The 113721-nt window shown below is 64.2% G+C and carries 106 protein-coding genes, 1 tRNA gene, 2 pseudogenes and 1 riboswitch (2 of these 110 cut by a window edge); of the genes and pseudogenes, 46 read left to right on the forward strand and 63 right to left on the reverse strand.

Annotation, left to right across the window (positions count from 1 at the left end):
- Positions 1–619 carry the 5' portion of a PLP-dependent cysteine synthase family protein gene (locus N3C64_RS02675; protein WP_218630210.1) on the reverse strand. The gene continues 461 nt to the left of window position 1, outside the view, so 619 of the gene's 1080 nt are visible here — the first part of the coding sequence; its start codon is at positions 617–619; its stop codon lies off the left edge, out of view.
- A 286-nt stretch (positions 620–905) separates the two neighbouring features.
- On the opposite strand from N3C64_RS02675, the gene N3C64_RS02680 reads away from it, so the two are divergent.
- A complete protein-coding gene (locus tag N3C64_RS02680) occupies positions 906–2573 on the forward strand; it encodes an AMP-binding protein (protein ID WP_260011566.1) in 1668 nt (555 codons plus the stop codon).
- A 115-nt stretch (positions 2574–2688) separates the two neighbouring features.
- On the opposite strand, the gene N3C64_RS02685 is transcribed toward N3C64_RS02680, so the two are convergent.
- Genes N3C64_RS02685 through N3C64_RS02700 form a run of 4 tightly spaced genes read right to left on the reverse strand, consistent with a single transcriptional unit; the run spans position 2689 to position 8241 of the window.
- Entirely contained in the window at positions 2689–4845 is a 2157-nt protein-coding gene (locus tag N3C64_RS02685; protein WP_260011568.1) for a serine/threonine protein kinase, read from the reverse strand.
- A 28-nt stretch (positions 4846–4873) separates the two neighbouring features.
- The gene (locus tag N3C64_RS02690; RefSeq protein WP_218630213.1) at positions 4874–5908 is read right to left on the reverse strand and encodes a TAXI family TRAP transporter solute-binding subunit; all 1035 of its coding nucleotides are present in this window, start codon (positions 5906–5908) and stop codon (positions 4874–4876) included.
- 34 nt (positions 5909–5942) lie between these two features.
- Positions 5943–6890, reverse strand: a complete 948-nt coding sequence (locus N3C64_RS02695; RefSeq protein WP_260011571.1) for a TAXI family TRAP transporter solute-binding subunit — start codon at positions 6888–6890, stop codon at positions 5943–5945.
- Positions 6891–6900: 10 nt separating this feature from the next.
- Positions 6901–8241 (reverse strand): CmpA/NrtA family ABC transporter substrate-binding protein, encoded by a 1341-nt coding sequence (locus N3C64_RS02700; protein WP_375546090.1) that lies wholly within the window; start codon positions 8239–8241, stop codon positions 6901–6903.
- Positions 8242–8281: 40 nt separating this feature from the next.
- On the opposite strand from N3C64_RS02700, the gene N3C64_RS02705 reads away from it, so the two are divergent.
- The gene (locus N3C64_RS02705; RefSeq protein ID WP_260011575.1) at positions 8282–8587 is read left to right on the forward strand and encodes a hypothetical protein; all 306 of its coding nucleotides are present in this window, start codon (positions 8282–8284) and stop codon (positions 8585–8587) included.
- Positions 8588–8861: 274 nt separating this feature from the next.
- Positions 8862–9335 carry an RrF2 family transcriptional regulator gene (locus tag N3C64_RS02710; protein ID WP_260011577.1) on the forward strand — a complete coding sequence of 158 codons (474 nt, stop codon included), beginning with the start codon at positions 8862–8864 and terminating at the stop codon, positions 9333–9335.
- Positions 9336–9341: 6 nt separating this feature from the next.
- Here N3C64_RS02710 and rpe read toward each other — a convergent pair whose 3' ends face one another.
- From rpe to N3C64_RS02760, 10 genes are read right to left on the reverse strand one after another with little or no spacing between them, the layout of a single operon-like run.
- Positions 9342–10016 (reverse strand): ribulose-phosphate 3-epimerase, encoded by a 675-nt coding sequence (rpe, locus tag N3C64_RS02715; RefSeq protein ID WP_260011579.1) that lies wholly within the window; start codon positions 10014–10016, stop codon positions 9342–9344.
- Positions 10017–10027: 11 nt separating this feature from the next.
- On the reverse strand, positions 10028–10960 hold the full coding sequence (gene cbbX, locus N3C64_RS02720; RefSeq protein ID WP_260011580.1) for a CbbX protein: 933 nt from the start codon (positions 10958–10960) through the stop codon (positions 10028–10030).
- A 58-nt stretch (positions 10961–11018) separates the two neighbouring features.
- Positions 11019–11438 (reverse strand): ribulose bisphosphate carboxylase small subunit, encoded by a 420-nt coding sequence (locus tag N3C64_RS02725; protein WP_260011581.1) that lies wholly within the window; start codon positions 11436–11438, stop codon positions 11019–11021.
- Between the two features lie 24 nt (positions 11439–11462).
- On the reverse strand, positions 11463–12920 hold the full coding sequence (locus N3C64_RS02730; RefSeq protein WP_375546092.1) for a form I ribulose bisphosphate carboxylase large subunit: 1458 nt from the start codon (positions 12918–12920) through the stop codon (positions 11463–11465).
- 33 nt (positions 12921–12953) lie between these two features.
- Positions 12954–14033, reverse strand: coding sequence for a class II fructose-bisphosphate aldolase (gene fba, locus N3C64_RS02735; protein WP_260011583.1), 1080 nt, complete (start codon positions 14031–14033; stop codon positions 12954–12956).
- Positions 14034–14044: 11 nt separating this feature from the next.
- Positions 14045–15253 carry a phosphoglycerate kinase gene (locus tag N3C64_RS02740; protein WP_260011584.1) on the reverse strand — a complete coding sequence of 403 codons (1209 nt, stop codon included), beginning with the start codon at positions 15251–15253 and terminating at the stop codon, positions 14045–14047.
- Positions 15253–16254 carry a type I glyceraldehyde-3-phosphate dehydrogenase gene (gene gap, locus N3C64_RS02745; protein WP_260011586.1) on the reverse strand — a complete coding sequence of 334 codons (1002 nt, stop codon included), beginning with the start codon at positions 16252–16254 and terminating at the stop codon, positions 15253–15255. The genes N3C64_RS02740 and gap overlap by 1 nt, the downstream gene beginning before the upstream one ends.
- A complete protein-coding gene (gene tkt, locus N3C64_RS02750; protein ID WP_260011587.1) occupies positions 16251–18269 on the reverse strand; it encodes a transketolase in 2019 nt (672 codons plus the stop codon). Before tkt ends, gap begins: the two co-directional genes overlap by 4 nt.
- A 10-nt stretch (positions 18270–18279) precedes the next feature.
- Positions 18280–19152, reverse strand: a complete 873-nt coding sequence (locus N3C64_RS02755) for a phosphoribulokinase (RefSeq protein ID WP_260011589.1) — start codon at positions 19150–19152, stop codon at positions 18280–18282.
- An 11-nt stretch (positions 19153–19163) separates the two neighbouring features.
- Complete coding sequence (locus N3C64_RS02760; RefSeq protein ID WP_260011592.1) at positions 19164–20171, reverse strand: class 1 fructose-bisphosphatase; 1008 nt, start codon at positions 20169–20171, stop codon at positions 19164–19166.
- A gap of 103 nt (positions 20172–20274) precedes the next feature.
- Here N3C64_RS02760 and N3C64_RS02765 point away from each other — a divergent pair, with 103 nt between their 5' ends.
- Complete coding sequence (locus N3C64_RS02765; protein ID WP_260011594.1) at positions 20275–21201, forward strand: LysR family transcriptional regulator; 927 nt, start codon at positions 20275–20277, stop codon at positions 21199–21201.
- Positions 21202–21207: 6 nt separating this feature from the next.
- On the opposite strand, the gene N3C64_RS02770 is transcribed toward N3C64_RS02765, so the two are convergent.
- Entirely contained in the window at positions 21208–21939 is a 732-nt protein-coding gene (locus N3C64_RS02770; protein ID WP_260011597.1) for a heparan-alpha-glucosaminide N-acetyltransferase, read from the reverse strand.
- Positions 21940–22118: 179 nt separating this feature from the next.
- Here N3C64_RS02770 and N3C64_RS02775 point away from each other — a divergent pair, with 179 nt between their 5' ends.
- From N3C64_RS02775 to nirD, 3 genes are all read left to right on the forward strand, one after another.
- On the forward strand, positions 22119–23153 hold the full coding sequence (locus tag N3C64_RS02775; RefSeq protein WP_260011599.1) for an SH3 domain-containing protein: 1035 nt from the start codon (positions 22119–22121) through the stop codon (positions 23151–23153).
- 304 nt (positions 23154–23457) lie between these two features.
- On the forward strand, positions 23458–25905 hold the full coding sequence (nirB, locus tag N3C64_RS02780; protein ID WP_260011601.1) for a nitrite reductase large subunit NirB: 2448 nt from the start codon (positions 23458–23460) through the stop codon (positions 25903–25905).
- The gene (gene nirD, locus N3C64_RS02785; protein ID WP_260011602.1) at positions 25902–26222 is read left to right on the forward strand and encodes a nitrite reductase small subunit NirD; all 321 of its coding nucleotides are present in this window, start codon (positions 25902–25904) and stop codon (positions 26220–26222) included. The genes nirB and nirD overlap by 4 nt, the downstream gene beginning before the upstream one ends.
- A gap of 374 nt (positions 26223–26596) precedes the next feature.
- Here the strand turns inward: nirD and aroQ are convergent, their stop codons facing one another.
- Both aroQ and N3C64_RS02795 read right to left on the reverse strand, forming a co-directional pair.
- A complete protein-coding gene (aroQ, locus tag N3C64_RS02790) occupies positions 26597–27040 on the reverse strand; it encodes a type II 3-dehydroquinate dehydratase (protein ID WP_218630233.1) in 444 nt (147 codons plus the stop codon).
- A 148-nt stretch (positions 27041–27188) separates the two neighbouring features.
- Positions 27189–27500 (reverse strand): ETC complex I subunit, encoded by a 312-nt coding sequence (locus tag N3C64_RS02795; protein WP_218630234.1) that lies wholly within the window; start codon positions 27498–27500, stop codon positions 27189–27191.
- Between the two features lie 167 nt (positions 27501–27667).
- On the opposite strand from N3C64_RS02795, the gene uvrB reads away from it, so the two are divergent.
- Both uvrB and N3C64_RS02805 read left to right on the forward strand, forming a co-directional pair.
- Positions 27668–29851, forward strand: coding sequence for an excinuclease ABC subunit UvrB (uvrB, locus tag N3C64_RS02800; protein WP_260011605.1), 2184 nt, complete (start codon positions 27668–27670; stop codon positions 29849–29851).
- A gap of 62 nt (positions 29852–29913) precedes the next feature.
- Positions 29914–30597 carry a DUF6782 family putative metallopeptidase gene (locus N3C64_RS02805; protein ID WP_311201859.1) on the forward strand — a complete coding sequence of 228 codons (684 nt, stop codon included), beginning with the start codon at positions 29914–29916 and terminating at the stop codon, positions 30595–30597.
- Positions 30598–30620: 23 nt separating this feature from the next.
- Here N3C64_RS02805 and N3C64_RS02810 read toward each other — a convergent pair whose 3' ends face one another.
- The 6 genes from N3C64_RS02810 to N3C64_RS02835 form a co-directional block, all read right to left on the reverse strand.
- Positions 30621–31220 carry a rhodanese-like domain-containing protein gene (locus tag N3C64_RS02810; RefSeq protein ID WP_260011617.1) on the reverse strand — a complete coding sequence of 200 codons (600 nt, stop codon included), beginning with the start codon at positions 31218–31220 and terminating at the stop codon, positions 30621–30623.
- Between the two features lie 66 nt (positions 31221–31286).
- Positions 31287–31910 (reverse strand): ParA family partition ATPase, encoded by a 624-nt coding sequence (gene parA / locus N3C64_RS02815; RefSeq protein WP_218630238.1) that lies wholly within the window; start codon positions 31908–31910, stop codon positions 31287–31289.
- A 63-nt stretch (positions 31911–31973) separates the two neighbouring features.
- Positions 31974–32291, reverse strand: coding sequence for an antibiotic biosynthesis monooxygenase (locus N3C64_RS02820; RefSeq protein ID WP_218630239.1), 318 nt, complete (start codon positions 32289–32291; stop codon positions 31974–31976).
- Positions 32292–32354: 63 nt separating this feature from the next.
- Positions 32355–33659 carry a TRAP transporter large permease gene (locus N3C64_RS02825; RefSeq protein WP_260011624.1) on the reverse strand — a complete coding sequence of 435 codons (1305 nt, stop codon included), beginning with the start codon at positions 33657–33659 and terminating at the stop codon, positions 32355–32357.
- A complete protein-coding gene (locus N3C64_RS02830) occupies positions 33656–34195 on the reverse strand; it encodes a TRAP transporter small permease (protein ID WP_260011625.1) in 540 nt (179 codons plus the stop codon). Before N3C64_RS02830 ends, N3C64_RS02825 begins: the two co-directional genes overlap by 4 nt.
- On the reverse strand, positions 34196–35212 hold the full coding sequence (locus tag N3C64_RS02835; protein WP_260011640.1) for a TRAP transporter substrate-binding protein: 1017 nt from the start codon (positions 35210–35212) through the stop codon (positions 34196–34198).
- Between the two features lie 337 nt (positions 35213–35549).
- Between N3C64_RS02835 and N3C64_RS02840 the strand changes: the two genes are divergently transcribed.
- The 4 genes from N3C64_RS02840 to N3C64_RS02855 all read left to right on the forward strand — a co-directional run bounded on the left by N3C64_RS02840 (position 35550) and on the right by N3C64_RS02855 (position 39440).
- A complete protein-coding gene (locus N3C64_RS02840; RefSeq protein ID WP_260011642.1) occupies positions 35550–36653 on the forward strand; it encodes an ABC transporter substrate-binding protein in 1104 nt (367 codons plus the stop codon).
- 89 nt (positions 36654–36742) lie between these two features.
- Positions 36743–37618, forward strand: coding sequence for an ABC transporter permease (locus tag N3C64_RS02845; protein WP_218630244.1), 876 nt, complete (start codon positions 36743–36745; stop codon positions 37616–37618).
- Complete coding sequence (locus tag N3C64_RS02850; protein ID WP_260011644.1) at positions 37615–38397, forward strand: ABC transporter permease; 783 nt, start codon at positions 37615–37617, stop codon at positions 38395–38397. The genes N3C64_RS02845 and N3C64_RS02850 overlap by 4 nt, the downstream gene beginning before the upstream one ends.
- Positions 38394–39440: an ABC transporter ATP-binding protein gene (locus tag N3C64_RS02855; RefSeq protein WP_260011646.1), complete on the forward strand. Its 1047-nt coding sequence runs from the start codon at positions 38394–38396 to the stop codon at positions 39438–39440. The genes N3C64_RS02850 and N3C64_RS02855 overlap by 4 nt, the downstream gene beginning before the upstream one ends.
- A 68-nt stretch (positions 39441–39508) precedes the next feature.
- Here N3C64_RS02855 and N3C64_RS02860 read toward each other — a convergent pair whose 3' ends face one another.
- Positions 39509–40393 (reverse strand): MurR/RpiR family transcriptional regulator, encoded by an 885-nt coding sequence (locus N3C64_RS02860; RefSeq protein WP_218630247.1) that lies wholly within the window; start codon positions 40391–40393, stop codon positions 39509–39511.
- A 129-nt stretch (positions 40394–40522) separates the two neighbouring features.
- Between N3C64_RS02860 and N3C64_RS02865 the strand changes: the two genes are divergently transcribed.
- The 9 genes from N3C64_RS02865 (at position 40523) to N3C64_RS02905 (ending at position 51244) form a co-directional block, all read left to right on the forward strand.
- On the forward strand, positions 40523–41287 hold the full coding sequence (locus N3C64_RS02865; protein WP_260011649.1) for an N-formylglutamate amidohydrolase: 765 nt from the start codon (positions 40523–40525) through the stop codon (positions 41285–41287).
- Positions 41287–41793, forward strand: coding sequence for a TRAP transporter small permease subunit (locus N3C64_RS02870; protein WP_260011651.1), 507 nt, complete (start codon positions 41287–41289; stop codon positions 41791–41793). Before N3C64_RS02865 ends, N3C64_RS02870 begins: the two co-directional genes overlap by 1 nt.
- Entirely contained in the window at positions 41793–43118 is a 1326-nt protein-coding gene (locus N3C64_RS02875) for a TRAP transporter large permease (RefSeq protein WP_218630250.1), read from the forward strand. The genes N3C64_RS02870 and N3C64_RS02875 overlap by 1 nt, the downstream gene beginning before the upstream one ends.
- 50 nt (positions 43119–43168) lie before the next feature.
- On the forward strand, positions 43169–44206 hold the full coding sequence (locus tag N3C64_RS02880) for a TRAP transporter substrate-binding protein (RefSeq protein ID WP_260011654.1): 1038 nt from the start codon (positions 43169–43171) through the stop codon (positions 44204–44206).
- 80 nt (positions 44207–44286) lie between these two features.
- Positions 44287–45651 carry a glutamine synthetase family protein gene (locus N3C64_RS02885; protein ID WP_218630252.1) on the forward strand — a complete coding sequence of 455 codons (1365 nt, stop codon included), beginning with the start codon at positions 44287–44289 and terminating at the stop codon, positions 45649–45651.
- A 73-nt stretch (positions 45652–45724) separates the two neighbouring features.
- A complete protein-coding gene (locus tag N3C64_RS02890; RefSeq protein ID WP_260011659.1) occupies positions 45725–47113 on the forward strand; it encodes an aldehyde dehydrogenase family protein in 1389 nt (462 codons plus the stop codon).
- On the forward strand, positions 47110–48264 hold the full coding sequence (locus tag N3C64_RS02895) for an iron-containing alcohol dehydrogenase (RefSeq protein WP_260011661.1): 1155 nt from the start codon (positions 47110–47112) through the stop codon (positions 48262–48264). The genes N3C64_RS02890 and N3C64_RS02895 overlap by 4 nt, the downstream gene beginning before the upstream one ends.
- 182 nt (positions 48265–48446) lie before the next feature.
- A complete protein-coding gene (locus N3C64_RS02900) occupies positions 48447–50558 on the forward strand; it encodes a YjbH domain-containing protein (protein WP_260011663.1) in 2112 nt (703 codons plus the stop codon).
- The gene (locus tag N3C64_RS02905; protein ID WP_260011666.1) at positions 50555–51244 is read left to right on the forward strand and encodes a YjbF family lipoprotein; all 690 of its coding nucleotides are present in this window, start codon (positions 50555–50557) and stop codon (positions 51242–51244) included. The genes N3C64_RS02900 and N3C64_RS02905 overlap by 4 nt, the downstream gene beginning before the upstream one ends.
- Before the next feature lie 33 nt (positions 51245–51277).
- Here the strand turns inward: N3C64_RS02905 and N3C64_RS02910 are convergent, their stop codons facing one another.
- The gene (locus tag N3C64_RS02910; protein ID WP_260011668.1) at positions 51278–51688 is read right to left on the reverse strand and encodes a hypothetical protein; all 411 of its coding nucleotides are present in this window, start codon (positions 51686–51688) and stop codon (positions 51278–51280) included.
- A gap of 172 nt (positions 51689–51860) precedes the next feature.
- Complete coding sequence (locus tag N3C64_RS02915; RefSeq protein ID WP_218630257.1) at positions 51861–52046, reverse strand: hypothetical protein; 186 nt, start codon at positions 52044–52046, stop codon at positions 51861–51863.
- A gap of 297 nt (positions 52047–52343) precedes the next feature.
- Here N3C64_RS02915 and N3C64_RS02920 point away from each other — a divergent pair, with 297 nt between their 5' ends.
- Positions 52344–53648: a UDP-glucose dehydrogenase family protein gene (locus tag N3C64_RS02920; protein ID WP_218630258.1), complete on the forward strand. Its 1305-nt coding sequence runs from the start codon at positions 52344–52346 to the stop codon at positions 53646–53648.
- A 6-nt stretch (positions 53649–53654) separates the two neighbouring features.
- On the opposite strand, the gene N3C64_RS02925 is transcribed toward N3C64_RS02920, so the two are convergent.
- From N3C64_RS02925 to N3C64_RS02935, 3 genes are read right to left on the reverse strand one after another with little or no spacing between them, the layout of a single operon-like run.
- On the reverse strand, positions 53655–54440 hold the full coding sequence (locus N3C64_RS02925) for a metal ABC transporter permease (RefSeq protein WP_218630259.1): 786 nt from the start codon (positions 54438–54440) through the stop codon (positions 53655–53657).
- Positions 54433–55233, reverse strand: coding sequence for a metal ABC transporter ATP-binding protein (locus tag N3C64_RS02930; RefSeq protein WP_218630260.1), 801 nt, complete (start codon positions 55231–55233; stop codon positions 54433–54435). The genes N3C64_RS02925 and N3C64_RS02930 overlap by 8 nt, the downstream gene beginning before the upstream one ends.
- Positions 55230–55724 carry a Fur family transcriptional regulator gene (locus tag N3C64_RS02935; protein WP_260011669.1) on the reverse strand — a complete coding sequence of 165 codons (495 nt, stop codon included), beginning with the start codon at positions 55722–55724 and terminating at the stop codon, positions 55230–55232. The genes N3C64_RS02930 and N3C64_RS02935 overlap by 4 nt, the downstream gene beginning before the upstream one ends.
- An 80-nt stretch (positions 55725–55804) precedes the next feature.
- On the opposite strand from N3C64_RS02935, the gene N3C64_RS02940 reads away from it, so the two are divergent.
- Genes N3C64_RS02940 through N3C64_RS02950 form a run of 3 tightly spaced genes read left to right on the forward strand, consistent with a single transcriptional unit; the run spans position 55805 to position 58478 of the window.
- On the forward strand, positions 55805–56725 hold the full coding sequence (locus N3C64_RS02940) for a zinc ABC transporter substrate-binding protein (RefSeq protein ID WP_260011670.1): 921 nt from the start codon (positions 55805–55807) through the stop codon (positions 56723–56725).
- Positions 56726–56772: 47 nt separating this feature from the next.
- On the forward strand, positions 56773–57492 hold the full coding sequence (locus N3C64_RS02945; protein ID WP_260011671.1) for a 2-dehydro-3-deoxygalactonokinase: 720 nt from the start codon (positions 56773–56775) through the stop codon (positions 57490–57492).
- Entirely contained in the window at positions 57489–58478 is a 990-nt protein-coding gene (locus N3C64_RS02950) for an aldose epimerase family protein (RefSeq protein ID WP_260011672.1), read from the forward strand. Before N3C64_RS02945 ends, N3C64_RS02950 begins: the two co-directional genes overlap by 4 nt.
- On the opposite strand, the gene N3C64_RS02955 is transcribed toward N3C64_RS02950, so the two are convergent.
- From N3C64_RS02955 to miaB, 21 genes are all read right to left on the reverse strand, one after another.
- On the reverse strand, positions 58464–58925 hold the full coding sequence (locus N3C64_RS02955) for a helix-turn-helix transcriptional regulator (RefSeq protein ID WP_260011673.1): 462 nt from the start codon (positions 58923–58925) through the stop codon (positions 58464–58466). The genes N3C64_RS02950 and N3C64_RS02955 overlap by 15 nt on opposite strands.
- A gap of 93 nt (positions 58926–59018) precedes the next feature.
- Positions 59019–59531 (reverse strand): PepSY domain-containing protein, encoded by a 513-nt coding sequence (locus tag N3C64_RS02960; protein ID WP_218630266.1) that lies wholly within the window; start codon positions 59529–59531, stop codon positions 59019–59021.
- 35 nt (positions 59532–59566) lie between these two features.
- Positions 59567–60046 (reverse strand): PepSY domain-containing protein, encoded by a 480-nt coding sequence (locus N3C64_RS02965; RefSeq protein WP_218630267.1) that lies wholly within the window; start codon positions 60044–60046, stop codon positions 59567–59569.
- Positions 60047–60237: 191 nt separating this feature from the next.
- Positions 60238–61470 carry a tryptophan synthase subunit beta gene (trpB, locus tag N3C64_RS02970; RefSeq protein ID WP_260011676.1) on the reverse strand — a complete coding sequence of 411 codons (1233 nt, stop codon included), beginning with the start codon at positions 61468–61470 and terminating at the stop codon, positions 60238–60240.
- A 94-nt stretch (positions 61471–61564) separates the two neighbouring features.
- Entirely contained in the window at positions 61565–62239 is a 675-nt protein-coding gene (locus tag N3C64_RS02975; RefSeq protein WP_260011677.1) for a phosphoribosylanthranilate isomerase, read from the reverse strand.
- A gap of 1 nt (position 62240) precedes the next feature.
- Entirely contained in the window at positions 62241–62597 is a 357-nt protein-coding gene (locus N3C64_RS02980; RefSeq protein WP_260011679.1) for a LapA family protein, read from the reverse strand.
- 3 nt (positions 62598–62600) lie between these two features.
- A complete protein-coding gene (ihfB, locus tag N3C64_RS02985) occupies positions 62601–62888 on the reverse strand; it encodes an integration host factor subunit beta (protein WP_218630271.1) in 288 nt (95 codons plus the stop codon).
- A gap of 265 nt (positions 62889–63153) precedes the next feature.
- Positions 63154–64836 (reverse strand): 30S ribosomal protein S1, encoded by a 1683-nt coding sequence (gene rpsA, locus N3C64_RS02990; RefSeq protein WP_260011681.1) that lies wholly within the window; start codon positions 64834–64836, stop codon positions 63154–63156.
- Between the two features lie 190 nt (positions 64837–65026).
- Positions 65027–65578, reverse strand: a complete 552-nt coding sequence (locus N3C64_RS02995; protein WP_260011682.1) for a hypothetical protein — start codon at positions 65576–65578, stop codon at positions 65027–65029.
- A 50-nt stretch (positions 65579–65628) separates the two neighbouring features.
- Positions 65629–66576, reverse strand: coding sequence for a hypothetical protein (locus N3C64_RS03000; protein WP_260011683.1), 948 nt, complete (start codon positions 66574–66576; stop codon positions 65629–65631).
- A complete protein-coding gene (locus N3C64_RS03005) occupies positions 66573–67181 on the reverse strand; it encodes a (d)CMP kinase (protein WP_218630275.1) in 609 nt (202 codons plus the stop codon). The genes N3C64_RS03000 and N3C64_RS03005 overlap by 4 nt, the downstream gene beginning before the upstream one ends.
- 3 nt (positions 67182–67184) lie before the next feature.
- The gene (gene aroA, locus N3C64_RS03010) at positions 67185–68528 is read right to left on the reverse strand and encodes a 3-phosphoshikimate 1-carboxyvinyltransferase (RefSeq protein ID WP_260011690.1); all 1344 of its coding nucleotides are present in this window, start codon (positions 68526–68528) and stop codon (positions 67185–67187) included.
- 68 nt (positions 68529–68596) lie between these two features.
- Positions 68597–69325 (reverse strand): tRNA (guanine(46)-N(7))-methyltransferase TrmB, encoded by a 729-nt coding sequence (gene trmB, locus N3C64_RS03015; protein ID WP_260011693.1) that lies wholly within the window; start codon positions 69323–69325, stop codon positions 68597–68599.
- Between the two features lie 42 nt (positions 69326–69367).
- On the reverse strand, positions 69368–69814 hold the full coding sequence (locus N3C64_RS03020) for a DMT family transporter (RefSeq protein ID WP_218630278.1): 447 nt from the start codon (positions 69812–69814) through the stop codon (positions 69368–69370).
- Between the two features lie 79 nt (positions 69815–69893).
- Positions 69894–70358, reverse strand: a complete 465-nt coding sequence (queF, locus tag N3C64_RS03025; protein WP_218630279.1) for a preQ(1) synthase — start codon at positions 70356–70358, stop codon at positions 69894–69896.
- A 159-nt stretch (positions 70359–70517) separates the two neighbouring features.
- On the reverse strand, positions 70518–71684 hold the full coding sequence (gene metK / locus N3C64_RS03030) for a methionine adenosyltransferase (RefSeq protein WP_218630280.1): 1167 nt from the start codon (positions 71682–71684) through the stop codon (positions 70518–70520).
- A 7-nt stretch (positions 71685–71691) separates the two neighbouring features.
- Positions 71692–71740, reverse strand: a riboswitch (SAM-SAH riboswitch).
- Between the two features lie 11 nt (positions 71741–71751).
- Positions 71752–73293: an apolipoprotein N-acyltransferase gene (lnt, locus tag N3C64_RS03035; RefSeq protein ID WP_260011697.1), complete on the reverse strand. Its 1542-nt coding sequence runs from the start codon at positions 73291–73293 to the stop codon at positions 71752–71754.
- A 2-nt stretch (positions 73294–73295) separates the two neighbouring features.
- A complete protein-coding gene (locus N3C64_RS03040; RefSeq protein WP_218630282.1) occupies positions 73296–74186 on the reverse strand; it encodes a hemolysin family protein in 891 nt (296 codons plus the stop codon).
- Between the two features lie 35 nt (positions 74187–74221).
- The gene (gene ybeY, locus N3C64_RS03045) at positions 74222–74734 is read right to left on the reverse strand and encodes an rRNA maturation RNase YbeY (protein WP_218630283.1); all 513 of its coding nucleotides are present in this window, start codon (positions 74732–74734) and stop codon (positions 74222–74224) included.
- The gene (locus N3C64_RS03050; RefSeq protein ID WP_233677190.1) at positions 74715–75734 is read right to left on the reverse strand and encodes a PhoH family protein; all 1020 of its coding nucleotides are present in this window, start codon (positions 75732–75734) and stop codon (positions 74715–74717) included. The genes ybeY and N3C64_RS03050 overlap by 20 nt, the downstream gene beginning before the upstream one ends.
- A 212-nt stretch (positions 75735–75946) precedes the next feature.
- Entirely contained in the window at positions 75947–77272 is a 1326-nt protein-coding gene (gene miaB / locus N3C64_RS03055; RefSeq protein ID WP_260011701.1) for a tRNA (N6-isopentenyl adenosine(37)-C2)-methylthiotransferase MiaB, read from the reverse strand.
- A gap of 116 nt (positions 77273–77388) precedes the next feature.
- Here miaB and N3C64_RS03060 point away from each other — a divergent pair, with 116 nt between their 5' ends.
- Entirely contained in the window at positions 77389–78261 is an 873-nt protein-coding gene (locus N3C64_RS03060; RefSeq protein WP_260011704.1) for a glycosyltransferase family protein, read from the forward strand.
- Between the two features lie 120 nt (positions 78262–78381).
- Here the strand turns inward: N3C64_RS03060 and N3C64_RS03065 are convergent.
- Positions 78382–78455: transfer RNA gene (locus N3C64_RS03065), tRNA-Gly, on the reverse strand.
- A 327-nt stretch (positions 78456–78782) separates the two neighbouring features.
- Between N3C64_RS03065 and N3C64_RS03070 the strand changes: the two genes are divergently transcribed.
- Positions 78783–81038 (forward strand): sulfatase family protein, encoded by a 2256-nt coding sequence (locus N3C64_RS03070; RefSeq protein WP_260011706.1) that lies wholly within the window; start codon positions 78783–78785, stop codon positions 81036–81038.
- Here the strand turns inward: N3C64_RS03070 and ppsA are convergent.
- Positions 81035–83425, reverse strand: coding sequence for a phosphoenolpyruvate synthase (gene ppsA, locus N3C64_RS03075; protein WP_260011709.1), 2391 nt, complete (start codon positions 83423–83425; stop codon positions 81035–81037). The two genes, N3C64_RS03070 and ppsA, sit on opposite strands and share 4 nt — an antisense overlap.
- A 305-nt stretch (positions 83426–83730) precedes the next feature.
- Here ppsA and N3C64_RS03080 point away from each other — a divergent pair, with 305 nt between their 5' ends.
- From N3C64_RS03080 to N3C64_RS03130, 11 genes are all read left to right on the forward strand, one after another.
- A complete protein-coding gene (locus N3C64_RS03080) occupies positions 83731–85053 on the forward strand; it encodes a serine/threonine-protein kinase (protein WP_260011711.1) in 1323 nt (440 codons plus the stop codon).
- Between the two features lie 24 nt (positions 85054–85077).
- Positions 85078–86292 (forward strand): FHA domain-containing protein, encoded by a 1215-nt coding sequence (locus N3C64_RS03085; protein ID WP_260011712.1) that lies wholly within the window; start codon positions 85078–85080, stop codon positions 86290–86292.
- The gene (locus tag N3C64_RS03090; RefSeq protein ID WP_260011713.1) at positions 86282–87214 is read left to right on the forward strand and encodes a PP2C family protein-serine/threonine phosphatase; all 933 of its coding nucleotides are present in this window, start codon (positions 86282–86284) and stop codon (positions 87212–87214) included. The genes N3C64_RS03085 and N3C64_RS03090 overlap by 11 nt, the downstream gene beginning before the upstream one ends.
- Before the next feature lie 5 nt (positions 87215–87219).
- Entirely contained in the window at positions 87220–88488 is a 1269-nt protein-coding gene (locus tag N3C64_RS03095) for a putative GTPase (protein WP_260011721.1), read from the forward strand.
- A gap of 149 nt (positions 88489–88637) precedes the next feature.
- Positions 88638–90728 carry a dynamin family protein gene (locus tag N3C64_RS03100; protein ID WP_260011723.1) on the forward strand — a complete coding sequence of 697 codons (2091 nt, stop codon included), beginning with the start codon at positions 88638–88640 and terminating at the stop codon, positions 90726–90728.
- On the forward strand, positions 90725–91603 hold the full coding sequence (locus N3C64_RS03105; protein ID WP_260011725.1) for a dynamin family protein: 879 nt from the start codon (positions 90725–90727) through the stop codon (positions 91601–91603). Before N3C64_RS03100 ends, N3C64_RS03105 begins: the two co-directional genes overlap by 4 nt.
- A 25-nt stretch (positions 91604–91628) precedes the next feature.
- On the forward strand, positions 91629–92009 hold the full coding sequence (locus tag N3C64_RS03110; RefSeq protein ID WP_260011727.1) for a hypothetical protein: 381 nt from the start codon (positions 91629–91631) through the stop codon (positions 92007–92009).
- A complete protein-coding gene (locus tag N3C64_RS03115) occupies positions 92006–92779 on the forward strand; it encodes a hypothetical protein (RefSeq protein WP_260011729.1) in 774 nt (257 codons plus the stop codon). Before N3C64_RS03110 ends, N3C64_RS03115 begins: the two co-directional genes overlap by 4 nt.
- A 75-nt stretch (positions 92780–92854) precedes the next feature.
- The gene (gene acuR / locus N3C64_RS03120; protein ID WP_446033354.1) at positions 92855–93487 is read left to right on the forward strand and encodes an acrylate utilization transcriptional regulator AcuR; all 633 of its coding nucleotides are present in this window, start codon (positions 92855–92857) and stop codon (positions 93485–93487) included.
- A 25-nt stretch (positions 93488–93512) separates the two neighbouring features.
- Positions 93513–94505: an acrylyl-CoA reductase (NADPH) gene (gene acuI, locus N3C64_RS03125; protein ID WP_260011733.1), complete on the forward strand. Its 993-nt coding sequence runs from the start codon at positions 93513–93515 to the stop codon at positions 94503–94505.
- A gap of 30 nt (positions 94506–94535) precedes the next feature.
- Complete coding sequence (locus tag N3C64_RS03130; RefSeq protein ID WP_260011735.1) at positions 94536–95111, forward strand: peroxidase-related enzyme; 576 nt, start codon at positions 94536–94538, stop codon at positions 95109–95111.
- A gap of 57 nt (positions 95112–95168) precedes the next feature.
- Here the strand turns inward: N3C64_RS03130 and N3C64_RS03135 are convergent, their stop codons facing one another.
- The 5 genes from N3C64_RS03135 to N3C64_RS03155 form a co-directional block, all read right to left on the reverse strand.
- Complete coding sequence (locus tag N3C64_RS03135) at positions 95169–96164, reverse strand: ABC transporter ATP-binding protein (RefSeq protein ID WP_260011737.1); 996 nt, start codon at positions 96162–96164, stop codon at positions 95169–95171.
- A gap of 103 nt (positions 96165–96267) precedes the next feature.
- The gene (locus N3C64_RS03140) at positions 96268–97107 is read right to left on the reverse strand and encodes a carbohydrate ABC transporter permease (RefSeq protein ID WP_218630300.1); all 840 of its coding nucleotides are present in this window, start codon (positions 97105–97107) and stop codon (positions 96268–96270) included.
- An 11-nt stretch (positions 97108–97118) separates the two neighbouring features.
- Positions 97119–98033, reverse strand: a complete 915-nt coding sequence (locus N3C64_RS03145; protein ID WP_218630301.1) for a carbohydrate ABC transporter permease — start codon at positions 98031–98033, stop codon at positions 97119–97121.
- Positions 98034–98098: 65 nt separating this feature from the next.
- A complete protein-coding gene (locus tag N3C64_RS03150; protein ID WP_260011739.1) occupies positions 98099–99352 on the reverse strand; it encodes an ABC transporter substrate-binding protein in 1254 nt (417 codons plus the stop codon).
- 30 nt (positions 99353–99382) lie between these two features.
- On the reverse strand, positions 99383–100270 hold the full coding sequence (locus N3C64_RS03155) for an N-acetylmuramic acid 6-phosphate etherase (RefSeq protein ID WP_260011741.1): 888 nt from the start codon (positions 100268–100270) through the stop codon (positions 99383–99385).
- A 159-nt stretch (positions 100271–100429) separates the two neighbouring features.
- On the opposite strand from N3C64_RS03155, the gene N3C64_RS03160 reads away from it, so the two are divergent.
- From N3C64_RS03160 to nagA, 4 genes are read left to right on the forward strand one after another with little or no spacing between them, the layout of a single operon-like run.
- Positions 100430–101317, forward strand: a complete 888-nt coding sequence (locus N3C64_RS03160) for a glucosamine kinase nucleotide-binding domain-containing protein (RefSeq protein ID WP_260011743.1) — start codon at positions 100430–100432, stop codon at positions 101315–101317.
- Complete coding sequence (locus N3C64_RS03165; protein ID WP_260011745.1) at positions 101304–102053, forward strand: GntR family transcriptional regulator; 750 nt, start codon at positions 101304–101306, stop codon at positions 102051–102053. Before N3C64_RS03160 ends, N3C64_RS03165 begins: the two co-directional genes overlap by 14 nt.
- Before the next feature lie 20 nt (positions 102054–102073).
- Positions 102074–103102 (forward strand): SIS domain-containing protein, encoded by a 1029-nt coding sequence (locus N3C64_RS03170; protein ID WP_260011747.1) that lies wholly within the window; start codon positions 102074–102076, stop codon positions 103100–103102.
- Entirely contained in the window at positions 103099–104238 is a 1140-nt protein-coding gene (nagA, locus tag N3C64_RS03175; protein WP_260011749.1) for an N-acetylglucosamine-6-phosphate deacetylase, read from the forward strand. The genes N3C64_RS03170 and nagA overlap by 4 nt, the downstream gene beginning before the upstream one ends.
- A 218-nt stretch (positions 104239–104456) precedes the next feature.
- Here nagA and N3C64_RS03180 read toward each other — a convergent pair.
- The 3 genes and pseudogenes from N3C64_RS03180 to N3C64_RS03190 form a co-directional block, all read right to left on the reverse strand.
- A protein-coding gene (locus tag N3C64_RS03180) for an IS3 family transposase (RefSeq protein WP_260011751.1) occupies positions 104457–105607 on the reverse strand; the annotation gives its coding sequence in 2 pieces (ribosomal slippage) (positions 104457–105358 and positions 105358–105607; 1152 coding nt in all).
- 512 nt (positions 105608–106119) lie between these two features.
- Positions 106120–106308, reverse strand: a pseudogene (locus N3C64_RS03185) (transposase); the annotation flags it as partial.
- A gap of 52 nt (positions 106309–106360) precedes the next feature.
- Complete coding sequence (locus tag N3C64_RS03190; RefSeq protein ID WP_260011754.1) at positions 106361–107449, reverse strand: AraC family transcriptional regulator; 1089 nt, start codon at positions 107447–107449, stop codon at positions 106361–106363.
- 175 nt (positions 107450–107624) lie between these two features.
- Here N3C64_RS03190 and bla point away from each other — a divergent pair, with 175 nt between their 5' ends.
- From bla to N3C64_RS03205, 3 genes are all read left to right on the forward strand, one after another.
- Positions 107625–108659 carry a class A beta-lactamase gene (gene bla / locus N3C64_RS03195; protein ID WP_260011757.1) on the forward strand — a complete coding sequence of 345 codons (1035 nt, stop codon included), beginning with the start codon at positions 107625–107627 and terminating at the stop codon, positions 108657–108659.
- Positions 108660–108803: 144 nt separating this feature from the next.
- Entirely contained in the window at positions 108804–110288 is a 1485-nt protein-coding gene (locus N3C64_RS03200; RefSeq protein WP_260011759.1) for a serine hydrolase domain-containing protein, read from the forward strand.
- Positions 110289–110376: 88 nt separating this feature from the next.
- Positions 110377–112152 (forward strand): amidohydrolase family protein, encoded by a 1776-nt coding sequence (locus tag N3C64_RS03205; protein WP_260011761.1) that lies wholly within the window; start codon positions 110377–110379, stop codon positions 112150–112152.
- Positions 112153–112408: 256 nt separating this feature from the next.
- Here N3C64_RS03205 and N3C64_RS03210 read toward each other — a convergent pair.
- Positions 112409–113595 (reverse strand): annotated as a pseudogene (locus N3C64_RS03210) (IS3 family transposase).
- Between the two features lie 56 nt (positions 113596–113651).
- Positions 113652–113721, reverse strand: the 3' end of a protein-coding gene (locus N3C64_RS03215) for a hypothetical protein (RefSeq protein ID WP_260011763.1). The gene runs 95 nt beyond the window's last position; 70 of the gene's 165 nt are visible here — the last part of the coding sequence; its start codon lies off the right edge, out of view; it ends in the stop codon at positions 113652–113654.

A 113721-nucleotide genomic window follows, 5' to 3' on the forward strand; every position in this document is an offset into this window, starting at 1 on the left:
CGGGCCGCTCGCGCCGCAGAACGCGGGCAAGGCCCGTCACGGTGCCGCCGGTGCCATAGCCCGTGACGAAGTAATCAAGCCGGTCACCCGCAAAATCGGCGAGGATCTCGCGCGCGGTGGTGCTTTCGTGAATATCGGCATTGGCGTCGGTCTCGAACTGCCGCGCCAGAAACCAGCCATGCTGCTCGGCCAGTTCAACCGCCTTGCGATACATGCCGGTGCCCTTCTGGGCACGCGGGGTCAGGATCACCTTGGCACCCAGCATCCGCATCAGCTTGCGCCGCTCGATCGAGAAGCTGTCGGCCATGGTCACCACAAGCGGGTAGCCCTTCTGCGCGCAGACCATCGCTAGGCCGATCCCGGTATTGCCGCTGGTGGCCTCGACCACCGTCTGGCCGGGCTTGAGCGCGCCCGAACGCTCGGCCGCCTCGATGATGTTCAGCGCAAGGCGATCCTTGACCGAACTGGCCGGGTTGAAGAACTCGGCCTTCACATACATGCGTACGCCTTCGGGCGCGAGGTTGTTGATGCGAATGACGGGCGTATCCCCGACCGCATCCAGAATGCTGTCGTAAAGCCGCCCGCGCCCATGCGTCGTGCGAATACCCTGTTCGGCCATTGTGCAGTCCCCCCTGTCTTTTTCCGACCGCGAAAACGCGTGGGCAAAGTGTAGCGCGTCGGGGCGCGCAAGACACAGGGAAACGCGTCTAACCCGCCTATAAAGACAGGTTTTCCGCCAGCGGCACATTGCGCGAACCGACTGCCCAAACTCGGCTTTCCGGCTGGACAGATTGTCCATGCGACCCTGCGTCACCTTCATGCCCGGTGGACAGCGAAGGCCACGCGCGCTTTTCTGTGAGCGGAGGAGGCGAGCCTGGTTTCCGGGCCTCGCAGGGGAGATCATCATGCTGTCGGCCAAGGGCAGTTATGCCGCCACACGCGCCGCGTTTCAGTGGGATATTCCCGCGCGCTACAATGTCGGCGTCGATGTCTGCGACCGTTGGGCCGCGACCGAACCCGACCGCGTCGCGTTGATCGAGGTCGCGGATGACGGCTACGGCGCGATGCGCGAAACCAGCTACGCCGAGTTGCGCGATGCCTCGAACCGCTTTGCCAATGTGCTGCGGGGTCTCGGGTTGGGCGCGAATGGGGAGGAGGCCGGTGACCGGGTGGCGATCTTGCTGCCCCAACAGCGCGAGACCGCCATCGCGCATATCGCGGCCTTCAAGGCGGGCTGCGTGTCGCTTCCGCTCTTCACGCTCTTTGGCCCCGACGCGCTCTTGCTGCGGCTGCGCGACAGCGGCGCGCGGGTTCTGGTGACCGACAGCGCAAGTCTGCCGATGATCCGGGCCATCCACGACGCGCTGCCGGAATTGCAGACGATCTTCACCGTCGATGGTGCCAATGCGGGAACACAGGATTTCGCGGCCGCCTGCGCCAACGCCTCGCCCCTATTCACGCCGGTGGACAGTGGGGCCGAAACGCCAGCCATCCTGATCTATACCTCGGGAACGACGGGCAACCCCAAGGGCGCGCTCCATGCGCATCGTGTCTTGCTCGGCCATCTGCCGGGGGTCGAGATGAGCCACGACTTCCTGCCCCAGCCCGGCGATCGGATCTGGACCCCGGCGGACTGGGCCTGGATCGGCGGGCTCCTTGATGTGCTCTTGCCTGCCCTGCATCACGGTGTGCCGGTGGTCGCCTGCCGCTTTCGCAAGTTCTCGGCCAGGGCGGCGGCGGATCTGATCCGGCGGCTGGAGATCCGCAACGCCTTCCTGCCGCCCACCGCGCTCAAGATGATGAAGGCCGACCCGGAGAGCCTGAACTGGGGCATCAGGATGCGCTCGGTCGCAAGCGGGGGGGAGCCACTAGGCGCCCAGTTGCTTGAATGGGGCCGCGCGGCACTCGGCGTCACGATCAACGAGTTCTACGGGCAAACCGAGTGCAACATGGTGGTTTCCAGCTGTGCGGCCCTTGCCCCTTCGGCAGCGAGCGTCATGGGCTGGCCCGTCCCCGGCCATGAGGTCGACGTTATCGACGAGAAGACCGGGCTGCGCCTTCCCCCCGGTGTGGAAGGCGCGATCGCCATCCTCTCGCCCGACCCGGTGATGTTCCTTGGCTACTGGCGCCAACCCGCTGCCACGGAAGCAAAATTCGTAACGGGACCCGAGGGGCGCTGGCTCGTGACGGGCGACCGGGGCGAGCGCTGCGCCGACGGGCGGCTGCGCTTCAAGGGGCGTGACGACGATATCATCTCGACCGGCGGGTATCGCGTCGGTCCGGCAGAAATCGAGGATTGCCTGATTGCGCATCCGGCCATCGCCATGGCGGGCGTCGTTGGTCAGCCCGATCCGCTGCGCGGCGAGATTGTCGCGGCCTTCATCACCCTGCGTCCCGGCTTCGCCCCCACCGAAGCGCTGCGGGCTGAAATCGCCGCCCATGTCCGCGACCGGCTGGCCGCTTACGAATACCCGCGCGCGATCTACTTCACGGCCGATCTGCCCGTTACGACGACAGGCAAGATCATCCGCAACGCATTGCGCCAGCGCCTGATCGACGGGCAGCCCGAGTGACAGAACACCCCGCTCGAACGTGCGCCGCCCCTGCGCATCGCCATTGTGAATGGCGCCAGGGAACCGATGCCCCCTGGCGCCTGCAGAGAAGAGAGAAACTCTGCCGGGAACGTCGTTACGGCGTGCTCAGGCCAACGCCGATGATCTTGGTGGCGCCGTTGCGCTGGACGATCAGCTCGTAGGAGGGCTGGCCCAGACGGCTGAAGCCTTCGAGGACACCGGACAGGTCCGAGGCACGCTCGATCCGGCGGCCGGACTGGCGCTCGGACAGCAGGATGTCGCCCGCGATCAGGCCACTGGCCTCCGAGGCCGCGCTGACCCGCACACGCCATGCGTCGCGGTCGCGCTCCTGCACCACATCAAAGATCCCCATGCTCACCTCGCGCGAGACCTGCACGGGCAGTTCGGCTTCGGTCGTGGTGCCAAAGAGCGGGTTGGTGACCTCAATCGGAAGCCCGGCAGAGGCCGGATCGCTCAGCGCGAAATAGCTCGCCGCAAGCGCCGCGACACCAGCCGGGTCTCCGCCCACGGGCGCACCACCAACGGCGGCGAGGATCGTACCAGCCGGATAGGGGCTATGCTCGCCGCCCGAGAAGACGACCGCGGGCTTGCCCGCTGCATCGGCACCCTGCGTCAGGGCGAGTTCGATATCGATATGCCAGCCACCCTGCCCCGCATCCGGCGCGGCCGCAGCGGGTTTAGCCGGAGTAAAGAGCGCCGCCGGGGATGCGGGTTCCGCCGCAGGGGCGGCTGCGGGCGCGGGTGTCGTGATCTGCTCGGGCGCGGGTTCTTGCGCTGCGGGAGCCGGGGCCTGCGCCACGGCAGCAGGCGCCTGCGCGGCGGGTTCCACCACGGCAGGTTCACTCACCGCGACCTCCTCCCCCTTGTTTGCAAAAGCAAAATACCCACCCGCCGCACCGATCGCGATCGCTGCCGCAGCAAGGATCATCCCGAGGTTCGACTTGCCCCCCGTTTTCGGACGCAAAGCCGAGATGTCATCAGGGCCGGCGCTGACCAATGGCGGCAGCACCTCGGCCCCCGCGCGTTTGGCCCGGGCACTGGCCTCGGCGGACGCCGGGTCATGCACGGCGGTTGCGGTGCGCTCGACCTGGCGCGTCGCGGGCTTGGTGACCGGTCGACCCGGGGCGCAGGCCGCTTTTTGCGCGGGCGCACAGGCCGGGCGCGTTACCGGTTTGCAGGCCTGTCCGGGCCGCTCGGTCGTGCGCGCACCTGCGGGCACCGCCGGACGGGTCGGCACAGGAATGCGCGGCTCGCTTGCAGGATTTCGCCGCGCGGGGGCGGAATTCGCCTCTTGCCCGACGACATGCAGATGCGGCTTGCGCGGGCTGACCGGTTGGCCGTCGGCGTCATAGGTGGTCTGCATCAGTTCCAGCAACTCCGAGGCGCGCTGCGGCCGATCCTCGGGAGAAAGCGCCATGGCCTTGTCGATGGCGCGCAGGAACCCCTCGGGGAAACCGCGCACCGCGCCGACCAGAGGGGCCAGCGGATCAGCCTGATCGTTCTGTTGCGCAACCACGCGGCGCTGCGCATCGACCGGAACGTGCCCGGTGACAAGCGTGTAGAGCGTTGCGCCGAAGGAATAGATATCACTTGCGGCTGAATGCTTCTCGCCCGGCTGGTAGAATTCGGGCGGAGAAAAGCCGTCCTTCACCGCGAAGATCGACTGTGCCAGCGCGGCATCCACGTTGCGCGCGGCGCCAAAGTCGATCAGCACCGGCGTGTCATCCTTCGACACGATGATATTGTCGGGCGCGATGTCCCGGTGCAGCACGCCATGGCGATGCACATAATCCAGCGCGCCGACCAATTGCCGGGCCAGATCCATGATCCGACGCGGGGTCAGGTAGCCGGATTTCTCATCGACATGGGTCGTCAGATCGACACCATCGACATATTCCAGCGCCATATAGGCGGTGTCATTCTCTTCGAAGAAATGCAGCACCGGCACCACGTTTTCGTGCTTGAGCTTGGCCAGCTGGCGCGCCTCGCCCACGAAATTCTGGATCAGCTTCTCGAAATCATCCTCGTGCGAGCGGGTCTGCGGGCGCACCTGCTTGGAGCGGCGCAGACACACGCTGGCGGGGAAGCATTCCTTGAGCACCACCTTGCGGCCGATCTGGTCGCCCGCAAGATAGGTCAGCCCGAAACCACCCGACCCAAGATGGTCGGTAATCGCATAGGTGCCATTCAGAAGCGTGGTCCCGACAGGCAGGAAATCGTCACCGGGTTCAAGGCTTTCAGCGTAGTTCATTGGTCTCCCCCCTCTTCGAGGCAAACGCTCATTCTTCGTTCAACGTCTTCATCACATCAAAGATGTTCGGGCCGTCGGCTTCGGCTTTCGGGGCGCCTTCCAGCACCTCGGCCACCAGCGACGCGCGTTCCCAATGCGGAACTTCCACGTCAAAGCTGAACTCGGCCCATTTCGGGTGGTGTCCCGGACCGCTGCGCAGAACCTGCTCGTTCGCCTTGATCTCGCGCACAAAGTTCCCGATCTTCTCGCGATCGTCGAGGCCCATGCGCTGGCCCTCTTCGATCGCGAAGACGACGTCGACGGCCAGGCTCTGGGTCAGCTTGTCCGACACCAGCGCCGGGTAGTCATCGCCGGTAAACTCGGCCGGGCGGTAGATCGCGCCAAGCTCCTCGCTCAGCGGCACTTCCAGCAGACGCAGGCCGTCTTCGGGCTTGAGGCTGCGCAGAAAGCCGTTGGGCTTGCCGTAGAGCATGAAGACCGCGTCCAGTTCGCCGCGCTTGAGCGCCTGGATACTGTCGGTCATCGGCAGTTCGACGGCGCGCGGGCTGACCTTGAGCGCGCGCATCACCAGCCGCGAGGTCAGAGAGGTGCCCGAGCCGGTCTCTCCGATCGCGACGTTGCGGCCCGACAGGTCGTAGACCGTGTCGAAGGTGCTGTCTTCGCGCACCAGCACATGCAGCTCGCTGGTGAAGGCGCGGGCGATGAATTTCACATTCTTCAGCCGCTCATCATCGGGATGACGCAGGCGTTCGGAAATAAGCACGTCCGAGTTGATCACCGCGACGTCGGCAAAGCGGAAGTTCATCAGGTCGCGCAGGTTCTTCTGGCTACCCGTCGAGAGATATTGCACCACGCGCAGCTTCGAGCGGCCGTCGAGCGTGCGGGCGATCTGGTCGCCGATCTGAACCGCCGTACCGACCGAGCTTTCCGAGACGAGGCCGAGCCGCCCCGCATTCGCATCGCGCACCGCCGCGCCCTGGGCGTTGACCGGAGTGACGCCGCTTGAGGCCATCATCAATCCCACGCAGGCCGACCGGACAAACTTGGAGAAAGTAAGTTTCATTGTCTGAGTCCTTATCTATGTCGGATGCCACGCATCAGTTGGACGGGCGCGTGACGGCGTTGCGGAAGTATTCGAACTGGGTCCAGCCATCGACTTTCGCGGTCAGGTCGATCTCACGCCATTTCGGGTGACGCGGCGGCTGACCAAGGCGCGGAACCGTTGCCAGGAATGCGTCGGTGAACCGCGTGAGGTTCTGGTAGCGCGCGCTCGACGGCGGGAACTTGTTGTAAACGGCGAGGATCGTCGGCACCGAGATCGTCTCGACGAACTTGTCGTCCACGAGGTCGGGATAGGTCTCGGCCGAGATTTCCGCCGGGTTGTAGATGCCCTTGAAGGCGTCCGAATAGCCCACGTTGGCCAGCTTCAGCGCGTCTTCCTGCAGGATCTGCGTCAGGATCGGCGAGGGCGCCGGGCCGACGTAGAACATCCCGTCGATCTCGCCCCGCTTGAGCGCGTCGATGCTCGCCTCGGTCGAGAGGAACACGGCGTTGACCTTGACTCCGAGCATCCGCAGCACGAGGCGCGAGGTCAGCGCAGTATCGCTGGTGGTCGTGCCGACCGAGATGCGCTTGCCGTTCATATCCTGCAGCGAGTCCGCGTCGCCATCCTTGCGCACGATCAGGTGTAGTTCGCTGTCGAACACCTTGGCAAGGTAGGCCAGACGGGCCAGCGCCGGGTGGTTCGGCTCGGTGAACTGAAGGTTGGCCATCTGGTCGGCGTTGACGAAGCCTAGGTCCACGCCGCGCAGATAGAGCAGATCGTCGATCGTCTGACGCGAGCTTTTGCCAAGCATCGTGCGGACCTCGGTGCCCGACCAGCCGTTCAGTGCCTGGCCCAGTTCTTCACCCAGTGTCGCGAACGAGCTGCCGTATTCGCCTGCCATGACGCCGATCGACGGCAGTTCCTCTTCGGCCTTCGCGGTTCCGCTTAGTGCGGCGGTGACCGCGAGGGCTGCAAACATTCCTTTAAAGAAGTGACGCATGTTCCTGCCCTCAGTTCGTGTTGCCGATGGCCATCCGCGAGAGATAGCCGAGCGGATCGTGACCGTCGTATTCCACCCCGTCGATGAACTCGGCCGTGGGCGCGCGGTAGCCGTCGGTGCCTGCCGGGATTTCATCCTCGGTCAGATGACCCTCGGAGATCAGCGCCTTGGCGGCTTCCATGTAGATGTCGGGGCGATAGGTCGCCTTGGCGATGTCGTGATACCACTCGGCCGGCTTGGCCTCGGTGATCTGGCCCCAGCGGCGCATCTGGGTCAGGTACCAGATAGCGTCCGAATAGTAGGGATAGGTCGCATAATTCGCGAAGAAGGTGTTGAATTCCGGGATGATACGCTTGTCGCCGGGCTCAAACTCGAAGGTGCCGGTCATCGAGTTGATGATCACGTTGGCATCGGCTCCGACATATTCGGGGCGCGCCAGCATGTCGGCGGCCTCGGGGCGGTTGAAGGTGCCGCCATCATCAAGCCATTTCGCCGCGCGGATCATCGCCTTGACGATGGCAACCGTGGTCTTGGGGTTGGCCGAGATGAACTCCTCGGTCATGCCGAAGACTTTCTCGGGGTTGTTCTTCCAGATCTGGTGATCCGAGATCACCGGAACGCCCACGCCGCGGAACAGCGCCTCCTGGTTCCAGGGTTCGCCCACGCAGTAGCCCGCGATCGCCCCCGAAGCCATCGTCTCGGGCATTTTCGGCGGCGGGGTCACCGACAGCTCCACATCGGCGTTTTCGGTGCCGCCGGTGATGCCGGTAAGATCCTCGGCCTTGTACATGCCGGGGTTCAGCCCGCCAGCGGCCAGCCAGTAACGCAGTTCGTAGTTATGGGTCGAGACCGGGTAAACCATGCCCATCTGCAAGGGCTTGCCCTCGGCCTTCATCTTGGCGGCGACGTCCTTGAGGACCGAGGCCGAGATCGGGTGCTTGGGGCGGCCGTAATCGTCGCGCGGCACGATACCCGCAATCTGCGCCCAAAGGTCGTTCGACACAGTAATGCCGTTGCCGTTCAGATCCATCGACAGGGGTGTTACGAAATTCGCCTGCACGCCGATCCCGATGCGCCCCGCCAGCGGCTGACCCGCGAGCATGTGCGACCCGTCGAGCGAGCCATCCGCGACTCCCTCGGACACCGCAGTCCAGTTCGGCATCGCCTTGAGCGTAACGTTCAGCCCTTCGTCGGCGAAATAGCCGTTCTCCAGCGCGACGGCGAGCGGAGCCATGTCAGTCAGCTTGATGAAGCCGAAGACGAGATCCGGCTTTTCGACATCGGCAGCCATCGCAGAAGATGCGAACGGAAGAGCAACCGTAAGGAGAGTTGAGAAGAAACCAGATTTCATCCGTGTAACCTTCGAGATTGTGTCAAATCGGCTGGCGCACATGGCTAACCACTGCTGTATTGTTAACAGCGACAATCTGGTCAAATTGGGGCGTCACCGTGGAGTATTTGGCCAATCTTCGGGCGTAAAGGTGACGACACCCTCCCTAGGAACACTTGGAAAAATCAGGGAAATTGCCGTTTCGAAGCGCTTTGGTCAGGCAATTTTAGGTCACGTGACGCAACCGGTACCTCGTGCCGAAAGCCACATCGTTTCAAATTTTATGTTTATCTTTCAATTTGCTACGAACATTTCGCTGAATACGCGGCTGTGCGCGTTGATGATCTGTGCTGCGCAAGGCAACTAAATGCGGCCACTTCGTGACCGCTCAGCGCGGCACCCAACCAGCGGATGAATCGATCATTCTCGCCGTTCGTGATTCTCGGATCGAAAAGCTTCCTCAACGGTGAATTGTTTCTGAGTGCCCTGACGACAAGCCATCGACCGAGAAAGACAGGGAGCGGCCCCTGAAACGTATCCAAAAGGATATGCCAGCCCCCCAATCCGTACAGTTTACCCAAGGTAATCGGAAAAAATATCGTGTTTTTAGCACTTTACAGGCGACACCTACAGCAACAGTAATGTGCCATCCGAAATGTAACAATAAGACGACGAGTACTATCGTGAATGTTTCCAAGTTTACCGACTACGCCCTGCGACTCTGCCTCTACCTGGTGGCGAACCAAGACAAGGTTGTCCCGGTTTCGGAGATTGCCGAAGCGCATCAGTTGCCGCAGAGCAGCCTGCTGAAGGTCGTCTTGCGCCTTGTCGAAGGAGAGTTTCTGGTCAGCACCCGTGGGCGCGCTGGCGGAGTTCAGCTATCCCGCCCCGCCGCCGAGATCCGGATTGGCGATCTGGTTCAGTTCATGGAGGGCGATGGAGAGATGGTGGATTGCACGGGCTGCCTGTTGCAGGGTTCGTGCGGGCTGACGAAAACGCTGCGCGAGGCAAAGCGCGATTTCTACAAGAGCCTGAACCGCTCCAGCCTTGCCGATGCGGCGCTCTCGCATCCGCGCACGCTTGCGCTGCTGCTGGCGGCCAGCCCCAAGGGCTGAGGCCCCTCAGCCGCCCCGGATCGCGCGGATATTCGTGCCATAAGGCGACGGGTCATCGACCGAACCGCCCCGAAAGACCGCCGATCCGGCAACCAGAACATCGGCGCCTGCCGCCGCGACAAGCGGCGCGGTCGTGGCATCCACCCCGCCATCGACCTCGATATGGATCGGGCGATCTCCGATCATCTCGCGTAGTCGTGCGATCTGGCTGACCTGCGAATGGATGAACCGCTGCCCGCCGAAACCCGGGTTCACCGTCATCACGCAAACCAGATCGCACAGATCCAGAAGCGGCGCCGCGACCTCGACCGAAGTGCCGGGGTTGAGCGCCAGCCCCGCCCGCATCCCTGCCCCGCGGATCGCTTGCAACGTGCGGTGAGTATGCGGCCCGGCCTCGAAATGCGCGGTCAGAATATCGGCGCCCGCATCGGCATAGGCGTCGATATAGGGATCGACGGGCGCGATCATCAGATGCACATCCATCACCGTTCGCACATGGCGGCGCAGCGCCTTGACCATGGGCGGGCCGAAGGTGAGGTTCGGCACGAAATGGCCATCCATCACGTCGATATGGATCCAGTCGGCCCCCTCGGCCTCAACCGCGCGGACCTCGCGCCCGAAATCGGCGAAATCGGCGGCCAGGATCGAGGGCGCGATCTTCAGCGAGCGATCGAAGCTCATGACATCCTCTGTCATTCCGCAGCCTGTGCACGGCGGGCACGGTCAACGTCCAACCCGCCGCGGAACACACGGCTTGTGCGCAGGTCGGTCTCGGTCAGCGTCGACAGATCGGAAGCCGTCAGCGGCCCCTTGGCCTCGGAGAACAGCCGGTTCGCCTGACGCAGGCGCGCGCGATCAAGCGCGTTACGGATCGAGCGGGCATTGGCGAAATGCGGCTGGCCACGGCGCAGCGCGATATATTCCTCCATCGCCGCGCGGGCTGCTGGATCGAAGGTGTAATTCTGCTGGCCAAGCATGATGTCGGCGATCTTGAGCAACTCGGGGTCGCTATAGTCGGGAAACTCGATGTGATGCGCGATGCGAGAGCGGAAACCGGGGTTCGATTCAAAGAAGCGATCCATCCGGTCGGCATAGCCCGCCAGGATCACCACCAGATCGTCGCGATTGTTCTCCATGACCTGAAGCAGGATCTCGATCGCTTCCTGACCATAGTCGCGCTCATTCTCGGGGCGGTAGAGGTAATAGGCCTCGTCGATGAACAGCACCCCGCCCATCGCTTTCTTGAGCACTTCCTTGGTCTTCGGCGCGGTATGGCCGATGTATTGCCCGACCAGATCGTCGCGCGTCACCGTCACCAGATGCCCCTTGCGCACATAGCCAAGCTTGCGCAGCAGTTCGGCCATCTTGAGCGCGACGGTCGTCTTGCCGGTGCCGGGGTTGCCGGTAAAGCTCATGTGCAGGGTCGGCGTTTCGCTGGCCAGACCCAACTCGCGCCGGGCCTTGTCCACCAGTAAAAGCGCCGCCGTCTCGCGGATGCGCTGCTTGACCGGACCTAGGCCGATCATCTCTCGGTCCAACTCTTCCAGAACCTCGCGCACACCGCTTTCCTCATAAGCGGCGGCAAGGTCCACGGTCGCGGGGCGGGTCGGGGCGTCTTCGGTCATGGCGGATCCCTTCGGGTGTCATGGGCGGCCCAAGGGAATCCCCCGGGCCGCGTAACGGTCAGGCGTAACGCTGGCCTTCGGGTTCGCGCACCGCGTAGCTTTCGATCGTGTAGCGCACCACGCGGCCCTCGCCCTCTTGCCGCACGACGCGGAAACCGGGCTCGGATTGCGGGCGGTTGACGATGAAGCTCATGCGGATCGACTCCCAGCCGGGGCTGGCGTCGAAGGCGATGACGCGGATGTATTTCCCGCCATGCAGCTTACGGCACTCGTTGACCTCGTAGACCACGGCGGCGGCGTCCGGGTTGTCGAACATCGGGTGGCCCCACATCTCCCAGTAGGTATTGCGGGGGTGCGGGTCGTCGGTGAACTCGACCGAAACCGCCCATCCCTTGTCGATGGCATATTGGGCCTGAACGCGGATATCCTCATCCGTCAGATCCGGCAGGTAGCTGAACTGTCCTTGCGTGAGACGCATGTCTTTTCTCCTTTTCCCAATCGGTTACATCGACACGCCGGGCGTCGGCGCAAAGTCCGGCGCGTCGGTCGAGGCATAGTCGAAGCTGACGTTTTTCCAGGTATCGAGGGCCTGCTTGAGCGGCGTGCAGGTCTTGGCGGCATCGCGCAGGATGCCCTCACCCTCGTTCCAGATGTCGCGTCCTGAGTTGCGGGCGTAAAGCATCGCCTCCAGCGCGACGCGGTTGGCGGTAGCGCCCGCCGCGATGCCATGCGGGTGGCCGATGGTGCCGCCACCGAATTGCAGCACGACATCCTCGCCCAGGTAGGTCAGCAGCTGGTGCATCTGGCCCGCGTGAATGCCGCCCGACGCCACCGGCATCATCTTGTTGAGCGAGGCCCAGTCCTGGTCGAAGAAGATCCCGTTCTCCAGCGCCATCGGGTTATATTCCTCGCGGAAGATGTCGTAGTAGCCCTTGGTGGTGGCCGGGTCGCCTTCGAGCTTGCCGACGACGGTGCCCGCGTGCAGGTGGTCGACGCCCGCAAGGCGCATCCATTTGGCGATGACGCGGAAGCTGACGCCATGGCTGCGCTGGCGCGTGTAGGTCGAGTGCCCCGCACGGTGCAGGTGCAGGATCATGTCGTTGTCGCGTGCCCATTTGGCCATCGACTGGATCGCCGTGTAACCGATCACCAGGTCGATCATGATGATGACCGAGCCGAGCGACTTGGCGAATTCGGCGCGGGCATACATCTCTTCCATCGTGCCGGCGGTGACGTTCAGGTAGGTGCCTTTCACCTCGCCCGTCGCGGCCGAGGCGCGGTTGACGGCCTCCATGCAGTAGAGAAACCGGTCGCGCCAGTGCATGAAGGGCTGCGAGTTGATGTTCTCGTCATCCTTGGTGAAATCGAGCCCGCCCTTGAGCGCCTCGTAGACCACGCGGCCATAGTTGCGCCCCGAAAGGCCCAGCTTGGGCTTCACGGTCGCGCCCAGAAGCGGGCGGCCATAGCAGTTCAGGCGCTCACGCTCGACAACGATGCCGGTCGCGGGGCCCTGGAAGGTCTTCACATAGGCCACCGGCAGGCGCATGTCCTCAAGGCGCAGCGCCTTGAGCGGCTTGAAGCCGAAGACGTTGCCGATGATCGAGGCCGTCAGGTTCGCGATCGAGCCACCCTCGAACAGGTCGAGGTCATAGGCGATATAGGCAAAGAACTCGCCGGGCGAATTCGGCACCGGGTCAACGCGGTAAGCCTTGGCGCGGTATTTCTCGCAAGCCGTCAGGCGGTCGGTCCAGACCACAGTCCAGGTCGCGGTCGAGCTTTCGCCCGCGACGGCGGCTGCGGCCTCGACCGCGTCCACCCCGTCTTGCGGCGTGATGCGAAAGAGCGCGATCACATCGGTATCCTTGGGGGTGTAGTCAGGCTCCCAATAGCCCATCTGGGCGTATTTCATGACGCCGGCCGAGTAGCGCTTGGCTCCGGTGACGGTCTTGGATTCGGACATGTCGTTCATCTGGTTTCTCCTCCCATTGGTGTTTCAGGCGGCGCGCGCGGCTGCGATCCGGGGATCGAGCGCGCCCGAGGCGTAGCGTTTGGCCATTTCGTCCAGCGATACCGGTTTGATCTTTCCGGCTTGCCCGGCTGTGCCGAAGCGCTCGAACCGGTCGCGGCAGAGAGCTTCGAGTTCCTTCATCGCCGGGATCAGGAACTTGCGCGGGTCGAACTCGCGCGGCTTTTCGGTGGCGACCTTGCGGAACTGGCCGGTCATCGCCATGCGGCAGTCGGTGTCGATATTGACCTTGCGCACGCCCATTTGGATGCCGCGCTCGATCTCTTCCACCGGAACGCCATAGGTCTGGGGCATCTCGCCGCCATAGGCGTTGATCAGGTCCTGCAACTCCTGCGGCACCGAAGAAGAGCCATGCATGACCAGATGCGTGTCGGGCAGCTTTTCGTGGATCGCGGCGATGGTCTTCATCGACAGGATCTCGCCATCGGGCTTACGCGAGAATTTGTAGGCCCCGTGCGAGGTGCCGCAGGCAATTGCCAGCGCATCGCATTTCGTGGCCATCACGAAATCCACCGCCTGATCGGGATCGGTCAGCAGCTGATCGTGGCTCAGCTTGCCTTCCGCGCCCGAGCCATCCTCGGCGGCCGCCTCGCCCGTCTCAAGGCTGCCAAGAACGCCCAGTTCCCCCTCGACCGAGGCGCCGACGGCATGGGCGGCCTGCGTCACGCGGCGGGTGATGGCCACGTTGTAGTCATAGCTCGCCGGGGTCTTCATATCCTCTTCGAGCGAGCCATCCATCATCACGCTGGTAAAGCCGTGACGGATGGCCGAGAGGCAGGTGGCCTCGTTATTGCCGTGGTCCTGATGCAGGACAACCGGAATATCGGGATAGGTCTCGGCCAGCGCCTGCACCATGTGGCGCAGCATGATGTCGCCGGCGTAAGAACGCGCACCGCGGCTGGCCTGCAAGATCACGGGCGCGTCGCAGGCAGCGGCAGCGGCCATGATCGCCAGCCCCTGCTCCATGTTGTTGATGTTGAACGCCGGGACGCCGTAGCCCTGCTCGGCGGCGTGATCCAGAAGCTGGCGCAAGGTAATCAGTGCCATCGTGTCCTCCCTCAGGCAGCACATTCGGCGGCGTGAAGTGCCGCGATACCGGGAAGCTCCCTGCCCTCAAGCCATTCGAGGAAGGCGCCCCCGGCGGTGGAGACGTAGGTGAAATCCTGGGCGACCCCGGCCGCGTTCAGCGCGGCGACGGTATCGCCCCCGCCCGCAACCGAGACAGCACGGCCCGCGCGGGTCAGCTCGGCGGCCTTTTGTGCCAGCGCCACGGTCGCCGCATCGAAGGGCTGCATCTCGAAGGCGCCAAGCGGGCCGTTCCACAGGATGGTGCGGCAATCCTCCAGCACGGCTGCGAACTCGGCCACGGCCTCGGGGCCAGCGTCCAGGATCATCGCATCCTGTGGGCAGGCATCGGCGGGCACCACCTCATGGGCGGCATGCGCGTTGAATTCGCGGGCGACCACCACATCGCGTGGCAGGTGCAGGCAACAGCCATGCACCCGGGCGAGAGCTTCGATCTCCCTGACGGTCCCGACCTGGTCGGCCTCGTGAAGCGACCGGCCCATGGCCGCCCCAGAAGCGAAAAGAAAAGTATTGGCCATGCCCCCGCCGATGATGACGTGATCGAGCTTGCGCACGAGGTTCTTGAGCACGGCGATTTTCGAGGACACCTTGGCGCCCCCCACGATGGCGACGGCGGGCTTTTGCGGCGCTTCAAGGGCGGCAGACAGCGCGTCGATCTCTTCGATCAGCAGCGGCCCGGCATAGGCCGGAAGCAGGCGCGCCAGCGCATCGGTCGAGGCATGGGCGCGATGCGCGCAGGAAAAGGCATCATTGACGTAGATATCCCCGAGCTTGGCCAGTTCGGCGGCAAAGGCGGGGTCGTTATCCGTCTCGCCCTCGTTATAGCGCAGGTTCTCGCACAGCAGCGCCTCGCCATCGCGCAGGGCATTCGACAGGATCACGGCCGAGTTGTCGGCGCAGACATCGGAAAAGCGCACCTCTACCCCAAGCGCACGGCTGAGCGCCGGGCGCAGCTTGTCCACCGAATAGGCCGGGTTCATCTCGCCGCGCTTAGGGCGGCCGAAATGGGTCAGGATGACCAGCCGCGCGCCCCGTGCCAGCAGCGGGCGCATCCCGGCGGCGAAACGGTCGATGCGCGTAGTATCGGTGACGCGCCCATTCTCGACCGGCACGTTCAGATCAGCCCGCACCAGCACGCGCTTGCCGCGCACATCCGCCTGGAGGATCGATGGAAGCGCCATCAGTTCAGCCTCCCCATCGCCACGGCGGTATCGGCCATGCGGTTCGAGAAACCCCACTCGTTGTCATACCAGCTCAGGATCCGCACGAGTCGGCGATCCATGACCTTGGTCTGATCCATGTGGAAGATGGACGAGCGGCTGTCATGGTTGAAATCCATGCTGACATTGGCCGCCTCGGTATAGCCAAGCACGCCTTTCAGCGGCCCGTCGGCAGCGGCGCGGATGGCCTCGTTCACCTCTTCGATCGTGGTGTCGCGCGCGGCTTCGAACAGCAGATCGACAACCGAGACATTGGGCGTCGGCACCCGGATCGCTACACCGTCAAGCTTGCCGTTCAGCTCGGGCAGCACCAGACCCACGGCCTTGGCGGCACCGGTCGAGGTCGGGATCATCGACAGACCGGCGGCGCGCGCGCGGTAAAGATCCTTGTGCATCGTGTCCAGCGTCGGCTGGTCGCCCGTGTAGCTGTGGATCGTGGTCATGAAGCCCTTGTTGATGCCAATGGCATCGTTCAGCGCCTTGGCCACGGGCGAGAGGCAATTGGTCGTGCAGGACGCGTTCGAGACGATCCGGTCCTCATGCGTCAGGCTGCGGTGGTTCACCCCGAAGACGATGGTCTTGTCGGCGCCGCTCGCGGGGGCGGAAACCAGCACCCGGCGCGATCCGTTCTCAAGGTGCAGCGCGGCCTTGGCTCGGTCGGTAAAGATGCCGGTGCATTCCAGCGCCACATCGACACCCTGCCAGGGCAGCTCACGCGGGTCGCGCAGGGCGGTGACCTTGATCGGGCCGCGGCCGACATCCATCATGTCGCCTTCGACGGTGATCTCACCCGGAAAGCGGCCATGCACACTGTCGAAGCGCAGCAGATGCGCGTTAGTCTCGACCGGACCCAGATCGTTGATAGCGACGACCTCGATATCGTCGCGCGCCGCCTCCGAGATCGCGCGCAGAACGTTGCGCCCGATGCGGCCAAAGCCGTTGATGGCAACTGTAACGGTCATGCCAGTTCCTCTTGCTTGCGGTTGTTTGCGATGGCCCGTTCAGCCGCCTCGGCGACGGCGTCGGGCGTGATGCCGAAATGTTCGTAAAGCCGGGCCGCCGGGGCCGAGGCACCAAAGCCCGTCATGCCGACAAAGGCGTCATTGCGTTCGAGGAACAGATCCCAGCCCTGGCGGATCGCAGCCTCGATACCCACACGCGGGGCCGAGCCGCGCACCCGCAGCCGATAGGCGGGGCCTTGCTCGGCGAAAAGCTCGAAACACGGGGCCGAGACGACGGCGGCACGGAGGCCACGCGCTTCGAGCAGGCGGGCGGCAGCAACAGCGATCTGCACCTCCGAACCCGTGGCGATCAGGGTGACGTCGCGCCCCTCGACCGGGTCACGCAGCAGATAGGCGCCGCGCGCGGTCAGGTTCTCGTCGATATGGCGGCCTCGGATCATCGGCAGGTTCTGGCGCGACAGGATCAGCGCGGACGGCCTAGCCTCGGCGGTGGCGGCGATCTGCCAGGCCTCGGCAGCCTCGACCGCATCGGCCGGGCGGATCACGTTCAGGTTCGGCATCGCCCTCAGCGAGGCCAGATGCTCGACCGGCTGATGGGTCGGCCCGTCTTCGCCCAGCCCGATGCTGTCATGCGTCAACACGTAGGTGACCGGCACCCCCATCAGCGCCGAAAGCCGGATCGCCCCGCGGGCATAGTCGGCGAAGGCTAGGAAGGTGCCACCATAGGGGCGCAGCCCCCCGTGCAGCGCGATCCCGTTCATCGCGGCGGCCATGCCGTGTTCACGGATACCGTAGTGGATATAGCGCCCGCCGAAGTTGCCGGGGCGGACCGAGGTCATCCCCTTGCTACGGGTATTGTTCGAGCCGGTGAGATCGGCCGAGCCGCCAACGGTATTGGGCAGGGTCTCATTCAGCACCTCCAGCGCCATCTCGCTGGATTTGCGGGTGGCGACGTTGGGCGCGCTCTGGATCAGGCTGTGCTTGTAGGCGCCGATGGCGGCATCAAGCGCGCGGGCGTCCGGCGCGGTGTGGAAGGCTGTGAATTCGTCGCGCAGGGACGACTTGGCCAGACGTGCGACCCAAGCTGCATGGGCCTCACGGCCCCGTTCGGCAACGGCGCGCCATTCCGCATAGACCGCCTCGGGGATCTCGAACGGGGCGCTTGTCCAGCCAAGCGCCTCGCGCGCCGCCGCGATCTCGGGCGCGCCGAGGGGGGCGCCATGCACGTCGTGGCTGCCCTGCTTGGTCGGCGCGCCGTAGCCGATTACCGTGCGGCAGGCGATCAGGCTGGGGCGCGCGTCGGCGCGAGCGGCCTCGATCGCAGCAGCGATTTCCTCGGCCGCGTGGCCATCGACGCGCTGCACATGCCAGCCGCTTGCGGCGAAGCGGGCAAGCTGGTCGGTCGAGGTCGACAGCTCGGTCCCGCCGTCGATGGTGATGCCGTTGTCGTCCCACAGAACGATCAGCCGGCCCAGACCCAGATGCCCGGCCATATCGATCGCCTCATGGCTGATCCCCTCCATCAGGCAGCCATCGCCCGCCATGACATAGGTGAAATGGTCCACCAGATCGTCGCCAAAACGGGCGTTCAGCATCCGCTCGGCCAGCGCCATGCCGGTGGCGGTCGCGATCCCCTGCCCCAGCGGCCCGGTCGTGACCTCGATCCCGGCCGCGTGGCCGTATTCCGGGTGCCCCGCCGTGCGGCTGCCGAACTGCCGGAACGCGCGCAACTGGCCCATGGGCATGTCCGCATAGCCCAAGAGGTGATGCACCGCGTAAAGCAACATCGAGCCATGCCCCGCAGACAGTACGAAGCGGTCGCGATCCGCCCAGCCGGGCGCCGAGGGGTCGAGCTTGACGAAACGCTTGAACAGCACCGCCGCCACATCGGCCATGCCCATCGGCATCCCCGGATGGCCCGATTTCGCGGCCTCCACCGCATCCATCGTCAGCGCGCGGATGGCATTGGCCATCATCGTCTCGGCAGGGGTCGAAAGCTGGGCGATCTCGTTCATGGCTGTCTCCTCAGGCGCGCCGCGCGTCATTGACGAGGCGGTGGATCATCGGCGTGAAGATCAATTGCATGGCGAGGTCGAGCTTGCCGCCGGGGATCACGATGGAATTTGCCCGGCTCATCCAGCTGCCCTGGATCATCGAGGTCAGGTAGGGAAAGTCGATGCCGCGCGGGTTGCGAAAGCGGATCACCACAAGGCTTTCATCCGCCGTCGGGATCCAGCGCGCGATGAACGGGTTCGAGGTATCAACGACCGGCACGCGCTGAAAATTCACATCCGTTTCAGTGAATTGCGGGCAGATGCAGTGCACATAGGCGTGCATCCGGCGCAGGATCGTGTCGGTCACGGCCTCGGTCGAGTAGCCCCGGCTGGCCTTGTCACGATGGATCTTCTGAATCCATTCGAGGTTGATGACCGGCACGACCCCGATCTTGAGATCGGCATGCGAGGCGATGTTCACATCGTCATTGACGACGGCGCCATGAAGGCCCTCGTAGAACAAGAGGTCCGAGCCATCCTCGAACGCCTCCCATTTGGTGAACTTGCCCGGCGCGGTGCCCCAGCGTTCGGCCTCGCGGTCGTCATGGACGTAGTGGCGCGTTTCGCCCCGGCCCGTCTCGCCATAGGTGCGGAAAACCTCTTCGAGCTTGGCCAGTTCATTGGCCTCGTAGGAAAAATGGCTGAAGGTTGCGTCGCCGGCAGCCGTGCGGGCCTCCAGCTCGGCCTTCATCGCCGCGCGGTCGTACCGGTGGAAGGCGTCGCCCTCGATGGAAACCGCCTTGATCCCCTCGCGGCGAAAGATCTGGTCGAAGGTCGATTTGACCGTCGTGGTGCCAGCCCCCGACGAGCCGGTCACCGAGATGACAGGGTGTTTCTTGCTCACTTTTTTGATCCTCAGACTCGGAAAAGGCTGCGTTCAGAGAAGAGCGCCGATGTCTCGGCAGGGGGCAGATCGTGGTAGACGGTGACCCGGTCCATCTGGGCGGGCGACCCGAAGATCAGCGGCACACGCTCGTGCAGGTCCTCGACGCGCTGATCCATGATGGCCAGCAATCCGTCGCTGGCCTTGCCCCCGGCCTGTTCGATGACAAAGGCGATGGGGGCGCATTCGTAAAGCATCCGCAGGCGGCCGCGCTTATAGCCACGCCGCGCGTCACCGGGGTAGAGGAACAACCCGCCACGGGTCAGGATGCGGTGCGTCTCGGCCACCAGCGAGGCGATCCAGCGCATGTTGTAATTGCGCGCATGCGGCCCCTCTTCGCCCGCCAGGCAGTCATCGATATAGGCGCGGATCGGCACCGGCCAGTGGCGGTAGTTCGAGGCATTGATGGCGAACTCACCCGATTGCTCGGGCAGGCACAGATGGTCTTGCGCCAGTTCGAAGACCTGCGTTTCGGGGTCGAGCGTGTAGTAGCGCACGCCCTGCCCGAAAGTGACGATCAGCGAGGTCTGCGGCCCGTAGATGATATAGCCCGCCGCGATCTGGTCGCGGACCCGGCGCAGAAAGCTGGCCTCGGCGCCCCCACAGGCTTCGTAGATCGAAAAGATCGTACCGATCGAGACGTTGACGTCGATGTTCGACGAGCCATCAAGCGGGTCGATGGCCAGCGCAAGGTGGCCCGTGGGGTCAAGCTCGACGATCTCCTCGCGCTCTTCCGAAGCGAAGTAGCGCACGCCCGTCCCGCTCAGCGCCGTGGCGAAGGCGGTATCGGCCAGAACATCGAGCGCCTTCTGCCCGTCGCCACCGGTGTTGGTGCCCACGTTGCGCCCAAGCGAGGCACCAAGCGGACCGCGGGCAATCTGCCGCGACAGGCTGCGCCCGACCGAGCAGAGCGCGCTGATCGCAGGCAGCAATGCGGCGGGAACCCCCTCGGGGGAAATCGGCGCGATCGTCGAACCCATGGCTTCCTCCCAAGCTGTTTTCGGCGTTTCGTTGAGCTGACGCTTGCATGGGGTTTGCTTTTATGAAATTTAAAAGAAAGGAATTCGTCTTAAATAAAATCTAATGATAGATCCTGACCGCATAAAGCTCAGCCAGTTGCGCGCCCTTGTGGCGGTGGTCTCGGATGGCTCGATCACCGGGGCGGCCGAGCGGCTAAACCTGACCGCACCAGCCATCCATACCCAGTTGAAATTGCTTGAAGATACCGTCGGAACGGCGCTGCTGAACCGCACCAGGGGCCAAGCAATGACGCTGACCGAGGCCGGGCAGGTTCTGTTCGACGCCGCCGCGCGGATTGAGGGAGAGCTGACGCGCGCCCTGCGCGACATTGTCGCAGTTCAGGAGGGGCACGAGGGCCGCGTGCATCTGGGCGTCGTGTCTACCGGCAAGTATTTTGCGCCGGGAATCGTGGCTGCGATGCGCAAGTGCTGCCCCGGCATCGACGTGCGCCTGTCGATCGGCAACCGGCAAGAGATCATCCACGCGCTCGACACCCGCACCCTGCATCTGGCGATCATGGGGCGGCCGCCGCGCACGCCCGCAGTCATCGCAGAACGGCTGGGCAACCACCCCCATGTCATCATCGCCGCGCCGGACCACCCCTTGGCCGGGATCGGCGAAGTGCCCGACGCCGCGCTGCTGCGCGAAACCTTCATCATGCGCGAGGAAGGCTCGGGCACACGCATTCTGGCGAACCGGTATCTTGACCGGATCGGCAGCGGTCAAGGCTACGGCAGCATCGTCATGGACAGTAACGAGACGATCAAGCAGGCGGTGATCGCCGGCCTCGGGATCGCGCTAATCTCAGAGCATACCGTGATCGAGGAGTTGCGCAGCCGCAGGCTGGTCCGCCTGCCCGCCAAGGGGCTGCCATTGATCCGCGAATGGTACATCCTGCACACGAGCGACACGCCCCTGACCCCGGCTGCCACACGCATTCAGGACGAGATCCTCGCCATGAAAGGCTCTTACCTGCCGCATCTGGATTGACGCTGCCTAGGCAAGCGCCCGCGCCGCCAGATAGGCCAGGCCAAACAAGATCGGCTGATGCACCAGATAGATCGCAAGGCTGTGCCGCCCCGGCCAGGCCAGCCAACGCAGGCTTTCGCCCCGCCCGCGCAATCCCTGCCAGAGGCCCGCGGCATCCGCCGCCTTGGCCAGCGCAAGACCCAGCAGGAAGGGCCCGGCCCAGGGGAAGACCGGCTCGTAATCCATCGAGGGCGGGTGCTGCGCGCCAAGCCCGAGCCAGACCAGCGCGGGATGGTCGAACACCCCGCCGACAACGTACTGCGGCACCACAAAGAACACCGCCGCGCCGATCAGGATCGCGACCGTGGGCAGGCGCAGGAATGCCAGCCCGATCAGGCTGCTGACCGCGATCGAGTGCAGGATACCGAAGTAAACGAACCGACTGGGGTCAGCGACATAGGTGGCCAGCGAAACGCCCGCCGCCGCCAACGCAATCACGCCGAGGCGGCGCCAATAGGCCCGCGCCCGGAACCGATGCCCATGCGCCAGATAGAGGCTGACCCCCGCGAGCAACACGAAACTGCCCGCGACCATGCGCGCGAAGTAGGACCAGAAGCCCGTCGTCGCAAGCCCCGCCGGAAGCAGCCCGAACCACGTCAGGTCATAGACCGAATGGTAGATAACCATCCCCACCAACGCGAAGCTTCGCGCCAGATCAAGGGCATGGATACGCGCGGTCTGGGGTTGGGGGGCGCTCATGCGGCACTCGCGGCTGGTGACGGGTCTGGCCCGGCTTTAGCACGGCGCGTAAACCTTGACCGCGAAAATCGCCCGCCTCACGCAATCGCTATGGCCCGAAGGCTTAACGTGAGAATTCGCGGGGCGCATCGTCATAAGCCCATGCTAGGATGTGCCCGTCCAGCACCGGAGGGAACGCCATGAAGCTCAAGATCGCCGCCCTGTTGTGCGCCCTGCTTGCCGCCGCGAGCGGCGCGCAGGCGCAAGATCAGATCCGCGAGGAAAGCGTGGCCTTTCCCGCAGGTCAGACAGGAACGCGCCTGAGCGGCACGATCACCGGATACGATGCGGTCTCTTACATGATCGGGGCGGAAGCCGGGCAGCGCATGGTGCTTGGCCTCGACGCCTCCAACAACCAGACCTTTTTCACGGTGTTCGGCCCCGGTCAGGCGCCAGGGGGCGCGGGTCTGGCCGCAAGCGACCTGACCGGCCCCATGGTGCCCGAGATTAATCGTTTCGACGTGACGCTGGACACCTCGGGCTATTACCGTGTGCTTGTCTATCAGATGCGCAATGCGGCGCGGCAGGGGCTGAGCGCGTCCTATACGCTCGATATCGCCGTGACCGGCACGACCGGAGCGATTGTCGAAGGCGACTTTGCCGACGGGCTGGCGGGTGGCCCGGATTATTACGCCGTGCGCACCGCAATGCCGGGCGGCTCGCTGAATATACGGCAGAGCGCCAGCGCGGGCGCTGCGATTTTGGGTCAGGCGGCGAACGGGGCGCAACTGCGCAACCTCGGCTGCCGGATGGCCGAGGGGCGGCGCTGGTGCCGTGTCGCGACGCTTTCCGACCCCGGACTGGAGGGGTGGGCCGCAGGCGAGTTCCTGATCGAAGGCAGCGGCCCGACCGAGCCCGACATGACGCCCCTGCCCGCCGAACAGGACGCCATGGTCCCCGGCACCGCGTTCCACGCCACCGGGCCGCTCCCCTGCCAGCGCGACGGAATGGCGGCCGAGTGCACCTTCGGCGTAATCCGCGCAGGCAATGGCAATGGGCGCGTTGTCATCTCATGGCCCGACGGCAGCAGCCGGGAGATCACCTTCGAGGGCGGTCTCCCCACCGCATCGAACGCCGACGCCCCCATGATCGTGACGCGTGAGAGCGACAGGACAATCCTCACCATCGGGCCCGAGTTCTACGACATCCGCGATGCGGTAATCTGGGGCGGCTGAGCGCCGCACTCAGATCCAACGCCGAAGCCCTGTGCCAACCGCTTCGCGGCCACGTCCGACACAAGAACGCGCTCAACTTCATCAGCGTGGCGCCCAAGTGATCGAAAATTGTGCAGCACCGACTTTTTCGCACAGGCAGCATTTTGCTGCGATTGCACGGTATGCATCTTCATATGAAATGAAAGGCGAACGGGTCCGGCAACGGTGTCGGCCCAACTGATCGCCCGAAAGGGCCCGCAGCAACGGCGCTGCATCTTTTCCCCAACCCGGCCGGTTTCCGGCCCTGGCGAAGATGGAGTGCCACATGTCCAAGCAGCGACTCGTCATCATCGGCAATGGTATGGCCCCCGGCCGTATGCTCGAACATCTCTTCGAGGTGAGCGACGCCTTCGAGGTGACGATCTTCAACGCAGAGCCCCGCGTGAACTACGACCGCATCATGCTGTCGCCGGTTCTGTCGGGCGAGAAAACCTATACCGACATCATCATCCACGGCGAAGGCTGGTACGCAGAGCGCGGCATCACCCTGCACAAGGGCGAGAAAATCGTGCAGATCGACCGCGACGAGCGCAAGGTCGTCTCGGACAAGGGCACTGTCGCGCATTATGACCGGCTGGTGATCGCCACCGGCTCGTCGCCCTTCATCATCCCGGTGCCCGGCGCCGACCTTCCCGGCGTACTGGCCTATCGCGATCTCGACGATACCGAGGGCATGATTGCCGCCTCGGCGAAAGGCGGGCGCGCCGTTGTCATCGGCGGCGGCCTCCTGGGCCTTGAAGCTGCCGCAGGCCTGAAGCTGCGGGGCATGGAGGTGACCGTCATCCACCTGATGCCGACGCTGATGGAGCGCCAGCTGGATACCGCCGCAGGCTACCTGCTGCAACGCGAGCTCGAAGGCCGCGGCATCGAGGTGCTCTGCCAGGCCAACACCAAGCGCATCATCGGCGCCGACCGCGTCGAAGGCGTGGAGCTGGCCGACGGCCGCATCATTGACGCCTCGCTGGTGGTGATGGCCGTGGGCATTCGCCCGAATGTCAAACTGGCGCAAGAGGCCGGGCTGGCCGTCAACCGTGGCATCGTGACCGATGCGACCATGCGCACCTCGGACCACTCGATCTATGCCGTGGGCGAATGCGTCGAGGTCGGCGGGATGGTCTATGGCCTCGTCGCCCCTCTCTACCGCATGGCCAAGGTCGCCGCCGAGCATCTGGCCGGCCCGTCGAAGGCCGAGTTCGTCCATGCCGAGACCCCGACCAAGCTCAAGGTCACCGGCGTGAACCTTTATTCGGTGGGCGATTTCGCCGAAGGCCCCAACCGCGAGGATATCGTGCTGCGCGATGCAGCGCGCGGCAGCTACAAGCGCGTAATCCTCAAGGATAACAAGATCATCGGCGCTGTTCTTTATGGCGATGTCGCCGATGGCGGCTGGTATAACCAGATGCTGAAATCCGGCGAGGACGTCGAAGGGATGCGCGAGACGCTGATCTTCGGCCGGGCCTATCAGGGCGGCGGTAATGCTGACCCGCTGGCCGCCGTGGCGAGCCTGCCCGACGACGCCGAGATCTGCGGCTGTAACGGCATCACCAAGGGCCAGATCATGGCCGCGATCCGCGACAAGGGCCTGACCTCTCTGGCCGAGGTGCGCGCGCATACAAAGGCCTCGGCCTCCTGCGGCACCTGCACCGGCCTCGTCGAGAATGTCATGGGCCTGACGCTTGGCGATACCTTCGTGATCCCACAGGCTGCCGGCATGTGCCCCTGCACCACGCATGGCCATGGCGAGGTGCGCCGACTGATCCGCGCCAAGGAGCTGAAATCGATCCCCGCCGTGATGCAAGAACTGGAGTGGTCCACCCCCGAGGGCTGCGCCAAGTGCCGCCCCGCGCTGAACTACTACCTCGTGTGCGACTGGCCGGGCGAGTATCAGGACGACCAGCAATCGCGCTTCATCAACGAGCGTGTGCACGCCAACATCCAGAAGGACGGCACCTATTCGGTCGTGCCGCGCATGTTCGGCGGCCTGACCACCGCCGATGAGCTGCGCGCCATCGCCGATGTGGCCGATCGCTACAGCATCCCCACGATCAAGGTCACCGGCGGCCAGCGCATCGACCTTCTGGGCGTGAAGAAGGAAGACCTGATCCCGGTCTGGAAGGATCTCAACGACGCCGGGATGATCTCGGGCGCGGCCTATTCCAAAGGCCTGCGCACGGTCAAGACCTGTGTGGGCAAGGATTTCTGCCGCTTCGGCACGCAGGACTCGATGGGCCTGGGCGTCAAGCTTGAGAAGTTCCTCTGGGGTTCGTGGTCGCCCGCCAAGCTCAAGCTCGCAGTCACCGGCTGCCCGCGCAACTGCGCCGAGGCGACCTGCAAGGACATCGGCGTGATCTGCGTCGATAGCGGCTATGAGATCGTCTATGGCGGCGCGGCGGGCCTGCATATCCAGGGCACCACCAAGCTTGGCAACGTCAAGACCGAGGCTGAGGTGATCGAGGTCATCGGCGCCATGACCCAGATGTATCGCGAGCAGGGCTTCTACCTGGAGCGCATCTACAAATGGGCCGAGCGCGTGGGCTACGACCACATCAAGGACGTGATCCTGAACGACCTTGAGGCGCGCAAGGCCTATTACGACCGCTTCGTCTATTCGCAGCAATTCGCGCAGACCGACCCTTGGGCCGAGCGCGTCGCGGGCGCCGAAGCGCATGAATTCAGCAACATGGCAGAAATCAAACTGGAGGCCGCGGAATGAATGCCCCGCTCAGAAACTGGGTCGCGATCGGCTCGATCAACGACATTCCGCGCCAGGGTGCGCGTTGCGTGAAAAACGGCGAGATGACCATCGCGGTCTTCCGCACCTCGGACGACCGGGTGTTCGCACTCGAAGACAAATGCCCGCACAAGAACGGGCCTCTCAGCCAGGGAATCGTGCATGACGGATGCGTCACCTGCCCCCTGCACAACTGGGTGATCTCGCTCGAAACCGGCGCCGCGCAGGGTGCCGACGAAGGCCAGACCGCCTCCTTCCCCGTCAAACTCGACGGTCAGACCGTACTGCTTGGTCTCTGACCTCTCCGACGAAGGGACAGATTACGGCTTACGTCCAGCCTGCCGAATTCGCCGCCAAGATGATCGAGCCCGTGAATCCAAGACCCTGATGTCGACCAAGGGCACGCTGATCCGCGCCTATATGGCAGGCGCGATCCTCGCGCTGGCCGTGCTCTGCATCGTGCTGGCGGGCTTCACCTGTCGCCGATCCATAGCAGCCCACAGGATGAAGCCGCGCCGGTCCTATCAGAAGACACGCCGAGAATTCCGGCGACGGCATCATGTCGGCTATCGACTTCGACAGACCGTCACCCGCGTTCTCAACGCCAAGGGCAACCACGTGAGACTCGAGACGAGCGGCAATTACCCCGCAGTATCGCGCCTGGTAAGGCCGCTCAGCCCGCCAAAAGCGAACACACCCGGCGCACGCAAAGCGCGTAGCCCTCGACGCCGAAGCCCGCCATCACCCCGTCCGCGCGCAACGAGACATAGGAGTGGTGGCGGAAGCTTTCGCGCTTGTGCACGTTCGAGATATGGCACTCGAAGACCGGCCCCTCGAAGGTATTCAGCGCATCGAGGATCGCGACCGAGGTATGGGTATAGGCGCCGGGGTTGATCACGATCGCGCAGGCCTCGTCGCGCGCGCGGTGGATCAGTTCGACCAGACCGCCTTCGTAGTTTGACTGGAACAGCTGAACCTCGAACCCCTTCTCGGCCGCGACGGCGGCGCAGGCCCGCTCAACGTCGTCCAGCGTGTCATGGCCATAGATCTCGGGCTGCCGCTTGCCGAGCAGGTTCAGGTTGGGTCCGTTCAGAATAAAGATCGGCTTGCGGCTCATGGGGTTCTCTCCGGTCGTGCTGCGCCACTCCTTGTTAGCCCAGCATTCGCCCTGTGGCGAGTGTTTGCGCAACCTCCGAGGCGCAAAGCAAAAAAGCGCGCCATTCGGCGCGCTTTGGTTCTGGTCCCCTGAAACGGGAAACGTTCGCTCAGTGCGTCCAGTTCGCGCGGCGATCCGAGGCGAAGTTTTCGCCATAACCACGGGTGCGGATGTTGGCGGCGCGCTTGTGCGGTTCGGTCACGGTGTACTCGAGGCCCTGCTCCTTGGCATAGGTCTCGGCTGCCTCGCGGCTTTCGAACTTGAGGCGCACCTGCGACTGCGTGTCGTCCGAGCTGGTCCAGCCCATCAGCGGGTCGATATCGCGCGCTGTCGCCGGAGCGAAGTCCAGATACCAGATCTTGGTCTTGGCTTGGCCGGATTGCATGGCATTGCGGGCCGGCTGATAAATACGCGCGCGCATGGCTTATCTCCTCGGATGCTTGGCCTTTCTTAGTCAATCGGGCCAAAAGCGCAAGCCCTTTGGGCGCCTTGGCCTGTCAATTGCCGCCGATTGCCGCGCTGCGGCCATAGCAGACCTTGCAAGAGAACAAAAATAGATCAAATTAGGCAGGCCCCGGAGGTTTCGCCATGCCGCACAACAATTCCAACATGCCGATGCACCGCCCCGAGGTGCTGACCCGCCCCAAGCTCGAGGGCGGCAAACGCTTTGTGATGAAAACCGAATTCGACCCTGCGGGCGACCAGCCGACGGCCATCGCGGAACTCGCGGGCCGCGTTCTGGGGGGGGAGCATGACCAGGTTCTGCTTGGCGCCACCGGCACCGGCAAGACCTTCACCATGGCCAAGGTGATCGAGCAAACGCAGCGCCCCGCCATCATCCTTGCGCCCAACAAGACGCTGGCCGCGCAATTATATGGGGAATTCAAAGGCTTCTTCCCCGACAACTCGGTCGAATATTTCGTATCCTACTACGACTATTACCAGCCCGAGGCCTATGTGCCGCGCTCGGACACCTATATCGAGAAGGAATCGCAGATCAACGAGCAGATCGACCGGATGCGCCACTCGGCCACCCGCGCGCTCTTGGAGCGGGACGATGTGATCATCGTGGCCTCGGTCAGCTGCATCTACGGTATCGGCTCGGTCGAGACCTATTCGGCGATGACGCTCGATCTGACGGTGGGTGACCTGATCGATCAGCGCAAGTTCCTGTCGGATCTGGTCGCGCAGCAATACAAGCGCCTCGACGCCGCCTTCCAGCGTGGCTCGTTCCGGGTCAAGGGCGATACGGTGGATCTGTGGCCCGCCCACCTCGAAGACCGCGCCTGGCGCTTTAGCTTTTTCGGAGAAGAGCTTGAATCCATTATCGAGTTCGACCCGCTGACCGGGCAGAAGTCCGACAGTTTCAAGCAAATCCGCATCTACGCCAACAGCCACTACGTGACCCCGCGTCCGACGCTTCAGCAGGCGATCAAACAGATCCGAGTCGAACTGGCGCAGCGGCTCAAGCAATTCAACGATGAGGGCAAGCTGCTGGAAGCGCAGCGGCTGGAGCAGCGCACAAACTTCGACCTGGAAATGCTTGAAGCGACTGGCGTTTGCAACGGGATCGAGAATTATTCGCGCTACCTGACCGGCCGTGCACCCGGCGAGCCGCCGCCGACCCTGTTCGAATTCATCCCCGATCACGCCATCGTCTTCGCCGACGAATCCCACGTCACCGTGCCCCAGATCGGCGGCATGTATCGCGGCGACTTCCGGCGCAAGTCCACCCTGGCCGAGCACGGATTCCGCCTGCCGTCCTGCATGGACAACCGTCCGCTCAAGTTCGAGGAATGGGATGCGATGCGCCCGCAATCAGTCTTCGTTTCGGCCACCCCCGCAGCGTGGGAGATGGAGCAGGCTGGTGGCGTCTTCGCCGAGCAGGTGATCCGTCCCACGGGCCTTCTCGATCCGGTGGTCGAGATCCGCCCGGTCGAAACCCAGGTCGATGACGTCCTTGACGAAATCCGCCTTGTCGCGGCGCGCGGGATGCGCACGCTGGTCACCACGCTGACCAAGCGCATGGCCGAGGACTTGACCGAATACCTGCACGAACAGGGCGTGCGGGTGCGCTACATGCACTCGGACATCGACACGATCGAGCGGATCGAGATCCTGCGCGATCTGCGCCTTGGGGCCTTCGACGTGCTGGTCGGCATCAACCTGCTGCGCGAGGGGCTCGACATCCCCGAATGCGGGCTGGTCGCGATTCTCGATGCCGACAAGGAGGGCTTCCTGCGCTCGGAGACCTCGCTGATCCAGACCATCGGCCGCGCCGCGCGCAACGCCGAAGGGCGCGTGATCATGTACGCCGACAGGATCACCGGCAGCATGCAGCGAGCACTTGATGAGACGAACCGCCGCCGCGCCAAGCAGATGGCCTATAACGAGGAACACGGCATCACGCCCCAAACCGTGCGCAAGAACGTCGAGGACGTGCTCGCGGGCCTGTGGCAGGGCGACACCGATATGTCGCGCGTCACCGCCACGATCGAGAAGCCGATGCTGGGCGCCAACCTCGCCGCCCATATCGACGGCCTGCGCGAGACCATGCGCAAGGCCGCCGAGAACCTCGAATTCGAGGAAGCCGCCCGCCTGCGCGACGAAATCAAGCGACTCGAAGCCGTCGATCTGGCCGTGCATGACGACCCGATGGCCCGCCAATCCGCCGTCGAAGAGGCTGCCGAGGTCGCGACCAAGGTCAAGGGCCGCTCGACCGCTGGCCGCCCGGGTCAGCGCGGAGGGGTAAAGAGAAGGAAGGGGCGGTGAGATTTGCGACGCCGATACTCGCTGCCTTGCTAGCCTGCGCACTCCCAGCTCAGGCACAGCGGATGGATTGCGCCCCGCCCCCTTTCCAATCGCACCAAGGCGTCGCGGATCTGGCTGCGGCGGTCGAGCCGGTCCTGGCGCGCTTCCCCGCTCTACGCGCGACACTTTTCCAGGAGGCGCGCTCGCTTTGTCTGGCCGACACCTTGCACGACGCGCGCGGATATCTTGAGGCAGACGCTCTACGCATCGTGATCGCAGCCGACCTGCCATCACGGCTGCAACAAGCCATCCTGATCCATGAACTGCGCCACCTGCAGCAGCAATCGGCGGGCACCTGCCCCGCCCCCGACCTGTCGATGCGAGAAAACGCGCGGGCAATCTTTGCGATGGAGGCCGATTCCAGCGCCTACAGCCTTACCGTCGCTTGGGAGCTGTGGCAGGATGGCCTGCCCGATCTGTGGGAGGCTCTCTCACTCTGGCCAATGCAGGCGGATATCGCGCGGACTTACCGGCAGGCATTCACGCAAAACGGTGACGCGGCATACGCTGCCAGCGCGGCGTTCACGCAATGGTATGCGAACCCGATCCGGCGCGAGAGCTATTACATCGCGGCATGTTCCGATTATCTCGAACAGCTCGACCGCAACCATCTCCCGCCCGGCAGCGGGCGCCTGCCACCCGACTTCTTTCGCCAACTCTGCAAATTGCCAGATGGCTCGCCCTATCCCTGCGAAGAGGCGGGATAGGGCGTCTCAACTTCAGCTCTACTTCAGCTTTGCGGCGTCACCGTCAGCCCCAGCATCCGCCAGGCCTGCATACCGCCGCGATAATAATAGATTTTCTCGGCAGGGAAACCCGCCTCGATCATGCGACGGGCGGCGGTGGGCGACTGGCCGCACCAGGGACCGTTGCAATAGAGCGCGGCGGACTTCACGCCCTCGACCGAGCAGTCGAACCCGTCGAAATCAGGCTCGCAGCCCAGTTCACCCAGGCGGTCGGCGGCCTCGGTATAGGGAACGCTGATCGCCCCGGGGATGGCGCCCGCCTCGAAATCGGCGCGCACGCGGCCATCGATGACCGCCACACTCGGGTCTTGCAGGAACTGCAGCATCTCAAGCTCGCCGATCGGGGTAACGCCCGGCGCAGGGATCATCGGCTGAAGGCAGAAATTCGGGCAGGGACGCGAGGTGCGCGCCCATTCGCCGCTTAGCTCATTCGCGTTGTCCTGAATGCGCGCGATCTCGACCGGACCGGAGTCGGTCTCGACCGTGACGCTCATGATATCTGGGGTGATTCCCACCGGGGCGTTCTCGGCCAGAACCGGGGCCGAAAGGGCCAGAATTGAAACAAGACCCAAAGCAATGCGCATTACATCCTCCCTGATTGTAACGCGCGAACACTAACATGCGAATTATTGAATATCTATAGCTTCCGTTCAGTCTCTCAGCTCAGCCAACAGGGCCAGAACCTCGGTATGCGCCGGGCCCTTGCGCGCGGCCTCAAGCGCGCCAAGCCCCTGCCCGAGCGTTTCGGCATAGACCACGCGATGGGCCAGAACCGTGTCGAGCAAGTCGGCATCAAGCTGTTCGGCAGATTCGCGCACCTCGGCGTCAAGCCGGGTGCCGCGCTTGACGCGGTTGAGGACAACCTTGGGCCGTTTATTCTCGCGTTTGGCGAGGTCAATCACGCCCTCGGTCGCCCAGAGGTCCACATGGCTAGCCGCGACCGGAACAAGGATCACATCGGCCTCGCGCAGCGCGGGGCGCAGGTCGCTGTCGACCTTGGGCGGCGTGTCGATGATCACGACGTCCACGCTGCGCTTGAGCTTCTCGACTTCATAGCTGACGCCCCAGGCCGAGGAGGTCGAAAACTCCAGCCCGGGCTCGCCCAGCACATCGCGGCGCGCCAGAAACCAACGCCCGAGCGACCCCTGCGGATCGGTATCGAGCAGCGCCACGCTCAGACCTTGTTGCAGGAAGCCGACTGCCAGGTTCACCGCCAGCGTCGTCTTGCCAGCACCGCCTTTTTGCTGCGCAACCGTAATGACCAGTCCAGACATCCCCACCTCCTATGCCGCAGCGCAGCATAGGCTGAGTCGTCATGGAATGCACGTCCTTTGGCGTCAATAGTCGCCGAAGACCTCATACATCACAGGTTCGAAGCTGCGGCACAGCGTAGCGATATGCCTGTTGCGGGTGATCATCTCGGCCGAGCGCAGCATGGCCTGGTAGTCGCCGCGCTTCTCCCATTTGGAATAGGTCGCAATGCGGGTATGGGCGTCGTTCATGTGAACACCGGCCCCGATGAAGCCGGGCTGGTGGCGGATGCAATTCTCATAGGCATCCGTCAGTGCCTCCATCAGCTCCATCGCGGTGGCGGGCGTCATCTCGAACGTGCAGATGACGGTTTGTCCGGTGAAATCCTTGGTGATCTCGGTCATGGCGGGTCCTCCTGCGGTCATGCTTGCACAGCGACGCAGGAAAATCACCCGTTTTCAAAGACCTCAGAGCATCACAAGCGCGATCCCCGGCACTGCAAAGATCAGCGCCGTGCGCAGCAGGTCGCTTGCCACGAACCAGATCACGGCGCGCCAGGTGGCCGACATCGGCGTCGTCTCGTCGATGGCGTTGATGACAAAGAGATTGAGCCCCACCGGCGGAGTGATGAGGCCAACCTCCACCACGATCAGCACGAGAATGCCGAACCAGATCGCGGTCGCCTCGGCCTCCATGCCGAAATCAAGGCCCGCGACGATGGGCCAAAAGGTCGGGATTGTCAGCAGAATCATCGAAAGGCTGTCCATGAAACAGCCCAGCACGAGATAGAGGATCAGGATCAGCGCAAGAATCGCATGAGGGGTCAGACCCCAAGCGCCGATCAATTCGGCCAGTTCCTGCGGCACCCGCGTAATGCCCAGAAACCCGTTATAGACTGCGGCACCCAGGATGATGAAGAAGATCATCCCCGTGGTTTCGACTGTGGCCAGCAGCGCGCGGCGCAATCCACCGGCTCCAAGCGAAGCCCGGGCCATCAACCCGACGCCCGCCGCACCTACCGCAGCGCCCTCGGTGGGCGAGAAGAGCCCGCCATAGATCCCGCCGACGACCAGCACGAAGATCGCCACCACTTGCCAGATCTGTACGACCGCGCGCAACCGCACGGGCCACGGCTGAGCGGCACGCGTGCCGGCGGCCTGTGGATGGCGCCGCAGGTAAAGCGCCACGACAAGCATATAGCCCAGCATCGCCAGCAGCCCCGGAACGATGGCGGCGGCGAAAAGCCGGGCGATGTTCTGTTCTGTCAGGATCGCGAAGATCACCAGCACGACCGAGGGCGGGATCAGGATGCCAAGCGTCCCGCCCGCCGCCAGCGCGGCGGTCGAAAGCCCACCTGCATAACCCGCCGCGCGCATCTCGGGCAGGGCCACGCGGCCCATCGTCGCCGCCGTGGCCAGCGACGAGCCGCAGATCGCCCCGAACCCCGCGCAAGCGCCGATCGCCGCCATCGCCAGCCCCCCCTTGCGATGACCAATGAGCGCATCGGCCGCACGAAAGAGCGCGCGGCTCATACCTCCTTGCGTGGCGAACTGGCCCATCAGCAGGAAAAACGGCACGACTGACAGGTCGTAATTGGCGAAGGTCGAAAAGGCCTCGTTCTTGATCTTTGCAAGCCACATGTCGGGGCTGCCGGTGACCAGCCACAGCCCCCCTGCCCCGACCGCCAGCATCGCCAGACCGATGGGCGCGCGCAGCGCGATCAGCACCAGCAGCAGCGGGAACGAGACCAGACCAAGCGCCAGATCGCTCATCGCGCGCTCCGTCCGGGGCGGGCCAGCGCCGCGCCGGTCTGCGCGGCAGCGACCAGCGCGGTCAACCACGCGCCGGGAAGGCAGGCCGCGTAGAACCACCAGAGCGGCCAGCCCAGCAGAAACGTCGTCGTGCCAGAGCGCATCTTGCCCAGCATCCCCGCCCCCAACCGCCATGCGATGACCGCCATCAGAAGTGCGGTGAGCGCGGGCCAAGCGATGGCCAGTACCCGCCGTACGGGGTGCGGCAAACGCTCGGCCAGAAAATCGACGCGGGCATGGGCATGGTTATGCTGAACCAAGGGCAGCGCCGCGAAGACGATCATCGGCAGGCTGGCCTCGATCAGCTCAAAGCTGGCCTTGATCGGCCCAAGCCCCGCAAGCACACCCGTCACGGTCCCTCCCAGCCACGCCGCGTGCGAGAGCTTCTGCGCCGCCGAGCCAAGCGCACTCAGCCCGACCATCGCGATCAGCCCCAGCAGCGCCAGCCCACCGGCCAACGCCAGCGCTCGTACAGCGAAATCGAGCGCGCGGGCCACTTACCGCGAATGCGCGGAGATGCCCGCGCGGGCTTTCTCAAGAAGCGCCTGACCGTCGATGCCCTGCGCTGCCATCTCGGCAACCCAGGCGTCGATCGCGGGCGCGGCGGCAGCCTCCCATACCGGGGTCTCGGCTGCGGGAATGGTGACGATCGCATTGCCGAGCTTTTCGGCCACCGCGCGCGAGGGGACATCCTCGGCCTGTTGCAGCTTGCCCGCCTGAGCCGAGAATGCCGCGCCCGAGGCCGAGTCGATTGCGGCTTTCAGATCATCGGGCAGACCTTCGTAGGCGTCCCTGTTCATCGCCAGAATGAAGGTCGCGGTATAGATCGATGGCCCGGAAAACTCGGTATGGTTATGCACGATCTCGCCAACCTTGAGCGAGGCCGAGACCTCCCAGGGCAGGAGCGCCCCGTCAATCGTGCCTTTCGACAGGGCCTCGGGCACGGCCGGAACCGGCATGCCAACGGCGATCGCGCCCAACTGTTCCAGCAGTTTCGTTGTCACACGCGACGGACCGCGCAGCTTCAGCCCGGCCAGATCCTCGACCTTCGCGACGGGTTTATTGGCGTGAATCACCCCCGGCCCATGGACCCAGGCGCCCAGCAGGTGCAGATCGGCGAAGTCGGTCGCCACCATATCCGACTGAGCGAGATCCCAGAAAGCGGCAGACGCGGCCTCGGCATCGGCGACCAAGAAGGGCAATTCGAACACCTCGGTGCGCGGGAAGCGGCCCGGGGTGTAGCCCGGCAGCGTCCAGATGATGTCCACCACGCCATCGACCACCTGATCGACCAGATCGCCCGGTTTTCCGCCAAGCTGCATCGCCGGATAGTGCTGCACCTCGATCCGTCCGCCCGAGGCCGCCTCGACCGAATCGATCCACGGGTTGAGGATTTGCGCGGGCACGAAGCTTGTTTCGGGCAGGAACTGGTGCAGGCGCAGGGTAACCTCCTGCGCGGCCAGCGGGCCAGCAAGCCCAAGGCAAAGGGCGGCAAGCGTAAGGGTGCGGATCATGGCGGCTCCTCCTGTCCGGGTCAGTTTATTGCGGCCCGTCCCCGGCCTGTCCAGTGCCAGCCGCGACACCCGGGCCGCGCGGCGCGACACGCCCGCCGTCGCGCGAGCGTTTGCCCCATGGCGAAGCATCGCGGATAGCGCTCAAAATTTCAGCAATCATGACAGGGAAGTAACGGAAATGTTGCAAGCCACGCGTTTTCAAGCAAGTCTTTCCCAGTCGGTCAAAGTTTGACGACCAATGAGCGCCCGCGTCGCAAGACTGTCACAGAAGGCGCCTAGCTGCTAGTCGGCGCCCATTCCGGGCCCGAGAGATCCGATTGACGGGGAGAGATCCGAAATGACGACGAAACCGATGCACTGGCTGGTAGGCGCCGCTGCGCTTCTGGCATCGACCGCTCTGGTCCATGCCGAGGACATGGCCGCGCTCGAAGCCGCCGCCAAGGCGGAAGGCATACTGACCACGATCGCACTGCCGCACAGCTGGTGCGGCTACGGCGACGTGATCGCCGGCTTCAAGGCCAAGTATCCTGAAATCAGCGTGAATGAGCTGAACCCGGATGCGGGTTCGGCGGACGAGCTTGAGGCGATCCGCGCCAACAAGGGCAACACCGGCCCGCAGGCGCCCGACGTGATCGACGTGGGCCTGGCTTTCGGCCCGCAGTCGAAGGAAGAAGGGCTGATCCAGCCCTACAAGGTCTCGACCTGGGACGAGATCCCGGACAGCGCGAAAGACCCGGATGGCTACTGGTATGCCGACTACTACGGCGTGATGTCGTTCATGGTGAACAAGGACCTCGTGGACAACACCCCCACCGACTGGGCCGACCTGCTCAAGCCGGAATACGCGGGCCAGGTGGCGCTTGCGGGCGATCCGCGCGCCTCGAACCAGGCGATTCTTGCGGTGCTGGCGGCTGGCATGGCCAATGGCGGCACGGCCGGCAAGGAAGCCGGCGAGAAGGGTCTTGAGTACTTCAAGGCGATGAACGAGGCGGGCAACTTCGTCCCGGTCATCGGCAAGGCCGGCACGCTCGCGCAGGGAGCGACCCCGATCGTGGTGATGTGGGACTATAACGCCCTTGCCGCGCGCGACACCCTTGCGGGTAACCCGCCGGTGGACGTCGTCGTGCCGAAAACCGGCGTTCTCGCCGGCGTCTATGTTCAGGCGATCTCGGCCCACGCGCCCCATCCGAACGCCGCCAAGCTGTGGATGGAGTACCTCTATTCGGACGAAGGCCAGAACCTCTGGCTCAAGGGCTACTGCCACCCGGCGCGCTTCAACGCGATGGCCGCCGCCGGCAAGATCCCGCAAGAGCTGATGGACGCCCTGCCCCCGGCCGAATCCTATGAGGCCGCCTACTTCCCGACCATCGAGGAGCAAGGCACCAACAAGGAAGCCGTCGTGGGCGGCTGGGATGCCGTCGTCGGCGCCAACGTTCAGTAAACGCGATCTATCGTGACAGACTGCCGCCTCCGGTTTCCACCGGGGGCGGCTCCTGCGCCCCTTGGGGCCAAGAAACGAGCGGAGAAAGCGTGAGCGAGACGCAATTGCCCCCACCGCGTCGGCGGATCAATCTGAATTGGCTGGGCCTTGTGCCCTTCGCGCTGTTCGTCGGGTTGTTCCTGATCGCGCCGACGATGAAGATCGTGATCGGCGCCTTCCAGCGCGCCGACGGTTCCTTCACCTTCGAGAATATCGCGGGCCTCTTCACCCCCTCGATCATCGCGAGCTACTGGATCTCGATCAAGATCTCGGTCGCCTCTTCGGCGATCGGTTGCCTTGTCGGCTTCCTGATGGCGGCGGCGATGGTGCTGGGCGGGCTGCCCAACACGATCCGCTCGCCGCTGATGACGTTTTCGGGCGTCGCCTCGAACTTCGCGGGTGTGCCGCTGGCCTTCGCCTTCCTCGCCACGCTCGGGCCGCTTGGCCTTGTGACGATGTTCCTCAAGACGCAGTTCGGGATCAACCTGCGCGCCATGGGGTTCAACATCCTCAGCTTCTGGGGCCTGACGATCACCTATCTGTTCTTCCAGATCCCGCTGATGATCCTGATCATCACCCCCGCGCTTGACGGGCTGAAGCGTGAATGGCGCGAGGCCGCCTCGTGCCTTGGCGCGACGGGCACGCAATACTGGCGCATGGTTGCGCTGCCGATCCTGTTCCCGACAATCCTGGGCACCTTCGCGCTTCTGTTCGCCAATGCCTTCGGCGCCGTGGCCACCGCCATCGCCCTCACGGGTTCCAGCCTGAACATCGTGCCGATCATGCTGTTCGCGCAGATTCGCGGCGACGTTCTGGGCAACCCGCATCTGGGCTATGCCATGGCCTTCGGCATGATCCTCGTGACCGGCATCGCGAACGTGATCTACATCTGGCTGCGGATGCGTTCCGAGAGGTGGCTGAAATGAAGAAAGCCGCCGCCTGGGCCATCCTCTTCCTAGGAGTCACCTATTTCGTCCTGCCGCTGATCGGCATGGTCGAGTTCTCGCTCTCGATGCGCCGGGGGGTCTATTCCTTCGACGCGTATGCCAAGGTGCTCGCCGATCCGCAGTTCCGCCAGACCTTCTCCTATTCGGTGTTCATGGCGCTGCTGACCATCGTCTTTGGCATGTTCCTGGTCGTTCCCACAGCCTTCTGGGTGCGCCTCAAGATGCCGCGCATGCGCCCGGTGGTCGAGTTCGTGACCCTGCTGCCGCTGGTGATCCCGGCGATCGTCGTGGTCTTCGGCTATATCCGGCTGTTCAACACCTCCAGCTGGCTGCCGCTGACCGGCACCACGTTCGGCACCAACATGCTCCTGATGTTCGGCTATGCGACGCTCTCGCTGCCCTACATGTATCGCGCCGTTGACACCGGTCTGCGCACCATCGACGTGGCAACTCTGACCGAGGCCGCCCAGTCCCTCGGCGCGGGGTGGATCACGGTGCTCGCGCGCGTCATCCTGCCCAATGTGCTGGTCGCGGTGCTCTCCGGGGCCTTCGTGACCTTCGCCATCGTGATGGGCGAGTTCACCATGGCCGCGCTGCTGAACCGCCCCGCCTTCGGCCCCTATCTTCAGCTGATGGGCGCCAACAAGGCCTATGAGCCCTTCGCACTCGCGACGATCGCCTTCGTGATCACCTGGGCCTGCATGGGCCTGATCCAACTTGTCACCCGCTTCTCGAAACATACCAAGGCTGCCCGATGAGCTTTCTGACCATCTCCCATCTGGAAAAGAGCTTCGGCCCGAACCGCGTGGTGAAAGACTTCAATCTCACCGTCGATCAGGGCGAGTTCATCTCGCTCCTCGGCCCCTCGGGCTGCGGCAAGACCACGGTCCTGCGCATGGTCGCGGGGTTCGAGTCCCCCTCGGCCGGCCAGATCACCATCGACGGCGCCGACGTCGTCCGCCTGCGCCCCAACCAGCGCAACATCGGCATGGTATTCCAGGCCTATGCGCTGTTTCCCAATCTGACGGTCGCGCAAAACGTGGGCTTCGGCCTCAAGGTCAAGGGCGCGCCCACCAAGGAGATCGCGGCGCGGGTCGAGGAAATGCTTTCTCTCATCGGCCTGTCCGAACTCGGAAACCGCTACCCGTTCCAGCTTTCGGGCGGACAGCAACAGCGCGTGGCACTCGCCCGTGCATTGGCGCCCAAACCGCAGGTGCTGCTCCTCGACGAGCCACTCTCGGCACTCGACGCCAAGGTTCGCGTCAGCCTGCGCAACGAGATCCGCGCCATCCAGCGCGAGCTAGGCATCACCACGATCTTCGTCACCCACGATCAGGAAGAAGCGCTCTCGATGTCCGACCGCGTGGTCGTGATGCACCAGGGCATCGCCGATCAGGTCGGCACCCCGTTCGAGATCTACAACCGCCCCGCCACGCGCTTCGTCGCGGGCTTCGTCGGCACGCTGAACACGCTCGAGGCGAAGGTACTCGACCCGGCCATCGGACGCGTCGATGTGGCGGGAACCGAGATCTTGCTGCATCGCGCCCTGACCGGCAGCAATGCGACCCTTGGCCTGCGGCCCGAGATGGTAAGCTTGGGACAAGGCGCACATGACACGGGCCTGCAAGGCACGATCACCGATGTCGACTTCCTCGGCTCGGTGATCCGGCTACGTGCTGATGTCGGTGGCCAGAGTATCGCCTTCGACACGTTCAACACCACGCAAAGCTCCCCCCCACGCATCGGCGAAAAGGTCGTGCTCGGGCTGAACGCCACCGACCTGCTGGTGATCGGAGACTGATCCGCTCTTTCTTCTTGGCCAAAATACCTCGGGGGTGAGGGCCGCAAGGCCCGAGGGGGCAGCGCCCCCTACCCCTTGCGCCCCCGGAAGAAACGTGCCCTTGCGTAAAGCTCCTCAAGCCGCTTCATCCGTGCGGCCGTCTGCTCCCAGGTCAGCGATTGCACCGCCGCCATCAGGGTCTCGACCAGAACCTGGATCGCCACCGTCGAATCCCAGGCCGAGGGCACCTCGACCTGCGCCGAAAGCCGATAGCGCGCATGGCTCGCGGCAGGGCTGACCCAAGGATCGGTGATAAGCACCACCTCGGCCCCCTGCTCGGCCGCCATCTCGACCAGTTGCAGCACGTTATTCTCGTAGCGGCGAATGTCGAAGGCCAGCAGCACATCGCCGCGACGCATCTCAATCAACGCGGGCGGCCAGGCGTTCGAGACCGGCGCGAGCAGCTCCACCTCCGGCCGGATCACCTTCATATGGGTCACGAAATACTCGGCCATCGCCATGGTGATCCGCCCGCCCGTCGCAAAGACCTTGCGCTCGGGGTCCGCCAGAAGCCGCGCGATCGCGTCGAACTCGGCATGATCAATCTGCTTGAGCGTCGCTTGCAGATTGCTCAGCACTGCATCGGCGAAACGGTTGAGGATATGCGCCTCGGGTGCGGTCTCGGCCCAACGGTCATGCTTGGCCAGCGGGCTTTCCAGCCGCGCCTCCAACTCCTCCTTCACGGCGGCCTGCAAGCCGGGATAGCCGCCGAACCCCATCTTCTGGGCTAGGCGAACGACCGTTGGCGAGCTCACCTCGGCGGCCTTGGCCAGTTGGGTCACCGACCCAAGCAGCGCCACCGGATAGTGGCGCAGGATATGGCTCACCAGTTGCTTCTCGGCGCGGGTCATCGCCTCGATCCCGCCGCGCAGCTGCTCTTCGATGGTTTGCGTCACTGCCGCCAAATTGGGCATTCCCCCCATGATGGGCCGACTCGGCCTTAGAACAGATTGTAACAGAAATTCTATTTTTGAAATGATGTTGACAGAACCGGTCTGCGCGAGAGAGCCTGACCAAAAGATAAAAAGAGAATCGACGGGAAAATGACCGATCAGATTGCGGATATCGCCGTATCTGTCGAAGGGCCGGATACCCCCGGCCGCTTCGTGGTGGTGTGCGAACATGCGTCCAACGCCTTCCCGGCGCCCTGGGGCGATCTCGGGCTGAGCGCTGCGCAGCGCGAGGCCCATATCGCCTGGGATCCGGGCGCGCTTGGGCTGGCGCGGGGTCTGGCGGCGCGGCTGAACGCGGCTCTCGTGCATGCCAACAGCTCGCGCCTGATCTATGATCTCAACCGCCCCCCGCATTCGGCAGGCGCGATGCCCGCGCGCTCCGAGATCCACGACATTCCCGGCAATCGCGACATCACCCCGCAAGAGCGCCTGACGCGGACCGAGGCGCTTTATCTGCCCTTCCACGCCACGCTGCGCGCTCAGATCGCGCGCAAACTGGCCTTGGGGCACGCGCCGGTGATGGTCACCGTGCACAGCTTCACCCCCGTCTTCAACGGCAAGGCCCGTGCCGTCGAACTGGGCGTGATCCATGACGCCGACCCCGCGCTTGCCGTGGCCTTCCATGCCGAGGCCCGCGCCGCGACCCAGATGGATGCCCGCCTGAACGAGCCCTACTCGGCCGCCGACGAGGTCACCCACACCCTTGCCCTGCAAGCGACGCCTCTTGGCATCCCCAACGTCATGATAGAGTTGCGCAACGACCTGATCGCCACGCCCGCCCAGCAAGACACGATGGCCGAGCGCCTCGCCCCGCTGCTGCTCGCGGCCGTCGCCAAGATCGAGGAGGCGCGCTAATGCCCGGCTGGTGTCACGCCTATGTTCGCTTTGTCGAAGGCATGAACCGCCGCGTCGGGCGCTTCGCCATGTATCTGCTCTATGTGATAATGGCGATCTTGCTGTGGTCCTCGGTGACCAAGATCATGCATGTGCCCGCGCTCTGGACGCTTGAGATGGCCCAGTTCACTCTGGTCGCCTATTACATGCTCGGCGCGCCCTATTCGTTTCAGCTCGGCACGAACGTGCGCATGGACCTGTTCTACGCCCGCTTCACCACCAAGGGACAGGCGATGTGGGACGTGTTCACCGTGTTCGTCCTGATGTTCTACCTTGGCGTGATGCTTTGGGGGGCGTTTGACTCGACCGTCTATTCCTTCTCGGTGAACGAGCGCAACCCGACCGCCTGGCGCCCGCCGCTCTGGCCGATCAAATCCATCATCACGATCAGCTTCGCGCTGATGCTGTTGCAGGCCGGGGTCCATCTGATCCGCGACATAGCGACCGTCCGCGGGGAGAAAATCTGATGGATCACAATACGATCGCCCTTCTGATGTTCTCGACCATGCTGCTGATGATGCTGACCGGGCAGCGGGTTTTCGGCGCCATCGGCTTTGTCGCCGTAGCCGCCGCGCTGATGCTCTGGGGGCCAGGCGGGACGGACATGGGCTTTTCGGCGGTCATGAAGCTGATGAAGTGGACGCCGTTGCTGACGCTGCCGATGTTCGTTTTCATGGGCTATGTGATGTCGGAAAGCCGTCTGGCCGATGACCTCTACCGGATGTTCCACGTCTGGTTCGGCCCGGTGCCGGGCGGCCTTGCCATCGGGACAATCCTATTGATGGTGATGATCTCGGTGATGAACGGTCTCTCGGTCGCGGGCATGGCCATCGGCGCCACCATCGCGCTGCCCGAACTGATGCGGCGCGGCTATGACAAGCTGATGATATCGGGCGTGATCCAGGCGGGTTCGAGCCTTGGCATCCTGATTCCGCCCTCGGTCGTGCTGGTGCTGTTCTCGCTGATCGCGCGTCAGCCGGTGTCGAACCTGTGGCTGGCGGGCGCGGTGCCGGGCCTGCTGATGGCGACGCTCTTCATCCTCTACATTCTGATCCGCACCAAGCTGAACCCGGCCCTCGCCCCGCCGATGTCGGAGGAAGAACTTGCCTCGGTCAGTCGCGCCGAGAAGTTCCGCCTGCTGCGCGCCGGGCTGCTGCCGGTCTTCATCTTCGTTGCGATGATGGTGCCTTTCCTCAATGGCTGGGCCAGCCTGACCGAGGCCTCGGTCATCGGCGCGCTGGCAGCCGTGCTGGCCGCCATCGTCAAACGCCGTTTCACCCGCGAGGTATTCGAGACCGCGACGCGCCAGACGCTGGCGATCACCGTGATGTTCATGCTGATCATCACTGCCGCGCTGTCTTTCGGCGCCGTGTTCGACGGGCTTGGCGCGGGTCGCGCGATCAACAACTTCTTCCTCAACAGCCTGGGGCTCGAACCCTGGCAGATCCTGGTGCTGATGCAGGTCAGCTTCCTCGTGATGGGGATGTTTCTCGACGACACCGCCATGCTGGTCATCGTGGCGCCCGTCTATGTCAGCCTTGCCAAGACCCTGGGCTTCGATCTGATCTGGTATGGCGTGCTTTACACGATCACCTGTCAGATTGCCTATCTCACGCCGCCCTTCGGGTATAATCTGTTCCTGATGAAAGCGATGGCGCCGCCCGAGTTCACGCTGCCCGTCATCTACCGCTCGGTCGCGCCATTCGTGCTGTTGATGCTGCTGACACTGATCCTCGTGATGATCTTCCCCGAACTTGCGCTCTGGCTACCGCGCGAGGTTCTGGGCCGCTGATGATAACGAACGACCCCGAAACGGGGCGCTGAACCAACAAGGAGAGAGAAATGACGACGACAAGACGTAAGTTCCTCACGACCGGTGCGGTGGGTGCTGCCGCGGCGGGCCTCGCGGCTCCGGCACGCGCGCAAAGCACGATCAAGTGGCGCCTGCAGACCTATGCGGGCCCCGCACTGGCCGAAGAGGTGGTCAAGCCCGCAATCGATGCGTTCAACGCCATCGCCAACGGCCAGATGGAGATCGAACTTTACACCTCGGACCAGCTGGTGCCGACGTCGGAGTTGTTCCGGGCCATGCAGAACGGCACGATCGACGCGGTGCAGTCGGATGACGACTCGATGGCCTCGCCGACCGAGGTGACCGTGTTCGGCGGCTACTTCCCCTTTGCGCTGCGCTACTCGCTTGACGTGCCCGCGCTGTTCAACACCTGGGGCCTCGATGAGATCTGGAAGGAAGAATATGCCAAGGTGGGCATCAAGCACATCTCGGCCGGGTCGTGGGATCCGTGCAACTTCAACATGAAAGAGCCGGTCAACTCGCTCGCCGACCTTAACGGCAAGCGCGTCTTCACCTTCCCGACCGCGGGCCGGTTCCTGGCGCAGTTCGGCGTCGTGCCGGTCACCCTGCCCTGGGAAGATGTCGAGGTTGCTCTGCAAACCGGCGAGCTTGACGGCCTGGCCTGGTCGGGCATCACCGAGGACTACACCTCGGGTTGGTCGAAGGTCGCGCCCTATTTCCTCGTGAACAACATCTCGGGCGCGTGGATCGGGCATTTCTTCGCCAACATGGATCGCTGGAACGAGATTCCGCCGCATCTGCAGCAGCTGATGACGACCTGTTTCGAGCAGTCGCACTACCGCCGCCAGTGGTGGTACTGGGCTGGCGAGGCCAAGCTGCGCGTCGAAGGGCCGGACATGAAGCTCACCAGCCTGCCCGACGAGGACTATGCCAAGCTTGAAGAAGCCGCGCACAAGTTCTGGGATGAGATCGCCGCCGAAAGCCCGCTCAAGGCGAAGGTTGTCGAGATTATCCGCAAGTATAACGATACCATGGTCAAGGCTGGCGCGCCCTATCGCTACAGCTGATCCGGCCGGGGCCACGCGCCCCGCCGCGCAATACCCGAGCCCCGCCCGCAAGAAGGCGGGGCCGTTCACAGGAGGAAAGAATGCCCGCCAACCTCTCGCTTGAGGCTCTGAAATCCGCCGTAGCTTCCGGCGACATCGATACTGTAATCGTGTGCATCTGCGACATGCAGGGCCGCCTTCAGGGCAAGCGCTTCCACGCGCAGCACTTCCTCGAAAGCGCGGTCGAGGAAACCCATTGCTGCAACTACCTGCTGGCCACCGACATGGAGATGGTCACCGTGCCGGGCTACGAGGCCTCGTCCTGGTCGCGCGGCTATGGCGATTACATCATGAAACCCGATCTGGCCACGCTGCGCCTGATCCCCTGGGCCGATGGCACGGCGCTGGTGATGGCCGATCTGTACGATCACCACACGCATGAGCTTGTCCCCCACGCCCCGCGCACCATCCTGAAAAAGCAGGTCGAGCGCGCCCGCGCGATGGGCTTTGAGCCGATGATGGCGACCGAGCTTGAGTTCTTCCTGTTCGAGGAAAGCTTCGCCGAGCTGTTCGACACCGGCTACCCCACCCCTACGCCGATGGCGCGCTACAATGTCGATTACTCGATCATGGGCTCGACCCGCGACGAGCCGATCATGCGCGCGATCCGCAACAGTCTTTACGGTGCGGGCATCCCGATCGAATGCTCGAAAGGTGAGGCCGACGCCGGTCAGGAAGAGGTCAACGCCAAGTATTCCGACGCCATCGACACCGCCGACATGCACAGCCTGATCAAGCTTGGCACCAAGCAGATCGCGCAGGACTACGGCGCGAGTGTCACCTTCATGGCGAAATACGACGACAAGCGCGCGGGCTCGTCGAGCCATATCCACCAGTCGCTCTGGCAGGGCGGCGCCAATATCTTCTACGACGCGGACGCGGCCTATGGCATGTCGGACACGATGCGCCACTACCTTGCCGGGCAGCTGGCCTATACGCGCGACATCGCCGTGTTCCTCGCGCCCTATATCAACAGCTACAAGCGTTTCTGCGTCGGCATGTTCGCCCCCACCAAGGCGGTCTGGTCGCTGGATAACCGCACCGCGGGCTACCGGATCTGCGGTGAAAGCACCAAGTCGGTGCGCGTTGAATGCCGGATCGGCGGGGCCGACCTGAACCCCTATCTGGCCTGCGCGGCGCTGCTGGCGGCGGGGCTTGAGGGGATCGAGCGCAAGCTGGACCCCGGCACGCCGATCTCGGGCGATCTTTATCAGAACGACACCGCGCCGCAGGTGCCGCGCTCGCTGCTTGAGGCGGCCGAGGCGCTGAACGGCTCGGAATTCCTGCGCAAGGCCTTCGGCGATGACGTTGTGTCACACTACCATCGCGCCGCGCGTTGGGAGATCGAAGAGGCAATGCGCGTGGTGACCGATTGGGAACGCACGCGCGGGTTTGAGCGGGCCTGAGGCCCCGTAGATGGCGGCGTCCGGCCAGTCGGACGCAAGGAACGGTGCCCCTTGGGGCGCAAGGAAGGTCGATATGACGAAGATGATCCAATGCATCTCGCCCGTGGACGGGCAGGTCTATGCGGAAAGGCCGGCGCTGAGCCTGTCCGAGGCACAGATGGTTGCCGAGCGCGCCCGCGCGGCGCAGGCCGAATGGGCCGCGCGCCCGCTGGAAGAACGCATCGCGCTGGTCAAGGCCGGTGTCGCCAAGCTCAGCGAGATGAAAGAGCAGATCGTCGAGGAACTGGCCTGGCAGATGGGCCGCCCGACGCGCTATGGCGGCGAATTCGGCGGGGTGAATGACCGCACCGAGTATATGTCCTCGATCGCGGCGCAGTCGCTGGCGCCGATGGTGGTGGAAGACAGCGACCGCTTCCTGCGCCAGATCGCGCGCGAACCGGTGGGTGTGGTCTTCATCATCGCGCCCTGGAACTACCCTTACCTGACGACGATCAACACGCTTGCTCCGGCGCTGATCGCGGGCAACACGGTCGTGCTCAAGCACGCATCGCAGACCCTTCTGGTGGGCGAGCGTCTGGCTGAGGCCTTCCACGCGGCGGGCGTGCCCGAGGATGTGTTCCAGAACGTATATCTGACCCATGACGTGACCGAGGCGCTGATCCAGTCGCGCGCCTTCGGCTTCATCAACTTCACCGGCTCGGTCGGTGGCGGCGCGGCGATCGAGCGCGCGGCGGCAGGCACCTTCACCGGGCTCGGGCTTGAGCTTGGCGGCAAGGATCCGGGCTATGTGATGGACGACGCCGATCTCGACGCCGCCGTGGACAGCCTGATGGATGGCGCGATGTATAACGCGGGCCAGTGCTGCTGCGGGATCGAGCGGGTCTACGTTCACGAAAGCCTCTATGACGCCTTCGTCGAGAAGGCCGTGGCCTGGGTGAAGAACCTCAAGCTCGGCAATCCCTTCGATGCCGAAACCACCATCGGCCCGATGGCGAACAAGCGTTTTGCCCATACCGTGCGCGAGCAGATCGCCGAGGCCGTGGCCGAGGGCGCGACCGCGCTGATCGACCCCGCGCTCTTCCCCGAGGATGACGGCGGCGCCTATCTGGCCCCGCAGATCCTTGTGAACGTGAACCACGAGATGCGCGTCATGCGTGAGGAAAGCTTTGGCCCCGTGGTCGGCATCATGTCGGTCGCGAACGACGCCGAGGCGATCGCCGCGATGAACGACAGCCCCTATGGCCTGACCTGCTCGCTCTGGACCTCGGACCCCGAGCGCGCGGCCGAGGTGGGCGCACAGGTGCAGACCGGCACGGTCTTCATGAACCGCTGCGACTATCTTGACCCGGCGCTGTGCTGGACGGGCTGCAAGGACACGGGCCGGGGCGGATCGCTCTCGGTTCTCGGTTTCTACTCGGTCACCCGGCCGAAATCCTACCATCTCAAGAAGGTGACGAAATGACCGCCCCGACCGTCAACTGGTCCTACCCCACCGCCATCAAGTTCGGCCCCGGTCGGATCAAGGAACTGGCCGATCACTGCACGACCGTTGGGATCAAGAAGCCCCTGCTGGTGACCGACAAGGCGCTCGCGGGCCTGCCGATCACGGCGGGCGCGCTGGATGTGCTGGAGGCGGCGGGCCTTGGCCGCGCGCTGTTTTCAGAGGTCGATCCGAACCCGAACGAAAAGAACATGACCGACGGCATCGCCGTTTACAAAGCGGGCGGCCATGATGGCGTGATCTGCTTTGGCGGCGGCTCAGCGCTGGATCTGGGCAAGATGATCGCGCTGATGGCCGGTCAGGCGGCCTCGCTCAGTGTCTGGGATCTGGAGGACATTGGTGATTGGTGGACCCGCGCCGATGCCGCGAAGATCGCACCGATCATAGCCGTGCCGACCACCGCAGGCACCGGGTCCGAGGTCGGGCGCGCGGGCGTTCTGACCAACTCGGACACCCACAAGAAGAAGATCATCTTCCACCCCAAGCTCATGCCTGCGGTCACGATCTGCGACCCCGAACTGACCGTGGGGATGCCCGCCTTCATCACCGCCGGCACCGGGATGGACGCGCTGGCCCATTGCCTTGAGGCCTATTGCTCGCCCTTCTACCACCCGATGAGCCAGGGCATCGCGCTGGAAGGCATGCGTCTGGTGTTCGAGAACCTGCCAAAGGCCTACGCGAACCCGACCGATCTTGAGGCCCGTGCCAACATGATGTCGGCCGCGGCGATGGGGGCGGTTGCCTTCCAGAAAGGGCTTGGGGCGATCCACTCGCTCTCGCACCCCGTCGGCGCGGTCTACGGCACGCACCATGGCACGACCAATGCCGTCGTGATGCCGATGGTGCTCGATTACAACCGCGCAGCCATCGAAGACCGGATCAAGGCGGCCGCCGCTTACCTCGGCATCGAGGGCGGGTTTGACGGCTTCCGCGCCCGGGTCATGACCCTGCGCAGCGAGCTTGGCATCCCCGAGAACCTCTCGGCCATGGGCGTCAAACCCGAAGACCTCGACATGCTGACCGAGATGGCGCTGGAGGACCCCTCCTGCGGCGGCAACCCGATCGAGATGACGCGCGAAAACACCCGCGCCCTCTTCGACAGCTGCATGTAACCGATCAGGCCGGGGCGCGTATCGCCGCGCCCCGGCCCCACAGGAAGGCCCCGCGCCGCAGCCTTCCGCAAATTCTTGCGAAAAAAGTGTCGCTTCGCGCCCATAGTGGCGGATGAATCGCGTGCTTCCTCTCGCGTTGTGCGCGCGTGCGCGATAAACAGGGAAAAATCCTGGAGGGACACGTGGCGCGCAAAGTCTCGAAGATCGCTCAGATCAGCACTCTCGCCCTGATCGCGGGCAGCCTGCCCATGGCATTCGAAGCCCCGGCTCATGCCGAAACCACCATCGGCTGGAGCCTTGGCACCTACGGCGCCCCGGGCCTGATCGACATGCCCACCGCCGAAGTCATCAAGGATGGCGAGCTGGTCACCTCGGTCTATGGCTATGGCAAGACCGCGCGCGGCAATTTCAGCTTCCAGATCGCCCCGCAGCTGACCGCCGTTCTGCGCGTCTCGACCGAGGACGGGATGGCCGACGATGGCACCGCGCTGCGCGACCGGGGCTTTGACCTGCACTGGCAGGTGCTGAACGAGAACGGGATGCGCCCGGCACTGGCCATCGGCCTGCGCGACCTGATGGGCGGCGGCATCCATGGCTCGGAATACATCGTTGCAACCAAGACGCTGAACCCCTCGCTGCGTGGCACCGTGGGCCTTGGCTGGGGACGCCTGGGTTCCGAAGGCGGTTTTGGCGGCGGCTCGCGCCCGGTGAGCGACCCCACCGGCGGTCTGAATTCAGAGGCATGGTTCCGTGGCCCGGCGGCGGTTTTCGCGGGCCTTGCCTGGCAGGCCAACGACAAGCTGACGCTGAAGGCGGAATACAGCTCGGACGCCTATGAGGCCGAAACCGCAGCGGTCGGGTTCGACCGCAAGTCCTCGCTGAATTTCGGCGCGGATTACAAGATCAACAGCATGGTAAAGCTGTCGGGTTATTATCTGGCCGGGTCCGAGGTCGGGCTGCAACTGACCGTCGCGCTTGATCCGCGCCACCCGCCGGCACCCTCGGGGCTTGAGAAAGCGCCGCTGCCGGTGCGTCCGCGCCCCGCCCCCGCCGCCGACCCGGACGGCTGGTCGGGCGCCTGGACCGCCGACCCCACCGCACAACCCGCGATTCAGACAGCCGTTGCCGATGCGCTTCGCAAGGACGGGCAGATCCTCGATTCGATGCAGCTGTCGGCTGACAGCGTCAACGTGCGCGTGCGCAACCAGATCTACGCCGCACCGCCGCAGGCCATCGGCCATACCGCCCGCGTCCTGACGCGTGCCCTGCCGCCCTCGGTCGAGACGATCACCGTCACGCAGGTCTCCAACGGGATGCCGACCTCATCGGTTACCTTCCGCCGGTCCGATCTGGAGCGCCTCGAAAACACCCAGGCGGGTGAAATCCTTGCCGCAACGCAGATCGGCGAAGCCGAGACCGCTGGCGCCTATGTGCCCACCGAAGGCCTTTATCCGCGCCTGCAGTTCGGCCTGCGCCCCTATGCCGAGTTCTCGACCTACGAGAAAGACGCCGATCTTTACGCCGACATGGGCGTCGAGCTGAGCGCGCGTTACGAGATCACGCCGGGCCTGATCCTGTCGGGCGCGATCAACCAGAAGATCTTCGGCAACCTCGACGAACAAACCAAGGTCTCGACCTCGACCGCGCCGCATGTCCGCTCGGATATCGCCGAGTATCAGAAGCATGGCGATCTGGCGCTGCAACGCCTGACGCTGGCCTGGTATAGCCGCCCCGCCGAGAACCTCTACAGCCGCGTCACCGTCGGTTATCTCGAGCAGATGTATGGCGGGGTCTCGGGCGAGATCCTGTGGAAACCCGTGGACAGCCGTCTGGCCTTCGGCGGCGAGTTAAACTGGGTCAAGCAGCGCGCCTATGACCAGCGCTTCGAATTCCTCGATTACGACACCGTTTCGGGCCACCTGTCGGCCTATTACGACTTCGGCGCGGGCGTCACCGGCTCGGTCGATGTCGGTCGTTACCTGGCCGAAGACTGGGGCGCGACCTTCTCGGTCGATCGCGAACTGGCGAACGGCTGGAGCGTGAGCGCCTTCGCGACGATCACCGACATGAGCTCGGACGAGTTCGGCCCAGGCGCCTTCGACAAGGGCGTCAAGCTGCGCATCCCGCTGTCCTGGGCAACCGGCAAGCCTTCGCTCGCGACCTTCACGCCCACGATCCGCCCCTATGTCGGCGATGGCGGTGCGCGCGTCGAGGTCGATGGCCGCCTCTATCAATCCGTGCGCAACACCCATATGGGCGCCCTTTATGAGGATTGGGGGAGATTCTGGCGATGAGCCGCCCCCTCCTGACGGCTCTGGCCGCCGCCGTGGCGCTTAGCGCCTGCGCCAGCGACACTGCCGGGGTGGCCCAAGGCGGCGCCTCCGCCAGCAGCACTCTGAAAGCGGGCCTCGCGCTGGTCATGCCGGGCAGCGAAGCCGCGCAGACCGCTCCGCAGAACCCCGAAGCGCTGGCGCAGGCCGCGCTCTCCTCGGTCAAGGGGCCGGTCATGCTGGCAACTTTCGAGGCATCGGGCGCCACGATGGTTTTCGGCATGGTCGGCGAGAATGGCGCGATGCGCAGCTACAACAGCCCCGATCAGCGCGGCATCGTGTTGCGCAACGGAATGCTGGCGGCAACGCGCGGCTTTGGCGAGGATCTGATGTCAGCCGACACCGAGGGCGTCGCCAAACTGGTGACGTCGCGGAGCGCAGGCACCGCCGAGCGGGTGCAACGCTATCTTGACGGCGATGGCACCGAGCGCCCCGTACCGATGCGCTGCGCCGTGAGCATCGGCCAGCCGGTCAGCCAGACCCTGTCGGGCATCGCCTATAGCGGCGTGCAGGTGGCCGAGCATTGCGAAGGCTCGGGCGCGGTGGTGGATAACGGATATCTGGTCAGCACCAAGGGGCGCGTGCTCGTCTCGCGCCAATGGGCGGGACCGAGCCTGGGCTACGTAGTGTTCCAGTCCCTGCGGGACTGATCGCGCAAGTTGACCAGCGCTATGATCGCGACCTTACATCAGTTTGCGGAGCTTCTCTGCATCTGCATCGCTTCCCCAGCCGACAGCAGTACCGATGCCATCCACAGCCTCGACATAGCTGCCATTCATGGTCCCATATAGGTTCGACGGGATTTGCAAGGCGAGTTGCCAGCCATTCGTGCAATTTACCGTGCCAACGCCACGATTGCTGAATTCGCCGCGGCACTCGATACCGTCCGCGCTACGCGTGGAAAATGTACTGGTGAAGTCCATCTTCGGCTGAATTGTTCCGGTAAGGACCGTTTCTTTACCGCTCGGCTCCCTGATCACGTTTACCAGCGGAATACCGTCGCGCAGCGCGGCTTGCATTTCAGCTCCCCCACCACAGCCCTGAAGGGCAACAGCGATCACCGGCACAGCCATGTGCATCAATTTAAAGGTCACCTGAAAACTTCCCCATTAAATGAAACTGGTCCCAAAGCTGGCCCGGGTACACATCTCATGTCAATGAACTCTTCGTTCTGCTATCCGACCAATATGGCTTGCGGACAGAGCAAAATAAAAAAGATCGGAAAGCTTGCGCTTCCCGATCTTTCAAATTCAACCGAAGTCGAAATCAGTCGTTCGCGGCAACCGCGATGCCGACGATCAGCAGGGCCGGGATCAGCCAAGCAGCGTTCGACGACGACGAACCTTCGACGACGACCGGTTCGGCTTCCACGACCGGAGCGGTGTAGCCGCCAGCGAAAGCGGTCGAAGCCGACAGGCCGAGGGCCAGAGCGATGGTAGCGATTTTTTTCATAGTAATCTCCGTAATTACCGTTGACAGCCGCCACGCTGGCAGCCTCGGAGCGAGACTCTCACATGCGCAACAGATTGCAAAGGGGTAAATTGGCACCTGTCGCATCAGCCGCAGCCAAGTGTTGCAGTTTAGCAAGAGCGCCGGCGACCGTCGGCGCTAACGGCTTCAAATCTTGTACATCATGCCATTGCGTGGCTGGAATTCCTATCTGATTTCGTGCATTTGCACCCTTTGCCGCGTTGACATCCCGCTTCGCCGAAACAACGCTTCGACCAGAGCAAGACTGAGGAGAGAACCATGAAGATTGCCATGATCGGCACCGGCTATGTCGGCCTTGTCTCGGGGGTCTGCTTCTCGGATTTCGGCCATGAGGTGATCTGCGTGGACAAGGACCCGCGCAAGATCGAGATGCTCGAACGCGGTGAGATCCCGATTTACGAGCCGGGCCTCGATACGCTGCTGGCCAAGAACGTCGCTGCGGGGCGATTGTCGTTCACCGGCGATCTGAAAGCTGCCGTGGACGGCGCCGACGCGGTTTTCATCGCCGTGGGCACCCCCACCCGGCGCGGCGACGGACATGCCGACCTGACCTATGTGATGGCCGCCGCCGAAGAGATCGCCGAGGCGATGACCGGCTACACCGTCGTGGTGACGAAATCGACCGTCCCGGTCGGCACCAACAAGGCCGTGCATGACGTCATCAGCCGCGTCCGGCCCGGTTTCGCCTTCGACGTTGCCTCCAACCCCGAGTTCCTGCGCGAGGGTGCGGCGATCGACGATTTCATGCGCCCCGACCGCGTCGTCGTCGGTGTGACCTCCGAACAGGCCCGCCGCGTAATGGGCGATATCTATCGCCCCCTCTTCCTGCGCGAATTCCCGATCCTCTACACCGATCTCGAAACCGCCGAGATGATCAAATACGCGGCCAACGCCTTCCTTGCGACCAAGATCACATTCATCAACGAGATCGCGCGTCTGTGCGAAAAGGTCGGCGCGGATGTGAAGCAGGTCTCGCGCGGGATGGGCCTTGATAACCGGATCGGCAACAAGTTCCTGCATGCCGGGCCGGGCTATGGTGGCTCGTGCTTCCCGAAGGATACGCAGGCGCTGGCGCGGATGGGCCAGGACCACGCGGCGCCGATGCAGATCGTCGAGACGGTCATCAAGGTCAATGACGAGGTCAAGCGCCGCATGATCGAGAAGATCGTCGATCTGTGCGGCGGCTCGGTCAACGGCAAGACCATCGCCGTGCTTGGGGTGACGTTCAAACCCAATACCGACGACATGCGCGACGCGCCCTCGCTGACCATCGTCCCGGCGCTGGTCGGGGCCGGGGCGAATGTCCGCGCGGTGGACCCGCAGGGCGAGCGTGAAGGCGCCCATCTGCTGCCGCATGTTCATTGGCTGAGCGATGCCTATGGCGCCGCCGACAAGGCCGATTGCGTTGTCATCCTGACCGAGTGGAACGAGTTCCGCGCGCTTGATCTGCAAAAGCTGGCCGCCAGCATGGCGGTGCCGCGCATGGCCGACCTGCGCAATATCTACAATGCGCAGGACGCGAAGGCCGCGGGTTTTGCGGCCTATACCAGCGTGGGGCGCTAAGCCGCTTCAGCCCCGCCGCCGCAAGGGCAGCGAAAGCGCGAACAGCACCGCCGCGCTTGCGACGATCGAGGGGCCAGCAGGCGTGTCATAACCAAGCGAGGCCCAAAGCCCGCACAGCACCGACACCGCACCAAGCCCCGTGGCAAGGGCCGCCATCCCCTCCGGCCCGCGCGCGAACTGACGTGCGGTGGCGGCCGGGACGATCAGCAAGGCCGCGATCAGCAGCGCGCCGACGATCTTGATCGACACGGCAACCGTGAGCGCAAGCGCCAGCGTCAGCACAAGGCGCTCCACCCGCGGATTGAGGCCCGAGGCTTGGGCCAGTTCCTCATTCACCGTCGCGGTCAAGAGCCCCTGCCAGCGCCAGACCAAGAGCCCTGCAACAGCCAGCGAACCCGCCCAGATCACGCCGAGGTCGCCTCGGCTGACCGCCAGGATATCGCCGAACAGGAAGGCCGAGAGGTCTACCCGCAGCCCCGAGAAGAACGACGCCGCGACAAGGCCGAAGGCCAGCGCCGAATGCGCCAGAACGCCAAGGATCGTGTCGCTCGCGTGACCCCTGCCCGACAGCATCGCGACCGTGATCGCCATGGCCAGCGCCACGAAAAGCGTGCCGATATAAACCGGCAGCCCGAGTCCGAAGCTGATCGCCACGCCAAGGATCGCGGCATGCGCGGTCGCATCGCCGAAATAGGCCATCCGGCGCCAGACAACGAAGGCCCCAAGCGGGCCGGTCGCCAGCGTCAGCCCGATCCCGGCAAGTGCGGCGCGGATCAGAAAATCGTCAAGCATGGTCGTGCTCGCAGTCGTGGCTATGGGAATGGGCGGCATGCGGGTGGCTGTGGTCGTGGCCATGCCCCTCGTCATGATCGTGGTCATGATCGTGGACGTGCTGGTAGAGCGCGAAGGCCCCGCCGGTTCCCAGACCGAACAGCGCGCGATACTCGGGCGCCGCCGAGACGACGCGCGGCGTTCCCTCACAGCAGACATGGCCGTTGAGGCAGATCACCCGGTCGGAGGAGGACATCACCACGTGCAGATCGTGGCTGACCATAAGGACGGCGCAGCCGGTTTCGCGACGGACCTCTTCGATCAGCTTGTAGAAACCCGCGGTGCCGGGCTGATCGAGGCCCTGTGTCGGCTCGTCGAGGATCAGGATCTGCGGCTTGGCCAGCAGGGCGCGCGCCAGTAGCACGCGCTGGAACTGCCCACCCGAAAGCCCCGCCAGCGGGCGCAACTCGATCCCGGAAACGCCAGTGCGGGCCAGCGCCTCGGCGGCCTGTGCGTCACTGACACGGCGCGGCAGCGACAGGAAGCGGCGTACCGTCATCGGCAGGCTCGCGTCGATATGCAGCTTCTGCGGGACATAGCCGATCACCAGCCCCGCTGCGCGGCTGACGCGGCCGCTGGCGGCGGGCTCTAGCCCGATCAGCGCGCGGATCAGGGTGGATTTGCCCGAGCCGTTGGGGCCCACGACGGTCACGATTTCACCCGGCACAATGCGGAAATCGACATGGGTCAGCACCGTCGTCTCGCCATGGCGTACACCGAGATTACTGGCCTCAATCAGTGCGTTATCGCTCATTCTTGATGTTCCGCGCAGGTCGGACAAAGGCCGAGCGCCTCGATATTGGCGCGCTCGATGGCAAAGCCAAGGTCCTGCGCCACGCTATCGAGCGCCGCGCGCACCGGGGCCGCGGCAGCCTCGGCCACGGCGTCGCATTCGCGACAAATCAGGAAAACCGGCGCGTGCTCCTCGCCCGGATGCATGCAGGCGGCGAACGCGTTCAGGCGACGCACTCGATGCGCCAGACCGTGCTCGACCAGAAACTCCAGCGCGCGATAGGCAACGGGGGGCTGGTTGCCGAACCCCTCGGCGGCCAGCCGGTCAAGCACCTCATAGGCGCCCATGGCACGATGCGCCTCCAGGAGGATCTCAAGCGTCCGTTTGCGCACGGGCGTCAGGCGCAACCCAAGCCGGAACGCCTCGGCCTCGGCGCGCGCAAGGGTATCGCCTGCGCAATGGCTGTGGTCATGCGCCGCAAAGGCGCGCGCTTCGGGCAGGAGCTCTGTCATGTTACTCTATCACATTCCACTTGACGCGTTATGCTATAACATACATACATCGCCAGCGAACCACAAGCAGGAGACCCGCGATGCGCGCATTCATTCTAGGCCTTTCCCTCTGCGCCCTGCCCGGCATCGCTCTGGCCGAAGCGCCGCGCGTGGTGACCGATATTCCGGCGGTGCATTCGCTGGTCTCGCAGGTCATGGGCGAGATCGCGGCGCCCGAGGTGCTTCTGGATCGCGGCGCCGATGCGCATAACTACCAGCTGCGCCCCTCGCAGGCGCGCGCGCTGCAAGAGGCGGATCTGGTGGTCTGGATCGGCCCCGAGATGACACCCTGGCTCGCCCGCGCGATCGAGGGCATGGCAAGCGGCGCCGAGTTGGAGCTTCTCGACGCGCCGCAAACCTTCCGGCGCGAATTCGAGGAGACCGGGCATGATCACGATCACCCCGCCCCCGAAGCAGATGCTGAAGACCACGATCACGAGGGCATCGACCCCCATGCCTGGCTCGACCCGTCCAATGCCCGTGCCTGGCTGGATTTGATCGCTGGCCATCTGGGTGAACTCGACCCCGAGAATGCGGCAACCTACACGGCGAATGCCTTGGCGGCCCAGGCACGGATTGACCGAATGGAAGCCGATATTTCCGCGCAACTCCAAGATGTTGCAGGTCGTCCTTTCGTTGCGGCCCACGATGCTTATGGCTATTTCTCGGGGCATTTCGGGCTGAACAACGCTGGCTCTGTCGCCATGGGCGACGCGGCGGAACCGGGCGCCGCGCATCTGGCCGAGCTGCGCGCGCATATCGCCGAAGATGGTATCCTCTGCGTCTTTCCAGAGGCGCAGCACGACCCGCGCCTGATCGAGCGGTTGATTGAGGGCACGCCCGCCCGGCTCGGCGCGGCGCTCGACCCTTCGGGCTCCAGCCTCGGCTATGGCCCGGATCTTTACGATGCCCTGATGCGCGGCCTTGCCGGCGATATCGCGGGATGCCTGATCGCACAGTGACTTGCACCCCTGCCCCTTGCGTGCTTTCTGACGGCAAAGGGGGCGCCATGAACAACGCAAACTGGCTGGCGATCATCGAGGAGCCGGGGCTGAGCCGAACGCTCTGCCTGGACGGATCGGGCGCGCAACTGGCCGCGCGCGCGATCGAAGAGAGCGACCGGGCGAACGCGGCACTGATCGTCCGCGCCGATGCCCCGCACCGCCCCCTGCCCGCGCCACCATTGCCCGAGGGGCCTGTGCACGAGGTTCCGGGCCTTGCGCAGGCGTCGCCCCCGGTCAGCATTCACCCCGCCGAGGCGCTGCGCCTTGCCGGGCTCTTGGCTGCACAACCGCAGTTCGACGGGGTCGTCTGGCTCTGCGGTCAGAGCAACCTTTGGGCGCATCTGAGCGCCGGCGAGGTTGTCAGCGTCAGCCGACTTGCCTCGGCGCGGCTTCTCCTCGCCCTGAATGAGCCGCTCAGCGCCCCCGAAGGCTCTGCCCTCGACCGCGCGCTGGACGACTGCCGCAGCCGCCCCGAGAGAGTGCTGCGCTACCTCGATGGCACAGCCGAGCCGGGCGCCGCCGCCGGGGCGATCCTGGGGGCCGAGCTTGCCGCAGCCAGGCCCTGGTGGCTAGGGCAGCGCGTCATCGCGCTCGACAGCGCCGCCGCGCCCGGTTGGGCCGAGATCTGCGCCCGCGCATTGGCGGCACAGGGTGGCGAAGTCATTACCGGCGACGGCGAAGCCGCCCTGATCGCGGGGCTCCAACGTGCACGGGGTGGAAAATGAGCGCGGATATTCGCGAGTTCGGAAAGCTGGCAGACGGGCGCGTCGTTCGCGCGATCACGCTGCGCGCGGGAGAATTGAGCGCGCGCATCCTGACATTGGGGGCCACGCTACAGGATCTGCGGCTGGCGGGCACGCCCTGGCCGCTGGTGCTCGGCTCGGACCTGCCCGGCGCTTACACGAGCAGCCTGAACTGGTGCGGCGCGGTCGTGGGACCTGTCGCGAACCGGATCGGCGGTGCGCGGGCGCGGATTGATGGGCGGGACCACCGCTTCACTCCGAATGAAGGGCCAAACCTGCTGCATTCCGGCGATGATGGCATCTCGGGGCTGATCTGGGAGGTCGCCGAGGCCGCAGGCGACGCAGTTACACTGCAATGCGATCTGGCGCACGGGTTCGGCGGTTTTCCGGGGCATCGCATAATCCGCGCGACCTACCGGATCGCACCCCCCGCGACGCTGGAGATCACCCTGAGCGCGCATTCAGACCACGAGACGCTGATGAACCTCGCGCATCACCCCTATTGGAACCTCGATGGCACCGGCACAACCTCGGGGCACAGCCTGAGCGTCGCAGCAGGCCGCGTCCTGCCGACGCGCGAGAGCCTACCGCTTGGGCCTGTCCCGGTCGAGGGCACCCCTTACGACCTGCGTCAGGCGCGGGCGCTGCCCGACCTGCCGCCGCTGGATCATAACTACTGCCTCGACGCGGCTGACACCCCGCGCCCGGTCGCGCGCCTGACGGGTGAGCGCGGCGTGACGCTTGTGCTGCAAACCGATGCGCCGGGATTGCAGGTCTATGACGGGCGGGGGCTGGACTCGACCCCCTATCCGGGCCTGACGGGCCAGCCTTACAAGGCCCGCGCCGGCCTCGCGCTGGAGCCGCAGCTTTGGCCCGACGCACCGAACCACCCGGATTTTCCGTCGATTGCCCTGCGCCCCGGGCAGGAGTGGCGCCAGAAGACGCGCTATACCCTAAGCCGCGCCTGAGGCACCGCTGGCGGGCGCGGCCCCGAGCGGCTCTTCGTGCATCATGTCCTCGATGAACAGGCTGAGCAACTGGCCACGGCCGTTCACCCCGGCCTTGCGATAGATCGCCGCCGTCTGCGCCTTCACCGTGCCCTCGGATGTGGCGCGCAGCCGGGCGATGTCGGGCGTGCTCAGCCCCTTGATGGCGAACAGGGCCACCTCGCGCTCGGCCGGGGTCAGGCCCCATTCGCCAAAACGCTCCTCAAGCAATTCATTGAAGGCCGTCGCGGCGCGGCGCAGCCGCTCGCGCGCCTGACGCGATTCCCGCAAGGCGCGCAGGATCAGAACGCCACCCAAGCCCAACCCAAGCAACAGGCCAAGCGCGGCCGAGATTTCCAGAATCTCACGGCTTTCCCAGCTGAGCGGAGGCACATAGATGCCAAGCACCGACAAGATGATGTCGGACACGAAAAACAGCGCACAGATTCCCTGTAACGCAAACACTGCGACAAGGACGGCCAGTCGCATCATACGCGGTTGGCCCGTCCCCGCGCACAGCCCTCAATCGTCATCGTCGCTTCCCCCGCTGCTGTCGTCGCTGCTGTCATCGTCATCATCGTCGTCATCGTCATCATCCGACCCGGGCCCGGAATTGTCATCCTTGTCGTCGTCGTCCTTGTCGTCGTCGTTCGATCCGCCAGAGCTTCCCGAGCCCGACGAGCCGGAGTTACCGCTACTCCACCCGAAGCCGCTGTTCACCTTGACGGTCAGGTCGCGCAAGATCTCGCCCGTGCGGGGGTCGAAGACAATCTCGCGCTTGAAGCCGCCACGCTCACCAATCACGCGCGTACGCCCCAGCAGCGTGCGGCTGACGCGGATATCCTTATAGCCAGCGGCCTTCAACTCCGCCGAGAACTGATCGGCGAGCCCCGCCGCAAGGAGCGGCACAGCCGACACCAGCAGCGTGAACGCCGCAGCCCCGTATTTCAGCAACTCGCGTCTGTGCATTTCCGTGTCACACGCCTCATAACGCGTCACGGTCGCGCCCCGAGCATTCGAGGCACGACCTTTCATTTCATCAAACCCGTCTTTCCGATCAGGCAAAAGCCTCAATCGTCGTCCGAGTCGTCGCTGTCGTCGTCATCCGAGTCATCGCTGTCATCGTCGTCCGAGTCATCGTCGTCGTCGTCATCATCCGAATCGTCGTCGTCATCGTCATCATGGTCGTCATCATGATCATCGTCGTCGTCACGACCGTCATGATCGTCATCATCGTCGTCATCATCATCATCGAGGAAGTCGCCATCACGCTCGCGGATGCTGACGCCCTGCGTCATGTCTTCGCCAGCGCGCATACGCTCCTGCTCTTGCTTCAGGATCTCGCCGGTCGAGGAATCGTAGATCACCTCGATCTTGCCTGCGCTGCCGTAGGCTTCGACCTTGACCTGGGTCGTGCCGCGCGTGATCTCGATCCGGGTAAAGCCTTTCGAGGTCAAATCGTCGATAATCGACTGGGTATTGATTTCTGCGAAAGCCGAACCGGCCATGAACATGGCGGCGGCGACTGACAGGATGAAAGTTCGTTTCATTGTGGGTCTCCCGATTTGCGGCGGAACCAATTGCCGTCGAGGGGATGACACCATGCAAATCCGCCGAGCGATATAGGGCTGAGGGTATAAACCGGCCCATTAATCCCCTGCGATAGGCGCATAAACCTGAGTTTATGCGGAAAATTCAATGAAAAGGCCCGGCGCCGGCCGGGCCTTCGGATCTGGGTGGCTCAGATCTTCATGTCAAAGCCAAGGTGCTTCGCCACCGTGAAGATATCCTTGTCGCCACGCCCCGAGAGGTTCACCACGATGATGTGGTCCTTGGGCAGCGTCGGCGCGAGCTTGGACACATGCGCCAGCGCGTGCGAGGGCTCAAGCGCGGGGATGATCCCCTCGGTCGCGCACAGCAGCTGGAACGCGGCCAGCGCCTCCTGGTCGGTGACCGAGACATATTCCGCGCGGCCAATGTCGTGCAGCCAGGCGTGTTCCGGGCCGATGCCGGGATAATCGAGCCCCGCCGAGATCGAATGCCCTTCGAGGATCTGACCGTCCTCGTCCTGCAACAGGTAGGTGCGGTTGCCGTGCAGAACACCCGGGCGCCCGCCAGTGAGCGAGGCGCAATGCTCCATCCGCTCATCCACGCCATGGCCGCCCGCCTCGACGCCGATGATGCGCACCGACTTGTCATCGAGGAACGGGTAGAACAGGCCCATGGCGTTCGAGCCACCACCGATCGCCGCGATCACCGTGTCGGGCAGACGCCCCTCGCCTTCCTGCTCTTCAAGCTGCCAGCGGGTTTCCTTGCCGATGATCGCCTGGAAGTCGCGCACCATGGCCGGATAGGGGTGCGGGCCCGCGACGGTGCCGATGCAGTAGAACGTGTCGCGCACATTGGTCACCCAGTCGCGCAGCGCGTCGTTCATCGCGTCCTTCAGCGTGCCGCGGCCCGAGGTAACCGGCACGACTTCCGCACCCAGAAGGCGCATACGGAAGACGTTGGGCGCCTGACGCTCGACATCGGTCGCGCCCATATAAACGACGCATTTCAGGCCGAAGCGCGCGCAGACGGTGGCGGTGGCCACGCCGTGCTGGCCTGCGCCCGTCTCGGCGATGATCCGGGTCTTGCCCATGCGACGCGCCAGCAGGATCTGGCCAAGCACGTTGTTGATCTTATGCGCGCCGGTGTGGTTGAGATCTTCGCGCTTGAGATAAATCTTGGCGCCGCCAAGCTCTTCGGTCAGGCGGGGCGCGTGGTAAAGCGCAGATGGGCGGCCGACGTAATGCTTCCACAGGTCTTCCATCTCGGCCCAGAAGGTCGGATCGGTCTTGGCGTGCTCATACTGCGCCTCAAGTTCGAGGATCAGCGGCATCAGCGTCTCCGACACGAAACGCCCGCCAAAGATGCCGAAGCGCCCGTTATCATCCGGGCCGGTCATGTAGCTGTTGGGAAGGTCTTCGGCCATCGTCTCACCTCGCGCAAAGTCATCAAAGCGACTTAGCGCGATTGCCCCTGCGGGTAAAGCGCCGGCCCCGCATGGCGCGACAAATATCGCGGCCTCAGCCGGGCTGAACCGCCGCGATGAAGGCCCGGATCAGGGCCTCGTCCTTCTCGCCCGGCGCGCTCTCGACACCCGAGGAGACATCGACCTGCTTCGCGCCGGTCAGGCGGATTGCCTCGGCGACGTTGTCGGGCGTCAGACCGCCAGCCAACATCCAGGGCTTGGCCCATTCACGCCCGGCGATCAGGCGCCAGTCGAACGAGAGCCCGTTGCCGCCCGGCAGCGCCGCATCCTTGGGGGCCTTGGCATCGACGAGGATCTGGTCCGCCACAGCCTCATAGGCCGGGATTGCGGCCAGATCGGCGGCCTCGGCCACGCCCACGGCCTTCATCACCGGCAACCCGGCGCGTGCCCGGATCTCGGCCACGCGCGCGGGGCTTTCCTTCCCGTGAAGCTGCAGCATATCGAGCGGAACCTCCGCCAGGATCGCGTCAATCTCGGCGTCGGTTGCATCGACCAGAAGCGCTACCTTGGCCACGCCCATCGGCGCCTCAAGCGCAAGATCGCGCGCCTGCGCGATCGAGACATTGCGCGGGCTCTTGGGAAAGAACACGAACCCCAGATAGGCCGCGCCAGCCTCGGCGGCGGCGCGCACATGCTCGGGCCGGGTCAGGCCACAGATTTTGACGCGAACCCCGCCGGGGCGCCCGCGATTGACCGCAATCGTCACCATCTCAGCGCGCCGGCTTTTCCAGCAGGGCCAGAACGTCGTCCTGCGGGCCATGCGTCTTCTCGCGCAGGCGATCCATCTCGCCCTCGAGATAGGCCGCCTTGCGCGTTGCCTTCACCGCGGTCGAGCGGATCCGGTATTCGCGCATCCATTCCCAGACGAACCCCACCAGAAGCCCCAGCAGAATGCCTGCGAAGATCACAAGGAAGAGCGGGACCTGCATGCCCCAGGTGAGACCCAGGAATTCGCCCGCCTCGGGCGGCAGCAGGCGCAGGGTCACCACCTCGCGGTTGGCCAGTGCCAGCACGATCAGAACCAGCGCCAGAGAGGCGAGAAACAGCAGGCGCAGTATGCGGAACATGATTTATTCCTCGTTCCCGTTCAGACGGTCACGCAGCAGCTTGCCGGTCTTGAAGAACGGCACGTGCTTTTCATCGACATCGACCGAATCCCCGGTGCGCGGGTTGCGCCCGGTGCGGGCGTCGCGTTTCTTCACCGAAAAGGCGCCGAAGCCGCGCAACTCGACGCGGTCTCCTCGCGCCATTGCCTCGATGATCTCATCGAAAATCGTGTTCACGATCTTCTCAACGTCGCGCTGGAAGAGATGCGGGTTCTCTTCGGCGATCTTTGCGATCAGTTCCGAGCGGATCATTCTGTTGTTCCCCCCACGGGCTTCCCGGTTCGTGCCGGGTTGATTAATCAATGCGACTATAAGGTCAAATTTCGGCGGCACAAACAGCAAAGGCTTGGAATAGCACCCGATTTGCGGCTTCCCGCGCATATCGACTGCACCGTTCCGCCCTCGCTCGTGCAGAAACGCCCAATGATCGGGCAGCCTGCCTGACCCGAATCCGAATCGCCAAAACGAAAGCGGCCCCGCCCGAAGGCGAGGCCGCGTAAGCCAGTCAGGGCAAGGATTACTCCTTGTTGCCCTTCAGAGCGGCGCCGAGGATGTCGCCGAGCGAAGCGCCCGAGTCCGACGAGCCGTACTGTTCCACGGCTTCTTTCTCTTCGGCGATTTCGCGGGCCTTGATCGACACGCCCAGCTTGCGGGTCTTGCTGTCCACGTTCACGACGCGCACGTCGACGTGGTCACCAACCTGGAAGCGCTCGGGGCGCTGGTCGGCGCGGTCACGGGCCAGGTCCGAACGGCGGATGAAGGACTTCATGCCGTTGTACTCGACCTCGATGCCACCATCTTCGATCGCGGTGACGGTCACCGTGATGACCGAGCCACGCTTCACGCCGTCAACGGCGTCCGAGAAGGTGTCGGCGTCCAGAGCCTTGATCGAGAGCGAGATACGCTCTTTCTCGATGTCCACTTCGGTGACAGCGGCCTTGACCATGTCGCCCTTGCGGTAGTTCTGGATCGCGTCTTCGCCGCGCTGCTCCCACGACAGATCCGACAGGTGGACCATGCCGTCGATGTCGTTGTCGAGGCCGACGAACAGACCGAATTCGGTGATGTTCTTGACTTCGCCTTCGATGACGGTGCCGACCGGGTGGGTCTCGGCGAACACTTCCCACGGGTTGCGCATGCACTGCTTGAGGCCGAGCGAAACGCGACGCTTCGCGGTGTCGATCTCGAGCACCATGACGTCAACCTCTTGCGAGGTCGAAACGATCTTGCCGGGGTGAACGTTCTTCTTGGTCCACGACATTTCCGAAACGTGCACCAGACCTTCGACACCGGCTTCCAGCTCGACGAATGCGCCGTAGTCGGTGATGTTGGTCACGCGGCCCTTGTGGACCGAACCGATCGGGAACTTCGACTCGACCGAATCCCACGGATCGTTCTGGAGCTGCTTCATGCCCAGCGAGATGCGGTGGGTGTCCTTGTTGATCTTGACGACCTGGACCTTGACGGTCTCGCCGATCGACAGGATCTCGGACGGATGGTTCACGCGGCGCCACGCCATGTCGGTGACGTGCAGCAGGCCGTCAACGCCGCCGAGGTCAACGAACGCACCGTATTCGGTGATGTTCTTGACGACGCCATCGACCACCTGGCCTTCCGAGAGGTTGCCGATAACTTCGGCGCGCTGCTCGGCGCGGGACTCTTCGAGGATCGCGCGGCGCGAGACAACGATGTTGCCACGGCGACGGTCCATCTTGAGGATCTGGAACGGTTGCTTGAGACCCATGAGCGGGCCGGCATCGCGCACCGGACGGACATCGACCTGCGAGCCCGGCAGGAAGGCAACGGCGCCGCCGAGGTCGACGGTGAAGCCGCCCTTGACGCGACCGAAGATGGCGCCTTCGACGCGCTCTTCCGAAGCGTAGGCTTTTTCCAGGCGATCCCAGGCTTCTTCGCGGCGAGCTTTCTCGCGCGAGATGACGGCTTCGCCACGGGCGTTTTCAACGCGGTCGAGGTACACTTCCACTTCGTCGCCGACGGCGATCGAGGGGGCCTCACCCGGGTTGGCGAATTCTTTCAGATCAACGCGGCCTTCCATCTTGTAGCCGACGTCGATGATGGCCTGGCCCGCCTCGATGGCGATGACCTTGCCGCGGACAACCGAACCTTCGTTCGGAGTGTCGATCTCGAGGCTCTCGTTCAAGAGGGCTTCGAATTCTTCCATGGTTGCTTTAGCGCACATGCGTCTGAGTTTCCTTTACATGGGTTTTCTGGCCATGCGGTTGGCTCCGCCGGTCTTTTGTGAAGACGCCCAAGCGGCCCACGGAGCAATCCGGGGCCTCTGGACCGCGCCGATATAGGCGCGAATCCCCCATGCAGCAAGCCATAATTGCCCCGCCACGCCTTGTTTTACTGTGCTTAGCCTGCCTGGATCAGTCGCAGATACGGCTGCGCAGCGTGTATTCCGGCGCGGTGAACGGGTCTTCGCGCGGATCGGGCGGGCTGCCCGCCTGCGGATCGAATGGCTCGGGCTTCAGCGCGAACCGCTGGCACAGCGCGATGGGCTTGGAACTGACATCGCCCAGATCGCGCAGATCGACGATATTGCCCCGCTTGCGCCCCACGCCCTCGACCCCGAAATGCAGCGGCGGATCAAGCACGAAGCGCCGGGTTTGGGTGCCGAACAGGGCCTGCTCGCCCTGCCACTCGGTCCCGGCGGCGAATTGCAGGCTGTAGCTGCCGGGTGGGACAAGCACCCGGAAGAACGCCCCGCCCCGGATATAGGCACCCAGAACATCCTGCCCCGTGGTCGGGTCGCGCAGCACCAGAAGGTAGTCCCCTCCGGGGGCCGTCTGCACCACCAGCGGAAAGGTGCGCGGAAGGTCTGTTTCGCTCCAGAGCAACCCTTCCGGTCGCGCCCCCTCGGCCTGCGCCGCGGCGGGCGACAGGACAAGAACAAGCATGAGGGCGAAAAGACGCGTCATGATGCTGATATGGTGCGGCCCCTCGGGGCATCAATAGGCGCAGACCGCTATTAAAGCGTCAGGCCAAGCCGTTCAGCGTCGAAGCCCGCCTCGGCAAAGATCGCCAGCACCTTGCGATCCAGTTCCGGATCGTCGAGCCACAGGCACTGCGTGCCAAAATACCAGTAGATGAAGCGCTCATAGGGCCGCGCTGTCGCCAGTGCGCGCACAAGCGCGGGCGCGAAATCCTCGGGGTTGCGCACGGTCTCGACCATCTGCGAGAAATCGCTTTGGCCGAAAAGGATCGCGGGTTTGCCATGCAAGAACCCCTCCATCGCCGCGCCGGAATTAACCGAGACGGTAACCGAGGCTGCGGCCAGAATGTCATGCACATTGGCGAGGCTTTCGATCAACGACAGACCATCGGCCCGCAATGCGGCGATCAGGGCACGCCCGTCCTCGACGAAAAGCGGATGCGGCTTGACGACGACGGGCCGCCTCCCTGCCCCGGCGGCCACCACGCGAAGCATCGTGTCGGCATCCAGAAAGGCCTGCCCCGCGACATAGGGCGCGGGGCCTTGCAGGAAGACGGCAATCGCGCCGTCCGGAACCGCCTGCACCGCGCGCGGCTGGTTGTAGCGCGAGATCCTCGGCACCACGAACCGCTCGCGCAGCGCCTTGTAGTAAAGGCGCGCTTTGCGGGGGGGGACGGACTCGGCGTCGAACACCCGGTTGCGGATACGCGAATGCGCCAGCACGCCCTCGGGGTCGAGGTGCCAGAACTTATCAAGATAGGCGGTGGCGGCGGTCAACTGGCCGGGGCCGGGGATTTGCGCGTTGTCGATCACATGCAGATCGCCGTCAGGCTCGCGCATCCAGCGCGGCGGGCCGAAGCCGACCGTGCCACCGCGCCGGGAGATCAGGTCGTGAATGTGAGTATAGAGCGAGGGCACGCGCCCTTCGGTCACTTGGGCCTGCAGGCGTGGCGTCAGGTTAAGGATGACGCGGGCCGGGCTCATGCCCGGGCGGCCTCGATCGCCGCCACGGCGCGGGCAACGGCCTCGTCGATGCTAAGTTCGGAGGTGTCGAGGATCAGAGCGTCCGTAGCAGGCCGAAGCGGCGCATCGGCGCGGTTCATGTCGCGCTCGTCGCGCTCTTTCACCTCGGCCAGAACGGCCTCGAAGGGTTGATCGGCCGCCTCGCCACCCAGTTCGAGCCAACGGCGGCGCGCCCGCACCTCGGCGCTGGCGGTAACGAACAGCTTCACCTCGGCCTCGGGGCAGATCACCGTGCCGATGTCGCGCCCGTCCAGAACCGCGCCACCGTCCTGACGGGCAAAGCGGCGCTGGAATTCGACCAATGCCGCGCGCACCTCGGGGATGGCAGCGACCTTGGAGGCCGCCTGCCCTGCCGCCAGCGTGCGCAGATCGTCACGCGCCAGATCATCCGTGCTCAGGCTTTTCGCTGCCGCAATCGCCTCGGCCCCGTCGCCGACCTTAGCGCCCACGGCGCGGTAAAGCAGCCCGGTGTCGAGATGCGCAAAGCCAAAGCGCGCGGCCACGGCCTTGCTGATCGTGCCCTTGCCCGCCGCCGCAGGCCCGTCGATGGCCACGGTAAAGGCCATGGCTCAGGCCCGCTTGATCTGGGCGCCAAGCCCGCGCATCAGATCCTCGAACACCGGGAACGAGGTCGCGATGGGCGAGCCGTCATCGACCGAGATCGGCTGCTGCGCGGCAAGGCCAAGCACGAGGAAGCTCATGGCGATGCGGTGGTCGATATGGGTGGCGCAGGTCGCCCCGCCCGGCACATTGCCCGCGCCAAGGCCGTGAACGATCAGCGTATCCTGATCTTCCTCGATCGACACGCCGCAGGCCTCAAGGCCGCGGGCCATGGCGTCGATCCGGTCGGATTCCTTCACGCGCAACTCCTTGACGCCGCGCATGACGGTGGTGCCGGTGGCGCAGGCGGCCACGACCGACAGCACCGGGTATTCGTCGATCATTGAGGCGGCGCGCTCGGGCGGCACCTCAATGCCCTTGAGGGCCGAGTAACGCACGCGCAGATCGGCCACCGGCTCGCCGCCCTCTTCGCGCGGATTTTCAAAGGCGATATCGGCGCCCATCTCGACCAGCGTGGTGAAGAGGCCGTTGCGGGTCGGGTTCTGGCTGACGCCGGGCACGAAAATCTCGGAGCCCGGCACGATCAGCGCGGCGCAGACCGGGAAGGCGGCCGAGCTTGGGTCGCGCGGAACGGCAACGGTCTGGCCGGTCAGCTCGGGCTGACCCTGAAGGGTGATAACGCGCCCCTCGGGCGTTTCCTCGACGCTGATCTCGGCGCCGAAGCCGCGCAGCATCCGCTCGGTATGGTCGCGGGTGGCCTCTTTCTCGATCACGACGGTCTGGCCGGGGGCGTTGAGGCCCGCCAGAAGCACCGCCGATTTCACCTGGGCCGAGGGCATCGGCACGGTGTAGGTCACTGGCACCGGATCGGGCGCACCGACGATGGTCATCGGCAGGCGCCCGCCGCGACGGCCATAGGACTGTGCACCAAAGAGCGCGATCGGATCGGTCACGCGGCCCATCGGGCGTTTGCGCAGGCTTGCGTCACCCGTGAAGGTCGCGGTGATCGGCGAGGTCGCCATGCAGCCCATGATCAGGCGCACGCCGGTGCCCGAGTTGCCGCAGTCGATGACCTGCTCGGGCTCGGCGAAACCGCCAACGCCCACGCCCTCGACCGTCCAGGCGCCGGGGCCATGCTGGGTGACCGTCGCACCGAAGGCGCGCATCGCCTTGGCGGTATCCAGAACGTCTTGGCCTTCCAGAAGCCCGGTGATCTCGGTCTTGCCGACCGACAGCGCGCCAAGGATCAGCGCGCGATGCGAGATCGACTTGTCGCCCGGCACCTCGGCCACGCCTTTCAGCGCCGCGCTCTTGCGCGCAATCATCGGAACAGGATCGCCATGGCCGGACATGCTTGCCTCCCTCGTCTGGTCGGCCCCTGTTAGCGCATGTGCGGGCGGGCCGGAAGCCCCGACGGACCTCAGGGTTTGCGGAAGGTGGCGTAATCAGGCGTGCGGCCCTCGCGCAAGGCCTTCTGCTCGTAACGGGTCGAGATCCAGTCATCCCAGGCGGTGCCGGAATGGGCGGTCAGCTCGAACCCGGCCTTCGGCGCCTCGCGCAGGGCCTGGGTCATATAGCTGGGGATGTCGGTGGCCACGCGGAACTCGGCGCCGGGCTGCAGGCAGCGCGCCAGCGGCACGAGGTGATCTTGCGTCACGAAGCGGCGCCGGTGGTGGCGGCGCTTGGGCCAGGGATCTGGGTAGTTCAGGAAGGCCTTGGCGATCGAGCCCTCGGGCAGCACATCCATCAGGTCGCGCGCATCGCCCGGATGCACGGCGATATTGGTCACGCCTGCCTCGCGGATCTTGCCAAGCAGCATTGCGACGCCATTGATGAAAGGCTCGCAGCCGATGATGTTCACCTGCGGATAGCGCGCGCACATATGCACCAGATGCTCGCCCCCGCCAAAGCCGACCTCAAGCCAGATCGGGTTGTCATTGCCGAAGATCGAGGCAGGGTCGATGATCTCGCGCTCGGGGTTGTCCTCGCGGGTGATGCCGCGGGGGGAGAGCGAGTCGAGATCCTCGGACAGGTAGGTCTTCTGGCTTGGGCGCATGGTCTTGCCCGCGCGGCGGCCATAGAAATTGCGCCACTCGGGGCGCGCGGCCTCGGGCTCGGGGGTCTCGGGGGTCTGGGTTTCATCGCTCATGGGGCGGGCCTCTAGCGCCCCGATGCGCGCGAGGTCAAGCCCTCAGCCCTTCTGGATCAGGAAAAGCCCCAGACCCATGAAGCCGATACCCGCCGCACGCAGGGCGGTGATCGGGCGGACCATGGCGCCGAAAAGCCCGAACTGGTCGATCATCGCGGCGGAGATCATCTGCCCGAGCAGCACGAAGAAGACCGCATTGCCGACGCCGAACTTGGGCGCGACGAAGGTAACCGAGAGGACGTAGAAGCACACCAGAAGCCCCGCAATGAACAGATGGCGCGGCTGCGCGGGCACTTTGGCGAAGGCCGAGGGGCCGTGGCTGACGAGCATGACCAACACCGCGCCGCAGAGCGCCACGCAGAACAGCACCACCGCCGCAACGACCGGCGAGCCGATCCGCGCGCCAAGCTGCGCATTCAGCGCTGCAAGGACCGGAATCCCGATCCCGGCAGCCAGCATGATCGCCGCATAGCGAATCCCGTCACCCATGAATGCCTCCCTCTCTCCCGAGGGCAGGCTGCAACGCATTACACCGCTGTGCAAGGCCGGGGTTGTGCGAAGAACAATCTCAGCCGCGGCCGCGATAGGGAGCGACGCCCTGATCGGGGATCCAGGCGCCCTCGGGCGGGGTGCCGGTTTGCCAGAAGACATCGATCGGGATGCCACCGCGCGGATACCAATAGGCGCCGATGCGCAGCCATTTCGGGTTCAAGAGATCGACGAGACGCTTGGCGATCTCGACCGAGCAGGTCTCATGGAAGGCGCCGTGGTTGCGGAACGAGCCAAGGAAGAGCTTGAGCGATTTCGACTCCACCAGCCAGTCGGTCGGGATGTAGTCGATCACGATATGGGCGAAATCGGGCTGGCCGGTCATCGGGCAGATCGAGGTAAACTCGGGCGCGGTGAAGCGCACGCAGTAATCGGCACCGGGATGTGAGGCGGGGACGCGCTCGAGCACGGCCTCTTCGGGCGATTGCGGGGTGGAGACATTCTGACCGAGTTGGGTCAGGCCTGTGACATCGGTTTTTTCCATCGGGGTCTCGGTTCGTGTTGTGGGGGCATCAGGGGGCTGTCTGCCCCCTCTGGCCTTCGGCCATTCACCCCCGAGGATATTTGCGCCACGTTGAATGGCATAGTTGCATAAAAAGGGGAGCCCGGAGGCTCCCCCAATCATTGTGTTGCTTGTGCTAAGTCAGAGGGCGTTTTTCAGCGCCTCGGTCAGGTCGGTCTTTTCCCAGCTGAAGCCGCCGTCGGCCTCGGGGGCGCGGCCGAAATGGCCATAGGCCGCCGTGCGCGCATAGATCGGCTTGCACAGGTCGAGATGCGTGCGGATGCCCTTGGGCGTCAGGTCCATGCATTTGGCGACGATGCGCTCGATTTCCTCATCCGAGACCTCGCCGGTGCCGTAGGTATCGGCATAGATCGAGAGCGGCTTGGCCACGCCGATGGCATAGGAGACCTGGATGAGACATTTCTGTGCAAGACCCGCGGCGACCACGTTCTTGGCCAGGTAGCGCGCGGCATAGGCAGCCGAGCGGTCGACCTTGGTCGGATCCTTGCCCGAGAAGGCCCCGCCGCCGTGGGGCGCAGCACCGCCATAGGTATCCACGATGATCTTGCGCCCGGTCAGGCCCGCGTCGCCATCGGGGCCACCGATCACGAAAGTGCCGGTGGGGTTGACCCACCATTCGGTCGCCTCGGTGATCCAGCCTTCGGGAAGCACTTCGCGGATATAGGGCTCGACGATCTGGCGGATATCATCCGAGGTCTGGGATTCGTATTTGTGCTGGGTCGAGAGCACGATCGAGGTAACGCCGACCGGCTTGCCGTTTTCGTAGCGCACCGAGAGCTGCGACTTGGCATCGGGGCCGAGCGTGGGCTCTGCGCCCGATTTGCGGGCCTCGGCCAGGCGGCGCAGGATCCCATGGGCATACTGGATCGGCGCGGGCATCAGCTCGGGGGTCTCGTCGGTGGCGTAACCGAACATGATGCCCTGATCCCCTGCCCCGTCCTTGTCGACGCCCTGGCTGATATGGGCCGACTGCGGGTGCAGGTAGTTGGCGAATTGCAGCGTCGCCCAGTGGAACTTGTCCTGCTCGTAGCCGATGTCCTTCACGCAATCGCGGGCGATGCCGTCGATCTTGCTCATGAACTCGGCCAGCCGCGCCTTGTCCGACAGGCCTACCTCCCCGCCGACGACCACCTGGTTGGTGGTGGCGAAGGTCTCGCAAGCGACGCGGGCGCGGGGCTCTTCGGCGAGGAAAGCGTCGAGGATTGCGTCAGAGATGCGGTCGCAGACCTTGTCGGGGTGACCTTCCGAGACCGACTCGGAGGTGAACACATAATTTTGTCGTGCCATGGGGAAGTGCTCCATTGATAAAACCCCGCCACGCCAGGAAGCCGTTGTGACGGTTCGATGCGACTGCCTAGACCCGCTGCGCGCCGGGGTCAACGCGGTATCTTTGTCGCAGGCGGTAAATAATGATTGAAAGCGTCAGGATCAGCACAATGACAGGCACATCGCCAAACCGCGCATAAGGTGTCGGTGCAAGGGCAGCCGGAAGCGGCACGTCAAGCACGCCCTCTCGCCCCAGGCCAAGTTCCGCCAGCACGCGCCCTTTCGCGTCGATCATGCCCGAAACACCGGTATTCGCCGCGCGCGCAAGCGGCAGGCCGAACTCGATCGCGCGCAGGCGGGCCTGCGCAAAATGCTGCCACGGTCCCGAGAGTTCGCCAAACCAGGCGTCGTTGGTGACCTGCAACAGCCAGTCCGGTCGGGTCGGCGCGCGGCGGATGTCTTGCGGAAAGACGGCCTCGTAGCAGATCAGCGGCTGCGCAAGGCCCAGACCGCCCAGATCGAGTACCTGCGCCGAGGGCCCGGCAGAATAGCCGTTACCCTCCTGCGCGGCGAAGGCCGCGATACCGAAGCGCGCGAAGATATCGCCAAAGGGGATGTATTCGCCGAAGGGCACCAGATGCGCCTTGTCATAGACCTGTGTGACCTGCGCATCGGGGGCAATCACGGCCAGACTGTTGAAGTAGCGCCGCCCCTCGGCGCGCTGAACGCCGATTGCGACTGGCACGCCCGAGGCGGCCTCGGCGATCATCTCAAGCCCGTCGCCCGGACGCTCCAGCAAGAAGGGCACGGCGGTTTCGGGCCAGATGATCAGGTCGGGGCGCGGCTGGCCCTGTTCGGACGGTGTCGCGGTCAGTGCCAGATGGCGCAGGAAGAACTCCATCCGGTATTCGGGCAGCCATTTGAGATGCTGCGGCGCGTTGGGCTGGACAAGACGCAAGGTGAGTGGTTCGGCCCGCACAGGATCGGGCGCGGCGAGCCGCTGAACCCCGCCCCACCAGAGCGCGCCCAGAAGCGCAGCGGCAATGCCGATGCGCGCGACCTGCGGCCTTTGCCCCGCAACGGGCAGCGCCGCCAGAACGGCCGTGATCAGGCTCAGCCCCAGGGGGCCGATATAGGCCGCGGCTTGGGCGACCGGCGTATCGATCCAGATATGGCCAAGCAGGACCCAAGGGAAGCCGGTGAAGACGTAGGACCGCAGCGCATCCCCCGCGACCAGCCCAAGCGCCACGCCAAGCGCGCGCGTTGCAGGCCCGGCGCCGAGCCGGGCGCCTAGCCCGACCGACAGCGCCCAGAACACGCCCATCCCCGCGGCCATCAAGACAAGGGCGAAAGGCGCCATCCAGCCGTAGCGCTCGGCCTCAACGAAGAAGGGCTCGACGATCCAGAACATCGCGGCCAGCGCGTAGCCGAAGCCCGCTGCAAAGCCGATCCAGCCGGGGCTGACCGAGCGCACCGCCAGATAGATCAGCGCGCTGAGTGCCGGCAAAGCCGCGAACCACCAGTAAAGAGGGGCCTGCCCCGCCGCAACGCCCGCACCCAAAAGAACAGCGATGCCCAGCTGTCGCCAGCCGGGCCGCTTGGGCGGCAGCAGGAAACGCGGCAGGCGCATGATCACTCGGCCGGGGCCACGCCCGGCAGGCGCACGCGCAGGCGCTTGATGCGGCGCGGGTCGGCATCGACGATCTCGTATTCGATGCCGTTCTCGCCCACTACGACCTCGCCACGCGCGGGCACGCGACCGATCTGCATGAACACAAGCCCGCCCATCGAGTCGATGTCCTGATCCTCGCCGGGGTCCGCAAGCGACATGCCGATCTCGGCCTCGAAATCCTTCAGCGGAGCGCGTGCCTGCACCAGCCACTGGCCGGGCTTTTCCAGCTTCCAGTAGCCGTCCTCGGCCTCGTCATGCTCATCCTCGATCTCACCGATAACCTGTTCGATGAGGTCTTCAAGCGTCACCAGCCCGTCCACCCCGCCGTATTCGTCGATCACCAGCGCCATATGGATGCGCTGCACCTGCATCTTCTGCAACAGCACCCCGATCGGCATCGAGGGCGGCACATAGAGCAACGGCCGCAGCAACTTGCGCAGCGAGAACCGCCCGCCCGAGGCACCAAAGCCGTATTCCAGCGCAAGGTCCTTCAGGTGGATCAGCCCAAGCGGCGTGTCGAGCGTGTCCTTGAACACCGGCAGGCGCGAGTAGCCCTGCGCGCGGAACACCTCGACCAACTCGTCGCGGGCGACGGTGACGGGAACGGCAACGATCTCGACCTTGGGAATGGCAACATCGCCCACCCGCATCCGGCGCAGGTTGCCCATCCCGGGCAAAACCGCAGGCACGACCGGAACCGCCATCGGCGTCGGCTCAGCCTCAGAGCTGGAAAATACTTCGAATATGCGCCCCAGAAATCCGCGCGACGGCGGTTCTGTACTACTGTCGCCCGCGTCAGATTCTGACACGGACGCGTTGGCGGAGGCTCCTCCGTCAGCGACTTGTCCCATCGGTCCTTTCCAAACAACCGGCCATAGTGGCGGCCTTACTCTCCATATGGGTTGAGAATCCCCATCCGATCAAGCACCCGCACCTCGATTTCTTCCATCAGGGCGGCATCGCCTTCGCGAATGTGATCGAAACCCAGCAGGTGCAGCGTTCCATGCACGAGAAGATGCAGCACATGATCGCGCAGCGCCTTGCCCTGATCGCCCGCTTCGCGCACGCAGGTTTCATAGGCGATGGCGATATCTCCCAGAGCTTCGGGGATGCCCGGCGCGAAGGGCTCGGGCAGGTCGGGCTCGCCGCCGTCGTCCTCGGCCGCGCGCTCGTCGGACGGCCAACTGAGCACGTTGGTCGGGCTGGCCTTACCTCGGAAGTCGGCATTCAGAACGGCGATGCGGGCATCATCGCAGCCCAGAAGGCTGATCTCGAAATCCTCGGGGTCGAGGCCACGGTCGGCCAGAACGGCCCGCGCGGCATGTTCGGCCAGCGCCGAAAGGTCAATTTCCTCCCAGCGCGGGTCTTCGATCAGAATATCAACCAGCGGCTCCAACATCGTCGCGGTCATAGGCGTCAATGATGCGCGCCACAAGGGGGTGACGCACCACGTCAGACGCGGTGAAGTAGTTGAACGAGATGCCCTTGACGCCATCGAGGATCCGCTCGGCATCTTGCAGCCCCGAGGCCACGCCGCGCGGCAAGTCGATCTGGCTGCGGTCGCCCGTGATCACCATGCGCGAGCCCTGCCCGAGGCGGGTCAGGAACATCTTCATCTGCATGGTCGTGGCGTTCTGCGCCTCGTCGAGCACCACAAATGCGTTCGAGAGGGTACGACCGCGCATGAAGGCCAGCGGCGCGATCTCGATGCGCTTTTCCTCCATCAGCTTTTGCATCTGCTTGCCGGGAAGGAAGTCGTTCAGCGCGTCGTAGAGCGGCTGCATGTAGGGATCGACCTTCTCCTTCATGTCGCCGGGCAGGAAGCCCAGACGCTCGCCAGCCTCAACGGCGGGGCGCGACAGGATGATCTTGTCCACATGGCCGCCGATCAGCATGGTCACGCCCACGGCGACCGCCAGATAGGTCTTGCCGGTGCCCGCCGGGCCGATACCGAAAGCCAGCTCGTTTTCAAACAACGCCTTCACATAGGCTTTCTGTGCCTCGGTCCGCGGCTCGACCTGTTTCTTGCGGGTGCGAATCTCGTATTTTCCGGCGGCGAACATCTCAAGCTGCTCGTCCATCGTCACGCCGGCATGGCCAAAGTCGCCCATGCGGATCGTCGCGTCGATTTCACCGGCGTCGATCGGACGCCCTGCCTCGAGCTTCTGATAAAGCTGGTTCAGCACTCCGGCGGCCTGCTCCTGCGCCTCTGGCGTTCCGACGATGGCAAGCTGGTTGCCACGCCGCAGGATATGCACCGAAAGCTTGTGTTCGATCTGGGCGAGGTTGCGGTCAAATTCTCCGCACAGGTCGATCAACAGCCGGTTGTCAGGGAACTCAAGAAGCGTCTCGTGTGCATCCTGAGAGCGAGGCGGGGGTGTGATCGCACTAAAGCCCAAGAACGTCTCCCTGTCCGAGGTTGGTGAAGATATGGTGCCCCCAACCCCTGAGTCACGCAAGCATTGGTTTATCCGGGCAGCAAGGAATCCGCAGATTTCACAAAGCTGCAACAAATCAGGCGCCTTGCCGAAGCCCAGAGCGGATGCGTGCAGCGTTTGGGCGACGCCCCTGATGTCTTTGGGCGCCGAACCGATTCTGTTCGCGCGGAACTTCAGTCCGCCAGCAATTCGCCCGCCAGCGAGTTCGGCCCCGCCGCCGTGATCCGCACACGGCGCAGCGCACCCGGCGCCAGCCCCTCGGCCTTGACATGGACGGCGTGCAGGTAGTCCGACTTGCCGACCCACTGGCCTTCCAGACGGCCGGGCTTTTCGAACAGCACGCCCACAGCGCGCCCGACCATGGCCTGCTGCGTCGCGCGCTGCTGCTCGGTGATCAGCGCCTGGATCTCTTGCAGCCGCGCGTCGGCCACGTCCGAGGGCACGCCCTCGCGCCCTGCGGCTGGCGTGCCGGGGCGCGAAGAATATTTGAACGAGAAGGCCATGCCGTAGCCGATCTCGCGGATCAGATCGAGGCTGGCGCGGTGATCCTCGTCGCTCTCGCCGGGGAAGCCCGCAATGAAATCCGACGACATCATCATGTCGGGGCGGGCCGCGCGGATCCGCTCGACCAGCCGGATATATTCCTCCGCGGTGTGCTTACGGTTCATCAGCTTGAGGATCCGGTCAGAGCCCGACTGCACCGGCAGATGCAGATAGGGCATCAGCTTGGGCTCTTCGCCATGTGCCGCGATCAGATCCTCGGTCATGTCGTTGGGGTGCGAGGTCGTGTAGCGGATACGCTCCAGCCCGTCGATGCGCGCCAGCGCGCGCACGAGCTTGCCCAAGCCCCAATCGCCATCCGGCCCCTCGCCGTGGTAGCCGTTGACGTTCTGACCGAGCAGCGTGATCTCGCGCACGCCCTTGCTCACCAGTTTCTGCGCCTCGGTCAGGATGCGCGAGACGGGGCGGCTGATCTCGGCGCCGCGGGTGTAGGGCACCACGCAGAAGGCGCAGAACTTGTCGCAGCCCTCCTGCACGGTCAGGAATGCGGTCGGGCGCGCGCTTAGCGGACGCTCCGGCAGCAGATCGAACTTGTCCTCGGTCGGGAATTCGGTGTCGACGGGCTTTTCGCCCCGGTCGGTCGCGGCGACCATTTCAGGCAGCCGGTGGTAATTCTGCGAGCCCACGACCAGATCGACCAGCGGCATCCGGCGCATGATCTCTTCGCCCTCGGCCTGCGCGACACAGCCCGCCACGCCGATCTTCAGATCCGGCTTGGCCTCTTTGAACGGACGCAGGCGGCCAAGGTCGGAATAGACCTTCTCGGCGGCTTTCTCACGGATGTGGCAGGTGTTGAGCAGCACCATATCCGCCTCGGCGGGATCGTCGGTAAGCACATAGCCCTTGGTGCCCATGGCCTCGGCCATGCGCTCGCTGTCATAGACGTTCATCTGACAGCCATAGGTCTTGATATGCAGCTTCTTCGGCGTATCCGACATGAGGCCCTCCGGGCTAAAACAGATGCGCCCTTTAGCCAAAACCCGCGCGCGCCGCAACCTTTCCACGCTTGCAATCGGGGCACTCATGGTCAATCTGGGCGCCAAAAGGGGCAGGCATGAACCACGCATCGCTCGCGGCATTTCTGGAACGGGATAGGGCGGCACTGGCCAAGGGGCCGGTCGCCATCATCGTAGTCGAAGACCCGGTCGAGGTGGAAAGCACGCTCGACCACCACCTTAAGCTTGGCTTTCGCACCCTCATCGCCTTCATGCCCGACGGGCTAGAGCTGCCCGCTGCGCTGGCCGATCAGGTCCACCGCATCCCGTCTACATCGCGCGGCCCCGAGGCCCTGCCCGGCCTGATCAATCCGCTGATCGCCGCCGCCCCCGCAGGGACGTGGTTCTATTACGGCTTCAACGCCGAGTACCTCTTTTACCCGTTCAGCGAGACCCGAAATGTGCGCGAGCTGCTGGCCTTCCATACCGAGGAACGCCGCGACGCGATGCTGTGCTATGCGATCGATCTTTACGCACCCGACCTGAGCACGCACCCGAACGGCGTGGATCGCGGCAGCGCGATGCTCGACCGCTCGGGCTATTACGCGCTGGCGCGCCTCGATCCGGCGAACCACTACCACCCGAAAGACCGCCAGTTGGACTTCTTCGGCGGGCTGCGCTGGCGCTTTGACGAGCACATCCCATACAACCGGCGCAAAATTGACCGTATCGCGCTGTTTCGCACCCGCAAGGGGTTGGAGTTGCGCGCCAATCACACGTTCAACGACGAGGAATACAACACCTACGCCTGCCCCTGGCACCATAACCTAACGGCGGCCGTGATGTCCTTCCGGGTTGCCAAGGCGTTGAAATACAATCCGGGCTCCCGCTTTGACGTGCAGAATTTCGCCTGGCACAACTCGGTCCGGTTCGAGTGGTCGAGCCAGCAGCTAATGGATCTCGGCCTGATCGAACCCGGCCAGTGGTTCTGATCTGCGGCACGTCCCCTTCCCTCGACAAACCCGCCATGGCGATCTCGTATAACGGTTCCACGGCGCGCGTGACCCATCGGCGCGCGGAGGGGCTGACGACACTTCTACTATGAGGATTTCTGGAGCGGGCGGCGGGAATCGAACCCGCGTCATTAGCTTGGAAGGCTAAGGTCTTACCATTACACAACGCCCGCGACGCCCTTCTGATACCGCCCCGCGCAGAGGGCTGCAAGTGGACTGCGCCACGCGCCACGCATTTTTTCCTGCGCCGCACCCGAAGGTTTCCGGGCAATTGACCGCACCCGCCGGGCGTGTCCAGCCATTGCGGGGCCAGTGACGCTGCCGATAGGCTGGCGACGAAGAAACGGCAGGAGCGCGCGATGATTGCGCCGGCAAGGCAACCAGTTCCCCCGGGGCACCGCCCGCCCGACCGAGCAAACGCACGGACCTTCGTGCTGTGGTGCGGCGGATTGCTGGGTTTGATCCTGATTGGCGCGCGGGCAACAATTCTGGCCGTGCCGATGGCGAATTCCACTCTGCCCGAAGCGCTTGGCCTGATGGCCCGCGGCCTCTGGCAGGATCTGGGGCTTACATTGCTGCTGACCTTCGCGACTCTGTCGGCGCTGCGCTCACTGCCGCGCGGGCGCAACGCGGCAAGGGCCACCCGTCTGTTCACCTTCCTTGCCAGCACCGTGATGCTCTGGTCGCTGATCAATATCGTGGCGGTACGCATGCTCGGCTCTCCGGTGACCGCCGACTGGCTCGCGTTTTCGGACATCGAACGCGCGGGCACCGTTCCCAATGCGCTGCGCAGGCTGCTTGGGCTGCGCGAGGCGCTGCTGGCACTGGCGGCCCTGACCGTCCTGCTGGGCGGGGCGCGCATCCTTTCGCGCCATCCCGGCAAGCGCGCGATTGCAGGGGCTCTCATGGCGGCCTATGCGCTGATCACGATCTGGGGGCTGGCGCTGAGCGACGGGCCCGCGCCGGTCTCGCGGGGGCGGCTGGTCAATCCGGTGATCGCCTTTCTGGGGTCTTTTGGCGATGACGGCGGGCTTGTCGGCCTGTCCGAGCTGGGTGCCGGAACGCTGCGCACCCAGATGCCCTTCGGCCCCGCCACACCGCTCGCGCGCCCGCCGATACCCGAAAAGCCGCTGCGCAACGTGATCCTTTTCGCGCTGGAATCCGTGCCCGCCCGCCAGGCGCAGGGCTGGGAAGGCACCCACCCCGTCACGCCGAACCTCGCCGCAAGCCTCGATCACGCGCTGGCCTTCGACCGGGCCTACGCGCATGTCCCCGCCTCGAATTACTTCCTCGTCTCGGCCTTCGGCGCGCTTATCCCCGAGCTTTCCACCGATCTGATGACGGCCAGCCGCCCCGGCCTTGACCTGACCACCCTGCCCGAGGTCCTGGGCGCAGCGGGGCTGCGAACCGCCTATTTCGAATCCGCCGACACCCGGTTTCAGGATGCCGAGACCTTCCTGAACGCCGAAGGCTTCGGCGTGGTGCGCGACTATCGCGACTGGGACTGCGCGGGCGGCATCTACGAGGTCGAAAGCGTTACCGACCGCTTCCTGACAACCTCGAACGATCTGTGCACCGTGCGCGAGGTCGAACGCTGGATCGCGCAGGAGCCCGACCAGCCCTTCTTTCTGGCGATGCGGACCGGGATGACGCATTACCCCTATTTCCCCGGCGCCGAGCCGCAGGTTTATGTCGAGGACCAGACGCATAACGACTATCTCAACGCGCTGCGCGTCGGCGATCAGGCCCTCGGCACGCTGATGGATTACCTCGACCGCTCGGAGCTGAGCGCGCAGACGCTCGTCATCGTTCTAGGCGATCACGGCGAGGCCTTTGGCGAGCACGGCACCTATGTCCATGCGGCGGCGGTGCATGAGGAGAACATCCGTATCCCCCTCGCCCTGATCAACCCGCAGCTATTCTCGGGGCAGCGAAGCGATCTGCTGGTGGGAATGATAGATGTGGCGCCGACGATCACCGACCTGCTTGGCATCGTCGCCCCCGCAAGCTGGCAGGGCCGCTCGGTCTTCGCGCCGGACAGGCAAGACGGGGTGTTTTTCTACGCGCCGTGGAACGGGTTTCAGGTCGGCTACCGCGAGGGCGACCGCAAATACATCTACAACGGAAACACCGGAGAAGAGCAGCTATACGACCTGCGCGCCGACCCGGACGAGCAGCACAACCTCGCACCGGACAACCCGGCCCTGGCTGCCGCTGCGCGTGACAAGCTGGGCGATGCGATCGCGGCGCAGAACGCCTTTACCGACCGGCTTTTGTCGGCGGGCGCGGTGGCGCCGCGGGCACCGGCGCGCGCCGATGAGATCGTCCTGGAGGTCAGCGGCACCCGGTATCAAAGCGCCCCGCGCGCCTGGATCACCCTTGATGGCGCGCATGTCGCCGTGATCGAGGTGACCGACGCCCCAAGCAACGCCGAGCGCGAAGCCCGGCAGGACGAGATCGACCGCGCCCTGATGACGTTCCGCCTGCCGGTAAGCGCACCGCCCTGCCCGCGCCAGATCGGGATCTATTTCCTCAATGACGAATGGGCGGGCGACGGCAAGTCCGGCGACACGGATCTTCTGGTCCGCTCGGTCCAGTTCGCAGGGCGCAGCTATTATTTCAACAGCTTCACGCTCTTGACCGAGGGCGCGGGCAAGAACGCGGGCGAGTATTTCCGCATGTCGCGCAGCGGCGAGTTCCGGGTCGAACTGGCACTCGACAAAGCCTGCCTCAGCGCGGGGCTTGCGCAGCCCTAGCTGCCCTCACTCTCTGCCGCCGCAACGTGCTGCTTGACCGCAAGGAAGCTGTCGGGCGTGACCGAGATCGCGTGAATCCCGGCCTTGACCAGAAGGCGCGCGAAATCGGGATCGTTGCTGGGCGCCTGACCGCAGAGGCCAATATGCCGCCCGTTGGCGCGGGCGCGGGCGATCACCGTCTCGATCATCCACAGCACCGCCGGGTCGCGCTCGCGGAACAGGCCCGCCAGTTGCGCCGAGTCGCGGTCCACCCCAAGGGTCAGCTGCGTCAGGTCGTTCGACCCAATCGAGAAGCCGTCGAAGCGCTTGGCGAATTCGTCGGCCAGGATCACGTTCGACGGGATCTCGCACATCACATAGACCTGCAATCCGGCCTCGCCGCGTGTCAGCCCGTTGGCGGCCATGACCTCAAGCACCCGGTCAGCTTCTTCGGGCGACCGACAGAAGGGGATCATCACGACGACATTGTCAAAGCCCATCTCCTCGCGCAGCCGCTTGATCGCGCGGCATTCCAGTGCGAACCCGTCGCGATAGGCGTCAGCGTAGTAGCGCGAGGCCCCGCGAAAGCCGATCATCGGGTTTTCCTCGGCGGGCTCGAACTGCCGCCCGCCCAGAAGATCGGCATATTCGTTGGTCTTGAAATCGCTCATCCGGACGATGGCCGGGTGCGGATACCAGGTCGCCGCAATGCGCGAGAGGCCCATGGCCAGCTTGTCCACGAAGTAGTCGGCCTTGTCGGCATAGCCCCGCGTCATCCGCGCAATCTGATCGCGCGCCTCGGGGTCGGTCAACTGATCGAAGCGCGTCAGCGCCAGCGGGTGCACCTTGACCACGTTCGAGATCACGAACTCCATCCGCGCAAGGCCCACCCCATCGGCCGGCAGCCGCCACCAGCGCGCGGCAGCCGCCGGGTTGGCGAGGTTCAGCATGACCTCGGTGCGGGTCTTGGGCACGGCATCCAGATGCAGCTCCTCAACCTCATATTCCGCGATCCCGGCATAGACGAAGCCATGATCGCCCTCGGCGCAGGAAACGGTGACCTCTTGCCCGTCATGCAGCAGATGCGTGGCGTTGCCGGTGCCGACGATGGCGGGCAGCCCAAGTTCGCGACTGACAATGGCGGCATGGCTGGTGCGCCCGCCGTGGTCGGTGATGATGGCGCGGGCACGTTTCATCACCGGCACCCAGTCGGGATCGGTGGTCGAGGTCACCAGCACCGCGCCATCAACGAAGCGGTCGATATCGGCGGCGCTCTCGATCATGCAGACCTCGCCCGCGGCGATCGCGTCGCCCACGCTCAGGCCGGTCAGCAGCTTCGCGCCCTTGTCCTTGATCTTGTAGGAGCGTAGCGCCCCCACATCGGCGCGCGACTGCACGGTTTCGGGGCGGGCCTGCACGATATAAAGCGCGCCGCTCTCGCCATCGCGGGCCCATTCCATGTCCATGGGCTGGCCATAGTGCCGCTCGATTGCGCAGGCCTGCCGCGCAAGGGCGAGGATCTCGGCATCGCTCAGCACAAAGGTCTCGCGTTCTGCCTTCGAGGTGGGCACGTTGCGCGTCGAGCCGCCCGCCTCTCCGGCATAGACCAGCTTGCGCTCCTTCTCGCCCAGCGATTTTTCAAGGATCGGGCTAAGGGCGGGGTTGTCGAGGAAGGGTTTGTAGACCTGGTACTCATCGGGGTTGACGGTGCCCTGCACCACGTTTTCCCCAAGCCCCCAGGCCGCGTTGATCAGCACGACCTTGTCGAAGCCCGACTCGGTGTCGATGCTGAACATCACCCCCGAGCCGCCGATATCCGAGCGCACCATCAGCTGGATGCCGATGGAAAGCGCAACCTTCTGATGCTCGAACCCCTTGAGCTGACGATAGGAAATCGCGCGGTCGGTGAAGAGCGACGCGTAGCACCTGCGGCACGCGGCCAGTAGCGCCGCCTCGCCGCGCACGTTCAGGAAGGTTTCCTGCTGGCCCGCGAAACTCGCGTCGGGCAGGTCTTCGGCGGTCGCGCTTGAGCGCACGGCCACCGCCGGATCGTCGCGCCCGACGCGCGCGCCCAGCGCCCGATAGGCCGCTACGATCTCATCCCGGATCGCCGCAGGCCAGGTGCCGCCCACAATCGCCGCGCGAATGCTGGCGCCGGTCTGCTGCAGGCTCGCGCGCCCGTCGGCCAGTTCGGCCAGCCGTGCGCCTAGCCCATCATCAAGCCCGTTTTCGGTCAGATAGCTGCGATAGGCATCAGCCGTGGTCGCAAATCCGGGGGGCACTTTGATGCCCTGCGCATCCATCGCGCGCACCATCTCCCCCAGCGAGGCATTCTTGCCGCCGACGACGCCGACATCGGTGCGTGCGATCTCTTCGAACCACGCCAGATAACGCGATTTCTTCACCATGGCTTCCTCCTCCCGATGCGGCAGGACAGCCCTTTGGGGCCGATCAGCGCACCCTCTGAGGCAATCCTGCACCCACCCGCGCGCAAGGCAAAGCCATTTCCGCCCTTGCGTGGCGGGACATTAGCGCGCACCGCGCCACGGCACGGATCAACCGCAGCGTGCGCCCGGGAAAATCGGCACACCGCCATCTGCTGGTCCCAGCCTTGCCATGATCTGATCACAATTCGGGAGGACGATGGAATCGTATCATTCTCGCTTGTTGTGTATTCCATCCGTCCCCTCTCGACCCCTGACCGGAAAAAATGATGAACCAGATGGTTGCAGTCCCGAGTGAAACCCACGTTGAGTTGCCTGTCGGCACTCAGCTTCTGAATGGGCAGTATCAGCTGTTGAACCACCTCCAGCAGGGCGGGTTCGGCATCACCTATGTCGCGCGCGACAGCCTTGAGCGTCAGGTGGTCATCAAGGAATGCTTCCCTGCGGGTTACTGCAAGCGCGAGGGCAATGAGGTTCACGCGAACTCCGAGCAGGCCGACAAGCAGTTCCAGTCGCTCAAGCGCCAGTTCCTGCGCGAGGCGCGCCGGATGGCCAAACTGCGCCATCCCCATATCGTCGCCATCCACCAGGTCTTCGAGGAAAACAACAGCGCCTATATGGCCCTTGATTACGTCGAGGGCACCGATCTGATCACCGTGCTCGAAGAGAACCCCGAGCGCCTGTCGCCCCGTTTCCTGGAATCCGCGCTGATGCAGACACTGGAGGCGGTGCAATACATCCATTCGCACGGGCTCTTGCACCGCGACATCGCCCCCGACAACATCCGCGTCAACGACCAGGACGAGATCACGCTGATCGACTTCGGCGCCGCGCGCGAGCATCAGCCCACCGGCGGCGCGCCGATGGTGACCACGCTCGTCGCGGTAAAAGACGGCTATTCGCCGCACGAATTCTATCTGGCCAGCAACATGCACGACTTTTCGAGCGATCTTTATTCGCTCGGAGCGACCTTCTACCACCTGATCACCGGGATCGTTCCGCCCAACTGCCAGCAACGCCTGTCAGCGGTGTCCTCGGGCATGACCGACCCCTATGTGCCGCTTGCGGATGGCGATTGGGATATCGGCTACAACCTGCTGGCCACCATCGACCGCTCACTTGAGGTGCTGCGCGAGAACCGCTTCCTCAACACCAAGCAATGGCTCAAGGCGCTGGAAGAAACGCCCAAGGTGCGCCCTGCCCGCCCCAAGCCGGTTGTGTTCGACACCAAGCTGGATGCCGCCGTGTCGATGCTGGTGCAGGAGACCAACATGACGCTGCCCTCGAAGGCGGCCAAGCAGCCGGCTGGTCCCGCGCCGGAGGCACGCCAGGAGCCGGAGCACAGCGAGCCTTCGGATCTGCCGAGCAAGCAGTGGGTCGATATCCTTGGGAACCCGATCGACGACCTCTCGGCCTGGCATGAGGAACAAAGCGACGACCTGCGGGCCGATGAGCACCGGGGCAACATGCACGACAGACACCACGACAGCGCCGCGCGCGGCAAGGGCCGGACCGGCTATGAAGGAAAATCGGTCATCGTCGGCCTGCTCATGCGCTGTCTCGCCCGCAACCCCGCCTCGCGCGCGGCCTGATTCCGAAAACACGGAGCCCCTGTTATGAAATTCATTCGCGATCTTATTTCTGAAAAGCGTAGCGCCAAGCAGTCGGACGTTTCGATTCCGCCGGCAGTCTGGGACGAGGAAACCTCGGTTGTACCCGAACCGGTCGAGATCCTCCCGACCGAAGCCCCCGACGTGCTGGCACTGACCCCGCAGGACGCGGTCGCCGAGGACTTCGCGCCACTCGACGAGGAGCTGGACGGCGAGGAGGCTTTCGCCGAAGACGCCGCGCTGGAAGAAGAGATCGACGAGGAGTTCGAGCAGGATCTCGAGGACGCCGCCTTTGCCGAGGATGAAGACGGCTACGAATTGCCCGCACCCGAGTTCGACGCGTTGGAAGACGAAGCGCTGGATGACGAGACGCTGGCCGATGAGGCCGCACTTGACGCCTTCGCCGAGGAGCCTTTCGAGGACGCTCTGGATGAGGTCGAGGAAATGGTCGAAGCCGGGATGCCGGAGGAGGAAACGGTCGAGCCCTTCGAACGCCGCAAGCTCTGGACCAGCCTGCGCGACGAAGCCTATGCAACCGAGGCCGAAGAGCCGTTCATCGCCGCCCCGGAGCCGATGGACGAGACCGCGCGGGCGATTGCTGCGCTCGATCTTGCCAAGCCCACGGCCCCCGCGGTCGAGACCGATGACTCGCTTGATCTGAGCGGCCTGCCCTTCATTCATGTCGGCGGCGCGGCCCCGGCGGCGGATCTCGGCCTTGAGGTCCCGACCCCTTCGGTCGGGCGTGGCTCCGGTCGTTCGGGCCGGGTCAAGACGCGCCTTCTGGGCTTCAACCCCGGCGGGCTTGCCCCGGCGAGCCCCTTCGAGAAAGCCGCAGCCCCGGCCGATACCAACTTCCCGGTGGGCTGGATGGTCGTCGTGTCGGGCCCTGGTCGCGGCGCCTCCTTCCCGCTCTATGATGGCGTCGCCAAGATCGGCCGCGGCGAGGATCAGGCGATCGCACTGAACTTCGGCGACAGCGCCATCTCGCGCGAAAACCACGCCGCGGTGGCCTACGATTCCGAGCAGAACGCCTTTTACATCGGCCAGAGCGGCAAGGCGAACCTTGTGCGCCTCAACAACAAGCCGCTGCTGAGTACCGAGCAGATCCGCTCGGGCGATCAGGTCCGGCTGGGCGAGACGACCCTGCGCTTCGTCGCACTGTGCGGAGAGGATTTCTCCTGGGATGCAGCCTCGCAAAATGATGTGAAACATGCTGGATGAGTTCGAGTTTCATTATGATGCCGCCACCGCGCTGGCACAGGGACAACGCGACCAGCAGGAAGATGCGGTCGCGACGAACTTCCCCGATGGCTCGGGGCTAGGGTTCATCGTCCTTGCCGACGGTATGGGCGGCTATGCCGCGGGCGAGCTGGCCAGCCAGATCGTCGTGGCCGAGTTGTGCGACCATCTGCGCGCGCACTCAGCCGACCCTACACATCTTGAAAGCAACATCGGCCCGATCCTGCGCGATGCGCTGGAGCGTGCAAACGATCTGGTCGCCCGCTACACGACCATGCGCCCCGACCTCTACGGCATGGGGGCGACGGTTGTCGCGCCGATCATCGTCGGGAACCGGCTCTACTGGATTTCGGTGGGCGATTCGCCGCTGTACCTGCTGCGCGGCAACCGCATGTTCCGCCTCAACCAGGAACATTCGATGGCCCGCCAGATGGAGATGATGGTGGCCACCGGCGAGTTGACGCGCCTTGAGGCCGACCAGAACCCCGACCGGTTCTGCCTGACCTCGGTTCTGATCGGCGAGAGCATCCCCGAGATTGACTGCCGCGACGTTCCGGTCGAGTTGCAGGACGGCGATATCGTCATCGCTGCCAGCGACGGGCTCCAGTTCCTCGATGAGGCGCATATCGCCAAACTCGTGCATGAGCACCGGGACAGCACCAGCGCCGAGATCAACGCGCGGCTGATGCAGGAGATCCTCGATCTGGACGACCCCGATCAGGACAATGTCTCGATCTGTGTGCTCAAGATCAGCAAGCAGGTCAAGGCGGCGATGCCTCCGCGCAACCCGCCGCCTGACCACCGCTCGTCGCGCTGGTCGACCCTGCGCAAGACCGTCCTGCTTCGGGTGCATCGCCCCGAGAAGCGGGTCGCCTTCAGCGCAACGGCGGCATACGAGGGCTGAAGGCCATGGCACCGCTCGAACAGATCGCAACTCAGCTGCAGCGGGCGCTGGACCGGGGTGCTCTTCCCCCCGAAGGGCAGTCGATCGGTCAGCGCCTTCTGACACATCTGAACAGCCCGACCCGGATAGCCGTGATCGGCCACCCCGGATCGGGCAAATCCAGCCTTGTAAACATGCTTCTGGGCGAGCAACTGATGCCCGATCTGGGCCGTGTGGCGGCACTTGAGTTGTGGTACGGCCCGGCCCCGCGCGCGCTGTTCGAATTGCCCGATGGAAGCGTGCGCGCCAAAGACGGGCTGGTTGATCCCGCGCATATCCCCGCAGGCACTTTCCGCATCCGCCAGGAACTGCCCGACCCGCGGCTGCGCAAGCGCCGTTTTCTGGAACTGACGCTGAGCGAGGGCGGGGCGGACCAGCCCGCCCTGCTTGAGTGGATGGCCAAGCGCACCGATATCGCCATCTGGTGCACCCAGCAGTTCAACGATCTTGAGCGCGCAGCCTGGGCCGGGGTTCCCGATCATCTCAAGGACCATAGCTTCCTTGCGCTGACCATGGCGGACCGGCTGCACATGCGCGGGGAGCTTGGCGGCCGGATTGCCGCGCTGCAGCCCGTCGTCGCCGAGGAGTTCCTACGGCTCTACCCGGTTGCCACCCGGCAGGCGATCGCCGCGCGCGAGGCCGCCAAGCAGACCAATGAAAAGCTCTGGTCGGCGAGCGGAGGCAAAGCCCTGTTCGACGGTATCCAGCAACAGATCGACGTGGCCCGCTCGGCCGATCTGGACCACGTTCACATCCTGCTCGACCGCTACAAGGTCGCGCTTGATGAGCCCAAGCCGGAACCCGCTCCCAAGGCACAGGCCGCACCCGCGCCCGAGCGCCCGGCCGCCCCGCCGAAGCCCCGTGTCGATATTGCCGATGCCGTCCGCCGCGCCACCCAGCACGATCCGAAGCCCGAGCCTGCCCGCGTCATCGACCGCGCTCTGGCGCTGCTGCAGGGCTGCGCACAGGAACTGATCGAGACCCCCGAGGCCACCGCAGGCGCGTCAAGCGACGCGATTCTCGAGCGGTGTTCGCAGGCTGCGGAAGAGCTGGTCACGCTGCTGTCGTCCTCCGATGACCGCTCGGAAGAGATCGAGGCCTTCCGTGAGGACGCCATCGAGGGAGAGCAGATGCTGATGTTGCTCCGGCTCGAACGCTCTGAAAACGCGGCAGCGGATGCACTGACAGTGCTGGTGCAGATGAAGAAGGAGATGTCCGAACGGCGGGCGCGATGAAATGCGCCAATACCGCCGCCTGACACAGCCACGTCAAGCTTTGACCACATTCCGAGTCAAGAATGCGGGGAAGTCAGAAAAGTATTTTTCATGAATGCCATGCTCAAGTTCATTCCGAAGACCCAGGAAACCGCCAAGACAGGTGAGGCATGACGATAGTGCCCCAGATCACAACGGGTGACCGACTCACGTCGATTGCGCCGCGCGAATGCCTGAACGCCGGGCTGGAGCCGCTGGCCGATTTCGCCGCGCGCGTGAAAGAGGTCGAGGCGACTCTGGAGACGCTCGAACATGTCGCGGGCGACGCGGCGGCCCGGTCTGTTGCGCGTCTGCGCCACGAACTGGCCGAGTTCGAGCCGGCGATCACCTTCCTCGGACAGGTCAAGGCGGGCAAGACCACGCTGGTCAACGCGCTCGCCGGCTGGTCCGATCTGCTGCCCGCCGACGTGAACCCCTGGACCTCGGTCGTCACCTCGCTGCACCTGCTGCCCGGCGCGCACCGCAAGGAGGTGGGCGCCCGCTTTCAGTTGATGAAGGAAGATGAGTGGGATCGCCTGCTCAACAAGGGCGGTCGTCTGGGCGAACTGGCGCAGCGCGCCGATGCCGAGGGCGAACTGGCCAAGATCCGCGAACAGATCGAGGCGCTGCGCGAGAAATCCCGCCGCCGCCTGGGCAAGAAGTTCGAGCTACTGCTGGGGCAGGAGCACGAATACGGCTATTTCGACAAGAACCTGCTGGAACGCTACATCTGCCTTGGCGACGACTTCCTGGATGAAGACGCGCCCGAGGAAGAAGAGCACCAGGGCCGTTTCGCCGATATCACGCGTGCGGCGGACCTCTACCTGCATTGCCAGACCATGCCGATGCAGATGTGCCTGCGCGACACGCCAGGTGTGAACGACACCTTCCTGATGCGCGAGCAGGTCACCATCAATGCCGTGCGCGAAAGCCGGATCTGCGTCGTGGTGCTCTCGGCCCATCAGGCGCTGACTTCCGTCGATATGGGTCTGATCCGCCTGATCTCGAACCTGCATTCGCGCGACGTGGTGATCTTCGTCAACCGCATCGACGAGCTGCGTGACCCCGCCCAGCAAGTGCCCGAGATCGAGCAAAGTATCCGCGACACGCTGGCCAAGCACAATGGCCCGCAGGACGCCGAGATCATCTTTGGCAGCGGCTACTGGGCCAACAAGGTGCTGTCCGAAAGCCTCGACGAGATGTCGAAGGCCAGTTCGGACGCGCTGGTGAACTGGGCACAGCGCGAGCTGGTGGATTCCAAGCTGGACCTGACGCCTGCCGAAATGGTCTGGCACCTGTCGGGCCTGCCCAAGCTTAACCGTGCGATTGCCGATCAGATCGTCACGACCCTCGGCAATCCCAAGCTGCGCAAGATCGCCAGCGCCGCCGTAACCATCGCCAGCGGCCTGCAAGCGGCGAATATCGTGCGTATCGAGGGCGAGAGCGCCGATACTTCGGTCAGCTTCAACCAGGTAGCCGGCGAGTTCGACGACCTGGCGGCCCGGCACATCAAAGCCCTGCAAGATCAACTGACGACGGTGACCGGCGCCTATCACGACCGCGCCGACCGGGCGCACGCGAATTTCGTCGAGCGCGCGACCCATTCGCTGATCGAGCATCTGGAGCGCAACGGCGATCACGAGGTCTGGGAATACGATCCGACCGGGCTTCGCGTGCTGCTGAAATCGGCCTATTCGGTCTATAGCTCTCGCGCGCAAACCGCCGCGAACACCTGCTACAAGGCGGCGGTGATCGACATTGCGGAACTGCTCTACAAGTCCTTCGGCAATGCGATCGAGGGCATTCAGCTTTCGATCCCCGAAGCGCCCGATCCGCCCGCGCCGGTGATGCTTGCCCAGACCATCGTGCTCGATTTCAATGACGGCTGGTGGGTCTCGTGGTGGCGCCGGACGCGCGGCTACAAGGCCTTTGCCCAGCGTTTCTACGGGATGATCTCTGCCGAGACCGCAGATTTCATGGCCCAGTTCAAGACGATCCCGCCACAGGATTTCAACGCGCAGATGGAGGCGGTGCTGAAGGGGCTGCTCGATCAATGTCATGACCTGCTGTTCGAGATCGGCAGCAGTCGCGGCAACAAGGAGCACTTGCAAAGCCTGCTGCTGAACGGCGAAGAGCGCGACCGCCGCGAGGTGATCGACAGCCTGCTCGAAACGCTTCAGGTCCATGTGGCGCGCACCAGCGAAGAGGCGCTAGCGATATGACCGACACGATCCAGACCGGCGCACGCCGCAAACCGCGCCTTGTGCTGATGGGCGAGTTCAGCGCGGGCAAGAGCACCCTGTCGAATATTCTGCTGGAGGGCGAGGCCCTGCCCATGCGCGTGACCGCAACGCGCCTGCCCCCGGTACATATCACGTACGGCGCCCCCTCGGCCTTTGCCGAGCATCGCGACGGCACCCGGACCGAGATCAACCCCGCCGAACTGGGCGCGGTCAACCTCGATGAGACGCGCTGGATCCACCTGACGATGGAGGCCGACACGCTCGAGCTGTGCGACCTGATTGACATGCCCGGCATCTCGGACCCGAACATGCCTTCCGATATCTGGGACGCGGTGATGGAAAAGGCCGACCACGTCATCTGGTGCACCCATGCGACGCAGGCATGGCGGCAATCCGAAGCGGCGACCTGGGGCCGGATGCTGCCCTATACGCGCGGCAAGAACCTGCTACTGATCACCCAGTTCGACAAGCTGCGCAACCCGCGCGACAAGAGCCGCGTTCTGAACCGCGTGCGCAACGAGGTCGATGGGCTGTTCACCCAGATCTACCCGGTCTCACTGCTTGAGGCGCTTGAGGCGGGTGACGATTATGACGCCTGGCAGGCGAGCGGCGCGGCCGAGTTCCTCGAACACCTCGTCGAGATTCTGATGGAAACGGGCAGCGCGTTGCAGCAGCCTGTCGGCGCCAAGCCGGCGACCGAACGCCCCACCCTGCCGCCGGCGATGGAGGCGGCACCGCCTTGCGCCGAAGCTCCGACCGCCGCGCCAATCGTGCCCCGCCGCGTCCACGTCAAGACGACCACAACCGCCCGCCCTCGACCTGATAACGTGGCTGATCTAAAGCTAGAGACATAAGGACCCCGCCCAAGGAAAGACGAAGATGCAGATTCAGGACCATCTCGACCAGCTGCTCAACGACGCGCCCGGCTGCCGCCTCGCGACGTTCGGTGACTTGTCGTCTGGTCTGATCCTGAAATGGAGCGCCCCGTCACCCTGCCCGCGTGAGGTTCTCGACCAACTCTCCGAACAATCGGCAGGCTGTTTTGCGCTGCTCGACCCGGCGCTGCTGCCCGAAGGTATCCCGGCGCCGGAGTACGGGCAGGCCGTGATGACCTTCACCGATCGCGCGACCCGCGTTTTCGCGCGCAGCGCGGGCGCGCCTGACGACATTGTCGGCGCTGTATTCGCGCCGCAGACCGATGCACATACCGCGCTGAGCCTGACCAGGGAGGCGGCTGAAAAGCTCGCAGGCCCGCAATGAGCGCCTCGAAACGCAAGACACAGGGCAAAACCGTGGCGACCGAGGATCAGCTGAGCCGCCTGCTCGACCGCTTGTCGAGCGCCCCCGAGTCGCTCGCCGCAGAACGTCAGTCGCTGCCGCAATCCGCCGATTCGCGTCTACAATTCCTGCTGCGCGAGATCGACGAGACCGTTCTGCCACGCCACCTCGACCTGCTTGCGGGCGGGCAACGAGTCGCGCGGCTGACCGTCTCGAACCGGCGCCTGATCGATATCGACACGCCTGGCCGCGCTGCGCCCCCCGAAGACCCGCAGGCGATGGCCGAGCTTTTCGCCGAAAGCCTGACCAAGCTTGCGCGCATGGCCGGGGATATGGCGTTGCAGGTGACGCGCCGCACCGCCCTGCCCTCTCACCCCGAGGCGGCCTGTTCGGTCCATACGCTCGAACAACTGCTCGGGATCGAGCCGAGCCACATTCCCTTCGAGCGGCTCTGCCGCCAGATCGAGGCCAAAGCCCTTTCGCAACTGGCGTGGACCAACGGCTCGGAAGCGGCGACGGGCGCGCCCGAATGGGCACCCGCACTGCGTGACATCGCCGCGCGCTACCGCGCGATGCACTCCAAACCGCGCAAGGCCCCCCGCATCCGCCTGATGCGCACCGAGGGCATCGTCCTCCCCCTCTCCGACGATCTGATCGTCGCGATCATCTCGCTTGCCGAGAACGGCCTTGCTGCCGTCTTGCCGCGCGCCGAGGGGCTTGCCCTGATCGCGGCCTGGCAACACCCCGCCTAGCTTCCCTGACACGCGGCAGATCAGCGCCGCAAAATAAGCGTTGCTATTTTTTAGACGATCGGTCTATAAATCGAAATGAGCAACGCATCCCCCCTTTCCCGCAATCGCGGTCGGCCCCGGAAATCACCCGAGGAAATGGCGCATCTGCACAATGCGCTGATCCGTGCGGGGCTTGTCGTGCTGACCGAGAAAGGTTTTTCCGCCGTCGGAATCGACGAGATCCTGCGCCTTGCTGGCGTGCCCAAGGGATCATTTTACGCCTATTACGACAGCAAGGAGGCTTTCGGCCGTGCGCTGATCGACGCCTATGCCGGGTATTTCGCGACCAAACTCGACCGCTGGTTTCTGGACGAAGCATTGACGCCGCTCGCACGGCTGCACGCCTTCGTCGAGGATGCGAAAGCAGGCATGGCGCGGCACGGCTTCACGCGCGGCTGCCTTGTGGGAAACCTCGGACAAGAGATGGGCACCCTGCCCCCGTCGTTCCGCAGACAACTGACAGATGTCTTGCTCGACTGGCAGGCCCGCACCGCCACCTGTCTGCGCGCGGCGCAGGCCGCGGGCGAGATCGGCCCCGAGGCCGATTGCGACCAGTTGGCAGAGATTTTCTGGATCGGATGGGAGGGCGCGGTTCTGCGCGCCAAGCTCGAACTCTCGCCCGCACCGCTTGACACCTTCGCGGCAGGCTTTCTGGCCATGCTGCGCTGACCCGATCACCCAAAGGAGGACGACCATGTTTCGCGCAATCCTGCTCGAGAAGAATGAGAACGGCACCCAGGCCCGCGTGGCCGAAGTTGACGAAAGCCAGCTTCCCGAGGGGGATGTGACCGTTCGCGTCGCCTATTCGACGCTGAACTACAAGGACGCGCTGGCCATCACCGGCAAGGGACCCGTGGTGCGCAGCTGGCCGATGGTTCCGGGGATCGACTTTTCGGGCGTGGTCGAGGCTTCGGCCCACCCCGACTACAAGCCGGGCGACCGGGTGGTTCTGAATGGCTGGGGTGTGGGTGAAGGCCACTGGGGCGGTCTGGCCGACAAAGCCCGCGTGAAGGGCGATTGGCTGGTGCCGCTACAGGCGCCTTTCACCGCACGCGACGCGATGGCGATCGGCACGGCGGGCTATACGGCCATGCTCTGCGTCATGGCGCTTGAGCGTTACGGCATCACCCCCGATCAGGGCGACATTCTTGTTACCGGCGCCGCGGGCGGCGTGGGCAGCGTGGCAGTCGCGCTACTGGCCAAGCTTGGCTATCGCGTCGTGGCAATGACGGGCCGCCCGGAAGAGGCCAGCTACCTGCAAGATCTGGGCGCGGCCGAGGTTATTCCGCGCGGTGACTACTCGGAACCCGGTCGTCCGCTGGCGAAAGAGCGTTGGGCTGGCGCGGTGGATGTCGCGGGCGGTCAGGTTCTGGCCAATGTCTGCGCATCGCTGAAATATCGCGGCGCCGTCGCGGCCTGCGGCCTGGCGGGCGGCATGTCTCTGCCCGCGACCGTCGCACCCTTCATCTTGCGCGGCGTGGCGCTTTTGGGCGTGGACAGCGTGATGTGCCCGCGCGCCGAACGGCTTGAGGCATGGCGCCGCCTCGCACAAGACCTCGACCCCGGCAAGCTCGCTGGCCTGACCGAGGAGATCGCCTTTGGCGATGTCATCGATACCGCCGGAAAGCTGATTGCTGGCAGCCAGCGCGGGCGCGTCGTCGTGCCGATCGCCCCCAAGCTTGCCTAACCAACCGCATTACCCAGACAGGAGTTCTTCATGACCGCAACACATATCAGCCGCTTCGCCGTTCCCGAACTTGATACAATGCCCGAGGATCTGCGCGAGCGCATTCTTGGCGTGCAGGAGAAGTCCGGCTTCATCCCCAATATCTTCCTTGCCCTTGCGCACCGGCCCGACGAGTTCCGTGCCTTCTTCGCGTATCACGACGCACTGATGGAAAAGCCGGGCAACCTGAGCAAAGCTGAGCGCGAGATGATCGTCGTGGCGACATCGAATATCAACCAGTGCCAGTATTGCGTCGTGGCGCATGGGGCGATCTTGCGCATTCGCGCGAAGAACCCGCTGATCGCCGATCAGGTAGCGATCAACTACCGCAAGGCCGACCTGACGCCGCGCCAGAAAGCGATGCTCGACTTCGCGATGAAGGTTTCGGGCCCCGCCTATGAGGTCGGCGAGGCCGACTTCGAGACGCTCGCCGAACACGGCTTCGATAAGGAAGACATCTGGGACATCGCCGGCATCGCCGCTTTCTTCGGCCTGTCGAACCGGATGGCAAATGTCAGCAACCTTCGCCCCAATGACGAGTTCTTCGCGATGGGTCGCAATATCTGAAAAAGCTGCGGGGCGACGGTATGCGTCGCCCCGCTCTTTATTGTTTGCTGTCGTCTGTCAGGTGGCGGGCAGGCCATCGGCGTCGAAGTGGAAGGTTTTCTGCGCACTGAACCCGAGGCGCAGCGATTGCCCCGCTTCGATCGAATGCTGGCCGAAGAGGCGCGCGGTGACCTGATGGCTCTGCACATTCGCAATCACGTTGGTGTCGCCCCCCAGATGCTCGACATGGATGACCTGAGCCAGCAGAGGCCCGTCATCCGAGAGGAACAGGTCCTCGGGACGCACGCCCATGGTGCGATCATCGCCCTCATTCACCAGCCCGGCCGGGAAGAAGTTCATCGAGGGTGATCCCAGGAACCCCGCGACGAACTGGTTGGCAGGGTTGTTGTACAGCTCCATCGGGCTGCCGATCTGTTCGACGCGACCGTCGCGCAGCACAACGATCTTGTCGGCAAGCGTCATCGCCTCGGTCTGGTCGTGGGTGACATAGATCATCGAGGCCGACAACTGCCGGTGCAGATTGGCGATCTCGATCCGGGTGTTCATCCGCAGCGCCGCATCGAGGTTCGAGAGCGGCTCGTCGAACAGGAAGATCTTGGGCTCACGCACGATAGCCCGCCCGATTGCCACACGCTGACGCTGGCCGCCGGAAAGCTCGGACGGGTATCTGTCCAGATAGGGATCGAGATTGAGCATGCGCGCCGCATTGGCCACGCGCTGTTCGATCACATCCTTGGGTTGCCCCTCCTGGCGAAGCGCCAGCGACATGTTCTTGCGCACGCTCAGATGCGGGTAAAGTGCATAGGACTGGAACACCATCGCGATGCCGCGCTTCGACGGAGGCGTCAGGTTGACCTGCTCGCCGGCGATGCGGATTTCTCCCGAAGTGGCGTCTTCCAGTCCCGCGATCACGCGCAGCAGCGTGGACTTGCCGCAGCCCGAGGGTCCGACGAACACCACGAATTCACCATCCTCGACGGTCAGGCTGATGTCCTTCAGGACATGCACGGCCCCGAAAGACTTGTTCACATTGGTCAGCGTCAGTGCAGTCATGGCGTGGGCTCCTCAAGCGAAACGGGGTGGCCGATACGGATGGGCCAGACAATCCGGGCGCGGCGGGATGGGGCCGCGCGACGTGCATTCAGGGCGAGGGCAATCATTTCACTGCCCCCGAGGTGATCCCGCGGATCAGTTGGCGCGAGAAGATGACATAGAGGGCCAGCACCGGCAGGATCGCGAAACTCAGTGCCGAGAGAACGGCGTTCCAGTCGGTCACGAACTGGCCGATGAAGACCTGCGAGCCAAGCGTGAGCGTCTTGGTGGCCTCGGTCGGCGCCAGGATTAGCGGGAACCAAAGGTCGTTCCAGATCGGGATCATGTTGAACACGGCCACGGTCGCCATCGCCGGACGCACAAGCGGCAGCACAAGCCGGAAGAAGATCGTGTATTCCGACAGCCCGTCGATACGCCCGGCGTTCTTGAGGTCATCCGACACCTGGCGCATGAATTCAGACAGGATGAAGACGGCCAGTGGAAGGCCCTGCGCGGTATAGACCAGGATCAGCGCCCAGAGGGTATTCACAAGGCCCGTACTGACCATAAGATCCAGGATTGCCACGGTGCCGATGCGGATCGGGATCATGATGCCAAGCGCAAGGTAAAGCCCCAGCAGCTTGCTGCCACGGAAGCGGTACTCCGACAGCGCATAGGCCGCCATTGCGCCAAACAGCAGGATCAGGAACAGCGACGCCACGGTGACGATCATCGAGTTCTGGAAGTAGAGGAAGAAATCCCCCTGCTTGAGCACCGTCTGGTAGCCGATCAACGAGAAGCTCTCGGTGTCAGGCAGCGCCAGCGGCTCCTTGAAGATCGCTTTGCGGGTCTTGAAGCTGTTGATCAGGATCACGAAGACCGGGAACAGCGCGATCAGGGTGTAGAAGATCAGCGCGCCATGCATCGCGAAGGTATTCAGCGGGTTCGTGCGGGCCTTGTTCATGGGCTTGCTCCTCACAGCTGGTAGCGACGCATCCGGGACTGGACGCCGTAGAGATAGAGACACACACCAACCAGGATGATCGCGAACATGGCGCTGGCGATGGCCGAACCCATGTGGGGGTCGCCGAGTTGCAGCTGGAAGCCGAAGAAGGTGCGATACATGAAGGTGCCGAGAATATCGGTCGAGTAATCCGGCCCCGCGAGCGCGCCCTGAGAGGCGTAGATCAGGTCGAAAGCGTTGAAATTGCCCACGAAGGTCAGGATCGAGATGATGCCGATCGATGGCAGGATCAGCGGCAGCTTGATCTTCCAGAAGGCCGCCATTCCGGTGATGCCGTCCACCTCGCCCGCCTCGATCACTTCGTCGGGGATGGACAGAAGCGCCGCGTAGATCAGCATCATCGGGATGCCGACGAACTGCCAGACCGAGATCAGCGCCAGTGTGGTCAGCGCATATTCCTCTTTGCCCAGCCAGGGCGCGAACAGCGATTTCAGCCCGACCGCATCAAGCATCGAGGGTGCGATACCCCAGATTGGCGACAGGATCAGCTTCCACGCGAAGCCCACGATGACGAAGGACAGGATCGTGGGCACGAAGATAGCCGAGCGGTAAAGCGCGCTGAAGCGCAGGCGCGGATGGCTCAGGATCGCTGCCAGCACGATGCCGATGGGGTTTTGCACCAGCATGTGGATCAGGAAGAACCAGAAGTTGTTGCCGAGCGCGTTCCAGAACTGCTCGGACCAGATCGGGTCGAAGAACAGGGTGCGGAAGTTGTCCAGCCCGACGAAAACGCGCTCTTGATCGATCTTGCTGAACAGCGCCAGACGTAGCGTGTTGACCAGCGGAAAGATCATGACGGCGGTGTAGATGACGACGGCGGGCGCCAGGAACACTGGGATGTGCCAGCGGATACGTGGGCGGGTCATGTGTGCCTCCGGTTCTGGGTTCCCGAGCGGATGGCTCCGCTCGGGTAGATCATCTGACGGGAGGGTCAGTTCTGCGGCTTATACCAGCTGTCGAGGCCAGCCTGCAGTTTCACGCCCAGCTCCTCGGGCGTCGAGGTGCCCTTGATCGCCGCCACCGAAGCGCCCCAGGTATCGTTCTCGAGGTTCGGGGTGCCGCGCGACAGGATCTGATAGGTCGAGCGGATGCTGCGTTCGCAGTCATTGCGCCAGCCGACGAATTCCTTCGCAAGCGGATCGGACAGTTCGACCGGCGTATCCGACAGCGGGAAGAAGCCCGGCAGCGCGTTGCCGAAGATCTCGGCGAACTCGGGGCTGGCGACCCACGACAGGAAGGCGCGTGCCGCCTCGGGGTTGGCGCTGGCGGCGTTCATGCCGATGCCGACGTCAGTGTGGTCCGAGATGTAGCAGGTATCGCCCGCAGCTTTCACCGGCGGCTTGAAGGCGCCCATCTCGAATTCGGCCTGAGCGTTGAAGCCCGAAATCTCCCACGAGCCCGCCGGATAGATCGCCGCACGGCCAAGCGTGAACAGGTTCTGGCTGTCGGGATAGGTCTGCGCCTCGTAGCCGTCGCCCAGGTAGGGCGCCCACTTGGACAGCGTCGCATAGGGCTCGACCCACTGCGGATCGGTCAGCTTCTGCTCGCCGCGGATCAGCGCCAGACGGCCCTCTTCACCCTTCCAGTAGTTCGGGCCGATGTTGTTATAGCCCATGGTCGCGGCTTCCCACTGGTCGTTGGTGCCCATTGCCATCGGGATATAGCTGCCGTCTTCCTTGATCTTCTCGAGCGCCGCGAAGAACTCCTCTTCGGTCACGGGCACTTCGATGCCCAGTTCGGCGAAGGCGTCCTTGTTGTAGATGAAGCCGTGGATGACCGAGGCCATCGGCACGCAGAAGGTGGCCGCGCCGTCATCGGTCTGCCAGGCAGCTTTCGCCACGTCAGAGAAGTTCGACATCGCGTCAAGATCGCTCAGGTCGGTCAGATGCCCGGCCTGATAGAGCGCCAGCGACGCGTCGAACGGGCGGCAGGTGATCAGATCGCCGGCCGAACCCGCATCGAGCTTGGAGTTCAGAACCGCGTTGTAATCTGCGGGGGCGGTCGGCGTGAACTGGACCTTGATGCCAGGATGCTTGGCCTCGAAGGCGGGGATGATCTTGTCCTGCCACAGCGCGAGGTCATCGTTGCGCCAGCTCTCGATGGTCAGAGCGGCATCCTGTGCCTGCGCGCCGGTCGCAACCAGAGCGGTGCTGAGCAGCGCCATCTTGAGATAGGTATGTTTCATATCGTTATTCTCCTGTTTGGACGAGTTTGTTCAGCGAAGCCGCGCCAGCGCGCCCCGCAGATTTCCGTTGGTCTGTTCGAGAAGGTCTTGCGCCTCGGCGGGCGAAATGCCCCCCGCGGCAATCAGTGTTGCGGGCTTGACCGCGCCCTGTGCGGCATCAAGCGCCGCCTCGGCCACCTGCGGATCGACATGCGCCGCCTGCGCGACGATACCGGCCGCACGCGCCCGAAGCTTGATGTTATCGGCGCGCAGATTGACCATCATCCCGTCGTAGACATGGCCCAGTTCGAGCGCCATCAGCGTCGAAAGCATGTTGAGCGCGATCTTCTGCGCGGTCCCCGCCCCCATCCGGGTCGAGCCCGAAAGCACTTCCGGCGGCGTGGGTAGCAAGATCGCGTGATGCGCCAGATTCAAGAGCGGCGTATCGCCGTTATTCGCGATCCCGACCACCGTTGCACCCCGCGCCCGGGCGATCTCAGCCGCCGCGACCGTGTAGGGGGTCGTACCGCTGGCAGAGACAGCGATCACCGTGTCGGACGGCCCCAGATCCGCCAGCGCGAGGGCCAGCCCCTCGGTGTCATCCTCGGTGCCGCCGGGCATCTCAACCCCGGTCGGCAAACCACCCGCCATATGAATGCGCAGCTGTTCGGAGGAGATCGAAAAGGTTCCACCCAGCTCCTGCGCGTCTGCGGCGGCCATAAGCCCCGAGGAGCCGGCCGCGATATAATGCAGCCGCGCACCAGCCCCGATCGAAGCAGCCATCGCGGTAGCGCCCGACACGATCTGCGGCAGCGCCGCGCGAACCGCTACAGCGGCCGCGATCTGACCTTCGACCAGAAGCGCCGCAACTTCGGCAGGCAGCTTCTGATCCAACCCAACCGCATCGCGGTGCAAGCCCTCTGTCACGTGTCTTTTCACCTGATTCCCCCCTCAAGCTCCAACAAGAATACCTATATAATACCTTTTGTCCAGCATTTCGTTAGTGGTTCTGGATAGGTTTGTTTTATCGCAAAGATTCCACGCCATTGGTTCTCTTTTTTCTTCCATTATCTCGTAAGGTATTATAATGGTCTTCTCATGAGCGATTCATTGAACAATGCGATCATCGCCATTGATGGCGGAGGAACCCGGTGCCGGGTGGCACTGGACGATGGCCGCCTGACGCGCGCGATCGAAACCGGCTCAGCCAATGTCTCGACCGATTTCGATGGTGCGGTTGCGCAGATGATCGAGGGCATGAACCTTCTGGCGCGCAAGGTCGACCTTCCGGTCCAGGCGCTTTGGAGCCTTCCGGCATTTGTCGGCCTCGCAGGAGTGACCGGAGCGGATATGCGCGCACGGCTATGTGCAGCGCTGCCCTTTACCGCCGTACGCGTCGAAGATGACCGCCCCGCCGCACTGCGCGGTGCGCTCGGAGATCGCGATGGCGTGGTTGCACATTGCGGAACAGGCTCGTTTTTCGCCGCGCAGATCCGGGGGGTGATGCGCCTTGCCGGTGGCTGGGGGCCAGTGCTCGGGGATCGTGCCTCGGCGCAATGGGTCGGGCGCGAAGCACTGCGCGCGACCCTTGATTGCGTCGATGATCTGCAGGAATGCACGCCGCTCGCAAACCGTCTGCTGTCCGAGATGGGCGGCAGCGCCGGAATTGTGCGGTTTGCCAGCCGCGCGCGCCCCGTGGACTTCGGCGCGCTGGCGCCTTTGGTTACCGATTACGCCGGAAAAGGTGACGCACTTGCGCTTGGGGTCATGGCAACGGGCGCATCCGAGATTGCAGCACTTATTCCGCAAATGGGTTGGGTTCCGGGTCAGGCGATCTGCCTGACCGGCGGCATCGGCCCCCACTTCATGCAATTCCTGCCCGCTGCCATGCTGGCCGATGTGGCAGCCCCGCAAGGCTCCCCGCTTGATGGCGCCCTGACGTTGGCGCGCGAATTTGCCAAGGAGATCGCCCATGAACGCAGCTGAGTTTCTACGCCCGGAAAACTGGCTCGGCTCTGGCGAGGGGCCGCGCTATGTGCAGCTACGCCGCAGGCTGATCGAGGGTATCGAGACCGGCGCGCTGCCGCCCAACTCATCGTTGCCGCCCGAGCGCGAAATCGCAGAACTGACCGAGCTTTCGCGCGTAACCGTCCGCAAGGCTATTCAGGGATTGGTGCGCGAAGGCCTTATCGAACAAAGGCAGGGCTCCGGTTCCTTCGTGCGCGAACCGGTCACCAGGCTGGAACAGTCGCTCTCGCATCTGACCTCGTTCACCGAGGACATGGCGCAGCGCGGGATGCAGACCACCTCGACCTGGCTTGAACGCGGCGTCTTCATGGCCTCGCCCGAAGAAATCGCGGCCTTCGGTCTGAATGCAGGCGCGAATGTCGCGCGCATCTACCGGCTACGCGAGGCGGGTGGGCGCCCGATGGCGCTGGAGCGTGCGGCGCTGCCGCTCGACATCCTGCCCAACCCGATCGAGGTGACGACGTCGCTATACGAAGTGCTCGAACGGAAGGGCAACCGCCCCGTTCGGGCGGTGCAGAAGATCTCGGCCATCAACCTCGAGGCGCGTGAGGCCGCCTTGCTGGGGGTCGCCGAGGGGGCTGCGGGCCTCAGTATCGCCCGCACATCCTACCTTGCGACCGGTCGGGTCGCGGAACTGACCCATTCGCTATATCGCGGTGACGCTTACGACTTCGTGGCCGAACTGCGCCTTTGACAAGGAAAGGCTGCCAGACCATGTCCATTACCAACACCCTGATGCGTCAGGAGATCCTCGAGATCCCTGCCGCAGTCGACCGGCTTTTGACCAACGGCGCGCAAGAGATCGCCGCGACCGCCGCCAAGGCGCGCGAACTCGATCCGCGGTTTCTTGTGTCGGTGGCGCGCGGATCGTCCGACCACGCATGCTCTTACCTGAAATACGCAAGCGAGCTGCTGCTGCGGCGGCCGATGGCCTCGGTCGGGCCGTCGGTGACCTCGATCTACGGAGCCGATCTGGAGGCCGCCGGGGCGTTGTGCATCTCGATCTCGCAATCGGGCCAAAGCCCCGACATCGTGCGGATGACCGAGTCGTTGCGGCGCTCGGGCGCGCTGACGGTTGCGATCACCAATAACCCGGCCTCGCGTCTGGCAGAGGCCGCCGAGGCCACGCTGCCAATTCATGCGGGCCCCGAAATCAGCGTAGCCGCCACCAAGACCTTCGTGACCTCTGTCGTGGCGGGCCTGTGGCTGCTGGCCGCAATCAAGGACGACCGCGAACTGCTTGCAGCAATTCACGCCCTGCCCCGCCATCTTGAGGCGGCGACCGGCTGCGACTGGTCAGCCGCTGCGGACGCAATCGACGGGCGGTCGTTGTTCACCCTTGGTCGCGGGCCCTCGCTGGCGATCTCGAACGAGGCGGCGCTGAAATTCAAGGAAACCTGCCTGATCCACGCCGAAAGCTATTCCTCGGCAGAGGTGCTGCACGGCCCGGTTTCCATCGTCGAGCAGGGTTTCCCCGTGATCGCCTTCGCCGCACGCGATGCGGCCGAGGAAACACTGGCTGCAACCGCAGATGAAATGGCTGCGAAAGGGGCAAAGGTATTTGCCACCACCGACCGTGTACAGCGCGCCACGCGCCTGCCGCATGTGCGTACCGAACACTGGATGACCGATCCGGTGGCCGCGATCGTTTCCTTCTACGGCATGGTTGAGGCTGTCGCGGTGCGCCGTGGTATCGACCCTGACAAACCGCGCCATCTGAACAAGGTGACGGAGACGGTATGACCCAGCAAACCCTGACGTTCCTGAACGGACCGATCTTCGATGGCCTACAGTTGCGCACGGGCCTTGCCGCGCGTTTCGAGGGCGGCAAACTCGCCGCCCTGGGCCCGGAGAACGTGATCGGACGCGCCGGCAAGATCGTGGATCTCGCGGGCGACATTCTCGGCCCTGGCTACGTTGATTTGCAGGTGAACGGCGGCGACGGGGTGATGTTCAACGACGATCCCTCGGTCTCCACACTGCGCCGGATCGCGGGCGCTCACCGCCGCCTCGGGGTCGCAGCCCTGCTGCCCACGCTGATCACCGACACGCGCGAAAAGACGCAAGCGGCCATCGCAGCGGCAATAGAGGCCGTGCGCGAAGCCGTTCCGGGCATTGCCGGGCTGCACCTTGAAGGTCCGCATCTGTCGCTGGCGCGTAAAGGCGCGCATGACCCGGCCCTTATCCGCCCGATGGACGATGAGGATCTGGCGATGCTGCTTGCCGCGGCGGCGGAGCTCCCGGTGCTCAAGATCACGATTGCGCCCGAGAACGTGACGCTTGAGCAGGTTCAAACCCTCGCCCGCGCAGGTGTGCTTGTTTCCCTCGGCCATAGCGACGCGAATTTTGACACCTGCCAAGCTTATTTCGCGGCCGGGGCGCGATGTGTCACGCATCTTTTCAACGCCATGAGCCAACTGGGCAATCGCAACCCGGGATTGGTCGGCGCGACGCTGGCCAATGGCGCGGTCTCTGCCGGGTTGATTGCCGATGGCATTCATGTGCACCCGCAATCGCTCCGCGCCGCCTGGGCCGCGAAAACCGGGCCGGGACGGCTGTTCCTTGTCAGCGACGCCATGGCCGTGGCGGGTAGCGATGCAACCCAGTTCACGCTGGAAGGCCGATTGATCCGACGCGAGGGCGGCCGCCTGACGCTTGAAGACGGCACACTGGCCGGAGCCGATCTCGACCTGACAACCGCGATCCGCGTGCTGGTCAACGACGTCGGCGTAAGCCTGCCAGAAGCCCTGCGCGCGGCCACCTCGGCACCGGCCGCAATCATTGGCCAAACGACCCAGGGGCAATTGGCGATCGGGTGCAAGCTGGATAGCGTAATCCGGATCGATGCGCTGCTCGGCACGGTCGCCCAGGCCGGGTGAGCGCCAACTGCCGCAGTAACATGTCCCCCGTCAGCGCCCCTGGGACATCTGAGTTGATTTTGTAACGGAGGGTTTCTGGCTCATCGTAACCACCAAGGAGTGAAGATGAGCCAGAAACCCGGAACAGCGAAGCCGACGGCGGAGTCGATGGTGAAGGAGATCCGCCGGCGGACGCGGAAGCATCATTCCGCCTGACCTGCCCCCTGCTGGTCCCTCATTCATAACGAGAGTCTGCAGGTTGGATTTTGGTATTCCGGTTCCGCATCTGGCGCAAGCGCGCCGGGCGCGGAGCCCTCAAATTGCTCAAGCGTCCGGCGCGCTTGCTGCGGCGTCAGGTTCTTCAACGAGGAATGCGGCCTGACCGCATTGTAGTCGTAGCGCCAGAGGGCCAGCTTTCGCCGTGCGTCGTCGAGGCTGTCGAAGATTTCCTCGTTGAGCAGCTCGTCCCGCAGGCTGCCGTTGAAGCTTTCGATGAACGCGTTCTGCTGCGGCCTGCCGGGATCGATGTAGTGCCACGGCACGGTGTTCTCGTCAGCCCATTTCAGGATCGCCCGACTGGTGAACTCGGTGCCGTTGTCGCTGACGATGCAGCCGGGCTTGCCGTAGATCCGGATCAGGGCGCTGAGCTCCCGGGCAACCCGTGCGCCGGACAGGCTGGTGTCCGCGACAAGGCACAGGCATTCCCGCGTGCAATCGTCGATCACCGCCAGCATCCGGAACTTCCGCGAGGCGCCGAAGCTGTCGGACACGAAGTCCAATGACCAACGCGCGTTGGGATGCGTGGCAACCGGCATCGGCGCCCTCGTGCCGCGCGCCCGTTTCCGGCCGCGCCGCCGTCTCACCGACAGCCCTTCTTCGCGGTAGATCCTGTAGAGCTTCTTGTGGTTCATGCTCATGCCCTTGCGTTCCAGCAGCACGCCGATCCGGCGATACCCGAACCGACGCCGCGTGCTGGCGATCTCCTTGCGGATCTCGGCGCAGTCCGGCGGGCGTTCACGCCGGACTGCCTTGGGATCGACACCGACCAGCCTGCAGGCTCGGCGCTGCGAGAGGTCGTGATCCCGCATCACTCGGAGCGCCGCGTCTCGCCGCTTCGTCAATGTCGTCAACTCTTTCCCAGCAGATCTTTCAAGACGACATTGTCCAGCATGGTGTCCGCCAACAGGCGCTTGAGCTTGGCATTCTCGTCCTCCAGCGCCTTCAACCTGGCGGCCTCCGACACGTCCATGCCGCCATACTTGGCCTTCAGTTTGTAGAACGTCGCGGTGCTCAAGCCGTGCCTGCGGCACACCTCAGCCGTCGGCATCCCGGCCTCCTGTTCCTTGATCATCCCGATTATCTGCGCCTCGGTGAAACGGCTCTTACGCATGTGTCTGCTCCTTCAGAGTTGGCGCAGACTCTACATTAAAGTGAGGGATTTCGCGGGGGGCAGGTCAGACGCCACTATTGCCATCAAGCGATATCGGTTCTGCGGTGCGCTGATCGATTGTTTAAATCCATTGCGAACAATCCGACTGAAGAACGTAGCTGCTGCAATTTGTTGGATCGGCATCTTTGACGGGCCGCACTGCGGCAACTGGCAAAGGTGTTCCACGGCCGGTTGGGGCCGTTAGCGTCAGTTGCCGTTCCGCCACACCCATTTTCCTACTCCGTTTGCTTCCGGAGTGCTTCCAGCGGTGTTTGCGCAACGCAAATTACCGCCCTTAGGCGGCGCGTAGCGTATTGCTATCATTTATGGATTTTGGTTGCGGGGGCTCGCAACCACAGAATCTTACCCAGACCACATTGCCAGCTATAATCATGTAGCCAGAAATCTCTAAACCACATCAGGCAAAATCAGCACCAGCCTGATAGGGGTTATACAGATCTTTCTGCCCTTATCAGGCTCTGCGCGATCCCTTCCTTGCGGCATAACTCGGCGATGCTGTCGTCACCGCGAAGGCCTTCCAGCACGATGCGGATCTTGTCCTCGGCCGAGAAATGGCGACGCGTATGCCGACGGATGTCTTTCACAACCCGCTCCGCAGGGGGCTTCACTGGCGATTTTGAATGGGAGGATTTGGGTTTCATCTTCGTTCCTTCGTCACTACGACGAAGCCCAAATCCTCCTTAAATCACAACCTCAAATCTGTGCCATAGGCGCTGACGGGGGACACCCTACATCACCGTGAGGGCTTTCGCGCGGGGCGAGTTGTCCCTGTTTCGGCTTCGATTCTTCCCTGAATTGTGTCGGCGTCCTACCGGCCCATCGCCTGAATGCACGGTCAAGGGCCGCTGGGCCGGAGAGACCTACCCGAAGGGCAATTTGCGCAACGGGTAGGTTCGTGTTCGACAAAAGGTCTTCGGTGACGCTCTGGCGCACGTCGTCCTTCATCTGACTGTAGGAGGTGCCCTGTGCCCACAGGATTCGCTGGATGCGGCGTGGATGCACGCGGCAGATCAAGGCAAAGTCGTTCAATGTCAGATCCTGATAAGCTATGTTGTCCCTCAGAATGCCGCGAAGATAGGAAAGGGTCGCTTCGCTGGCGCCATCTGCGGCAAACTCCCCTCGTGACACCTTCACTAAGTCCCAGTCCAGCGAGAATGGTGCCCAAAGCCAGTGCGTCGGAAATGAAATCCGCATTCCGTCGATCTGGGATGTGACGAGCGCCTGTTTCGGAAGAAGACCCGGCAGAAGCCCCTGGGTGGTCGGTACAGTGATCAGGATGTCTTTTGGGTTGAAGGTTTCTCCGAGCCCTTTCTTTATCAAAGTCACATAAAGTGCGACACCGACTGCATCCAACTGTGTCGACGGCGTAGTAACCTTGACGGTGCGGTGAATGTCGAAGTTTACAATGCCGGGTGTGATGAAAACGGAGTACCGCACGTTATCAACCTGCTTTGAGACTTCCACCACCAGCCGGGAAAGAAAATCTCCCAAGGTGAGAGCATGGGTCGCCGAATCCCGAAACGCCGGCGTTCCTTTCCTCGCAGTTTCGATTGCCACCTTTGCGCCAAAATACGGGTCGTCGAGAGTTTCCGCCATATCCTCCATGGCGGAATAACAGGCGGACGCGTCAACCAGCATTTCAGGGTCGGTGAGCGCGCCGGGGGGAATACCGTTTCGGGCCAGGAGCGCTTCAATATCGCCACCGCGCGAGGTGAAGGCCTTTGCGAACGGTGACAGAATCAACATCCCGCGCGTGAACCTCGGGCCAGATTTCTTGCTCATTCTTGCTGCTCCCTCAACGCCCCAAGGTTAACCTTGTGAGACATGTTTATGACATAGGTGGCATGAGCCGCAAACAGGTTGCGCCTCGGGCATGTTAATCAAAAAGCCGTACCCCATGAGACTCGGGCGATGGCCACGTGGCCCTAGCGATCTCGGAAAGCGTTGGAGCATGGAGATGCCGAAGGAAAACACCGTAAAAGCCAAAAAATCCCTTTTAACGGCAACACTTATTGCCGGGCTTATGACCGTTTCGATGGCGGCCTTCGGCCCGGCTTATGCCCAGACAGCGGAAGGACCGTCCGTCGGGGCCGCGATCGAACGAGTCGCGACACAGCTTGCCGGGCGCATCGGCTTCGCGGCGCAGGAAATCGGCAGCGACGACGTCATCGCTTTAAATGGCGATGAGGCATTCGTCATGGCCAGCACGTACAAGGTTGCGATCGCCGCTGCGGTGTTGGATCGCGTGGATAGGGGGGAACTCAGCCTCGACCAGATGGTCGAGGTCACACCCGACATGATGATGATCGGGGACGCGGCACTAAGCGATACGTTCGTTCACCCCGGGCTTCAGCTTTCGGTGGCGAACCTGATCGAGATCATGATCACCGAGAGCGACAACACGGCGACCGACATCTCGATGGGACTGGCCGGCGGACCCGCCGCAGTGACCGAATATCTGCGCAAGCTCGGGATCACCGGCATCAGGGTCGATCGGACGACTGGCGAGATCATCGGCGAATTCTATGGCCTGCCGGGACCGGCCACGATGAAAGTCGCAACAGAGGCCTTTGTGACTCGGCCAGAGCTCCTGACGATTATGGGCGACCGCAATCTGGATTTCGAGGCGGATCCCCGCGACCAGGCAACGCCCCTTGCGATGCTGCAACTTCTGCTTGCCATTGACAGTGGCACGGCGACAAGCGCCGAGAGCCGCGACTTCCTGATTGATGTCATGTCGCGCACGCGCACCGGCGCTGGCCGGCTCAAGGGCCTGCTGCCGAGGGGAACGCCCGTGGCGAACAAGACCGGAACCATCGGAGGCGTAGCCAATGACGTCGGCTACATCACGCTCCCCGACGGTCGTCAGTTTGCAATCGCCGTGTTCACCAAGAGCAGCGAGACATCCGAGGCGGACAGGGATCGGGCAATTGCCGAGGTCGCCCGGTCGCTGTTCGACTACTTCCACGTTGGGCAGATGGCGAAGCAGTAAACCGGAAAACCTTGCGGAGCGCAGCCTTTGCCGGTGCGGACTTGCACGGCGAAGACAGAACCTTCCGGGAAGAGACATCACTATATCAAAACGAGAAACCCAATGGGAAATCTAACGAAGAGGAAGAATACGGTGAAGAACCCAATGAAACTATTATTTACGTTGACCGTTTCGTCATCACTTGCACTTCAACCCGCGCTTGCACAGGAAAGCCAACAGTTCATGACACAGGAGGAGGGGCAAGCGACCTTTGATGCGGTCCTCGCCGAAACTGCTGAACTGATCAAGGAAATGAACATCCCGGGGCTTGGTATCGGGGTCATCCATGGGCCCAACACTTACAGCGCCGGCCTCGGCATCACCAAGGTCGGCACCGACGAGGCCGTTACCCCTGATACGCAATTTCAAATTGGCTCTGTGACAAAAACCTTCCTGTCGACAGTGGCCCTGCAGCTGTCCGAAGAGGGCAAACTGGATTTGAACGCGCGTGTCGTCGACATCCTGCCGTGGTGGAGGGTCGCGGATCCCGACGCAACGTCGAAAGCGCGGGTCGTTGACCTGTTCCACCATCGCGCTGGTTGGTATGGCGACCATGGGTTCCTTCGTGTTCCTCCGGGCGGGTCGATCAGCGAGAAGGTCATGCTCCAGGCGGCTTACGTCGAGCAGCTCTATCCGTTCGATCAAACCTGGATGTACAACAACACCAGCATCACCTTCGCGACCCATGTGGTGTCGCATGCCGGCGGAAAGCCGATCGAGAACCTGATCGAAGAGAACCTGTTGACTCCGCTCGGCATGGATTCGTCATCCTTTAACTACGACCCCACCCCGCCGGCTGAAAACTACGCATGGGGTCATCCGCCGATCTACGGCGAAGGCAACATTAGCGATCTCAAGCCGTACTACATTCCGTTGATCCCAGAATCCGCAGCCTCCGGCGCTCTCCGGTCTACGGTTAGCGACATGCTGAAATACGCCCGCTTTCAGCTGGACGGCAAGGACGCCGCCGGGAACCAGCTGCTGTCCGAAGAAGCACTGGACTATGCCCACGCTCCGGCAGTCGAGGCTGAGGCCGGCGACTTTACCGGGCTGACATGGTTCGTCCATGACTACGACGGGGTCACCAGCCCCAGCCACGGGGGGAACTGGCCCGGCACGCGTTCCTTTCTGCAGCTGATCCCGGATCGCGACTTTGCCGTGGTGGTTTTGGTCCACAGCGATCGCGGAGCCGAAGCCTATAAAAAAATTGCGAACTCAATGGTCAAAGCCTTCACGGGCATCGAGGCCAACTCTCCGGTCGCAGCGGGTGTTGATCCGGCTGTACTCGATCCCTTCGTCGGCGTCTTCAAGGGGAATTCCCAAAACATCGAGATCCGCAAAGAGGGCGATAAATATGTGTTTGTGCAGTTCTCCGCATTGACCAGCGGATCGGATCCCGCGCCTGCCAATGTGGCCAATACGGCTGATGGCTATTTCATCATCACCGAAGGCCCGAACGAGGGAGCCCTTGGCGAATTGCTCAAAGATCCGTCTGGCGAACTGAACTACGTGCGATTCAACCACCGGATCTTCATTCGGGGCGAAGGGGCGGTTGATGATTTCGACCTCTCCGGGACTGTCTTCGAATAACCGGGGCGACAAGAGCCACGGCTTCGGTGGAGGGCCGATCCTGCACAGCGCAGATCGAACTCTCCACCGAACGCACTGCATCGACGACATGAGGCGTCTAATGCAGAAACCAAACCCAAAGAACCTGACTGCGGCGCGTGGCGTCGTCGTCGGCATCGCCCAACCGAAATGGAGAGGAGAGAACAACATGAGCGAGAACAAGATTTCCCGCAGGGAGTTCAACCTTGGAGTTGCCGCGGGTGCGGCCGCCATTGGGTCCGCCGGTAGAGCCTTGGCGCAGACGAGGGAGCCATTCGACCTCGTGATCCTTGGCGGGCGGGTGATGGACCCCGAGACCGGGTTTGACCAGGTCGCAAATGTCGGCGTGCGCGCGGGTCGGATCGCCGCTATCACAGTCGAACCGCTCGAGGGCGGCCGCCAGATCGACGCCAGCGGCCATGTCGTTGCGCCCGGCTTCATCGACACGCATTTTCACTGGCCCCGGCCCATGGGCAACAAGCTCGCACTGCTCGACGGGCGAACGACGGTTATGGACCTCGAGATCGGGACGCTCGGGACGCTGGTGGATGACTGGTACGCAGAGCGCGCCGGGACCAACCAGATCAACTACGGCTGCGCCAGCTGCCACGAATTCGCGCGTACCTTGGTGCTCGACGGCATCACGACGATCGATGCGCCCGAGGCCATGAACCATCGCGGCTCGGACAAGTCTGGCTGGTCCCATACCCGCCCGGACCTCGAGAAGGGCAACGAGATCCTGCGCGTGCTCGATACGGGCCTCGCCGCGGGCGCGGTCGGCATCGGCTCGACGCTCGGCTACATGCGCGACGGCGCATCGGCACGCGAGGTCTTCGAGATCCAGCGCATCGCCGCGGCTTATGGAAGGCCCTGCGCCTTCCACTTCCGCTACACGCCCGGCACGGACACGAGCGAAGCGAACGGTATCCAGGAGATGCTGGCCAACGCCGCCGCGCTCGGCGCGCCCGCCATCGCCTGTCACTTCAACAACCCTGGTTACAACCTCGTGCACGAGCTGCTGGTGCGGATGCGCGCGCAAGGCCACAACATGTGGGGCGAGCTCTACCCCTACGCGGCGGGTTCGACGGCGCTGAACGCCGTCTTCCTCGAACCGGAGATCTGGGTAGATCAACTCGGCTACAAGTACGAGGAGACCATCCAGGATGCGCTGACCGGGGAGTGGTACACGCAGGAGAGCCGCACGGAGATGATGGCGCGTGAGCCCGCGCGGCTGGTGCTGGCCTACAAGATGCCTGAGAGCGCCATCCTCGACTGGCTGCGGCTGCCTGACGTGGCGATCGCGTCAGACGGAATGCCGATCCTCGACGACAGCATCACATGGGATACGCCCTTCGAGGATCTGCCCAACAGCCACCCACGCGGGGCCGGCAGCTGCGCGCGGACGTTGCGCATGGGGCGCGAGAACGGCATCCCCCTGATGCAGAGCGTCGCCCAGCTCAGCTGGAACTCGGCGCGCCCGCTCGGTCTTACGGGGCTGAAGGCGATGCAGGAGCGCGGGCGGATGCAGGAGGACATGATCGCCGACATCACGATTTTCGACCCGGAGACGGTGACCGACAACGCCACCTACGCACAGGGCAATCTGCCGTCCTCCGGCATTCCCTTCGTGATTGTCAACGGCGTGGTGGTGGTCGATAGCGGCGAGGTGCTGCGCGGCGTGAACCCAGGCCAGCCGATCCGCAACGAGCCGCAGGAAAGCTTGTTCGAGCCACTGGACGTCGATGCATGGACACAGGCCTTCTACGCTGTTCCGCAGGATTTCGGTGGCGGCGTGCCGAACTCGCAACCGGCCTACGACCCGCGCGTGATCCCGTGCTGCGAGTGACGCTGCATAGGACGAATTGCTCGAAGATCCGTCTGGCGAACTCAGCTACGTGCGATTCATCCACCGGATCTTCATTCGGTCCGACGGGGCGGTCGACGAATTCTCGCTCTCCGGAACTGTCTTCGATTAACCGGGGCGACAACAGCCACGGATCAGGCGGAGGGTCGATCCTGCGAGGCGCAGATCCTGTCCCCCGTCAGCGCCTATGGCACAGATTTGAGGTTGTGATTTAAGGAGGTGCTGTGACCCCCGACATTCATCCAGCTGACGCCGGAGTCCGCGGTTGAGTTTGGCGCTGTTGCGCCGCGGGAGCAATGGGCGAACGGCGGAACGGTTCCGTTGCGTGGAGCCGGTCGCCCATTGCGGTGAGTTGGGCCGCGAAGGCGGCGGGGGTCTGGTAGCCCACGGCCGAGTGTGGTCGCTCGGCGTTGTAGTCCGCCACCCAGTCCGCGACGATGGCGCGGGCGTGGTCGAGCCCGTGAAACAGCGTCTCGTTCAAGAGTTCGTCCCTCATTTTCGAATTGAACGCCTCACAGATCCCATTTTGCATCGGCTTGCCGGGCGCGATGAAATGCCAGGACACGCCCACCTCCTCGGTCCAGGCCAGCATCGCGTTCGAGGTGAACTCGGTGCCATGATCGCTGACGATCAGACCTGGTTTGCCGCGCCGCGCGATCACCGTGGAGAGCTCCCGCGCCACCCGACGCCCCGAGATCGAGGTGTCGACCACGGCGGCCAGGCATTCCTTCGTCACATCGTCGATCACGTTGAAAACGCGGAACCGGCGACCGTGTGTGAACTGGTCGTGCACGAAATCGACTGACCAGCGGGCGTTTGGCACGGCGACCGTTAGCAGCGGCGCCCTTGTCCCGGTTGCCTTCTTTCGACCGCGCCGCTTGCGCACCGACAAGCCTTCCTCGCGGTAAAGCCTCTGGGTCTTCTTGCGGTTCATCACCAGCCCCTCTCTTCTCAGCAACACATGCAGCCGCCGGTAGCCGAACCGGCGGCGTTCGCCCGCGAGCACCCGCATGCGCTCGCGCAGTCCGGCATCGTCAGGTCGGCGACTGCGGTAGCGCACCGAGGTCCGCTCCGCACCGATCACGAAACACGCCCGCCGCTCGCTCATCTCGTGGGCCTCCACGAGGATCGCGACGGCCTCGCGCCTGGCGGCGGGCGTCACCACTTTCGGCTAAGGAGATCCTTCAGCGCGGCCTAGTCGAGCAGGGCATCCGCCAAAAGGCGCTTCAGCTTGGCGTTCTCGTCCTCAAGCGCTTTCAGCCGCTTCGCGTCCGAGACCTCCATGCCCCCGAACTTCGCCTTCCAGGCGTAGAACGTGGAATTGCTGATCCCGTGCCGACGGCAGAGATCGGCGGTCTTCGCCCCTGCCTCGGCCTCCCTCAGCATGTCGATGATCTGGGCTTCGTTGAACTTCGATGGCTTCATGATCCGGTCCTTCTGTTGGGCCGGACTCTAGCATCAAATGGAGGAACTATCGGGGGTCACAGCACGACCTGCTTGCCGCCTTCGTCGAGGAGTTTCAGCGCGAGATGCGCAAGGAACAGCACTCCT

This window comes from Sedimentimonas flavescens, assembly GCF_025154035.1.
GTDB lineage: Bacteria > Pseudomonadota > Alphaproteobacteria > Rhodobacterales > Rhodobacteraceae > Rhodobacter > Rhodobacter flavescens.

Bases quoted from the DNA above. Each gene is read 5' to 3' on its own strand.
- N3C64_RS02680 (WP_260011566.1), top strand. From the start codon at position 906: ATGCTGTCGGCCAAGGGCAGTTATGCCGCCACACGCGCCGCGTTTCAG.
- N3C64_RS02685 (WP_260011568.1), bottom strand. From the start codon at position 4,845: ATGAACTACGCTGAAAGCCTTGAACCCGGTGACGATTTCCTGCCTGTC.
- N3C64_RS02690 (WP_218630213.1), bottom strand. From the start codon at position 5,908: ATGAAACTTACTTTCTCCAAGTTTGTCCGGTCGGCCTGCGTGGGATTG.
- N3C64_RS02695 (WP_260011571.1), bottom strand. From the start codon at position 6,890: ATGCGTCACTTCTTTAAAGGAATGTTTGCAGCCCTCGCGGTCACCGCC.
- N3C64_RS02700 (WP_375546090.1), bottom strand. From the start codon at position 8,241: ATGAAATCTGGTTTCTTCTCAACTCTCCTTACGGTTGCTCTTCCGTTC.
- N3C64_RS02705 (WP_260011575.1), top strand. From the start codon at position 8,282: ATGGCTAACCACTGCTGTATTGTTAACAGCGACAATCTGGTCAAATTG.
- N3C64_RS02710 (WP_260011577.1), top strand. From the start codon at position 8,862: ATGTGCCATCCGAAATGTAACAATAAGACGACGAGTACTATCGTGAAT.
- rpe (WP_260011579.1), bottom strand. From the start codon at position 10,016: ATGAGCTTCGATCGCTCGCTGAAGATCGCGCCCTCGATCCTGGCCGCC.
- cbbX (WP_260011580.1), bottom strand. From the start codon at position 10,960: ATGACCGAAGACGCCCCGACCCGCCCCGCGACCGTGGACCTTGCCGCC.
- N3C64_RS02725 (WP_260011581.1), bottom strand. From the start codon at position 11,438: ATGCGTCTCACGCAAGGACAGTTCAGCTACCTGCCGGATCTGACGGAT.
- N3C64_RS02730 (WP_375546092.1), bottom strand. From the start codon at position 12,920: ATGTCCGAATCCAAGACCGTCACCGGAGCCAAGCGCTACTCGGCCGGC.
- fba (WP_260011583.1), bottom strand. From the start codon at position 14,033: ATGGCACTGATTACCTTGCGCCAGCTTCTGGATCACGCCGCCGAGCAG.
- N3C64_RS02740 (WP_260011584.1), bottom strand. From the start codon at position 15,253: ATGGCGCTTCCATCGATCCTCCAGGCGGATGTGCGCGGCAAGCGCGTG.
- gap (WP_260011586.1), bottom strand. From the start codon at position 16,254: ATGACCGTTACAGTTGCCATCAACGGCTTTGGCCGCATCGGGCGCAAC.
- tkt (WP_260011587.1), bottom strand. From the start codon at position 18,269: ATGAACGAGATCGCCCAGCTTTCGACCCCTGCCGAGACGATGATGGCC.
- N3C64_RS02760 (WP_260011592.1), bottom strand. From the start codon at position 20,171: ATGGGTTCGACGATCGCGCCGATTTCCCCCGAGGGGGTTCCCGCCGCA.
- N3C64_RS02765 (WP_260011594.1), top strand. From the start codon at position 20,275: ATGATAGATCCTGACCGCATAAAGCTCAGCCAGTTGCGCGCCCTTGTG.
- N3C64_RS02770 (WP_260011597.1), bottom strand. From the start codon at position 21,939: ATGAGCGCCCCCCAACCCCAGACCGCGCGTATCCATGCCCTTGATCTG.
- N3C64_RS02775 (WP_260011599.1), top strand. From the start codon at position 22,119: ATGAAGCTCAAGATCGCCGCCCTGTTGTGCGCCCTGCTTGCCGCCGCG.
- nirB (WP_260011601.1), top strand. From the start codon at position 23,458: ATGTCCAAGCAGCGACTCGTCATCATCGGCAATGGTATGGCCCCCGGC.
- nirD (WP_260011602.1), top strand. From the start codon at position 25,902: ATGAATGCCCCGCTCAGAAACTGGGTCGCGATCGGCTCGATCAACGAC.
- aroQ (WP_218630233.1), bottom strand. From the start codon at position 27,040: ATGAGCCGCAAGCCGATCTTTATTCTGAACGGACCCAACCTGAACCTG.
- N3C64_RS02795 (WP_218630234.1), bottom strand. From the start codon at position 27,500: ATGCGCGCGCGTATTTATCAGCCGGCCCGCAATGCCATGCAATCCGGC.
- uvrB (WP_260011605.1), top strand. From the start codon at position 27,668: ATGCCGCACAACAATTCCAACATGCCGATGCACCGCCCCGAGGTGCTG.
- N3C64_RS02805 (WP_311201859.1), top strand. From the start codon at position 29,914: ATGGATTGCGCCCCGCCCCCTTTCCAATCGCACCAAGGCGTCGCGGAT.
- N3C64_RS02810 (WP_260011617.1), bottom strand. From the start codon at position 31,220: ATGCGCATTGCTTTGGGTCTTGTTTCAATTCTGGCCCTTTCGGCCCCG.
- parA (WP_218630238.1), bottom strand. From the start codon at position 31,910: ATGTCTGGACTGGTCATTACGGTTGCGCAGCAAAAAGGCGGTGCTGGC.
- N3C64_RS02820 (WP_218630239.1), bottom strand. From the start codon at position 32,291: ATGACCGAGATCACCAAGGATTTCACCGGACAAACCGTCATCTGCACG.
- N3C64_RS02825 (WP_260011624.1), bottom strand. From the start codon at position 33,659: ATGAGCGATCTGGCGCTTGGTCTGGTCTCGTTCCCGCTGCTGCTGGTG.
- N3C64_RS02835 (WP_260011640.1), bottom strand. From the start codon at position 35,212: ATGATCCGCACCCTTACGCTTGCCGCCCTTTGCCTTGGGCTTGCTGGC.
- N3C64_RS02840 (WP_260011642.1), top strand. From the start codon at position 35,550: ATGACGACGAAACCGATGCACTGGCTGGTAGGCGCCGCTGCGCTTCTG.
- N3C64_RS02850 (WP_260011644.1), top strand. From the start codon at position 37,615: ATGAAGAAAGCCGCCGCCTGGGCCATCCTCTTCCTAGGAGTCACCTAT.
- N3C64_RS02855 (WP_260011646.1), top strand. From the start codon at position 38,394: ATGAGCTTTCTGACCATCTCCCATCTGGAAAAGAGCTTCGGCCCGAAC.
- N3C64_RS02860 (WP_218630247.1), bottom strand. From the start codon at position 40,393: ATGCCCAATTTGGCGGCAGTGACGCAAACCATCGAAGAGCAGCTGCGC.
- N3C64_RS02865 (WP_260011649.1), top strand. From the start codon at position 40,523: ATGACCGATCAGATTGCGGATATCGCCGTATCTGTCGAAGGGCCGGAT.
- N3C64_RS02870 (WP_260011651.1), top strand. From the start codon at position 41,287: ATGCCCGGCTGGTGTCACGCCTATGTTCGCTTTGTCGAAGGCATGAAC.
- N3C64_RS02875 (WP_218630250.1), top strand. From the start codon at position 41,793: ATGGATCACAATACGATCGCCCTTCTGATGTTCTCGACCATGCTGCTG.
- N3C64_RS02880 (WP_260011654.1), top strand. From the start codon at position 43,169: ATGACGACGACAAGACGTAAGTTCCTCACGACCGGTGCGGTGGGTGCT.
- N3C64_RS02885 (WP_218630252.1), top strand. From the start codon at position 44,287: ATGCCCGCCAACCTCTCGCTTGAGGCTCTGAAATCCGCCGTAGCTTCC.
- N3C64_RS02890 (WP_260011659.1), top strand. From the start codon at position 45,725: ATGACGAAGATGATCCAATGCATCTCGCCCGTGGACGGGCAGGTCTAT.
- N3C64_RS02895 (WP_260011661.1), top strand. From the start codon at position 47,110: ATGACCGCCCCGACCGTCAACTGGTCCTACCCCACCGCCATCAAGTTC.
- N3C64_RS02905 (WP_260011666.1), top strand. From the start codon at position 50,555: ATGAGCCGCCCCCTCCTGACGGCTCTGGCCGCCGCCGTGGCGCTTAGC.
- N3C64_RS02915 (WP_218630257.1), bottom strand. From the start codon at position 52,046: ATGAAAAAAATCGCTACCATCGCTCTGGCCCTCGGCCTGTCGGCTTCG.
- N3C64_RS02920 (WP_218630258.1), top strand. From the start codon at position 52,344: ATGAAGATTGCCATGATCGGCACCGGCTATGTCGGCCTTGTCTCGGGG.
- N3C64_RS02925 (WP_218630259.1), bottom strand. From the start codon at position 54,440: ATGCTTGACGATTTTCTGATCCGCGCCGCACTTGCCGGGATCGGGCTG.
- N3C64_RS02930 (WP_218630260.1), bottom strand. From the start codon at position 55,233: ATGAGCGATAACGCACTGATTGAGGCCAGTAATCTCGGTGTACGCCAT.
- N3C64_RS02935 (WP_260011669.1), bottom strand. From the start codon at position 55,724: ATGACAGAGCTCCTGCCCGAAGCGCGCGCCTTTGCGGCGCATGACCAC.
- N3C64_RS02940 (WP_260011670.1), top strand. From the start codon at position 55,805: ATGCGCGCATTCATTCTAGGCCTTTCCCTCTGCGCCCTGCCCGGCATC.
- N3C64_RS02945 (WP_260011671.1), top strand. From the start codon at position 56,773: ATGAACAACGCAAACTGGCTGGCGATCATCGAGGAGCCGGGGCTGAGC.
- N3C64_RS02950 (WP_260011672.1), top strand. From the start codon at position 57,489: ATGAGCGCGGATATTCGCGAGTTCGGAAAGCTGGCAGACGGGCGCGTC.
- N3C64_RS02960 (WP_218630266.1), bottom strand. From the start codon at position 59,531: ATGAAAGGTCGTGCCTCGAATGCTCGGGGCGCGACCGTGACGCGTTAT.
- N3C64_RS02965 (WP_218630267.1), bottom strand. From the start codon at position 60,046: ATGAAACGAACTTTCATCCTGTCAGTCGCCGCCGCCATGTTCATGGCC.
- trpB (WP_260011676.1), bottom strand. From the start codon at position 61,470: ATGGCCGAAGACCTTCCCAACAGCTACATGACCGGCCCGGATGATAAC.
- N3C64_RS02975 (WP_260011677.1), bottom strand. From the start codon at position 62,239: ATGGTGACGATTGCGGTCAATCGCGGGCGCCCCGGCGGGGTTCGCGTC.
- N3C64_RS02980 (WP_260011679.1), bottom strand. From the start codon at position 62,597: ATGTTCCGCATACTGCGCCTGCTGTTTCTCGCCTCTCTGGCGCTGGTT.
- ihfB (WP_218630271.1), bottom strand. From the start codon at position 62,888: ATGATCCGCTCGGAACTGATCGCAAAGATCGCCGAAGAGAACCCGCAT.
- rpsA (WP_260011681.1), bottom strand. From the start codon at position 64,836: ATGTGCGCTAAAGCAACCATGGAAGAATTCGAAGCCCTCTTGAACGAG.
- N3C64_RS02995 (WP_260011682.1), bottom strand. From the start codon at position 65,578: ATGACGCGTCTTTTCGCCCTCATGCTTGTTCTTGTCCTGTCGCCCGCC.
- N3C64_RS03000 (WP_260011683.1), bottom strand. From the start codon at position 66,576: ATGAGCCCGGCCCGCGTCATCCTTAACCTGACGCCACGCCTGCAGGCC.
- N3C64_RS03005 (WP_218630275.1), bottom strand. From the start codon at position 67,181: ATGGCCTTTACCGTGGCCATCGACGGGCCTGCGGCGGCGGGCAAGGGC.
- aroA (WP_260011690.1), bottom strand. From the start codon at position 68,528: ATGTCCGGCCATGGCGATCCTGTTCCGATGATTGCGCGCAAGAGCGCG.
- trmB (WP_260011693.1), bottom strand. From the start codon at position 69,325: ATGAGCGATGAAACCCAGACCCCCGAGACCCCCGAGCCCGAGGCCGCG.
- N3C64_RS03020 (WP_218630278.1), bottom strand. From the start codon at position 69,814: ATGGGTGACGGGATTCGCTATGCGGCGATCATGCTGGCTGCCGGGATC.
- queF (WP_218630279.1), bottom strand. From the start codon at position 70,358: ATGGAAAAAACCGATGTCACAGGCCTGACCCAACTCGGTCAGAATGTC.
- metK (WP_218630280.1), bottom strand. From the start codon at position 71,684: ATGGCACGACAAAATTATGTGTTCACCTCCGAGTCGGTCTCGGAAGGT.
- lnt (WP_260011697.1), bottom strand. From the start codon at position 73,293: ATGCGCCTGCCGCGTTTCCTGCTGCCGCCCAAGCGGCCCGGCTGGCGA.
- N3C64_RS03040 (WP_218630282.1), bottom strand. From the start codon at position 74,186: ATGGGACAAGTCGCTGACGGAGGAGCCTCCGCCAACGCGTCCGTGTCA.
- ybeY (WP_218630283.1), bottom strand. From the start codon at position 74,734: ATGTTGGAGCCGCTGGTTGATATTCTGATCGAAGACCCGCGCTGGGAG.
- miaB (WP_260011701.1), bottom strand. From the start codon at position 77,272: ATGTCGGATACGCCGAAGAAGCTGCATATCAAGACCTATGGCTGTCAG.
- N3C64_RS03060 (WP_260011704.1), top strand. From the start codon at position 77,389: ATGAACCACGCATCGCTCGCGGCATTTCTGGAACGGGATAGGGCGGCA.
- N3C64_RS03070 (WP_260011706.1), top strand. From the start codon at position 78,783: ATGGCGAATTCCACTCTGCCCGAAGCGCTTGGCCTGATGGCCCGCGGC.
- ppsA (WP_260011709.1), bottom strand. From the start codon at position 83,425: ATGGTGAAGAAATCGCGTTATCTGGCGTGGTTCGAAGAGATCGCACGC.
- N3C64_RS03080 (WP_260011711.1), top strand. From the start codon at position 83,731: ATGAACCAGATGGTTGCAGTCCCGAGTGAAACCCACGTTGAGTTGCCT.
- N3C64_RS03085 (WP_260011712.1), top strand. From the start codon at position 85,078: ATGAAATTCATTCGCGATCTTATTTCTGAAAAGCGTAGCGCCAAGCAG.
- N3C64_RS03090 (WP_260011713.1), top strand. From the start codon at position 86,282: ATGCTGGATGAGTTCGAGTTTCATTATGATGCCGCCACCGCGCTGGCA.
- N3C64_RS03095 (WP_260011721.1), top strand. From the start codon at position 87,220: ATGGCACCGCTCGAACAGATCGCAACTCAGCTGCAGCGGGCGCTGGAC.
- N3C64_RS03100 (WP_260011723.1), top strand. From the start codon at position 88,638: ATGACGATAGTGCCCCAGATCACAACGGGTGACCGACTCACGTCGATT.
- N3C64_RS03105 (WP_260011725.1), top strand. From the start codon at position 90,725: ATGACCGACACGATCCAGACCGGCGCACGCCGCAAACCGCGCCTTGTG.
- N3C64_RS03110 (WP_260011727.1), top strand. From the start codon at position 91,629: ATGCAGATTCAGGACCATCTCGACCAGCTGCTCAACGACGCGCCCGGC.
- N3C64_RS03115 (WP_260011729.1), top strand. From the start codon at position 92,006: ATGAGCGCCTCGAAACGCAAGACACAGGGCAAAACCGTGGCGACCGAG.
- acuR (WP_446033354.1), top strand. From the start codon at position 92,855: ATGAGCAACGCATCCCCCCTTTCCCGCAATCGCGGTCGGCCCCGGAAA.
- acuI (WP_260011733.1), top strand. From the start codon at position 93,513: ATGTTTCGCGCAATCCTGCTCGAGAAGAATGAGAACGGCACCCAGGCC.
- N3C64_RS03130 (WP_260011735.1), top strand. From the start codon at position 94,536: ATGACCGCAACACATATCAGCCGCTTCGCCGTTCCCGAACTTGATACA.
- N3C64_RS03135 (WP_260011737.1), bottom strand. From the start codon at position 96,164: ATGACTGCACTGACGCTGACCAATGTGAACAAGTCTTTCGGGGCCGTG.
- N3C64_RS03140 (WP_218630300.1), bottom strand. From the start codon at position 97,107: ATGAACAAGGCCCGCACGAACCCGCTGAATACCTTCGCGATGCATGGC.
- N3C64_RS03145 (WP_218630301.1), bottom strand. From the start codon at position 98,033: ATGACCCGCCCACGTATCCGCTGGCACATCCCAGTGTTCCTGGCGCCC.
- N3C64_RS03150 (WP_260011739.1), bottom strand. From the start codon at position 99,352: ATGAAACATACCTATCTCAAGATGGCGCTGCTCAGCACCGCTCTGGTT.
- N3C64_RS03160 (WP_260011743.1), top strand. From the start codon at position 100,430: ATGAGCGATTCATTGAACAATGCGATCATCGCCATTGATGGCGGAGGA.
- N3C64_RS03165 (WP_260011745.1), top strand. From the start codon at position 101,304: ATGAACGCAGCTGAGTTTCTACGCCCGGAAAACTGGCTCGGCTCTGGC.
- N3C64_RS03170 (WP_260011747.1), top strand. From the start codon at position 102,074: ATGTCCATTACCAACACCCTGATGCGTCAGGAGATCCTCGAGATCCCT.
- nagA (WP_260011749.1), top strand. From the start codon at position 103,099: ATGACCCAGCAAACCCTGACGTTCCTGAACGGACCGATCTTCGATGGC.
- N3C64_RS03190 (WP_260011754.1), bottom strand. From the start codon at position 107,449: ATGAGCAAGAAATCTGGCCCGAGGTTCACGCGCGGGATGTTGATTCTG.
- bla (WP_260011757.1), top strand. From the start codon at position 107,625: ATGCCGAAGGAAAACACCGTAAAAGCCAAAAAATCCCTTTTAACGGCA.
- N3C64_RS03200 (WP_260011759.1), top strand. From the start codon at position 108,804: ATGAAACTATTATTTACGTTGACCGTTTCGTCATCACTTGCACTTCAA.
- N3C64_RS03205 (WP_260011761.1), top strand. From the start codon at position 110,377: ATGAGGCGTCTAATGCAGAAACCAAACCCAAAGAACCTGACTGCGGCG.